110 protein-coding genes, 2 pseudogenes and 2 CRISPR repeat arrays (2 of these 114 only partly in view) are annotated in these 115343 nt (G+C 71.3%); of the genes and pseudogenes, 66 read left to right on the forward strand and 46 right to left on the reverse strand.

Features of this window, described 5'->3' with window-relative positions:
* From DCW30_RS25305 to DCW30_RS25410, 23 genes are all read left to right on the forward strand, one after another.
* A protein-coding gene (locus DCW30_RS25305; protein WP_076683775.1) for a hypothetical protein crosses the window boundary here: on the forward strand, positions 1-276 show its final stretch. 483 nt of this gene lie to the left of the window's left edge; only the last 276 of its 759 coding nucleotides appear in the window; the start codon falls outside the window, past its left edge; the stop codon is at positions 274-276.
* Positions 273-542, forward strand: a complete 270-nt coding sequence (locus DCW30_RS37625) for a hypothetical protein (RefSeq protein WP_237283349.1) — start codon at positions 273-275, stop codon at positions 540-542. Before DCW30_RS25305 ends, DCW30_RS37625 begins: the two co-directional genes overlap by 4 nt.
* Positions 543-544: 2 nt before the next feature.
* Positions 545-910 carry a hypothetical protein gene (locus DCW30_RS37630; protein ID WP_237283351.1) on the forward strand — a complete coding sequence of 122 codons (366 nt, stop codon included), beginning with the start codon at positions 545-547 and terminating at the stop codon, positions 908-910.
* Positions 911-927: 17 nt separating this feature from the next.
* Positions 928-1413 carry a hypothetical protein gene (locus DCW30_RS25315; protein WP_240437941.1) on the forward strand — a complete coding sequence of 162 codons (486 nt, stop codon included), beginning with the start codon at positions 928-930 and terminating at the stop codon, positions 1411-1413.
* A 204-nt stretch (positions 1414-1617) separates the two neighbouring features.
* A complete protein-coding gene (locus DCW30_RS25320) occupies positions 1618-2001 on the forward strand; it encodes a hypothetical protein (protein ID WP_076683776.1) in 384 nt (127 codons plus the stop codon).
* Positions 1998-2804 (forward strand): SPDY domain-containing protein, encoded by an 807-nt coding sequence (locus DCW30_RS25325; RefSeq protein WP_076683778.1) that lies wholly within the window; start codon positions 1998-2000, stop codon positions 2802-2804. Before DCW30_RS25320 ends, DCW30_RS25325 begins: the two co-directional genes overlap by 4 nt.
* 26 nt (positions 2805-2830) lie before the next feature.
* Entirely contained in the window at positions 2831-3184 is a 354-nt protein-coding gene (locus DCW30_RS36840) for a hypothetical protein (RefSeq protein WP_076683780.1), read from the forward strand.
* Positions 3175-3996 (forward strand): SPDY domain-containing protein, encoded by an 822-nt coding sequence (locus DCW30_RS25335; RefSeq protein ID WP_076688709.1) that lies wholly within the window; start codon positions 3175-3177, stop codon positions 3994-3996. The genes DCW30_RS36840 and DCW30_RS25335 overlap by 10 nt, the downstream gene beginning before the upstream one ends.
* A gap of 10 nt (positions 3997-4006) precedes the next feature.
* Positions 4007-4597, forward strand: coding sequence for a hypothetical protein (locus DCW30_RS25340; protein ID WP_076683782.1), 591 nt, complete (start codon positions 4007-4009; stop codon positions 4595-4597).
* Between the two features lie 2 nt (positions 4598-4599).
* The gene (locus DCW30_RS25345; protein WP_076688711.1) at positions 4600-5376 is read left to right on the forward strand and encodes an SPDY domain-containing protein; all 777 of its coding nucleotides are present in this window, start codon (positions 4600-4602) and stop codon (positions 5374-5376) included.
* A 32-nt stretch (positions 5377-5408) separates the two neighbouring features.
* Positions 5409-7199 (forward strand): type IV secretory system conjugative DNA transfer family protein, encoded by a 1791-nt coding sequence (locus DCW30_RS25350; protein WP_076683784.1) that lies wholly within the window; start codon positions 5409-5411, stop codon positions 7197-7199.
* Positions 7196-7582 (forward strand): XF1762 family protein, encoded by a 387-nt coding sequence (locus DCW30_RS25355; protein WP_237283355.1) that lies wholly within the window; start codon positions 7196-7198, stop codon positions 7580-7582. Before DCW30_RS25350 ends, DCW30_RS25355 begins: the two co-directional genes overlap by 4 nt.
* Before the next feature lie 846 nt (positions 7583-8428).
* A complete protein-coding gene (locus DCW30_RS25365) occupies positions 8429-9097 on the forward strand; it encodes a hypothetical protein (protein WP_123985580.1) in 669 nt (222 codons plus the stop codon).
* Between the two features lie 59 nt (positions 9098-9156).
* On the forward strand, positions 9157-9831 hold the full coding sequence (locus tag DCW30_RS25370; protein WP_079250340.1) for an SPDY domain-containing protein: 675 nt from the start codon (positions 9157-9159) through the stop codon (positions 9829-9831).
* 147 nt (positions 9832-9978) lie between these two features.
* The gene (locus DCW30_RS25375) at positions 9979-10581 is read left to right on the forward strand and encodes a hypothetical protein (RefSeq protein ID WP_076683792.1); all 603 of its coding nucleotides are present in this window, start codon (positions 9979-9981) and stop codon (positions 10579-10581) included.
* A gap of 61 nt (positions 10582-10642) precedes the next feature.
* Positions 10643-11182 carry a hypothetical protein gene (locus DCW30_RS36845; protein ID WP_076683794.1) on the forward strand — a complete coding sequence of 180 codons (540 nt, stop codon included), beginning with the start codon at positions 10643-10645 and terminating at the stop codon, positions 11180-11182.
* 94 nt (positions 11183-11276) lie between these two features.
* Positions 11277-12416, forward strand: a complete 1140-nt coding sequence (gene trpA / locus DCW30_RS25380) for a tryptophan synthase subunit alpha (RefSeq protein WP_076683796.1) — start codon at positions 11277-11279, stop codon at positions 12414-12416.
* A 54-nt stretch (positions 12417-12470) separates the two neighbouring features.
* The gene (locus DCW30_RS25385; protein ID WP_237283535.1) at positions 12471-13394 is read left to right on the forward strand and encodes an adenine nucleotide alpha hydrolase family protein; all 924 of its coding nucleotides are present in this window, start codon (positions 12471-12473) and stop codon (positions 13392-13394) included.
* Positions 13391-14662: a DNA cytosine methyltransferase gene (locus tag DCW30_RS25390; RefSeq protein WP_076683800.1), complete on the forward strand. Its 1272-nt coding sequence runs from the start codon at positions 13391-13393 to the stop codon at positions 14660-14662. Before DCW30_RS25385 ends, DCW30_RS25390 begins: the two co-directional genes overlap by 4 nt.
* Positions 14662-15786, forward strand: a complete 1125-nt coding sequence (locus DCW30_RS25395) for a DnaB-like helicase N-terminal domain-containing protein (RefSeq protein ID WP_079249936.1) — start codon at positions 14662-14664, stop codon at positions 15784-15786. The genes DCW30_RS25390 and DCW30_RS25395 overlap by 1 nt, the downstream gene beginning before the upstream one ends.
* 66 nt (positions 15787-15852) lie before the next feature.
* Positions 15853-17214, forward strand: coding sequence for an SPDY domain-containing protein (locus DCW30_RS25400; protein ID WP_076683804.1), 1362 nt, complete (start codon positions 15853-15855; stop codon positions 17212-17214).
* Positions 17215-17765: 551 nt separating this feature from the next.
* Entirely contained in the window at positions 17766-18002 is a 237-nt protein-coding gene (locus DCW30_RS25405; RefSeq protein ID WP_123985581.1) for a hypothetical protein, read from the forward strand.
* A 345-nt stretch (positions 18003-18347) separates the two neighbouring features.
* Positions 18348-19178, forward strand: a complete 831-nt coding sequence (locus tag DCW30_RS25410) for an SAM-dependent methyltransferase (RefSeq protein ID WP_076683806.1) — start codon at positions 18348-18350, stop codon at positions 19176-19178.
* On the opposite strand, the gene DCW30_RS25415 is transcribed toward DCW30_RS25410, so the two are convergent.
* The 3 genes and pseudogenes from DCW30_RS25415 to DCW30_RS25425 all read right to left on the reverse strand — a co-directional run bounded on the left by DCW30_RS25415 (position 19168) and on the right by DCW30_RS25425 (position 21809).
* Positions 19168-20079, reverse strand: a complete 912-nt coding sequence (locus tag DCW30_RS25415; protein ID WP_123985582.1) for a helix-turn-helix domain-containing protein — start codon at positions 20077-20079, stop codon at positions 19168-19170. The two genes, DCW30_RS25410 and DCW30_RS25415, sit on opposite strands and share 11 nt — an antisense overlap.
* Before the next feature lie 88 nt (positions 20080-20167).
* Positions 20168-20404 (reverse strand): DUF397 domain-containing protein, encoded by a 237-nt coding sequence (locus tag DCW30_RS25420; RefSeq protein ID WP_198504350.1) that lies wholly within the window; start codon positions 20402-20404, stop codon positions 20168-20170.
* 495 nt (positions 20405-20899) lie between these two features.
* Positions 20900-21809 (reverse strand): annotated as a pseudogene (locus DCW30_RS25425) (DUF5655 domain-containing protein).
* 359 nt (positions 21810-22168) lie between these two features.
* Positions 22169-23356: direct repeats of the CRISPR family, unit length 29 nt; unit sequence CGGCTCACCTCCGCTCGCGCGGAGAGCAC.
* 171 nt (positions 23357-23527) lie between these two features.
* Here DCW30_RS25425 and DCW30_RS25430 point away from each other — a divergent pair.
* From DCW30_RS25430 to DCW30_RS25480, 11 genes and pseudogenes are all read left to right on the forward strand, one after another.
* Positions 23528-26395, forward strand: a complete 2868-nt coding sequence (locus DCW30_RS25430) for a CRISPR-associated helicase/endonuclease Cas3 (protein WP_076683808.1) — start codon at positions 23528-23530, stop codon at positions 26393-26395.
* Positions 26396-26558: 163 nt separating this feature from the next.
* Positions 26559-28169 (forward strand): type I-E CRISPR-associated protein Cse1/CasA, encoded by a 1611-nt coding sequence (gene casA / locus DCW30_RS25435; protein ID WP_076683809.1) that lies wholly within the window; start codon positions 26559-26561, stop codon positions 28167-28169.
* Positions 28166-28918 carry a type I-E CRISPR-associated protein Cse2/CasB gene (gene casB, locus DCW30_RS25440; protein WP_079249937.1) on the forward strand — a complete coding sequence of 251 codons (753 nt, stop codon included), beginning with the start codon at positions 28166-28168 and terminating at the stop codon, positions 28916-28918. Before casA ends, casB begins: the two co-directional genes overlap by 4 nt.
* 70 nt (positions 28919-28988) lie before the next feature.
* Positions 28989-30164 (forward strand): type I-E CRISPR-associated protein Cas7/Cse4/CasC, encoded by a 1176-nt coding sequence (gene cas7e, locus DCW30_RS25445; protein ID WP_076683810.1) that lies wholly within the window; start codon positions 28989-28991, stop codon positions 30162-30164.
* Entirely contained in the window at positions 30161-31024 is an 864-nt protein-coding gene (cas5e, locus tag DCW30_RS25450) for a type I-E CRISPR-associated protein Cas5/CasD (RefSeq protein WP_076683811.1), read from the forward strand. Before cas7e ends, cas5e begins: the two co-directional genes overlap by 4 nt.
* Positions 31021-31683 carry a type I-E CRISPR-associated protein Cas6/Cse3/CasE gene (cas6e, locus tag DCW30_RS25455; RefSeq protein ID WP_076683812.1) on the forward strand — a complete coding sequence of 221 codons (663 nt, stop codon included), beginning with the start codon at positions 31021-31023 and terminating at the stop codon, positions 31681-31683. The genes cas5e and cas6e overlap by 4 nt, the downstream gene beginning before the upstream one ends.
* Positions 31680-32672: a type I-E CRISPR-associated endonuclease Cas1e gene (cas1e, locus tag DCW30_RS25460; protein WP_076683814.1), complete on the forward strand. Its 993-nt coding sequence runs from the start codon at positions 31680-31682 to the stop codon at positions 32670-32672. Before cas6e ends, cas1e begins: the two co-directional genes overlap by 4 nt.
* 25 nt (positions 32673-32697) lie before the next feature.
* Entirely contained in the window at positions 32698-33009 is a 312-nt protein-coding gene (gene cas2e, locus DCW30_RS25465; RefSeq protein ID WP_076683816.1) for a type I-E CRISPR-associated endoribonuclease Cas2e, read from the forward strand.
* A gap of 18 nt (positions 33010-33027) precedes the next feature.
* A CRISPR array of direct repeats spans positions 33028-35435; the repeat unit is 29 nt; unit sequence GTGCTCTCCGCGCGAGCGGAGGTGAGCCG.
* A gap of 2091 nt (positions 35436-37526) precedes the next feature.
* A pseudogene (locus tag DCW30_RS25470) lies at positions 37527-37949 on the forward strand (hypothetical protein); the annotation flags it as partial.
* A gap of 114 nt (positions 37950-38063) precedes the next feature.
* Positions 38064-39191 carry a L,D-transpeptidase gene (locus tag DCW30_RS25475; protein ID WP_076683821.1) on the forward strand — a complete coding sequence of 376 codons (1128 nt, stop codon included), beginning with the start codon at positions 38064-38066 and terminating at the stop codon, positions 39189-39191.
* 141 nt (positions 39192-39332) lie between these two features.
* Positions 39333-40928, forward strand: coding sequence for a CocE/NonD family hydrolase (locus tag DCW30_RS25480; protein WP_076683823.1), 1596 nt, complete (start codon positions 39333-39335; stop codon positions 40926-40928).
* A 55-nt stretch (positions 40929-40983) separates the two neighbouring features.
* Here the strand turns inward: DCW30_RS25480 and DCW30_RS25485 are convergent, their stop codons facing one another.
* The 5 genes from DCW30_RS25485 to DCW30_RS25505 form a co-directional block, all read right to left on the reverse strand.
* Positions 40984-41865, reverse strand: a complete 882-nt coding sequence (locus DCW30_RS25485; RefSeq protein WP_076683824.1) for an amino acid ABC transporter permease — start codon at positions 41863-41865, stop codon at positions 40984-40986.
* On the reverse strand, positions 41862-42506 hold the full coding sequence (locus DCW30_RS25490) for an amino acid ABC transporter permease (RefSeq protein ID WP_062780590.1): 645 nt from the start codon (positions 42504-42506) through the stop codon (positions 41862-41864). Before DCW30_RS25490 ends, DCW30_RS25485 begins: the two co-directional genes overlap by 4 nt.
* A gap of 9 nt (positions 42507-42515) precedes the next feature.
* Entirely contained in the window at positions 42516-43445 is a 930-nt protein-coding gene (locus DCW30_RS25495) for a glutamate ABC transporter substrate-binding protein (protein WP_373569106.1), read from the reverse strand.
* 13 nt (positions 43446-43458) lie between these two features.
* A complete protein-coding gene (locus tag DCW30_RS25500; RefSeq protein WP_076683826.1) occupies positions 43459-44202 on the reverse strand; it encodes an amino acid ABC transporter ATP-binding protein in 744 nt (247 codons plus the stop codon).
* 160 nt (positions 44203-44362) lie between these two features.
* Positions 44363-44809 carry a DUF6278 family protein gene (locus DCW30_RS25505; RefSeq protein ID WP_062780592.1) on the reverse strand — a complete coding sequence of 149 codons (447 nt, stop codon included), beginning with the start codon at positions 44807-44809 and terminating at the stop codon, positions 44363-44365.
* A 371-nt stretch (positions 44810-45180) separates the two neighbouring features.
* Between DCW30_RS25505 and DCW30_RS25510 the strand changes: the two genes are divergently transcribed.
* Both DCW30_RS25510 and DCW30_RS25515 read left to right on the forward strand, forming a co-directional pair.
* Positions 45181-45807 carry a PRC-barrel domain-containing protein gene (locus tag DCW30_RS25510; protein ID WP_076683828.1) on the forward strand — a complete coding sequence of 209 codons (627 nt, stop codon included), beginning with the start codon at positions 45181-45183 and terminating at the stop codon, positions 45805-45807.
* Complete coding sequence (locus DCW30_RS25515) at positions 45807-46241, forward strand: PRC-barrel domain-containing protein (RefSeq protein WP_076683830.1); 435 nt, start codon at positions 45807-45809, stop codon at positions 46239-46241. Before DCW30_RS25510 ends, DCW30_RS25515 begins: the two co-directional genes overlap by 1 nt.
* A 10-nt stretch (positions 46242-46251) precedes the next feature.
* Here the strand turns inward: DCW30_RS25515 and DCW30_RS25520 are convergent, their stop codons facing one another.
* Positions 46252-47115 carry an ABC transporter permease gene (locus DCW30_RS25520; protein ID WP_076683832.1) on the reverse strand — a complete coding sequence of 288 codons (864 nt, stop codon included), beginning with the start codon at positions 47113-47115 and terminating at the stop codon, positions 46252-46254.
* Positions 47112-48023 (reverse strand): ATP-binding cassette domain-containing protein, encoded by a 912-nt coding sequence (locus DCW30_RS25525; RefSeq protein ID WP_205576583.1) that lies wholly within the window; start codon positions 48021-48023, stop codon positions 47112-47114. The genes DCW30_RS25520 and DCW30_RS25525 overlap by 4 nt, the downstream gene beginning before the upstream one ends.
* 131 nt (positions 48024-48154) lie before the next feature.
* Between DCW30_RS25525 and DCW30_RS25530 the strand changes: the two genes are divergently transcribed.
* The 3 genes from DCW30_RS25530 to DCW30_RS25540 all read left to right on the forward strand — a co-directional run bounded on the left by DCW30_RS25530 (position 48155) and on the right by DCW30_RS25540 (position 52075).
* Positions 48155-49417 carry a sensor histidine kinase gene (locus DCW30_RS25530; protein ID WP_076683834.1) on the forward strand — a complete coding sequence of 421 codons (1263 nt, stop codon included), beginning with the start codon at positions 48155-48157 and terminating at the stop codon, positions 49415-49417.
* Complete coding sequence (locus DCW30_RS25535) at positions 49414-50073, forward strand: response regulator transcription factor (RefSeq protein WP_076683836.1); 660 nt, start codon at positions 49414-49416, stop codon at positions 50071-50073. The genes DCW30_RS25530 and DCW30_RS25535 overlap by 4 nt, the downstream gene beginning before the upstream one ends.
* A 226-nt stretch (positions 50074-50299) precedes the next feature.
* Positions 50300-52075 carry an SGNH/GDSL hydrolase family protein gene (locus DCW30_RS25540; protein ID WP_076683838.1) on the forward strand — a complete coding sequence of 592 codons (1776 nt, stop codon included), beginning with the start codon at positions 50300-50302 and terminating at the stop codon, positions 52073-52075.
* A gap of 39 nt (positions 52076-52114) precedes the next feature.
* Here DCW30_RS25540 and DCW30_RS25545 read toward each other — a convergent pair whose 3' ends face one another.
* The 11 genes from DCW30_RS25545 to DCW30_RS25595 form a co-directional block, all read right to left on the reverse strand.
* A complete protein-coding gene (locus DCW30_RS25545) occupies positions 52115-52894 on the reverse strand; it encodes an exodeoxyribonuclease III (protein ID WP_076683840.1) in 780 nt (259 codons plus the stop codon).
* Positions 52895-52952: 58 nt separating this feature from the next.
* Positions 52953-53585: an MBL fold metallo-hydrolase gene (locus DCW30_RS25550; protein ID WP_076688721.1), complete on the reverse strand. Its 633-nt coding sequence runs from the start codon at positions 53583-53585 to the stop codon at positions 52953-52955.
* Positions 53586-53654: 69 nt separating this feature from the next.
* On the reverse strand, positions 53655-54935 hold the full coding sequence (pcaDC, locus tag DCW30_RS25555) for a bifunctional 3-oxoadipate enol-lactonase/4-carboxymuconolactone decarboxylase PcaDC (RefSeq protein WP_076688723.1): 1281 nt from the start codon (positions 54933-54935) through the stop codon (positions 53655-53657).
* A gap of 202 nt (positions 54936-55137) precedes the next feature.
* The gene (locus DCW30_RS25560; protein WP_076683842.1) at positions 55138-55623 is read right to left on the reverse strand and encodes a phospholipase; all 486 of its coding nucleotides are present in this window, start codon (positions 55621-55623) and stop codon (positions 55138-55140) included.
* Positions 55624-55766: 143 nt separating this feature from the next.
* The gene (locus DCW30_RS25565; RefSeq protein WP_062780600.1) at positions 55767-56369 is read right to left on the reverse strand and encodes a hypothetical protein; all 603 of its coding nucleotides are present in this window, start codon (positions 56367-56369) and stop codon (positions 55767-55769) included.
* Positions 56370-57527 carry an ROK family glucokinase gene (locus DCW30_RS25570; protein WP_062780601.1) on the reverse strand — a complete coding sequence of 386 codons (1158 nt, stop codon included), beginning with the start codon at positions 57525-57527 and terminating at the stop codon, positions 56370-56372.
* Between the two features lie 489 nt (positions 57528-58016).
* Positions 58017-58841: an ATP-binding cassette domain-containing protein gene (locus tag DCW30_RS25575; RefSeq protein WP_062780602.1), complete on the reverse strand. Its 825-nt coding sequence runs from the start codon at positions 58839-58841 to the stop codon at positions 58017-58019.
* Positions 58838-59893: an ABC transporter permease gene (locus DCW30_RS25580; protein ID WP_062780603.1), complete on the reverse strand. Its 1056-nt coding sequence runs from the start codon at positions 59891-59893 to the stop codon at positions 58838-58840. The genes DCW30_RS25575 and DCW30_RS25580 overlap by 4 nt, the downstream gene beginning before the upstream one ends.
* Positions 59890-60903: a sugar ABC transporter substrate-binding protein gene (locus tag DCW30_RS25585; RefSeq protein ID WP_076683844.1), complete on the reverse strand. Its 1014-nt coding sequence runs from the start codon at positions 60901-60903 to the stop codon at positions 59890-59892. The genes DCW30_RS25580 and DCW30_RS25585 overlap by 4 nt, the downstream gene beginning before the upstream one ends.
* Before the next feature lie 95 nt (positions 60904-60998).
* Positions 60999-61988: a sugar ABC transporter substrate-binding protein gene (locus DCW30_RS25590; RefSeq protein WP_076683846.1), complete on the reverse strand. Its 990-nt coding sequence runs from the start codon at positions 61986-61988 to the stop codon at positions 60999-61001.
* A gap of 157 nt (positions 61989-62145) precedes the next feature.
* On the reverse strand, positions 62146-62883 hold the full coding sequence (locus DCW30_RS25595; RefSeq protein ID WP_076683847.1) for a GntR family transcriptional regulator: 738 nt from the start codon (positions 62881-62883) through the stop codon (positions 62146-62148).
* A 182-nt stretch (positions 62884-63065) separates the two neighbouring features.
* On the opposite strand from DCW30_RS25595, the gene DCW30_RS25600 reads away from it, so the two are divergent.
* Positions 63066-64070, forward strand: coding sequence for a Gfo/Idh/MocA family protein (locus DCW30_RS25600; protein WP_062780607.1), 1005 nt, complete (start codon positions 63066-63068; stop codon positions 64068-64070).
* Between the two features lie 18 nt (positions 64071-64088).
* Here the strand turns inward: DCW30_RS25600 and DCW30_RS25605 are convergent, their stop codons facing one another.
* The 3 genes from DCW30_RS25605 to DCW30_RS25615 all read right to left on the reverse strand — a co-directional run bounded on the left by DCW30_RS25605 (position 64089) and on the right by DCW30_RS25615 (position 66625).
* Positions 64089-64547, reverse strand: a complete 459-nt coding sequence (locus DCW30_RS25605; protein ID WP_062780608.1) for a PaaI family thioesterase — start codon at positions 64545-64547, stop codon at positions 64089-64091.
* A gap of 144 nt (positions 64548-64691) precedes the next feature.
* Positions 64692-65363: a response regulator transcription factor gene (locus tag DCW30_RS25610; RefSeq protein ID WP_076688725.1), complete on the reverse strand. Its 672-nt coding sequence runs from the start codon at positions 65361-65363 to the stop codon at positions 64692-64694.
* A complete protein-coding gene (locus DCW30_RS25615; RefSeq protein ID WP_079249941.1) occupies positions 65360-66625 on the reverse strand; it encodes a sensor histidine kinase in 1266 nt (421 codons plus the stop codon). The genes DCW30_RS25610 and DCW30_RS25615 overlap by 4 nt, the downstream gene beginning before the upstream one ends.
* A 157-nt stretch (positions 66626-66782) precedes the next feature.
* Between DCW30_RS25615 and DCW30_RS25620 the strand changes: the two genes are divergently transcribed.
* Positions 66783-66989 carry a hypothetical protein gene (locus DCW30_RS25620; protein WP_062780610.1) on the forward strand — a complete coding sequence of 69 codons (207 nt, stop codon included), beginning with the start codon at positions 66783-66785 and terminating at the stop codon, positions 66987-66989.
* A gap of 43 nt (positions 66990-67032) precedes the next feature.
* Here DCW30_RS25620 and DCW30_RS25625 read toward each other — a convergent pair whose 3' ends face one another.
* Entirely contained in the window at positions 67033-67452 is a 420-nt protein-coding gene (locus tag DCW30_RS25625; RefSeq protein ID WP_076683849.1) for a ribonuclease, read from the reverse strand.
* A 256-nt stretch (positions 67453-67708) separates the two neighbouring features.
* Here DCW30_RS25625 and DCW30_RS25630 point away from each other — a divergent pair, with 256 nt between their 5' ends.
* Positions 67709-68449: an SDR family oxidoreductase gene (locus DCW30_RS25630; RefSeq protein ID WP_076683850.1), complete on the forward strand. Its 741-nt coding sequence runs from the start codon at positions 67709-67711 to the stop codon at positions 68447-68449.
* A gap of 104 nt (positions 68450-68553) precedes the next feature.
* Here DCW30_RS25630 and alc read toward each other — a convergent pair whose 3' ends face one another.
* Together alc and allB are read right to left on the reverse strand one after the other, a co-directional pair.
* The gene (alc, locus tag DCW30_RS25635; protein ID WP_076683851.1) at positions 68554-69684 is read right to left on the reverse strand and encodes an allantoicase; all 1131 of its coding nucleotides are present in this window, start codon (positions 69682-69684) and stop codon (positions 68554-68556) included.
* A gap of 4 nt (positions 69685-69688) precedes the next feature.
* On the reverse strand, positions 69689-71065 hold the full coding sequence (allB, locus tag DCW30_RS25640) for an allantoinase AllB (protein ID WP_076683852.1): 1377 nt from the start codon (positions 71063-71065) through the stop codon (positions 69689-69691).
* 373 nt (positions 71066-71438) lie between these two features.
* Here allB and DCW30_RS25645 point away from each other — a divergent pair, with 373 nt between their 5' ends.
* A complete protein-coding gene (locus DCW30_RS25645; RefSeq protein WP_062780615.1) occupies positions 71439-72248 on the forward strand; it encodes an IclR family transcriptional regulator in 810 nt (269 codons plus the stop codon).
* A gap of 357 nt (positions 72249-72605) precedes the next feature.
* On the opposite strand, the gene DCW30_RS25650 is transcribed toward DCW30_RS25645, so the two are convergent.
* Together DCW30_RS25650 and DCW30_RS25655 are read right to left on the reverse strand one after the other, a co-directional pair.
* Positions 72606-73328: an ABC transporter ATP-binding protein gene (locus tag DCW30_RS25650; RefSeq protein ID WP_076688727.1), complete on the reverse strand. Its 723-nt coding sequence runs from the start codon at positions 73326-73328 to the stop codon at positions 72606-72608.
* A 53-nt stretch (positions 73329-73381) separates the two neighbouring features.
* The gene (locus DCW30_RS25655) at positions 73382-74467 is read right to left on the reverse strand and encodes an ABC transporter permease (RefSeq protein WP_076683853.1); all 1086 of its coding nucleotides are present in this window, start codon (positions 74465-74467) and stop codon (positions 73382-73384) included.
* Positions 74468-74722: 255 nt separating this feature from the next.
* Between DCW30_RS25655 and DCW30_RS25660 the strand changes: the two genes are divergently transcribed.
* A complete protein-coding gene (locus DCW30_RS25660) occupies positions 74723-75946 on the forward strand; it encodes a sensor histidine kinase (protein WP_076683854.1) in 1224 nt (407 codons plus the stop codon).
* Entirely contained in the window at positions 75943-76611 is a 669-nt protein-coding gene (locus DCW30_RS25665; RefSeq protein WP_076683855.1) for a response regulator, read from the forward strand. The genes DCW30_RS25660 and DCW30_RS25665 overlap by 4 nt, the downstream gene beginning before the upstream one ends.
* 31 nt (positions 76612-76642) lie before the next feature.
* On the opposite strand, the gene DCW30_RS25670 is transcribed toward DCW30_RS25665, so the two are convergent.
* Complete coding sequence (locus DCW30_RS25670; protein WP_237283358.1) at positions 76643-77164, reverse strand: universal stress protein; 522 nt, start codon at positions 77162-77164, stop codon at positions 76643-76645.
* A gap of 121 nt (positions 77165-77285) precedes the next feature.
* Between DCW30_RS25670 and yczR the strand changes: the two genes are divergently transcribed.
* Complete coding sequence (gene yczR / locus DCW30_RS25675; RefSeq protein WP_309030176.1) at positions 77286-78731, forward strand: MocR-like transcription factor YczR; 1446 nt, start codon at positions 77286-77288, stop codon at positions 78729-78731.
* A 27-nt stretch (positions 78732-78758) separates the two neighbouring features.
* On the opposite strand, the gene DCW30_RS25680 is transcribed toward yczR, so the two are convergent.
* Positions 78759-79103, reverse strand: a complete 345-nt coding sequence (locus tag DCW30_RS25680) for a DUF5955 family protein (RefSeq protein ID WP_076683858.1) — start codon at positions 79101-79103, stop codon at positions 78759-78761.
* 184 nt (positions 79104-79287) lie between these two features.
* On the opposite strand from DCW30_RS25680, the gene DCW30_RS25685 reads away from it, so the two are divergent.
* Positions 79288-79929, forward strand: coding sequence for a nucleotidyltransferase family protein (locus DCW30_RS25685; protein ID WP_076683859.1), 642 nt, complete (start codon positions 79288-79290; stop codon positions 79927-79929).
* A gap of 226 nt (positions 79930-80155) precedes the next feature.
* Positions 80156-81775 (forward strand): malate synthase A, encoded by a 1620-nt coding sequence (gene aceB / locus DCW30_RS25690; RefSeq protein WP_062780623.1) that lies wholly within the window; start codon positions 80156-80158, stop codon positions 81773-81775.
* Between the two features lie 195 nt (positions 81776-81970).
* On the opposite strand, the gene DCW30_RS25695 is transcribed toward aceB, so the two are convergent.
* Both DCW30_RS25695 and DCW30_RS25700 read right to left on the reverse strand, forming a co-directional pair.
* On the reverse strand, positions 81971-82876 hold the full coding sequence (locus DCW30_RS25695; protein WP_062780671.1) for a HipA family kinase: 906 nt from the start codon (positions 82874-82876) through the stop codon (positions 81971-81973).
* An 81-nt stretch (positions 82877-82957) separates the two neighbouring features.
* On the reverse strand, positions 82958-83614 hold the full coding sequence (locus tag DCW30_RS25700; RefSeq protein WP_076683860.1) for a winged helix-turn-helix transcriptional regulator: 657 nt from the start codon (positions 83612-83614) through the stop codon (positions 82958-82960).
* Between the two features lie 84 nt (positions 83615-83698).
* On the opposite strand from DCW30_RS25700, the gene DCW30_RS25705 reads away from it, so the two are divergent.
* The 8 genes from DCW30_RS25705 (at position 83699) to DCW30_RS25740 (ending at position 90887) form a co-directional block, all read left to right on the forward strand.
* Complete coding sequence (locus DCW30_RS25705; RefSeq protein WP_076683861.1) at positions 83699-84910, forward strand: pyridoxal phosphate-dependent aminotransferase; 1212 nt, start codon at positions 83699-83701, stop codon at positions 84908-84910.
* Between the two features lie 32 nt (positions 84911-84942).
* Positions 84943-85545, forward strand: coding sequence for a peptidase (locus tag DCW30_RS25710; RefSeq protein ID WP_076683862.1), 603 nt, complete (start codon positions 84943-84945; stop codon positions 85543-85545).
* 195 nt (positions 85546-85740) lie between these two features.
* Entirely contained in the window at positions 85741-87036 is a 1296-nt protein-coding gene (locus DCW30_RS25715; RefSeq protein WP_076683863.1) for a VWA domain-containing protein, read from the forward strand.
* A complete protein-coding gene (locus tag DCW30_RS25720) occupies positions 87036-87821 on the forward strand; it encodes a hypothetical protein (protein ID WP_076683864.1) in 786 nt (261 codons plus the stop codon). The genes DCW30_RS25715 and DCW30_RS25720 overlap by 1 nt, the downstream gene beginning before the upstream one ends.
* A 111-nt stretch (positions 87822-87932) precedes the next feature.
* Positions 87933-88526 carry a histidine phosphatase family protein gene (locus tag DCW30_RS25725; RefSeq protein ID WP_062780629.1) on the forward strand — a complete coding sequence of 198 codons (594 nt, stop codon included), beginning with the start codon at positions 87933-87935 and terminating at the stop codon, positions 88524-88526.
* Between the two features lie 129 nt (positions 88527-88655).
* Positions 88656-89291, forward strand: coding sequence for a hypothetical protein (locus DCW30_RS25730; protein WP_076683865.1), 636 nt, complete (start codon positions 88656-88658; stop codon positions 89289-89291).
* A gap of 149 nt (positions 89292-89440) precedes the next feature.
* Complete coding sequence (locus DCW30_RS25735; protein WP_076683866.1) at positions 89441-89863, forward strand: acyl-CoA thioesterase; 423 nt, start codon at positions 89441-89443, stop codon at positions 89861-89863.
* Between the two features lie 199 nt (positions 89864-90062).
* Entirely contained in the window at positions 90063-90887 is an 825-nt protein-coding gene (locus DCW30_RS25740; RefSeq protein ID WP_076683867.1) for an endonuclease I family protein, read from the forward strand.
* Between the two features lie 9 nt (positions 90888-90896).
* On the opposite strand, the gene DCW30_RS25745 is transcribed toward DCW30_RS25740, so the two are convergent.
* Positions 90897-93437, reverse strand: a complete 2541-nt coding sequence (locus tag DCW30_RS25745; RefSeq protein WP_076683868.1) for a DUF6185 family protein — start codon at positions 93435-93437, stop codon at positions 90897-90899.
* Positions 93438-93736: 299 nt separating this feature from the next.
* Here DCW30_RS25745 and DCW30_RS25750 point away from each other — a divergent pair, with 299 nt between their 5' ends.
* From DCW30_RS25750 to DCW30_RS37635, 4 genes are all read left to right on the forward strand, one after another.
* Positions 93737-94549: an SAM-dependent methyltransferase gene (locus DCW30_RS25750; RefSeq protein ID WP_076683869.1), complete on the forward strand. Its 813-nt coding sequence runs from the start codon at positions 93737-93739 to the stop codon at positions 94547-94549.
* Between the two features lie 101 nt (positions 94550-94650).
* Positions 94651-95814 (forward strand): serine hydrolase domain-containing protein, encoded by a 1164-nt coding sequence (locus DCW30_RS25755; protein ID WP_076683870.1) that lies wholly within the window; start codon positions 94651-94653, stop codon positions 95812-95814.
* Between the two features lie 139 nt (positions 95815-95953).
* Complete coding sequence (locus tag DCW30_RS25760; RefSeq protein ID WP_079249943.1) at positions 95954-96790, forward strand: helix-turn-helix domain-containing protein; 837 nt, start codon at positions 95954-95956, stop codon at positions 96788-96790.
* Complete coding sequence (locus tag DCW30_RS37635) at positions 96787-97032, forward strand: DUF397 domain-containing protein (protein WP_076683872.1); 246 nt, start codon at positions 96787-96789, stop codon at positions 97030-97032. Before DCW30_RS25760 ends, DCW30_RS37635 begins: the two co-directional genes overlap by 4 nt.
* On the opposite strand, the gene DCW30_RS25770 is transcribed toward DCW30_RS37635, so the two are convergent.
* A complete protein-coding gene (locus DCW30_RS25770; protein ID WP_076683873.1) occupies positions 96932-98320 on the reverse strand; it encodes an MATE family efflux transporter in 1389 nt (462 codons plus the stop codon). The two genes, DCW30_RS37635 and DCW30_RS25770, sit on opposite strands and share 101 nt — an antisense overlap.
* 155 nt (positions 98321-98475) lie before the next feature.
* On the opposite strand from DCW30_RS25770, the gene DCW30_RS25775 reads away from it, so the two are divergent.
* Entirely contained in the window at positions 98476-99000 is a 525-nt protein-coding gene (locus DCW30_RS25775; protein WP_076683874.1) for a PadR family transcriptional regulator, read from the forward strand.
* Here DCW30_RS25775 and proP read toward each other — a convergent pair whose 3' ends face one another.
* Positions 99001-100473, reverse strand: coding sequence for a glycine betaine/L-proline transporter ProP (gene proP / locus DCW30_RS25780; RefSeq protein WP_076683875.1), 1473 nt, complete (start codon positions 100471-100473; stop codon positions 99001-99003).
* A 207-nt stretch (positions 100474-100680) separates the two neighbouring features.
* Between proP and DCW30_RS25785 the strand changes: the two genes are divergently transcribed.
* Together DCW30_RS25785 and DCW30_RS25790 are read left to right on the forward strand one after the other, a co-directional pair.
* Entirely contained in the window at positions 100681-101550 is an 870-nt protein-coding gene (locus DCW30_RS25785) for a chitosanase (protein WP_237283359.1), read from the forward strand.
* 35 nt (positions 101551-101585) lie between these two features.
* Positions 101586-101987, forward strand: a complete 402-nt coding sequence (locus DCW30_RS25790; RefSeq protein ID WP_062780640.1) for a nuclear transport factor 2 family protein — start codon at positions 101586-101588, stop codon at positions 101985-101987.
* A 9-nt stretch (positions 101988-101996) separates the two neighbouring features.
* On the opposite strand, the gene DCW30_RS25795 is transcribed toward DCW30_RS25790, so the two are convergent.
* The 9 genes from DCW30_RS25795 to DCW30_RS25835 form a co-directional block, all read right to left on the reverse strand.
* Positions 101997-102404, reverse strand: a complete 408-nt coding sequence (locus DCW30_RS25795; protein ID WP_076683876.1) for a solute carrier family 23 protein — start codon at positions 102402-102404, stop codon at positions 101997-101999.
* A gap of 135 nt (positions 102405-102539) precedes the next feature.
* Entirely contained in the window at positions 102540-104024 is a 1485-nt protein-coding gene (locus DCW30_RS25800; protein ID WP_418347026.1) for a nucleobase:cation symporter-2 family protein, read from the reverse strand.
* A 245-nt stretch (positions 104025-104269) separates the two neighbouring features.
* On the reverse strand, positions 104270-105679 hold the full coding sequence (locus DCW30_RS25805) for an 8-oxoguanine deaminase (protein WP_076683877.1): 1410 nt from the start codon (positions 105677-105679) through the stop codon (positions 104270-104272).
* 42 nt (positions 105680-105721) lie between these two features.
* Positions 105722-107152 (reverse strand): nucleobase:cation symporter-2 family protein, encoded by a 1431-nt coding sequence (locus DCW30_RS25810; protein WP_076683878.1) that lies wholly within the window; start codon positions 107150-107152, stop codon positions 105722-105724.
* A gap of 64 nt (positions 107153-107216) precedes the next feature.
* A complete protein-coding gene (pucL, locus tag DCW30_RS25815) occupies positions 107217-108149 on the reverse strand; it encodes a factor-independent urate hydroxylase (protein ID WP_062780644.1) in 933 nt (310 codons plus the stop codon).
* Positions 108150-108155: 6 nt separating this feature from the next.
* Complete coding sequence (gene uraH / locus DCW30_RS25820; protein ID WP_062780645.1) at positions 108156-108563, reverse strand: hydroxyisourate hydrolase; 408 nt, start codon at positions 108561-108563, stop codon at positions 108156-108158.
* Complete coding sequence (uraD, locus tag DCW30_RS25825) at positions 108560-109075, reverse strand: 2-oxo-4-hydroxy-4-carboxy-5-ureidoimidazoline decarboxylase (protein ID WP_062780646.1); 516 nt, start codon at positions 109073-109075, stop codon at positions 108560-108562. Before uraD ends, uraH begins: the two co-directional genes overlap by 4 nt.
* Positions 109076-109340: 265 nt before the next feature.
* The gene (locus tag DCW30_RS25830; protein WP_076683879.1) at positions 109341-109718 is read right to left on the reverse strand and encodes a helix-turn-helix domain-containing protein; all 378 of its coding nucleotides are present in this window, start codon (positions 109716-109718) and stop codon (positions 109341-109343) included.
* A complete protein-coding gene (locus tag DCW30_RS25835; RefSeq protein ID WP_076683880.1) occupies positions 109715-109993 on the reverse strand; it encodes a YkoF family thiamine-binding protein in 279 nt (92 codons plus the stop codon). Before DCW30_RS25835 ends, DCW30_RS25830 begins: the two co-directional genes overlap by 4 nt.
* A 125-nt stretch (positions 109994-110118) precedes the next feature.
* Between DCW30_RS25835 and DCW30_RS25840 the strand changes: the two genes are divergently transcribed.
* The 3 genes from DCW30_RS25840 (at position 110119) to DCW30_RS25850 (ending at position 113626) form a co-directional block, all read left to right on the forward strand.
* Positions 110119-110946, forward strand: coding sequence for a TIM barrel protein (locus tag DCW30_RS25840; RefSeq protein ID WP_062780649.1), 828 nt, complete (start codon positions 110119-110121; stop codon positions 110944-110946).
* A gap of 95 nt (positions 110947-111041) precedes the next feature.
* Positions 111042-111932 (forward strand): 2-hydroxy-3-oxopropionate reductase, encoded by an 891-nt coding sequence (locus tag DCW30_RS25845; RefSeq protein WP_076683881.1) that lies wholly within the window; start codon positions 111042-111044, stop codon positions 111930-111932.
* A gap of 236 nt (positions 111933-112168) precedes the next feature.
* Entirely contained in the window at positions 112169-113626 is a 1458-nt protein-coding gene (locus DCW30_RS25850) for a catalase (RefSeq protein ID WP_076683882.1), read from the forward strand.
* A gap of 879 nt (positions 113627-114505) precedes the next feature.
* Here DCW30_RS25850 and gcl read toward each other — a convergent pair.
* Positions 114506-115343, reverse strand: the 3' portion of a protein-coding gene (gene gcl, locus DCW30_RS25855) for a glyoxylate carboligase (RefSeq protein ID WP_103557384.1). 950 nt of this gene lie beyond the right edge of the window; 838 of the gene's 1788 nt are visible here — the last part of the coding sequence; its start codon lies beyond the right edge, outside the window; its stop codon occupies positions 114506-114508.

The following is a 115343-nucleotide window of genomic DNA, read 5'->3' on the forward strand; positions in this document are numbered from 1 at the left end:
GGCAGCGTCACCACCGCCCCCGCCGACGACCGGGCCGGCACCATCCTCGCCGCCCACGGCTTCATCCAGGACCCGCACAGCGGCATCTACCGCCTGGACGGCGACGACACCCAGGCACAGGCCCGCGCGCTGCGCGAGATAGGCCCGCAGCTCGACGCGCTCGGTATCGGCACCGCCCTCCAGCACCCCGCCGGACGCCACGCGCCCACCTCCGCCCGGGCCTCCATGTCGCCGGCCCCCGCCGGCGCCCGCACACCCACCGCCCGGACGCGATGAACCAGACGGAGCCCGACTTCTGGGTCCTGGAGTATGTCACCATCACCAAGGACCCCCGCACCGGTCTGGTCGTGGCCATCGGCGGCACCGAGCAGGCAGCGGACATTCTCCAGCGGACCGGCGGCTTCCTCACCTCTCCCGGGCCCCGCGGTGACTACCACCGTCTTCCGCACGGCCTGCCCATCGAGCAGCAGCGCCTGAAGCGACCACCGCCTCGCACGCCCTGCTCGCCGCCGGCCACAGCGTCCACCTCGACCCCTCCCTGAACATGCTGGCCGCCCCCGACGGCGACCGTGACGCAGCCCTGCGCTACCTCGCTGAGCGGGTCTCGGCCGCCGAGACCAGTAGCGAGGTGGCCGAGGTCCTGACCGAGGTAGCTGCGCCCGTGCACGGGCTGCTGCCCCTGACCAGAGAAGTGATCGTCCGCGCCTGGATCGCCGCCAGTGATCTCCACGGCGCCGCGCCCGGCGAGGAACCCGAGCCCATCGCACGGCTCGGCAGCACGGCCAACTCCGTGAGCGAAGCCGCCGGCGTCATCCTGCGCGCCCGCAATCACGCCGCCCGCCCGGCGCAGCCGCCGACCACCGCACCGGCACCGGGCCGTGCACAGTCCCCGGTATCCCGCCGCCGCTGACCCCGGAGAAGAAACGTATGGCCAATCTGGCCGACGAGTACGGCACAGACGTAGAGATCTACATCAAGGCCCTGACGACCACCATCCACGCCGACACCCCCACCGGCGCCCCCACCAGCCTCCACGACCTGCTGGAACAGCTCGGTCTCGAACGCCACGAATACCCCACAGGCGAGCCGCTCTACATCTGGCACACCGTGCCCGACCACCTCGGTGCCGACGAGCAGAAACGCTTGGCGAACCGCGCCATCCCCGCCCTGCTCCTAGCCGGATACACGGTCAACTGCGACCCCGAGGTCTTCGACGAGGCCCTCTACCAGCAGGCCGTGCACCGCCTCCAGGCGCGCGCGGCCCGACCCGCCCCGCAGCAACCGGCGCACGCCAGTCCCCCCTCGCGCCCCGCACCGGCCCGCACCGGCCCGCCGCACCCCGTAAGCCCGGGCGGCCCCGGCACCACGCCTGGGCCGCCCACCCCCCGCCCGATTCCACGGAGAAACCCGTAGCAGAACGCACACCCGCACCGATCAGCCATCGGCTCAAACCCCGGCTCGCAACCGCCCTGTTCCGCCGCTATCTACGCGCCTGCATCACGGCCGGCCCCGACCGCGCCTCCCCACTGGCCGGCGCCCGCCCGGACGCCGTCCCCACCGAGGCGCGACGCGTCGGGCAGCGCCACCACCACTGACCGTCCACACACCTGGAGGAGCATGTCCCACCCCGCCCCCTACCCGGTGAGACTGGCCGACGAGATCACCCGCCAGCTCGGCCAGCTCTCCGACCACCTCTCTCAGCTCCCCCCGCCCCAGGCAGCGCAGGTCATCGCACGCGTCCTCGACCCGGACAACGGAGTCCTCGGCGGCGTCACTCACCTCGTCATCACCGGCAGCCACTTCGCCAAGAACGAGGCAGAACGAGGCGCCCTGCCAGCGGAGGTATGGCTCGCCTTGGGCCGTGCCGCCAACGAACTGCACGACATCAGCCTGGACCTGGACGAGCACCAGGACCTCCTCCAGCACCTCGGCACCCGACCGGCCACCAGCGCGGCGAAGCCTCCGGCTCCTGCCCCGCTCGTCGCACGGCGGCGCCGGTGAAGAAGAAGCAGTGGCAGGGCTGGGGGCCGGGCGAGCAGGCCGAGCAGCACTACCTCGTCCAGCCCCGTGCCCTGGCCGGCGGCGGTGACGTCCGGCACGTCTCGGAGTTCCTGCGCGCCTCGGGCTGGCGGGGGGAAAAGTCCAAGAAGGGCGGCCCGCTGCTCATGGAGAGCCCGGACCGCACCGTCCGCGTCGCCTACGACCCCTACATCCTGCCGGGCGGATGGACCATCCACGGCCGGGCAGGCGGCGCGACCGGTGAATGGTCTGCGCACCTGGGCCGGCAGACTCCGGTGGAGATCGTCGCCGGTCTTACCGACGCCCTCACCCGCCCCCGCTCCGCACACGCCCCCAACGTCTGGGCACCTCTGCAGGAGCAGAACTGGCACACGCGGTTCGAGGAACAGGACTATTCGGCGAGCAGCCCCGACGGCACCGCATGGATGCAGTACCGCCAGGGCGTCGATGGCTCGGCGATGTGGTGGACCGGAGCGCAGGACAAGCAGGGCAACGGCTGGACTGCCCACTTCACGCCGAACACGCCGATACACCTGGTCCAAGCCTTCTCCACCGAACTTGCCGGCCCGGACCCAGTGATGCGCCCACGCGGACGTGTCCCGCACAGCGCCCAGATCCGGACCTGGTCGGTCTCCGTCAAGCCCTCCCAGCTCAGCGCCTGGCAGCAGGCCCGGATTACAGCTGCCCGCGCCGCCACCTGGGCCCGCAACAGCGCCCGAAGCGCCCGGCCCCGCACCACCGCCCGTCCCTACGCCCCAGCCGGCGGTGCCCGGACCCGCCGCTGATCTCCATCCCTATCTGAAGGAGCCCGATGCCTGCCCCCACCCCGGAAACCCTGCGCGCCCTGACCGAAATCCTGTCGGACGTCACCGAGTACCTGCGCGAGAATCCCGACCCCGATGAAGCCCTCGCCCTCGTTGAGCCGCTCCTCGACGAGTACACGGGCCTGCCCGTCCAGCTCGCCGACACCCTGCGTGCCCTCGCCCGCACCGTCCAGGAGCACCAGGCCATCCCACGCACCGCGCACGTCAACCTCCTGATCGCCGAGCTGCGCAGCGCCGCCTGGGAACAGACCGACCAGCACACCCTCCACTACGTCCTGGACGAGCTGCGCGCGCTGCACGACGACGCCGAGAGCGGGCAGGGGTGCAGCCGGTGCCGTTGAGCGAGCGCGAGCTCGACGCCTTCGCCGACAAGCACGCCGGGCAGATCCCCTTCGACACCAGCCCCCGCCACCTCGCCGGTCCGGGCGACGCCCGCCACGTCACCCATGGCCTGGCCGCGGCCGGATGGGCCACGGTCTTCGACCCGCTCAGCACCGAGATCGTGATGGCCAGCCCCGATCACCGCTACCGCTTGCAGTTCGACCCGCAGACCGCCACCTCCGCCTGGTGGCGGCTGCGGGCCGCCCCCGGCGACAACGAACACGGCTGGTACGCGGAGTTCGGTGAACTCGTGCCGGCCGAGGTTCTCGCCGGCCTCACCGACGCCCTCATCACACCGCCCTCATCGCAACCGGACCCCTGGCAGCCCGTGACCAGCGCAGGCTGGCAGCACGACGATGCCAAGGCAGCGCTCTCTCCGGACTCGCTGTGCCGCATCGAACACCGCCCCACGAGTGAGTTCCATGAACGGCCGTCCTGGCACATCGAGGTCAGGACAAGCAGCGACGCATCATTCCCGGGCCCGCGGATCTGGCATGCCTTCCTCGACGAGCACGTTCCCGATCGCCTCGTCGGTGCCTTCCTGGGCGCGCTGGCCGACCAGAGCCCGCTGCAGCGCGGCATGTTCGACCGCACCGCCCACTACAGCGCCGTCAAAGAGCCGAGCCCACTGCGCCAGCAGCAGGTAGTCGACGCGCACACCGCCCGGGTGAAGACGCTCCGCGCACAGGCCCGCGCCGTGCGCCGTCAGCAGACTGCCCCCGCGACACCCCCGGCGCCCCCGACCGTCGTCCAGTCGGCCGCCCGCCGCTGACCTTAAAAGGATGCTCTCATCTCCCGCAACCCCGAACCACGGCCGCCGCACCTCGTTGCGGCGCCTCAATCGCTATCTGCGCCACAGTGAACGGATCCTGGCGTCCTGGGACGCCTTCACCGAGTGCAATACGGACCTGGACGGCTGGCCCTTCGACCAGGACGCCTACGGCCGCCTGGCCGCCGTCCGTGACGCAGACACCGCCGCAGCGTTCGCCAGTATCCGCCCCGGTGCCCGTCAGTTGCTGGCCACCGCCCGGCTCCAGCTCCAGCACCTGCCCGCACACCTCACTCGGGCCAGCTGGCCCGGGCAGTTGACCATCCTGGAGGAGGCACTGAGCCACCTCGACGCCCTGGACGCCCGGTGGCAAGAGACCCGGGCCCAGTTCCCCGAGGGCGCCGGACCGGGCAGCGCAGCGTATGTCGACGCGCTGGACGAGCATCACGCGGAGTGCTGGAGCTATCTGGACGACTGGGCCTGCCACGGCCGCGTCGTCCTCGACATCCAGGCCGCCGCACGCCGAGCACCGTCCCGGCCGAAGCGCCCGCCGATTCCCGCCCTGACGTCGCGGCGCAGCGGACGCGGCGGGAGTGGTCGGTGACCATGCCCGAGGTCGCCGTCAACGTTGACATCGACTACGTCGCCCCGCGCCACCTGGCCGGCGGCGGTGACCCCGCCTGGGTCACCGCCCCTCTCCACCGTGCCTGCGGCTGGAGCTACGGTCACGCCCCCCTGATGCCTCGCGTTCTGCTTTCCAGCCCCGACCAGAAGGCCCTCCTGCGGCTGGAGCCTGACCCCGACGGACGGTGGTGGACTCTGCAGCACGCCCCCGCGCTGGACCGGCCAGCCTGGTTCGCCAGCTTCGATGCCCGCACCCCCGTCGAGATGATCGCTGCGTTCACCGACGTGCTGACCGATCCCACTGCCGATCGAGCAGACAACGGGGATCCGCAGGAGCCGCTTCTGACAGCGGGCTGGTCTCCGTCCTACAGCCACCACCGGCTGGCCTCACCCGACGGCACCGTCCGCGTCGAGGCCGACGAGACAACCGGGGCCTGGTGGGTCGACACCGCCCTCCGCGACTTCCGGACTCTGCTGTGGCAAGCCCACTTCAGCGAGCACACCCCACCCCACCTGATCACCGCGTTCACCGCCGCGCTCACCGACCCCCGACCGGTGCCCCGCACTGCCAGCCCTTCCAGCCTCCCAACTCACAGCCCGGACCTCATCACCCTCTCGCACCGGGAAGTACCCGCCACGCAGGTCGCCGGCGCCCTGGAAGAACGCATCCGCTCCCTCGCCGCACGCCGATCCGGGCCACCGGCGACGAGTACGCATCCTCCGCAACGGCCGCAGGCCGAGCGCCACCGCCAGCGCTGATCCCTCCGTCCCCGCCTGGAAGCACCTAGCCCTTGCCCCCCTCCTCCTCCAGCAGCAACACCGACGGATACGACCTCGTCCTGCGCCTCCTGCTCGGCGTGCTCGCCGTCGTCGTCCCCCTGTCCCACCTGGCCTGGCTGTGCGGCAACCTCACCGCCTCCCTCACCGGAGGCAGCTGGGCCCCCTACCAGCCCACCAACGCCTTGCTCCACCCCGAGCAGGTCTGGCCCGAGGCTGGGAAGAATGCCCTACTCATCGGGGCACGCATCGTTCCCGTTCTGCTCCTCCTGGCTCTCGGGGTAACGGCGGTCGCCCTGTGGCTCCGGCACAAGAACCGAGGCGGCAGCCGGAAGAAGATCACCGGCATGGCCAAGGCCCGGGACATCGAGCCCCTGATGGCCAAGGCGATCACCGACAAGGCCCGCTCGCTGCGTCCGAGCCTCAAGGACGCCAAGCACATCGAAGCCCGCGACACCGGCATCCTCCTGGGTAACCTGCAGAACACCCGGCACGAGGTGCGCATGGGCTATGAGGATGTGGCCGTCGCCATCATGGCGCCCCGCTCGGGCAAGACCACCTCGCTCGCCATCCCCTCGATGCTCGCCGCGCCCGGCCCCGTCCTGCTGACCTCGAACAAGGCCGCAGGTGACGCCTTCACCGCCACATACGAGGCCCGCTGCCGCGTCGGGCAGGTGTGGACCATGGACCCACAGCAGATCGCGTACGCCGCACGCGAGATGTGGTGGAACCCCCTCGCCAGCGCGAAAACCCTGGACGGAGCGAACCGGCTCGCCGGCCACTTCCTCGCCGCCTCGGTGGACACCTCCCAGCAGAGCGACTTCTGGTCCAAGGCCGGCAGCAACATCCTCTCCCAACTGCTGCTGGCCGCAGCGCTCGACGAGCGGCCCATCACCGACATCATGCAGTGGCTCGCCTTCCCCGCCGACCGCACCCCGCTCGACATCCTCCGCGACCACGACTTCGCCGCCGTCGCAGCCCAGCTCAAGGGCACCGTCGAGGGCCCCCCGGAGACCCGCGACGGCATCTACGAGACCGCCCGCCAGTACGCCGCCGCCCTGCTGAACAACGAGATCGCCGCCTGGGTCACCCCGCAGAAGGATGTCCCCGAGTTCCGCCCGTCGGAGTTCGTCACCTCCACCGACACGCTGTTCCTGCTGAGCAAGGACGGCGGAGGCGGGGCCTCGGCGCTGATCGCCGCGTGCGCGGACTCCGTCATGCGCGCGGCCACCGCCCAGGCCGAACGCGCCGGCGGACGCTTGGACCCGCCCATGCTGGCGATCCTCGACGAGGCCGCCAACGTGTGCAAGATCAGCGACCTGCCGGACCTGTACTCCCACCTCGGCTCCCGCGGAATCATCCCGATCACCATCCTCCAGTCCTACCGCCAGGGCCAGAAGGTCTGGGGAGACGCGGGCATGGACGCTATGTGGTCCGCCTCGACCGTCAAGGTCATCGGCTCCGGCATCGACGACCCCGACTTCGCCGACAAGCTCTCCCGCCTGATCGGCGACCACGACGTGGAGACCACATCGACCTCGCACTCGGAGTCCGGCAAGAGCACGTCGGTGTCGATGCGGCAGGAACGGATCCTGCCCGCCGACGCGATCCGCGCCCTGCCCAAGGGCACCGCCCTGTGCTTCGCCACCGGCATGCGCGCCGCGATGCTCGACCTGCGGCCGTGGTACCGAGAGCCAGGAGCCGGGGAACTGTCCGCGGCGTCCGCCCGCGCGTCGAAGGCGATCACGGCTCGCGCCGTCGCGAAGCACGCGCCGACACAGTCCGACTTCGGGACGGCCGCGTGAGCGACATACCGTTGCACCTGGTGCCGGTCCGCTCCCGTGAGGCGAAGGACTTCGTGCGCGCCTGGCACCGTCACCACCCGCCGCCCGCAGGACAGATCTTCGCGGTCGGCGCCGCCGACGAGAGGGGCACGCTGCGCGCCGTGGCCATCGTCGGCCGGCCGGTGGCCCGTCACCTGGACGACGGCGCCACCCTCGAAGTCACCCGGACCGCCAGCGACGGCGCCCGCAACACCAACTCACTGCTCTATGGGGCCGCGTGGCGGGCGGCGAAGGCCCTCGGCTATCGCCGGCTGGTCACCTACACGCACGACGGCGAGAGCGGCGCATCACTGCGCGGCGCCGGGTGGCGCGTCATCGCCAGCCGGCCGCCCCGCGCCGGATGACACACCCCGTCCCGCCCACGAGCCGGCCACGGCAACGACCACGTCCCCCGCCTGCTGTGGGAAGCCCTGTGACCGAGCCCGTTCCTGCACCCCAACGGACCGCCCATCTCACCTTGCCCCGTACCGCCCCGCGTCCTCCCGGAGTTGTCCTGCACACCGTCGACCTGACCGAACACACCCGCCTTCTCGGCGAGGTGGCCTCCGCCCTGATGGAGCCGTCCGCGGAGGCGGCACGCATCCGGGACGGCGAGATCGCCAAGCCCGTCCGAGAGATCGATCTCCCTCGCCGCCACCTTGTGCAACCTCGCCATCCATCACCGCACCGAGATCCTGCTGTACGAGGACGCCGACCCCACCCCCGCCACCAGCCGTAATCAACTCCGCCGCGGCGGCGCCGAGATGCAGCGAGCAGCCACCACCTATCGCGCCGTGGCGCGACGGCTCTCCCGACGCCTCACCTCATTCTCGGCGCGCGCTGAGGGCCGGCAGCTCATCGCCGAGGCCCACGGGCCCAGCCCGCAGAAGGCACCCTCCGCGCCACCCGTGCCGGCTGCCCGACGCCGCGTATGACGACACCGCCACCCGCCCCTGTCACCACGCAGACGGCCGCCCGAAGCCGCTGACCCATCCTCCAGCGCTACCCCTTCCAAGGTCGCGCTGATCCACAACTCACCGGAGCCCCTCATCACCCTGCGCCACATCGACCTGCCGCTCCAGATCGACCTTCTCCGCAAGCTCGGAGCCGACTTCGCCACCCTGCACACCAAGGTCACCGCGCTCGCGCCCGAGCCGGGCAGTGACTTGCTACGGCAGGTCGGCCCGCAGATTCTCGCCATCCACGACCTCGTGAGCCGGTCCCTGGTCCGGCTGTCCGTCCTCGATGGCAGTCAGTACACCGCCGTGCCCGGCAGCCGGTTCTGCCTGGACACGCTCAGCGGCGTCACCGCGTCCGCTTCGATCGCCGCCTCGCAGCTGGCACGAGCCGTGGGCGACAACCCGCTCGACGGTGCGGTCTTCGCCGGCGGCCCGCCGGTCGACGCGGAGTCCGTGCGCCAGGCGCGGCACGCCGAGGCCTCACCGGTCCTGGCGGAAAGCCTGGCCACCGCTGCCCAGCACCTCGAACTGAGCGCGACCTGCTGCCAGTACACCGCGTCCGCCATCGTCCGCGACCTGACTGAACACCCCGAACACCGACCCGACCTGCCAAAACTGTCACCCTCGCAGTACGCGGTGCTCGAACGGATCGCCCAGGGCGGCACCCGTCGATACGCGCCGCGCAACCGGCCCGTCCGCGTCACCGACGGGGACGGCCGGACCATCCACGCAAAGCCCTTCGGTGTGCTGGAAAGAGAGCGCCTGATCCGTGTGGCGGGGACTTCCAGCTACGTGAGCCAGGACGTCGTGGTCACGGCCGCCGGCCAGCTCGCCCTGGACTTCCAACAGCCACACCGCGCCCAGGCGACATCACCGGCAAAGCCGCCGGCACCCGGCCACACGGCCGGCAGGAAGCGGTGAACACGTTCGCCCCGGACGATCTTGTCCTCATCTCACCGCGGTACCTGGCTGGCGCCGGCATGAACAAGATCAACGACGTCATCGGGCCGCTGGTCCACCTGTTCGCGTGGCCCTACGACCACGATCCGCGTACCGGACTCCTCGACATCGACAGCCCCTGCGGCAGCGTCTTCCTCGACTTCGACCCCGGCCGTCAGAACGGAGTGTGGTGGACGATTGCCCACCACGAGCCCTACTGGCAAATCGAGTTCAGTCGGCAGACTCCGAGCGAGGCCATCGCGTCCGTGACCCAGGCCCTGCCCCAGTTGCTCGGTGACCGCCGGCACGCCGACCGCATTCCCCTGGCAACCGAGTCCATCGCTCATCTCGCCAAGACCAGCGGCTGGGAGGCGTCATCGACTGCACCGGGGAGGGCGTGGGCCTCTCCCGACGGCCACTGCACCGTGGAGCACAGCACGGTCCCCATCCACCCGTGGCGCATCGAGCACTCGGTGTACGACGGCTTAGACACGCACTGGACCGCCACGTTCACCCCGGAGGTGCCCGAGCGTCTGGTCGCCCAGTTCTTCACCCACATCGCGACGAGCACCCCGGTGGAGCGTGTCTTCCGCGATGTCCCGTATTTCGTGCAGAACCTGGACGACGCGCTCATCACCCCCGTGCACCGAGCCGCCGTGAATCCACACGTCCACCATGCCGGCGCCCAGCTACGCCGCGCCGTACCCCGCCGCTGACTCAAGCCTCGCCCACAGCCGTCACCGACCCGAATTCCCAAGACGGCACGCACAGCGCACCGTTGACCATGCCACTCACTCCAGCCGTGCAGCACACCCTGCCGCTCCTGCCGGCCCGCAGGCCGCCGAATTTTCTGGACCACCACCGTGTCACTTCTGGACATCCCCGACGTCTTCATCGGGTCCACCGACGACGGCCACACCTTCGTCATCCTCAACCGCCGCATCCGCGACGCCGACCGGCTACTCACCGGGGCCGGCTTCCTGCCACGTGAGCACCACGGCCGCAGGCTCTACCTGCTGCCTCCAGGCATCGCGCAAGACGTACACGAGCGCGCCGGCGTCGCGATGTACGCCCTCTTGGCCCACACCCACGACCTCGTCGACCTTTCCTGGACGACCCGCTGGAGTCCCGACCAGTCGGCAGGCGGCCCAGACCTGCACTTCCGGTTCAGGGACGGCACGGTTGCCGTGACTGCCTCGACCACCGCCGCCCGGTTGCTGCTGGAGCAACACGGCTTCGTCCCCACAGCAGGCGGGGCGTCCTACCGCACTCGGGACGGGCTGGACGAGCGCCAACTGCTCGGCGCCGTCACCGCTGCCGAGGCACACGCGTACACCCACGGTCTCAGCGCACGTGTCCACCTGGGCATCCCCACACCCCTCGACATCCCCGCCAGTACCCGCCGCCGTTCAGCGCCGGCGACCGGTCCGCAGAGCACACCCTCGGCCCGTCGCCGCACCCGCTGACCATCCCAACGCATCCGGCACCGCCATCCGAGGAGCTTCCACGTCCTCCGACACCCCCACCGTGCATGATCTCGCCCGTGCCCTCGCCGACCAGCTCCACCCCGGTGCCGCTCCCCGGGACGTGACCGTCAGTTTCGGCGCCCGCCGGCAAGCCCCCATCGAGTACCGCAGCCGCGGTCGGGGCGGACCCGTGACGGTCTACGCCCAGGCACTGCACGTCGCCCTCTACGGCCTTCCCACGCCCGACGAGTCGCTGCCCACCGCCCTGGACTCGCTTCTGCAGGCCACACACGCCGCGACCGCCCCGGAACAGAAGACTGCCGTCCTGCGGCAGGTCGCCGAGCAGCTGCGCAACGCCGCCGAGATCATCCAGCGCTACCAGTACCGAGCCCAGTGGGACCGCTTCCCCACCGACGTCGCCGAGCAGCTCGCCGACGCTCACGACCAGGCCCAGCAGATCGCCCAGGCCCTCGACCGCGTGGCCCCCACCTTCGGGCACCAGCCCACCACGGACACCACACCCCGTGCCCAGGCCGCCCACGGCCGGAGCACCACCACCCCCGTGGCCTCCCCGCCCACGCCGGCACCACGTCACCGCTGATCTGCCGCGACAGCCCGCCCTCCGAGAAAGACATCTCCTGGCCACCACCGTCTCCCTCCAGGCCCTTCTAGCCCAACCCCGGTGCGCGCTCGGCGTGTTCGTTCCCGCCGGACTGCATCCGGCCCGCGCCGAGCGCCGTCAGCTCGACCAGATCGCACAAGCAGGCGCCGACCTGTTCGAGATCGGTCTCGCCCACCATGACGCCGGCCTCGACGGGCCCGTCATCCAAACCGCCTACCGCCGCGCCCTGAGCCGCGGAAAAGTCCTCACCCGCGCCCTGCGCGCGGTCGAGCACGCCGCTGGCCTTCGGCCGACCGTCGTCATGACCTACTGGGATCCCGTCCACTGGCACGGCCCCGAACACCTGGCCCGACTGCTCGCTGACGCGGGCGCCGCCGGGGCGATGGTCGTCGACCTGCCCGACGACCAGGCAGAGCGCTGGCAGGCCGCAGCGAAGGACGCGAACCTCTCCACCCCACGCCTCGTCCCGCGCCACCTCGCCGACACCGGTCTCGCCACCGTGGCCGCCGGTGCGTCGGGATGGCTCTACGCACCCGCCAGCACCGGCCCCACCGGCTACCGCGGCCCGCTCGACGTGCCCGCGCTCGCCGACTTCACGACATGCCTTCGTGCCGCGAGCCCTCTGCCCGTCGTGTCGGGCGTGGGGATCTCCACCCCGGCCCTCGCGGAACGCGTGGCGCCACTGGTGGACGCCGTCGTCATCGGCACCCCCGTCGTCCGCGCCCTGATGGCCTCCCCCGAGCAGGCCCCGGCGCTCACCGCCGCGTTCGCCCACGCCAACCCGGTCCCGGTCCTAGCCCGCATCACCTCCGACGCGGCCTGCCTGCACCAGGCCCTGCGTGCCCTGCCCACCACCGGCCGGGGCATATCCACACTGGCCGCGCGCATCACTGACGCCCAGGACCTCGCCAGCATCGCTTTGCGGCTGTTTCTCACCCGCAGCCGCCAGACGTCGCGGTCCTCCCCTACGGACCTGCTGCTTCTTCACCGTGTCGCGCAGATCGCCAAGGCCGCCCAGGACGCCGCCGCCGAACTGACGGCTGCTCTTGCCCGCGCCGTGGAGACCCAGCGCCGCCAGGCCGCCGCCACATCACGGCGGGTCGTCCTGATCGGGCCGACACCGCAGCAGTTCATCGAGTCGGCCGCCGACCTCCTCGACCGCATCCCCGCCCTCTGCGACGCCCGCGAGTGGCCAGAATCCCCCTGCCACTGACGCGACAGCCCCGATGCGAGCGCCCCCCTTTTTTCTCTACCCCCAGGACAGAACATTTCAGATCAGCCCCAATTCCGCGCCCTCTCCCTCGGCGCGGGAGTTCAATCCAGCACGCTCCTCGCACTGTCAGCCGAGGGCATTCTCCCGAAGGCCGACTACGCGATTTTCGCCGACACCGGATGGGAACCCGCAGCGGTCTATGCACACCTTAACCGCCTGGAAGAAGAGATAGCCGCACCCGCCGGAATACCCGTACTGCGCGTATCGGCCGGGAATATCCGCGACGACGCTCTGAACCCGGATCGCCGGTTCGCTTCCATGCCGCTTCACATCCTCAATCAGGATGGGCGACCTGGGATGACCCGTCGGCAGTGCACCGGTGAATATAAGGTGAAGCCGATCAAGCAGAAGGTTCGTGAGCTACTCGGCTACCCGTATCCGGCCCGCATCCCGAAGGGTGTTTTCGTCGAGCAGTGGGTAGGAATCTCCACGGATGAATTCCACCGCGCGAAGGACGCGGACGTCAAGTACATGCGGAACCGACACCCACTCCTGGACATGTCCTGGAGCAGGGCCGACTGCGTGCGCTACCTGACCTCTCTCGGTCTCGCCGATACCCCGAAGTCGAGTTGCCTGGGATGCCCGTTCCATGGAAATGCGCAGTGGCGACATATCAGGGACACATCTCCGTCCGAGTGGGCGGACGTCGTCGAATTCGACGCGGCCATCCGGCAGGGAAATGCCCGCGCCAACGCCTCGGGCAGCCGCCTGCTCGGCGAGGCGTTCCTGCACCGCTCCCGCGTCCCGCTCAGCGAAGCCCCCATCGATCACGTCACGGCTGCCGAGCGAGCTGCCCTGCGGATCAGCGCCGACGAGGCCGACGTCCTAGAGAAGGGGGTCGAGGACGGCTGCTCGCCCTGGGCGTGCCGCGGCGACGCCGACGCGTTGACACGGGACGACTTTGGGCTGGCCACGTGATACTCGATCTCTTCGCGGGGCCGGGCGGCTGGAGCAGGGCGTTGCACGTCCTGGGCGTGCGTGACGTCGGGCTGGAATGGGATCAGTGGGCGTGCAAGACCCGTGCTGCGGCGGGGCAGTTGACCATCCGGTGCGATGTGGCGAGGTATCCGGTATGGCCGTTCGTCGGCCGCACCTGCGGTGTGATCGCTTCGCCGCCGTGTCAGGCGTGGAGCATGGCCGGCAAGCGCCTCGGCCTGGTCGACCAGCCGCTGGTGCACGCAGCGGTCGAGGATCTGGCCACCGGGCGCGATACCCGCGAGCGCCTCCTCACCGCGTGCCGTGACGAGCGTTCCCTGCTCGCCGCCGAGCCGATGCGCTACCTCTACGCGCTGAACACGGTCGGTGAGCCCGATTGGGTGGCCATGGAGGAAGTATCGGACGTGCTGCCGTTGTGGAAGCAGTACGCGGCCGTCCTGCGCGGGTGGGGGTTCTCCGTCTGGTGCGGGATCCTCAACGCCGCCGACTTCGGTGTCCCGCAGACCAGGAAGCGGGCGATCCTGCTGGCCTCCCGCGTCCGCACAGCGCAGCCGCCCACGCCCACGCACGCCCAGCTCGCCGAACCGGAATCGCTGTTCGGTCCGGGCCGCGCCCGCTGGGTCAGCATGGCCGAAGCCCTGGGGTGGGGCGCGACTGACCGGCCCGTCCCCACCGTCTGCGCAGGCGGCGGACCCGGCGGCGGACCCGAGCCGTTCCCGTCGGGCTCCCGCAAGACGCTGTCCGACGCCCGGGAGCGCGGCACCTGGATGCCTCGGCCGGACCGTGTGGTCCTGCAGTCCCGCCGCGAAGGCGCCGGATGGGCGGCCCGGCACGGCACCCGAGAAAACCGGGCCGCCGACGCTCCGGCGCCCACGTTCACCGCCGAGGCCCACCGCTGGTCCTGGTCCCTGCGCAGCAACAACCAGGCCAACGCCACCATCCGTCCGGCGTCCGAGCCGGCCGGCACGCTGTTCTTCGGGCACCGCGCGAACGAGTGCACCTGGGTCGCCGAACCCGCCACACCGCCAGTCGAAGAAGCCGATGCGCCGGCCGTTCCCGAGCCGATCCGGATCACCGCCCGCGAGGCCGGCCTCCTGCAGACCTTCCCCGCCGACTACCCCTGGGCCGGCAACAAGGGCCAGCGTTTCTCCCAGATCGGCAACGCCGTTCCCCCGCTCCTCGCCGGCCACCTCCTCGCCCCGCACCTCGGCGTCACCCTCGACCCCGACGACTTCACCCTCGCCGCCTGATGCCCCACACCCCCACTCCCGAACCAGACGAAGATGACCTCGACGCCGTCCCACCGCCCCAGCCGGTGTTCCACGTCGAGCAGGCACTCCTGGGGGCCCTCCTCCTCGACCCGCACCGCCTGGACGACGTGAACGGCATCACCGCCGACTCGTTCTCCACCGCCGCGCACGCCGCCCTGTACGCCGCGATCAGCACCCTGCCACGCCCCGACCCCGCCGAACACGCGAGGAACATTAAGTGGCTCGACCGCGTGCTCACCGTCAGCCGGGAGCAGGCTCGCGGGCTGACCGCCTCCTACCTGCACGCGCTCGTCCAGGTCTGCCCCTGGCCCAGCCACGCCCCCGCCTACGCCCGGATGGTTGAGGCCGAACACGCCCGCCGCCGGCTGCTGACGGCCGCCGAACGCCTCGTCCACACCGTCCACGACGCCTCCCTCCCGCACCCCGTCCAGACAGCGCTCGCCGAGACCGATGTACTCACCGCGATCGTGGACGACATCGCGAACCGCTTCCCCCCGCGCTCCGGTGTCCTGCCCCGTACCCCGGCACCTCCTCCCGCCGCCGCCCCGGACCACACCGAGGCGGCCGAGGAGGAGCAACTGCTCCTCGCCACCGCCACCGCCCGCCCCGCCGACATCGACACCGTCCGGTGGCTGCTGCCCGACGACCTGACCCTGCCGCTGCACGCCGGCCTGTGGCAGTGCCTGACCACCCTCGCCCGCCGCAACGAGCCCGTCGACCCCGTCACCGTCCTGTGGGAAGCTCAGCAGCGCGGCCTGCTGGACAACGGCCGTGAACCAGGCGAAGTCCTGCGCATGCTGGCCGAACCAGCCGGATCCGTCGGGCACTGGGGCGAACGCGCCCTGCGGCGCTCCCTCCTGGCAACGGCCGAACGCACCGGACGGCGCATCGAGGCGTACGCCGGCGACCCGGCGAACACCCCCTTCCAGCTCGTCGTCGGTGCCCGCCGCGCTCTCGCTGACACCGCAGCCGTCCGCACCCGCTGGCAGAACGCCACCGGAGGCACCCCGTCACAGCAGCGGCGGTCGGCGCCCTCTATCCGCGCCGGCCCGCCGACCACTACGGCCGCACACACCGCCCGATCCACACGAGCAACCCGATAGTCCCCGAGTACGCCGGTGGCCGGACCCGCATGTCCGGCCACCGGCAGAACAGATGAGACCCCCCGCATGACTGCTTCCATCGACGCCCACGTCCGTCTCGACACCCACCCCACGCACCCGAGCGCCGTGCAGGCCCACCTGACTGGCACCCAGGCCCACGTCGCCTCCTCAGCTCTAGAGGCTGCCGACTGGAGTGTCGCCGCCACAGGCGTCCTGATCCTGGCCCGCATCGATCACGAGGAGCCCTACTGGGCCGCCGACGCCGCCCAGAAGCTGATCGACGAAGGCATCACCGTCGAGGTCACCCCACGGCTCCAGGAGGCCATCTACGAGGAATGGACCTGGGCGAACTACCCGATACCCTGGCTCACCCGCGGCGAGATCCGCGAGGTCTCCAGCGAGGCCCAGAAGATCCACGACGACATCCGCAACGGCCGCCTCCTGATCCACGCCCACGCCCGCGACGGCGACACCACCGTCGCGGTCGGTACCTATCTGCACCGAGGCGGCAAGTCCGTTTACCTGCACGGCGAGGACCACCTGCGTCAGGTCGCCGGCACCTTCGACTCACCCGCAAGCGCCCTGCTCGCCTTCGAGGAGACTCACGCGGGCGGAATGCGTCCTGGGCCTGCACCCCTGACTGACACCGAACGCGCCGCCATCGCAGCGCGCTCCGTCTTCGACGTCACCACGTCCAAGCCCGAACCCGCCCGGCCGGAGCCGGAGACCGTCCCTGTCTACCTGGCCGATGCCGGCGACCACGACGCCCTCCTCGACAGCTTCCTCGGCACACATCGCGAGTTCCAGAAGTGGCGCACCTGGTCCGATGCAACGACCCACGCCATCCACGAATCGCAGACCCTGCGCATCGAACACGTCCACGAAACCACCGCCCACGACACCGCCTGGACCGTGGCCGCCTACGAGACACCCGTCTCCGACCGCAAGTGGCACCTCACCGCGACCAGCGCCACTCCTGCCCCCGTACTGCAGGCTCTCCTGATCCACCTGGGCGACGGCGATGGCTGGAACACGGCCATCGACAGCCCGGTGGACGAGAAGGCGGTCACCGCAGCCACTCAGCCGCTCACGGAGGCTGGGTGGAAACACACCTTGACCGGTCACGGGATCCGATGGACATCCCCCGACGGGGAAGCAGGCGTGCAGTTCGACCCACTGACCGCTCAGCACGCCCACTCGGCCACATGGACTATCTGGGCCGGGCCCAATCCGGATCGGCCCACCTGGGCCATCACCGCGTCCCCGCACATCCCGAGTCCGCTGTTGGCCGACCTCTCCGAAACGCTCGCCCACGAGACCGGCACGCGCCAGACGCAGTCGGGCCGTGAACACAGGATCTGCCTAGCGACCAGCGTGTCGGCGGCTCCGGCGGTCACGCCCGGCCGACCCGCCAGCCGTTCACGCTGATCATCACCCCGCACGAGCGGGGCAACATAGCGCGGGATCGCCGGTTGGCCAACCCGGCGGTTCGGGCGCGGCGATCATCTAAGTCGAGTGGAACTTCGGCCGGGCAATGTGCGTGCTGGCCATCAGCACGTCCTGGGAGATGCTCCAACGAGCTGCTGACCGACCTCGCCGAGACCCTTGCCCATCAGACCGCCACACGCCAAGCTCAGCCCGCGGGCCGCGAATGCCAGACCAACCTCGCGATCAGTCCGCCCGTCGCCCCGGCGAACGTCGCCGATCCCATCGTCGGCCGTTCGCTCTGACCATCGGCGCGGCGTCTCGGCTGAGTAATTGAACCCCAGACACCAGGAGTACGAACAAGCGAACGTATCTCAATCTCCCGTTCGCCCGTGCATGACAGTCGGGAATCTGACTTTGCATGGATAACCAAATTGTCACTTAGATGAGTTGAGTGACGCTACCTTCGATCTGGCACCGCATTCGCGGAGCCCGCCCTAGAGGACGGTTGCCCCCGCCCTCCAGGGTGCGATCAGATCAAGAGGAGTGTGCGCATGCTCAATCCGCATCGCCGAGGGGTCATCACTGGCCCCTCCGGGCGTCTGCACGGTACCAGTCCGACCATCGAACCCTCGGCGCTTCCCGGCATTCCTGCACTCGGCCGAGTGATGTGCTCGGCCGCTCTGGTCACGCTCGCGACCGCAGGAATCAGCCTGTCCGCCACTCCGGAGCAGGGCCCCTCCATTGAGGTGACCGTTCAACTCCACCTTGGGGACGCCACGTTCGGCTGAGAACGAGACCGCCCGTCTCCGGCCTCCGGGGCGGGCGGAGCTCTCCGAGTAGCTGTCAGCCCCGACGGCGCGATCAATGCCCTAGCCGCCCGGGGACCCCGGCCCACCCTCGTCGGAAACGCCGCCTGAACAAATCGAACGGCCGGCGGAGGCGTCATTCGATGGCCTGATCTCGGCCAGACCGTCACCGTCCGCACAGCGCGGGAAACGCCATGTCTGCGCCACCCCCGCGCCACCGCACGCACCATTCGCTCCCCCAAGCGACTGGTGGATCTTGTGCTGCCCTTCTACGATGGCCGCTCATTCCCTGGAGAGATCGGGGCTCGACCAGGAGGGGCCGAACCATTGGGTCAATCTCATGTAGATCTTTCCGTGCCGAGTGCTGCACGGATGTACGACTGGTTACTGGACGGCACCTTCAACTATGAAGCCGACCGGGCGGCATGTCGGGAACTGTTGAAGAGGGCGCCAACAACGAAGGCCCTGGCCCGGAATAACCGCTGGTTCCTGGAGCGGGTCGTCCATACTCTCGCCGACGAGTACCAGGTCCGGAGGTTCCTGGATTTCGGCTCGGGCCTGCCCACACAGAACAACGTGCACCAGGTGGCGCAGACGGTCGCCCCCGATGCCCGGGTGGTGTACGTGGACAACGACCCCGTGGTTCGCGGACACGGGCGATCCCTGCTCGACGCCAACGCGAACACTGCCATGGTGGCAGGGGACATGCGGGACCCAGACGCCATCTTCGCCGCACCGGAGGTCAGACGTCTCTTCACCGACGACCAATCAGCAACGATGCCCAGGGCAGCACTGTTCATTTCGGTCCTGCACTGCATTAAGGACGTGGAAGACCCGGCCGGCATCGTCCGCCAGGTAACCAGCCACCTCAGCCCTGGCGACTACGTCGTCATCTGCCACTTAGTCAGCGACGACAGGGAGCTGCGCGACTCCGTCACTGATTTGATGCAGCAAGAGACAAACAACAACTGGGGCCGAGTGCGCGAGCAGCACGAGGTGGAGGACCTCTTCGAAGGTCTCCAGGTGCTGAGTCCGGGGCTGGTGGACATCACGGACTGGCGGCCGGACTCGGACCTGCGCCAGCATCAACGCAGCATCGAATGGTACGACTACGGTGGGCTGGCGCAGGTCCCCGCTTCGGAAGCGATCAGTCCCTAAACCGTGCGACGGCCTTGTCGAGCATGGCCCGGCTGTCCCCCGTCGATTCCGCAGCCTCATCGCTGAGCCGGAGCAACAGCGTCACATGACGCTCCACTTCTTCCTGCTTGGTGTGATAAGTGGCGTCGTCGTGCCCCTCGATATAGACGAGTGGCGGCAGACCCTGGAGCGCGAAGCGCAGGTGCGTGACCGAACCGTAGTTGGAGACCACCCTGCCATGGAAAGGCACGATGCGAATCGCGATGTGCGGCTGCTCCAACAACTCGCGCAGCCGGAGCATCTGCTCCCGCATGATTTCCCGGTTACCCACCTGGCGATAGAGGATGCCCTCGTCAAGGAGGAAGACCGATCGAGGAGGTTCGTGCTGGCCAAAGACACGCTGCTGACGCTCCTCGCGGAGTGCCGCGCACTGTTGGACCAGCGGATCGGCCAGGTCCACGTTCAGCCCATTCGCGCTGATATGGAGGGCGTAGTTTGCAGTCTGCAGCAGACCGGGAACGACCTTCATCTCGAAGGTCGTTAGTAGCGACGCCTTGGCCTCAAGCCCGATCAAGCGGCGCATCCAGGACGGCGCGCAGTCCGCGTAACGCCAGACCCACTCAGGCTCGGTAGCACGCTTGGCCAGACATTCAAGGCGGAGGCGCTCGTCAGCGTCAACCCCGTAGAGGTCCGCGAGATCACGCACGTCCCGTACGTCGGGCGGGCTTTCCGCTCGCTCCAAGCGAGACAGCTTGGACAAGGACGCGTTGATCGCCCGAGCGGCCTCCTTGGTGGCAATCTTGCGTCGCTCGCGCCACGTACGCAGATCCACTCCCAGCATCACGCCGGCAGCGGTGGGCTCAAGGTCTTCCGGTACCCCCTCTCCAAAGAGAGGAACAACACCGTCATTGCTCGGGGACACGCGCACTCCATTGGGTATTGGGCATGGCACATCATGGCATGCCCCAGAGTTGCGTGTCCCCTCGAACAGAATTACGCCCGGTTGCGCATCAAGATACGCACAAGTGGTCGAATTCGTTCTTCTTCACACCATCCAGGAAGGCGACGAATTCACCCGCCTCGAAGACGAGTGCCGGCCCCGCCGGGTCCGTCGAATTCCTGAACGCAACCCTTCCTTCAGGCAGCGGCGCCAGCTCCACACACTGACCAGCCCCCGAACTCTTTGCGCTCTTCACCCACCTAACGTCCAACGTCGCCGCCGGCACACCGTTACGCAACCCGTTCACGCCCACCTCCGCACATCACCCGGTCGAACATCCGACTTTCAGATCGCCGCCCCGCAATTGACGCATGGGACGGCCCCGTGCAATCCCATGATGCAATTGCACGGGAGAAATCGTAGCCGACTCCGAACCCCAAAAATTCGAACATCGCTGCGCACTTTCGAGTGATCCACCCCCACCCGCGTCAGCGCAGGCCATCTCTCCCCGCGGTTGGCCCAAAAAGCGCCCAATGGTCCGCAAGGGGCTCGTCCGCAGCGTCTGAGGCGCGCACTTCAGCTTCTGAGACCGATGCCCGACACGCGGGTGACGCGGCCTTGTACGGCCGCGAGAGCGCAGAACAGGCGTCTACACGGGCGGGGCAATGTAGCGGGATCGCCGGTTGGCCAAACTGGCGATCCCGCACACCATGGATGGTCCACCGCCACGCCCTGCCCGCTCGTCGGGAGGCTCCTCCCCCGCTGCAGACACGACACATAGCGCAGCCCGCCACAAGGATGGTCAGCGGCGGGCGATCATGTCCACGTAGCTTGCCCGGAACAGCTCCTGCGTCCGCTCTACGTCACTGAGCGTACGGAGCTGGACCTCCAGATCGCCCGTCCCGTGGTGGCCGAGACCGGACACGTCCCGGGTGAAGCCCGGAACAAGATTGACGTCCTTCGGGTCTACCTTGAGGTAGACCAGCAGCTTGCTGCGCTGCGGCGGGCACAAGCAGGCAAAGTTCCGCAGCCGCTGATACGCCCGGTAGGTCTTGCGCTCCACCCGGTTCACACCGTCACCGAGCCCCAGCAGGACCTCGTCGACCGCACCCGCCAACTCGCGCATCGCGCACCCTGGACATCAACCGCCGCCCGGGCAACCGCCTGGCGCCGTGCCCGGCGGGCCACCTGCATGCCGCCGCTCACGGAGGCCACACGGTCTCAAGCCCGAGCAGATCCCTGCCAAAGAGTCGGTAGCGAACCAGGTCGATCGAACGCCGGTGCTCGCGCACGGCATGGACGTCGTAGCGGGTGAAGTCGCCAGCGATGCAGATCAGGCGCGGTCCGCTCCACAGGACCTGGGACGCGGCCGTCACCCCGAGGCGGTCGCGGACCAGGTGCTCGAACTCCGCCCGGTGGTCCATCAGCCAGGCCAGGTAGAACAGGCCCTGGTTGATGACGCCGACGTCCGTGCCGCGCTTGTACTCGACGATGACCGGTGATCCGTTCTCGTCCAGCCCGAGCGAGTCGATCCGGCCCCCGTGGGCGGGCCCCGTGCTGTACTCGCTCGCCAGGAACCGCACGCCCAGCAGCGTCTCCATGTGCGCCTCGACAAGGCCCTGCACATCGGCCTCGATCTCAGCAAGACGCGGCATGACCTCCGTCATGCCGCTATTCGTCGTGTCCGTGCGGAACAGCTTCAGGCCCGACACCTTCTCCTCCTCGGCTCGGAGATCACCAACGCCGACGGGGTGCGGGATTGTTTCCGTGAGAGCCTTCGGGGGCCGTGAAGATAATGTGAGACCTTACGTACTGCCCGATCAGGAAGCGCTCGCGTCCCCCTGTCACCGGGAATCCGCGATTCCCCATATTTCCCCCGCGACCTGGGGGACAACTCCCGGAAGCTGCGTTTACGCAGGTCAGCCCCCGTAGCTCAGCGGATAGAGCACGTGCCTTCTAAGCACCTAGCGCGTTTCTGCATTGCGCCACCCTGGGGGGCGCCGGGGCCGACAACTCACGTCCGCTCGCACGGAAAGCCCGAGATCTGCGGCCAGATCGCGTATCCGGGCGGCGGCTCACCTCCGCTCACGCGGAGAGCACCCGAGAGGAAGCAGCGCAAGGTCAGCGACAAGCGGCTCACCTCCGCTCGCGCGGAGAGCACTCCTTCAGGGCCTTGTTCTGGCTCGGCATCGCCGGCTCACCTCCGCTCGCGCGGAGAGCACGGGGAGAAGTCCTCTCCTCGGTCCTGACCGGGCGGCTCACCTCCGCTCGCGCGGAGAGCACTCACCGCACGCCCCGAGCCGATCCGGCCGGGGCGGCTCACCTCCGCTCGCGCGGAGAGCACTGTCGGCTCACGGCTTCGCTCCGTCCTGCCGTCGGCTCACCTCCGCTCGCGCGGAGAGCACCTGATGAGCAGTACCGGCGCGGCCGAACGGTTCGGCTCACCTCCGCTCGCGCGGAGAGCACTCGTTGCCGGACGGAGAAGCGATCTTGTACGTCGGCTCACCTCCGCTCGCGCGGAGAGCACGGCGGCCATGACGCGCCGCCATGATCCTCGTGCGGCTCACCTCCGCTCGCGCGGAGAGCACCGGGTGGCAGTTCAGGAGGCGAGGCGTACGGGCGGCTCACCTCCGCTCGCGCGGAGAGCACCGGCGGTGGGTCGTCACATCATGATGTTCACGCGGCTCACCTCCGCTCGCGCGGAGAGCACTCCTCACCATGCCCCGGCACCGCTTCGAACAGCGGCTCACCTCCGCTCGCGCGGAGAGCACGTCCCCTAGCCTGGCCTCGCCCCCGAAGGAGTCGGCTCACCTCCGCTCGCGCGGAGAGCACCGGATGGCGGTCTCCAGGGAGATGACTTTCGCCGGCTCACCTCCGCTCGCGCGGAGAGCACTGGGGTGGGCTGTCGGAGCAGGAGCGGACGGGCGGCTCACCTCCGCTCGCGCGGAGAGCACGAAGCAGCCAAAGCGGCCGGTGGTCAGCAAAGCGGCTCACCTCCGCTCGCGCGGAGAGCACTTCACCAGCATGTGGAAGGGCGCCGTCGAGATCGGCTCACCTCCGCTCGCGCGGAGAGCACCTCGCCGATCTCATCCGCCGCTACCCTGCCAGCGGCTCACCTCCGCTCGCGCGGAGAGCACCGCGAACACCTGGAATTGCAGGCTTGTGGCGACGGCTCACCTCCGCTCGCGCGGAGAGCACCCCGCAGACGACCCCGCAGCCGTCTTCCCCGACGGCTCACCTCCGCTCGCGCGGAGAGCACCCTTCGCGACCTGGTCTTACTCGACCGCTTTGCCATCTCTTTGCAGACCCTCGCTGTGTATGCGTCTCGATTCGTTGTCATCGCGCAGCGAGTGTAAGACCCTCCCCTCAAGCCGGGGTCAACTTGGGCTATTTGGGGCCGTTGTCAGTGGGGCGTGCTACCTCTGTGGACATGCTGAAGCTCGACGAGGCGGGAGCCTCGGGGGACTGTGTTCTGGATGTTCGGCTGTGGGGCAAGGAGAGCGGGCTGTCGCAGCCGTATCCGGTGGTGTGCCATCTTCTTGATACCAGTGCGGTGTTCGAGGTGCTGTGGGATGTCGTTCTGAGCGACGAGACCAAGGCGGCCATTGCGGATGCGCTCGGCCTGAGCGTGGCAGAGGCACGGTCAGTGGTCTCGTTCTGGGCCGGGTTGCATGACATCGGCAAGATCACTCCTCCGTTTCAGGCTCAGGTCCCTTTCCTCTACAAGCCAATTCGCGAGGATCCGGCGTACGTCAGCGCGCTGAGCGCCGAAGACGAGAAGGGATTCCGCCACGAGATCGCTTCCCACTGGTCCCTCTACGAGCTCTTCACGAAGGCCGGGTATTCCGGGAGCGGGCGTCTGCTGCACAGGTCTATGAGCCATCAGATCGCGCAGTTGCTGGGCGGTCATCACGGCGTCTTTGGCGCAGTGCTGAAGGCGAAGGAGGCGGCTCGGGCCAGTGATTACAACCCCGGCCTGGGTCGCAGTGGTTGGGCTGAGCAGCGGCAGGTGCATTTCGACGAACTGCGACGGGCCACGGGGGCGTCCGCAATTCCTCGCGGTGGGTTGCCAGCGGGGCTGGCTGTAGTGGTGGCAGGGTTGGTTGTGGTGGCGGACTGGCTGGCAAGTCAGACGTCTGCGATCGGACCGCGAGTTCCTGGCCCTGGGTGGTCGGGGACGGCGGCTGAGGTGGATGGACATTGGCAGGCTGCGAAACAAGCAGCACCGGAGGTGGTGAGGGCTGCGCGTCTGGGCCGAGCCAGTTTCTCCACCGGAGAGTTCGGCGCAATGTTCCCCTTCGCTCCCAACAGCTTGCAACAAGATCTCGTGGAACATCTTCCCGCGCTGGTGCAGGAGCACGGTCCGGGTCTGGTGCTGGTGACGGCTCCGACGGGTGACGGCAAGACGGAGGCGGCTCTGTTCGCGGCCTCTCTGCTGGGGCGGGCGGTCGGCGCCCGAGGGCTGTATTTCGCGCTGCCGACGATGGGCACCGCGGACGCGATGCTGCCGCGAGTGGCAGCGTTCGCCGGTAGGGCGCTGTCTGGCGAACGAGCGCTGATGCTGCTGCATTCGATGGCGTGGCTGAGTTCACCGGGCAGCGACAACTGTGCTGACGTGCCGGACGGTCAGGGCGGTGTCGGCGCCGTGAGCGCGGGGAGGGAAACCGCGGTTGAGGCGGACGGATGGTTGCGGGGTGCGAAGCGTGGATTGCTCGCCCCGCTGGGTGTGGGGACGATTGACCAGGCTCTGAGTGCGGTGCTCCCGTTGCGGTACAACGTGCTGCGTCTGCTGGGGCTGTCGGACAAGGTGTTCGTCGTCGACGAGGCGCACGCGTACGGGCCGTGGATGCATCAGCTTCTGGTGCGGCTGCTCGAATGGCTGGGTGAGATGCGTGCACCGGTGGTGTTGCTGTCCGCCACGCTCACGGGCCGCACGGCCGGCTCCCTGGTGGACGCCTACCGACGTGGTGCCGGAATTCGCGAGCCGTCGCATGTGGTGCCGCGTTATCCCGGCTGGCTGTTCGCCAGTCGAGCCCCGGGGGTGGTTCCGCCCGCGCGCGGCACGCAGAGCAATCGTGCACGGACGTTGACGGTAACCCATCGGCCGGTGGTCTGGGACGCCTCGGACCCGGCCGACGCGCCGACGCGCGAGGGCGGTAGGCGTGCGGCGCTGCGGGAGGCACTGGCACCTGTGGCCGCGGAAGGTGGTACCGCCCTGGTGTGCTGCACGACGGTGGGCGAGGCCCAGCAGACCTATCGGGATGTCTGTGCGGCTTTCCCGCAGCTTGCGGCCTCCCCAGGCGGGGTGCGACTGCTGCACTCCCGTTACCCGGCGGGCGAGCGGGCGAAGATTACGGCCCAGTGCGAGGCCGCGTACGGAAAGCCGGGAGGGGGCCCGTTCTCGGTCCGGCCAGGGTCGGTTCTGGTGGCGACGCAGGTGGTGGAGCAGTCCCTGGACTTCGACTTCGACCTGGTGGTGAGCGACCTGGCTCCGCTCGCTCAGTTGTTGCAGCGTGCCGGACGTGGACGGCGGCACCAGCGTGGATCTCTCGGCCGGCCGGGGTGGGCGGCTGCGGAGAACGAACCGGAGCTGGTGGTCCTCGACCCGCTGGCAGACTCCGAGAAACCCGCACCGCCCCGCTCGTGGGGGACGGTTTACGACGCTGGGCTGCTTCTGCGCACGTCGCGGACTCTGCGGGAGTGCGCGCGGAGCGGCATCGCGGTCCCTGGTGACGTGCAGCGGCTGGTCGACGAGGTGTACGAGGAAGAGTTCGTCGACCGGCTGGAGGCCGCCGCCCATGAGGAACTGGTGAGGCTGGACCAGGAGCGGATGGCTGGCGAGGCTGCCGAGCGGCATCTGGCGGCTTGGACCAGTATCTGCTCCCCGGCGGACGTGAAGGGCGATCTGAGCAAGCTGTCCGCCCGAGAGGCGGGGGTGACCCAGGAACTGCTGACGACACGTCTGGGTGCCGACACCGGCCGTGTGCTCTGCCTGTACGAGCAGACAGACGGAACCACGACGCTCGACCCGCAAGGCAAGGTCGACGTACCCGGTGGAGGTCGGCACGGCCTCCGGGCGGCGGAACTGGCCGATGTCGCACGGCGGGTGGCCCCGGTACCGGGCCGATGGCTACGCGGTGATGCGTCCGATGCCGCAGCGTCGCAGAAGTGGGGGACGCATCCCTCACTGCGCGATCTCGTTCTGCTGCGTATGAGCCCTGCTGCAGACGGACGTTGGACGTGCAACCACGGGCGCTACACGATCTCGATATCGGACGTCGGCCTCGAAGCCCAGTGAGCTTCACGCTTTTACCACTTCAGCTTTGCGCCTCCGCTACATTCCAAGTGTACGGCGCCGTAGGAAAGTTGACGCGCGACCATTGATCGGTTCACGGCCTGGCCCGGGCCGCGCTCTCCCCCTCCGACCCGCAGCGCCGCCTGAATGACGACAGGACACCTCCATGGCGACCGGCTACAACCTGATCCATCAACCGTGCGTTCCCGTCCGGTGGAGACCCGGCATCACCGCACCCGAGACCGGGCAGCTCCCGGATCGCGTGGGATTCCGCGAACTGCTGCTGCGCAGCCACGACATCGAGTGCTTGGCGATCGCCGACGCACCCGCGCACGCAGCCCTGCTCCGCATTTTGTACGCGCTGACGGCCAGGGTGGCCGACCTGACCGAGCAGGGCCCGGACGGCGACTGGGACGTACGCCGTCTGGACGTTCTGGACGCCGGCCGGCTTCCGCCCGACGGAGTGGAAGCGTACTTCCGGGACTTCGAGGACCGGTTCTTCCTGTTTGCTCCCGGCGGCCGCCCCTGGATGCAGGATCCCCGGCTGACGGAACAGTGCGACGGGGCGAAAACCGCCGGTGTCAACAAGCTCATCGTCACCCGCCCCTCGGGCAACAATCACTCCTGGTTCCGGCACGACACAGACACCGCCCCCGAACTGCCCACCGCCTCCGAAGCCTTCCTCAGCCTGCTGGTATGGCACTACTACGGGCCATCAGGCCGGTGCTCGGCCCGTGAAGTCAACGGTATGAAAAGCGCGAGCGCCACCGCCGGCCCGCTCCGTACCGCCCTGTCCTACCACCCCGAAGGTGACTCCCTCTTCGAGACACTGCTCGCCGGCCTCGTCCCCCCGGAGGACGAAGTGATCGGCCGGGAGGACCTGTGCCCGTGGGAGCAGCAGGAACTCCCCGCCCCTGACCGCCCTCCGAGGCACTCCCGGGGGCCGCGCTCGCGGCACACCGGCCGTTCCCAGCACGCGCTGCTCCTGCTTCCCGACGAGGACGGCACACATGCACGGGACGCGTTCATCACCTGGGCCTACCGAGGCGAGCGGATGCCGAGGGAGGACGACTACCTGATCTGGCAGACCAGCCAGCAGGGCAACCGCTACCCGCGTCCCGCGGACGCGGGGCGTGCGCTGTGGAGAGACCTGGACGCGCTGCTGCTGCAGCACCCGCCGGCCGGCAGTGCGCACCCGCAGCAGCCCCGCGTCTTCCGCTCAGCGGTCCAGGTCTCCGAGGACTTGCGGGTCCGGGCGCTCGGATTCGACCAGGAGGGGCAGGCCAAGGACACGCAATTCATCGACGCGAGCACCCCCGCCGTCCTGGGATATGCGGAAGACAACGACCCGCGCACCGTCCCTGCGGTCGGTCGGCTGCGGCAGTTCGGAGAAATGTACGGACGACGCCTGGACCGGGCCGTCAAGAGCGCCTGGTCCGCCTATGTCAGGGATGCCAAAGCGGACGGTGCCGCCTGGACAGCAGAGGCCGGTGCCCGCTACTGGCCTCGGGCGGAGGCAGAGTTCTGGGCACGGTTCCGTCTCCTGGACGGCACCGGTGACGTGGCCGACGGCGGCTTCGACCCGGCGGCCACCCGCCGGGCCTTCCTCCACCTGGCCCAGGAGGCGTACGACGCGGTGACCGAGCCCGTGACTCGTACCGTCCGCGGTGCGAAGGCCGTGTCGCAGGCCCGCCTCGACCTCTACGGCACACAGCCGAAGACCCAGCCGGGGACCTCACCCAGTCCGCGCGCGAAAACCAAGGAGCCCACCGGATGACCGCCATTCCCCCGCCCAGCACTCAGGACGCACCGCTTGCCCCACCGGCCGGGACGGCACCGACCGTTCCGCAGCAGAGCGGAACACCGCGGGGCGGCGGCGCTCGGGCGTTCACCACCTGGGTCGAACACATCTGCCGCGACGATCCGGGCGCCCGCAGCGCTCTGCGCAGCGGGCTGCGCAAGGACCTCGACTCCGTTCGGCGCATGCACCGCCTGGTCGCACCGTGGCTCCCCGAGCCGCGCTCCCAGGATGTGGAGCGGGCCTACTACACGATCGCGGCGATGATCGCGGCCCAGCCCCGCAGCGCGCTGACGGCCGCCGAACACTCGGACGACGACCAGGTGCAGCCCGGCGGGCAGGAGCCCTCCCGCAGCACACCCCGGCCGCGTCGCGCCAGCCTCGGCACGGCGTTCGCCATGGCAGTCACCGAGGGGCCGGGCCGGGAGAAGGAGATGCGGGCAGGAACCGCCGAGAGCCGCCTCAACCTCCTCACCCGCCAGAGTGTCAAGGGCCTGCACCGGCATCTTCCCGCCTCCGTCGGCTACCTGCGCTCGCTGGGCGTGGAAGTCGACTGGGCCCAGCTCCTCGACGACCTCGGCGGCTGGCGCGCCCGCTCCGGGCGGATCTCCCGCACCTGGCTCCAAGACTTCTACCGCTTGCGGGACAAGGCCACCGCGCAACAGGCCGACGAAGCCGACGAGAAGGAAGCGGTGGCGACCCCGGCGGAGAGCCCCGCCTCTCCCTGACCACACACCACCCATCTCCGTAGACCGCGCAGCACACCTCACGCACCCCGTACGAAGGAGTCACAGCAGCATGCCCATGGCCGCCCGTTTCATCGACATCCACGTCCTCCAGAGCATCCCGTTCGCCAACTTGAACCGCGACGACACGAACTCGGTCAAGACGGTGCAGTACGGCAACGTGCTGCGCACCCGGGTCAGCAGCCAGTCCTGGAAGCGGGCCATCCGTGGCGTGTTCGAGGACCGCATCGGCCAGGCGGCGCTGCGCACCCGCCGCATCGGTGAGCGAGTCACCCGCGTCCTCACCGAGACTCGCGGCTGGCCGCAGGACCTCGCCGAGAAGGCCGGTGCGCACACGGCTGCGGCCAGCAGCATCACGTTCGCCCTCGCAAAGGACCCCAAGGACCAGAAGCAGATTGTTGCCAACAAGGTCCTCACCAACGCGATGGTCTACGTCCCCGACACGGCCGTGACCGAACTCGTCGACTTGGTGGAAGAGTTCCGCGAGGCTCTCCAGAGCGCGAAGGACATCAAGAAGCCCGCCGACAAGAGCATCCTGCCCGCCGACCGCGTCGAGGCGATCCTGCGCGCCCGCAACGGCGTCATCAACCTCTTCGGCCGCATGCTCGCGGAAGTCGACAACGCCGGTGTCGACGGCGCCGTCCAGGTCGCTCACGCCCTCACCACCCACGAGACCGACGTCGAACTCGACTACTTCTCCGCCGTCGACGACATCACCGCCCACTGGGGCGACCAGAGCGGCAGCGGCCACATGGGTCACACCGAGTTCAGCGCCGGCACCTTCTACCGGTTCGCCACCGTCGACCTGCGTGACCTCGCCCGCAACGTCGGCGACCACCCCGACCAGCTCCGCGAACTCACCGCTGCCTTCCTCAGTGCCTTCATCCTGTCCCTGCCACAGGCGAAGAAGAACTCCACCGCCCCGCACACGATCCCCGACCTCGCCCACATCTCCGTACGCACCGACCGACCTCTCTCCTACGCGGCCGCATTCGAGAACCCCGTCATCGCGTCAGGCCAGGGCGGCTACGGGGTCCCGTCCCGCGCCACGCTGTCCACGTACGCCGGTGAGGCCAACCGCCTTCTCGGCACCGGGGGCATCCTCACCGCAGGCTGGGCCGGCATCGACGCCAAGGGCCTCGACAGCCTCGGCACCCGCCACACCAACTACGACACCCTCATCGACACCGCCCTCACGCACGCCCTGCCCTCCGGCGGTGGCGCATGACCACCCCGCACCCCGCGCCCGAGCCGGGACTTCTGCTCCGCTTGACCGGACCCCTGCAGTCCTGGGGCCTTCACAGCCACTTCAATGAACGTGACACCGCCTCCTTCCCGACCCGCTCCGGCGTCATCGGCATGCTCGCCTCCGCCCTCGGCCGCCACCGCGACCAGCCCATCGGCGACCTCACCACCCTGCATCTGACCGTACGTACCGACCGGCCAGGTGTCCTGCTGCACGACCTGCACACCGTCGGCGGCGGTCTCCCCGGCAACGCGACCGTCACCACCGCCGAGGGCAAGAAGCGCCCCGGCGACACCGGCACCCTCCTCACCCACCGCTACTACCTCGCCGACGCCGCCTTCACCCTCGCCCTCACCACCCCGCAGCCCACCCCCGACACCCAGGCGCTCCTCGACCGTTGCGCGAACGCCCTGCGCAACCCCCAATGGCCCCTGCACCTCGGCCGCCGCTCCTGCCCGCCCGAAGGCCCCCTCCTGCTCGGGCAGAGCGACAACGCCCTGCACCACCTCATCCACCTACCACTCGCCGCACCGCCACCCAGAAAGAAGGCAGCGGAAGGCTCACCCGTGGAATTCCTGGCAGACCGCCCGCTGACCTTCCTGCCCGCCCCCGTCCCCACGACCAGTAGAACCCACGAGGACGGCACTCACGCATCAGGCCAGCTCAACGACCAGCCCGTCAGCTACCACCCGAGCCATCGCGCCTACCGAGCCCGCCCCTTGTACCGGCGCACCCTGCACCTGCCCCATGCTCAGTTCGCCGGACTCGGCGTCCAGCAGCTCACCGCACTCAGAAGCTACCTCGACACCCGGCTGCACACCCCCGAAGGGAGCCGACGATGACGCTCTGGCTCACCCGGATCATCCCCGACGCCCGCTCGCGTGAAGCCCGCCGCGATCTGGGCGACCCGATCGGAACCCACCGCCGCATCATGAGCCTCTTTCCGTCCAACGCGGGCCCCGACCCCCGCGCCCGCTTCGGCATCCTCTTCCGCGCCGAAGACACCCCCGCCGGCCCCCACCTCCTCCTCCAGTCCACCCACGAACCCGACACCGCCCGCCTCCCCAACGGCTACGGCACCACCCTCGCCCGCCCCCTCGACGCACTCATCGACGCCATCCGCCCCGGCCTCACCATCCGCTACCGCTGCACCGCCAGCCCCGTCCGCAAACCCGGCGCCACCACCCGCGCCCTCTACAACCTGCCGCCCGCCGTCGCCCTCACCGGCGCCGCAGCCGACGAATGGTGGCTCCGCCAAGCCGACCACAGCGGCATCAAACCCCTCACCCACCACTCCCATCCCCTGGACGCCGTCCGCGGACAACGCCGCCCCGACGGAGCCCCGCCCCAAAACATCCGACACACCCGCACCCAGTTCGACGGGACCGCCGCCATCATCGACACCGACCTCCTGCGCAAAGCCATCCTCAACGGCATCGGCAGAGGCAAGGCATACGGCTGCGGTCTCCTCAGCATCGCCCCCGCAAGGCAGACCCCATGACCCCACCACCGGCCACCAAGCCCCTCACCAACAGCAACGCCCGGCGCAGACTCGCCGCCCCCACCGTTGCCATGCTCCCCCGCATCGCCGACTCCCTGTCCTTCCTCTACCTCGACATCGTCCGCATCCACCAAGACGACACCGGTGTCTGCGCAGAAGTCACCAGCGAACAACGAGGAACCGAAACCGTCTACCTCCCCACCGCGGCCCTCAGCTGCGTCCTCCTCGGCCCCGGCACCCCCATCACCGCCCGCGCCCTCACCACCTTCGCCAGAAACGGCACCACCGTCATCACCACGGGATCAGGAGGCGTCCGCTGCTACTCCGCCGCCGTCCCCGAATCCCTCACCACCCTCTGGCTCGAACGCCAGACCCGCGCCTGGGCCAACGACACCGACCGCCTCACCATCGCCCAGGCCATGTACGAACTGCGCTTCGGAAACGGAACCGCAACCAACGGAACCACCCTCGACAAACTCCGCGGCATGGAAGGCCAACGCGTCAAAGCCCATTACCAACTCCTCGCCCGCCAGCACAAGATCGGCCGCTTCCGCCGCTCCTACGACCCCTCCTCCTGGGACAGCCAAGACCCCGTCAACCTCGCCCTCTCCTCGGCCAACACCTGCCTCTACGGCATCGTCCACGCCGCCATCACCGCACTCGGCTGCTCCCCCGCCCTCGGGTTTGTCCACAGCGGCAACCAGCAAGCCTTCGTCTACGACATCGCCGACCTCTACAAAGCGGAACTCACCATCCCCCTCGCCTTCTCCCTCCACGCCTCACCGAACCCCGAAAGCGAAGCCCGCCGCTCCTTCCGCCACGAACTACGCCTCTTCCAGTTGCTCCCCCGCATAGTCACCGACATCCAGCAACTCCTCGACCCCGACCGCACCTACGGGCCCCCCGACCCCGCGGAACAATTGGTCGACCTCTGGGACCCCGTAGCCGGCTCCGTGCCCGCCGGCATCAACCACGGAAGCCAGCCGTAACCCTGCCCACGGAAGGACACCGGCCATATCCTCGATGATCGTCATCTCAGCCACCGCCGTACCGGACCATCTCCGCGGCGCCCTCACCCGCTGGCTGCTCGAAGTCACACCCGAGCTGTACGTCGGCACCGTCTCCGCCAAGGTCCGTGACGAACTCTGGTCAGCGGTCACCGCCTGCACCGACGACGGCATGGCAGTGCTCGCCCACCCCGCCGACAACGAACAAGGCTTCCAACTGCGAACCGCAGGCGCCCGCCGCCGCGAACCGATCGACTTCGACGGCCTCACTCTGATTGCCTTCCAGCGAGAAGGTCAAGAAATGGCAAACCCCGTCTAACGCGCCAGGTCACGAAGGGTGCTCTCCGCGCGAGCGGAGGTGAGCCGCCGTCACCGTCCACGCGACAGGGCAGCGCGAGTGCTCTCCGCGCGAGCGGAGGTGAGCCGCCTCAACCCCAAGCGCGGCGTCGGCACCCTCAGTGCTCTCCGCGCGAGCGGAGGTGAGCCGACGTCCGCAGACTCGCCCGGCAGTGCACCGTGGTGCTCTCCGCGCGAGCGGAGGTGAGCCGCTCGCCGAGGCCGCGCAGGATCACGACCAGGCGTGCTCTCCGCGCGAGCGGAGGTGAGCCGCGGCGCAGGCCGACCCCACCAGCTTTGCACTGGTGCTCTCCGCGCGAGCGGAGGTGAGCCGCGTCACCGAGATCCCGTCCATCAGGAGCAGGGGTGCTCTCCGCGCGAGCGGAGGTGAGCCGACCTCCGCGGCATCCACGCCGGCATCGACCTCGTGCTCTCCGCGCGAGCGGAGGTGAGCCGCCGACACCATCGCTGCCCGCAACGACGTCCTCGTGCTCTCCGCGCGAGCGGAGGTGAGCCGTTCGAGGCGGGCCTGGACGACCTCTCGGAATCGTGCTCTCCGCGCGAGCGGAGGTGAGCCGTGACCCCGGGCCCGCCCGGCAGGCGAATGCGCGTGCTCTCCGCGCGAGCGGAGGTGAGCCGCAGATCTTCGGGTACTTCCCCACGCCCACCCCGTGCTCTCCGCGCGAGCGGAGGTGAGCCGCAGAGCGCTCCCTCTGTCTGGCTCTCACCGCCGTGCTCTCCGCGCGAGCGGAGGTGAGCCGTCCTGCTCGATGAGCCGCATGCTCACGGCGGCGTGCTCTCCGCGCGAGCGGAGGTGAGCCGCCACCGACGCGGGCCGCTCCTGCGGGAGGTGGGTGCTCTCCGCGCGAGCGGAGGTGAGCCGGCCGCGGAGAAGAACCCTGCGGTTCGCCTTCAGTGCTCTCCGCGCGAGCGGAGGTGAGCCGGCCGCGGAGAAGAACCCTGCGGTTCGCCTTCAGTGCTCTCCGCGCGAGCGGAGGTGAGCCGCCGCTCGACCTCTCGCCCGTGGCCGACCGGCTGTGCTCTCCGCGCGAGCGGAGGTGAGCCGCCTCACCTCCCGGCCGTAAGGCCAGAAAATAAGTGCTCTCCGCGCGAGCGGAGGTGAGCCGACCGCCAGGCCCCGGGCGACGGCCGCGCGGGCGTGCTCTCCGCGCGAGCGGAGGTGAGCCGGAGTACCCGATGACCGACCCCTCCGAAGAGACGTGCTCTCCGCGCGAGCGGAGGTGAGCCGGCGATTCTGGCTCAGGCTGATGCTGACCAGTGGTGCTCTCCGCGCGAGCGTAGGTGAGCCGTCCGGGTTCAGGATCAGGTTCCGGTCGGTGCTGTGCTCTCCGCGCGAGCGGAGGTGAGCCGGTCTTCATCTTCGCCAGCCGCTGCTGAATCTTGTGCTCTCCGCGCGAGCGGAGGTGAGCCGATGGACAACGTCCTCTTCCTGCCCCGCCCCGTGTGCTCTCCGCGCGAGCGGAGGTGAGCCGTCGGTCCGGCCGGTGAGAGGGCGCGGGCGAGCGTGCTCTCCGCGCGAGCGGAGGTGAGCCGATACACAACTAAGGGTCTTTCTCGTCCTCACTGTGCTCTCCGCGCGAGCGGAGGTGAGCCGGTCTCGTAGAACGTCTCGGCGATCAGCGGGCCGTGCTCTCCGCGCGAGCGGAGGTGAGCCGCGGCGTCCGCCGCGTCCGCCGGTCTCGGGGACGTGCTCTCCGCGCGAGCGGAGGTGAGCCGCTGCTCTGGCACACGGTGCTCAGCTCGATGTCGTGCTCTCCGCGCGAGCGGAGGTGAGCCGAACGCGTCGGGCTGCTGGTAGCCGGGCCGGGTGTGCTCTCCGCGCGAGCGGAGGTGAGCCGTGGAGGACGGCCTGCTCGACCAGGAAGCGGTCGTGCTCTCCGCGCGAGCGGAGGTGAGCCGGTCGACACGGACGGCTCGGAGCTGGCCGAGCCGTGCTCTCCGCGCGAGCGGAGGTGAGCCGTCCTGTTCGGCTGCTACCAGCCGCGCGACCTCGCGCTCTCCGCGCGAGCGGAGGTGAGCCGCAGGTGGCCGCGCCGGACCCGGTCGCTGTTCCGTGCTCTCCGCGCGAGCGGAGGTGAGCCGGTGTAACTTCCGCGCGGCCCGAACCCCCAGCCGTGCTCTCCGCGCGAGCGGAGGTGAGCCGGTGAACCCCGCCTTCATGCCCGACGATCGCCAGTGCTCTCCGCGCGAGCGGAGGTGAGCCGTGCTCTCCGGGGCCGGGCAGGACCGTCTCGGCGTGCTCTCCGCGCGAGCGGAGGTGAGCCGAGGATGCCGAGGTCCACGCCGATCACCTCAGCGTGCTCTCCGCGCGAGCGGAGGTGAGCCGCGGAGCGGCCCTCTGGCGTGTCCAGTGGTGGGGTGCTCTCCGTGCGAGCGGAGGTGAGCCGTCGTAGGTCATGAAGGCAGCGTGGCTCTCGGGGCGGGCGCGGTCTGGGCCAACGGTCCATACGGGGTGTGACCTAGGTCACTCGCTAGTGTTTCCAGATGTCGGGCTCGCCGCCCCGCCAGTCGATGAGCGCGGACCGGACGAGATCACCACGGGCACGCTCGAAGCCATACCGCCAGCCTGATCGCACGCACGAGAAGGCGCACGCTGGGCTACTCCAGCACGCCGAGGTCGCGTCTAGAGCACGGCCAAGATCAACGAAAGAACCCCCGGCCTACAGGAGGCCGGGGGCTGTAGATGGGTTCCGTTTCAGACAACGCGCTTGAAGCGGAGGCAACGGAGGAGCGGGAGGAGCGCCAGACCTGTCATCTCGGGCGGGACCTGCGGAAGCAGATAGATCACGATGCCGGCGATAACGGCGTTGTACGCGTCCTGCCACCCGGGGCGGCGGTATTGGAGTCTCACGGGCTTCCAACGCTGTGATTGCATGGTGTTGTCCTTCGTGCGATTGCTCTCGTGACGTGCGGACACTGCGGGGATCGCCCTGGCAGGGGCGGTCCCCGTCCGCGTTGCCGATGACGGTATGTGGTGGTTGCAGCGGTTGAGGTGGCCAAGGGCGAGCGTCGGCCATGGGGTCAACTCGCCCTGCCACCTGGGGCGTTGGTTGACTTACCCTAATCTTGAGGTAAGGCTATAGAGCGCTGACCTGCGGTTTCCCTCGACCCATCCACGCAGTCCACGTTAAAAGATCTACGATTGACTTAAAGTCGCCCTCTAGACCGAAGCGCCCACCTGCGCGCCGCAGACTGCGCGCGGCCTGCAAGCCGCACAACGCAGAGGCGCAACCAGTAGCCCGGTGCTCTCCGCGCGAGCGGAGGTGAGCCGGAGTAGGTGTCCGTGAGCGTGGGATGTTCGGCGTGCTCTCCGCGCGAGCGGAGGTGAGCCGGCGGACCGCGATGCCTGACCAGATGACCCGTCGTGCTCTCCGCGCGAGCGGAGGTGAGCCGGCCAGCCACCCCACCTACGGCAAGGCGACACGTGCTCTCCGCGCGAGGAAGTAAGCCGACGATGAAGGGCGCCACCGGCCCCTTCGCCGAGTGCTCTCCGTGCGAGCGGAGGTGAGCCGTAGTTGACGGCGACCAGGAAGGGGATGTCCTCGTGCTCTCCGAGTGAGCAGAGGTAGCCACGGTCGTTTCGTTCCAACCTCGCAATTGATTGAGCTCATGGTCCGAGATCTCACCGGCGAAGCCACCATGAAGTAGTGCGAAACCTGGGCCAGGACCAAACACGAATCAACGGACTGAACGCTCAATTAGAAGCGCTAGGTCTGTCGCTCCTCACTCATCGACCCATCCGTGGGTAAATCGGACTAGCGATCTCAGTGTCACTGCATCGGGCACTCCCTTCGCTTTACGATGCCCTCAGTCGCGCTTCCTTCTGCTTAAATCTTTCTCCAGATACTATTGATCCTCGTGTCAGCCAAGCTGACGCCCTGGAGGGCGAGTGCAAGACGAAGAACGAGACTGGGCATTTTGGAGTCTCCTCGTCGCCATGCTCCAATTAGTGCTAGAAGTTATACGGTAGCTACCAACGAGACTCGCACGAGTCACCACCCCTCCCTTGCCATCGATTCCTTTCTCCGCATAAGCGGAGGTGAGCCGATTTAGGCAGACGGGAGATCTGGTGTGCTACCCACCTTCTCTGCGCGAGCGGAGGTGAGCCGCTCATCACCGCAGAGTGGCAAGGGCCGGGCCCACCTTCCAATTCACGGACAGCAACGGACGGTGGAAAAAGTCATCGGCAGACGAGATCGAGCTGTTCGATGCCCCGGCGGTGAAGGTCACCGCTACCGCTACAGAGGCAAGACCATCTCCAACTACTGGACCCGCCCCAACCACGCCTGGACGGCAGAGTCCGTGGAGAGCCCGGCACTCGGGGGCGGATACGCCGGATTCGGCGAACGAACCGGCGGCAACACCGATACCGCACTTCGCGCCGGCTCAACAAGCGTCGCTGCGGTAAGCCTTGTGGGTACACGGGTCAGGTGCCTGTCGTGAAGCTGAGTTCAAGGTGGGCCCCTAGGAACGCATCCGAACCGCCGCATGGCGGCGCACATGCACTCGCTGCTGCCGGGCGTCCGGGTGAACACCGAGCCGGAGCCGATACCCGACCGCGGGGCCTTCCAGGTCGGCCAGGAGCGCTACCGCCTTGAGCCGGGCCTGACCGAGTACGTGCTCCTCGCGCGGCTCACCGCCGACCGCGGGCAGGAGGCGAGGCCGGTGTTCCTCTTCTGCGGCCAGCGCGCGGTCGCCAGCCAGGCCGCCGCCCGCTATCTCGCCCGCCACCACGACAAGCTCGCCCGCAAGCACGGCGCCGGCGCCTTCGTGCTGCTCCTGAAGGTCGTCAATTCGCAGGCGTACGGCCCCGACGTGGTCGAGCTGGTCGCGGACGTGACGCGGGCCGCCGAGACGCCGGTCCCGACGCCGTCGGCCCGTGCCTCCCATCGCGCGAAGTGACGGCGCGTCATCGCGGATCGGGGTCGTCCGGGCCCTTAAGGTGGCGTGGCGGTCATCCTCCCCGCACATCAGACAACCCGTCGGCGTCCGCCGCGCTCTCTCCGTGGAGTTCCCATGCGCACCCTCGCGGCGGTCGCGGGTCTCGTGGTCCTCGCCGGGGCCCTGACCGCCTGCTCCGGCTCCGGCCAGGACCCGGAGATCTCCGTGAACCTCACGGGCCGGGACGCGAAGGCCGGCGGCCCGGTGAAGGTGACGCTGGCCGAGGGCACGCTGGAGCGGGTGGCCGTCACCGACGGCAAGGGCGAGCAGATGCCCGGCCGGGTCGCCGAGGACGGGAGCACCTGGATCTCCGGACGCAGGGCGGCGCCCGGCACGACGTACAGGGTGCGGGCGGTCACGGGCGAGGGCGGCAGCGCCAAGGCCTTCTTCGCGACGGCCGAGCCGGACCGGGTCAACAAGGTGACGCTCGCGCCGGTCCTGCGCAGCACCGTGGGCATCGCCCAGCCCCTGTCGATCACCTTCGACCACCCGGTGGGCAACAAGGCCGCGGTCGAGAAGCAGCTCAAGGTGACGACCTCGGCCCGCACGACCGGTTCCTGGGGCTGGATCAAGAACTACGACGGCAGGGACCGCGTCGACTGGCGTCCGAAGAAGTACTGGCGGCCGGGCACGAAGGTGCGGCTGGAGGCGCGGCTCAACGGCGTCGACTCCGGCGCCGGCGGCTGGTTCGTCCGCGACTACTCCACGCGGTTCACGGTCGGCGGGCGGCAGGTCGTGCGGGTGGATCTGGACAGCAAGCGGGCGACGCTGGTGCGGGACGGCGTGTGGGTGAGGACGCTCCCGGTGTCCGCGGGCACTCCCGGCGGCCAGAAGGCCTCCTGGGGCGGCACGTCCGTCCTGATGTCGAAGGAGGGCACGGTCAACATGCGCTCCGAGACGGTCGGCCTCACCGGCGGCGACAGCTACGACAAGATGGTCGACCACTCCATGCGCCTGACCTGGTCGGGCATGTACGCGCACGCCGCTCCGTGGAACGCCCGCTACTTCGGCAACACCAACCACAGCTCCGGCTGTATCGGCATGAGCGACGCCGACGCCGGCTGGCTGTACGGCCAGGTCCGCCCCGGCGACCCCTTCGAGGTCACCGGCAGCGGTTCGAAGGGCGCGCCCGCCCCGGGCAACGGCTACGGCGAGTGGAATCTGTCCTGGCGGGAGTGGCGGGCCAGGAGCGCCCTGCGCTGAGGGGGCGCCACGGCCCGCCCTCGCCCCCGCGGCCCACCGCTCACCAATCGTTACCGGGGCGTAACTTACCGACGGGTTACCCTCGGTAAAACCGCGCGGTTACCGTCGGGTCACATTGCATGCCCGAGTGAGGAGTGACCCGTGGGACTGCCGCACCCTGCCTTGCGCACCACCGCCGTGGGAACCGTTTCGGCGGCCCTCGTCGCCGGCGCCGCCTTCGGCCTCGCGCCCGTGGCACAGGCGGCTCCGGCCGCCGCGCCGCCCGCCGCGGGCTCCGCCGCCGCGCGGTTCGTCGACATCCCCGGCGACGGCGGCACGGTCCTCAAGGCCAACGTCTTCACCCCGAAGGAAGCGAGGCAGGGCACGAAGTACCCCGCGATCGTGCTGCCCACCAGCTGGGGCATGCCGCAGATCGAGTACGTCGCCCAGGCGCAGCGGCTCGCCGACTCCGGCTACGTGGTGGTCAGCTACAACTCGCGCGGCTTCTGGCAGTCCGGCGGCGAGATCGAGACCGCGGGCCCCGAGGACATCGCCGACGCCTCCAAGGTCATCGACTGGACACTGGCCAACACCCCGGCCGACCCGGCGAAGGTGGGCATGGCCGGCGTCTCGTACGGGGCGGGCATCAGTCTGCTCGCCGCCGGGCACGACAAGCGGGTCAGGGCCGTGGCCGCGCTCAGCGGCTGGGGCGACCTGATCGACTCGATCTACAGCGGGCGCACCCAGCACGTCCAGGCCGCCGCGCTGCTCGGCGGGCTCGGCGCCGTCACCGGCCGGCCGAGCGCCGAGCTCCGGCGGACGCTGAAGGACTTCCTCGCCTCCGACCTGGACAAGGAGGACGAGATGATCGCCTGGGGCGCCAAGCGCTCCCCCGCGACCCACCTCGACGAGATCAACGGCAACGGCGCCGCCATCATGCTCGGCAACGCCTGGGGCGACTCGCTCTTCCCGCCCAACCAGTACGCCGAGTTCTACGAGCGCCTGACGGGCCCCAAGCGCCTGGAGTTCCGCCCCGGCGACCACGCCACGGCCGAGGCGACCGGCCTGCTCGGGCTGCCCAACGACACCTGGACGTCCACCCGGCGGTGGTTCGACCACTACCTCAAGGGCGAGGCCAACGGCGTCGACGAGGAGCAGCCGGTCCGGCTCAAGAGCCGGTCGACCGGCGGCTACGAGGGCTACCCGGACTGGAAGTCGGTCGGCCCCACCCGCAAGAAGATCGCCATGGCAGGCTCCACCACGATCCGCGCCAATGCCGACTCCGGCGCCAACGGCGGCACCGCGATCCTCTCCAACGCCCTGGACCAGTTCCTGAAGATCCCGCCGATGGCCTCGGTGCCGCTGCTCCCGCGCCGCCACACCGCCGTCTGGCAGTCCGAGCGGCACACCACCGCGCAGCGGGTGCGCGGGACGGTGGAGCTGCACACCACGCTCTCCAGCACCAAGGAGAGCGGCACCCTCGTCGCGTACCTCTACGACGTGGGGCCGCTCGGCCTCGGCAAGCTGGTCAGCCACGCGCCGCACACCTTCCACGGCAAGACGCCGGGCAAGCCGTTCGGCGTCGACCTGGACCTGTTCTCCACGGCCTACGACGTGCCGGCGGGCCACAGGCTCGCCCTGGTCGTCGACACGGTCGACCCGCTCTACATCGAGCACAACCCGTCCGGCGCGCAGCTGACCTTCTCCTCGCCGGAGGCGGACCCGTCGTACGTGTCCGTTCCCCTGCGCGAGCAGTGATCTCCGGCTGCCGCCGGTCGGGCATGGCCCTGCGAGCTACTGCTCCCCCCGGATCTCAGTGATCCGGGGGGACCCCCTTCGGCAGCAGCGTTCCTGGTTCGGCCGGTGCTACTTCCGCGGCCTCGGTCTTCGGATTGCGCCGCTGACGCTTGGACACCCATTGGGCGAACCATGACAGCAACATGCACATCCCGATGTAGATCGGTGAGATCACCATGACCACGGGGATGAAGGGCAAATCGTAGTCGAGATTCGACGCGATCAGCTTCCCGGCGTGGAGGAACTCCTCGTAGGTGATCAGAAAACCGAGCGAGGTGTCCTTGAGGGCGACCACCAACTGGCTGATGATGGCGGGCAGCATGGCGCGCACGGCCTGGGGCACGAGCACATGGCTCATGACCTGGGACTTGCGCATGCCCAACGCGTAGGCGGCCTCCTTCTGCCCGTGCTCCACGGAGTTGACGCCGGAGCGGAAGACCTCGGCGAGCACCGAGCCGTTGTAGAGCGTGAGTCCGGCGACGAGCGCCGGCAGCGGCTGCACCTTCAGCGCCACGAAGACGAAGAAGATCATCACCAGTACCGGCATCGCGCGGAAGAACTCGACGATGAGCGTGGCCACCCAGCGCACCGGGCGGTGGTCCGAGAGCCGCCCCACGGCGAGCAGCCCGCCGAGGGCGAGCGCGAGGACGGCGGAGATCGCGAAGGCCTTGAGCGTGTTGCCGAGGCCCCGCAGGAGCAGCTCCTGGATGCCCTCGTACTCGAAGGGCGTCCACTTGGTGGCGGTGAACTGCTCGGTGTCGAAGAGCAGGTAGAGCAGCCAGGCGACGAGAGCGAGCAGGACGAGGGTGCAGATCACCCCGTAGAGCCGGTGCCTGCGCACGGTCCTGGGGCCCGGGACGTCGTACAGGGCGGTGGAGTCGTGGGAGGTGGCCTTCATCGTGCGACTCCCCAGCGCTGTTCCAGGATGTTGAAGACGGCGCTGATGGCCAGGGTGATGATGAGGTAGCCGAGGGCGATCCAGACGAACGTCCAGATGATGTTGTAGCCGAGTTCGTTGAGCGTCTTGTACGTGCCGAGCAGTTCGGTGACGCTGAACGCGCCGGCGATCGCGGAGTTCTTGGCCAGCGCGATCAGGTTGGAGCCGACCGGCGCGATGACCGAGCGGAAGGCCTGCGGGAGCACCACCGACGACAGGGTCTGACCGAAGGTCATGCCGAGGCTGCGGGCCGCCTCGCCCTGCCCCTTGGGCACGGTGTTGATGCCGGATCTGAGGGCCTCGCAGATGAAGGCGGAGGTGTAGCAGCCGAGGGCGAGCACCGCGAACACCGTGAACGGCAGCACGAGCCCGAAGCGCGGCAGGCCGAGCAGCACGGCGAAGAAGAGCAGCGTGAGCGGGGTGTTGCGCAGGACGGTCACCCAGGCCGTGCCGAAGGCCCGCAGGGAGCCGACGGGCGCGACCCGGAAGGAGGCCATGAGGAAGCCGAGCACGAGCGCGAGGACCGAGGCGAAGACGGTGAGTTCGACCGTGCCGATGAATCCCTCGCCGAACGTGGAGAAGTTGTCCGTCAGTACGTCCACGAGGCCTCCTCAGCTCGCCGGGTAGCGGTCGAGGGCGGGCGGTTTCGGCGCCGGCACCCCGGAGAGGCCGAGCGTGGCGTCATAGGCCTTCTTCCAGTAGCCGTCCTTCTCGCCGGCGGCGAGGGCGTCGTCGATGGCCAGGCGCAGCGCGTTGTCGCCCCTGGGCACCCCGATCCCGTACGGCTCCTGCGAGAAGGGCTTGCCGACGACCTTGAGCTCCTCGGGCACCTTGGCGGCGTAGCCGATGAGGATGGCGTCGTCGGTGGTGACGGCGTCGACCTGGTACGTCAGCAGGTTGTCGACGCAGATGGAGTAGGTGTCGTAGGCGACGAGGGTGGCCTTCGGGTAGTCCTGCTGGATGCGCTGGTACGGGGTGGAGCCGGCCGCCGAGCAGACGCGTTTGCCCCCCAGGTCCCGCGGGCCCCGGATGTCCTCCTCGTCGGAGCGGACGAGGAGGCCCTGGCCGGCCATGTAGTAGGGGCCGGCGAACCCGACGAGCTTCTTGCGGTTGTCGTTGATGGTGTAGGTGCCCACGTAGTAGTCGATCTGGCCGTTCTGCAGGGCGGTCTCGCGGTTGGCGGACGCGATGGTCTTGAACTCGATGCGCCGGGGGTCGAGGCCGAGCGAGGCGGAGACCATCTTGGCGATCTCGATGTCGAAGCCGGAGTAGACGCCCGACGCCGGGTCCTTCTCGCCCAGGTAGGGCTGGTCCTCCTTGGCCCCCACGACGAAGTGGCCCCGGCTCCTGGCCTTCTTCCAGGTCCCCGACTGCGGGAGCCGGAAGTCCTTCGCCACGGGGTACTCGGGGAGCTCGTCGCGCGCCGGGCCCTTGGTCGGCGGGCTGCCTTCCTTGCCGCAGGCGGAGGCGGTGGCGGCGAGCGCGGTCAGAACGACGGCCGCGAGCAGCCGGGCGGTACGTGAAGTGGGTCGTTTCAGCAGCACGTCGCCCCCGTCAGTGCTTGAGGATCTTGGAGAGGAAGTCCCTGGCGCGCTCGCTCTCCGGGTGGGTGAAGAAGTCCTCGGGGGCCCGGTCCTCGACGATGCGTCCGTCGGCCATGAAGACCACGCGGTTGGCGGCGGAGCGGGCGAAGCCCATCTCGTGGGTGACGACGACCATGGTCATGCCCTCGTTAGCGAGCTGCCGCATGACTTCGAGGACTTCGTTGATCATCTCCGGGTCGAGCGCCGAGGTCGGCTCGTCGAAGAGGAGCGCCTTGGGGTCCATGGCCAGGGCGCGGGCGATGGCCACGCGCTGCTGCTGGCCGCCGGAGAGCTGGGCCGGGTACTTGCCGGCGTGCGTGGCGAGGCCCACGCGTTCGAGGAGTTCGCGGGAGCGCTTGTCCGCCTCGTCCTTCTTGCGGCCGCGCACCTTGATCTGCGCCAGGGACACGTTCTGGAGCACGGTCTTGTGGGCGAAGAGGTTGAAGGACTGGAAGACCATGCCCACCTCGGTCCTGAGCCGTGCGAGCGCCTTGCCCTCCTGGGGCAGTGGCTGCCCGTCGAGCCGGATCTCGCCGGACTGCACGGTCTCGAGCCGGTTGATCGTCCTGCAGAGCGTCGATTTGCCCGACCCCGAAGGGCCGATGACCACGACCACCTCCCCCTTGCCGACGGTGAGGTCGATGTCCTGGAGGACATGCAGCTCGCCGTAGTACTTGTTCACATCACGCAGCTCGATCAACGGATCGACGGCCATGGCACGACCTGCCCACTTTCTGCTGTGTACGTCCGCGCAAACTATCCACGTGAAAACGGGACTTACTGGACGACACGCATGCAGGGGCATTAACCGTATTTGCGGCAATTAGGGCAGGGCTCGCCCGGGTGGGGCACGGCCGGACCGCGCCGGACCGGGGTCAGGCCTCGGACGCCTCGGCGTAGACCTGGGACAGCTCGGGCGCCCCGTGGACCGCCCAGTCGAGCCCCGCGTCGACGACCGCGATCTCCCGCCCGGAGGCGAGCCGCACGGCGGCGCTGCCGCCTGGCCACACGTGCCAGGTGGCGCCCGGCACCGTCCGCACCACGACCGAGCCGAGGTAGAGCCCCGCGTCGTTGCCGAGCCAGGGCAGCAGCTCCGGGTCGTCGCGCCAGCGCGGCAGGAGCTGGTCGAGGGCGGCCAGCGACGCGGGGGTGTCGTCGAGCTCCAGGCCCGCCACCGCCGCCTGGGAGCGCAGCAGTTCACACTCGGCGAGCAGCGCGGCCACGCCGTCGGGGTCGGCCTCGAACGCACCCGCGAGTCCCTCGCCCGCCGGCTCGGCCCCGGCGTGCCGCCTGCGCCACTTGTCGAGGAACGGGATGTTCATGGTCGGCCTCTCCGTCGATGACACCCGCCGGGTGCGCCGCCCGGCGCGCACCATCGCCTGTCCGTCAATCCGAATGTCCGCCCATCCGTATGTCCAAGAATGTACCTGGCATCAGTCGATCACGGAATCGGGCGGATCACCCGCCCTGGTAGGCGACCCGGGGGCGCTGAAGAACCCGTACGCGGGTACGTATGACTGTCTCAGGTGCTCGATCCGGGAGGTGGACGGATGGCGTGGTGGGTGTGGTGTGTTGCCGTGGTGGCCGTGGTGGGTCTGCTGGCGGCCGTCGTCCTCGGCGTGCAGGCGCGGCGGCGCCGCGGCGGGGTCATCGTGGTGCGACGCGGCAGGCGCTCCGGGCGAGGGGGCGCGCGATGAGGCGTGAGCTGGGCAAGGGAGAGCCGGTGAGGGAGTTGACGCCGGCCGCGGGGCTGACCGGGCGCCCGGTCGTCACGCTCGGCGGGGAGGCCGTCGGCCAGGTCAAGGACGTCGTGCTCGACGCGGTGAACGGCAGGATCGCCGGATTCACGCTCGCCGGGCGCGGACTGTTCTCCGGGCCGCTGCGCAAGAGCGTGCCGTGGGCGGGGGTGCACGCGCTCGGCACGGACGCCGTGATGATCCCCTCCGAGGAGGTCCTGGAGGACAAGGCGGCCGTCACCACCGGGGAGGAGGCCTCCGGCGGCCTGGTGCGCGGGGCCCGGGTCCTGACCGACCTCGGGGTGCAGGTCGGCACCGTGCGCGACGTGATCGTCGAGGCGGGCGGTGAGGGCGCGGTGGTCGGCGTCGAGATGTCGTCCACCGAGGCGCTCGGCCACCACGAGGCCACCGTCTTCCTGGCGCTCGGCAGCCGCCCCGCCATGACGGGCGACACGCTGATGGTCCCCGTGCGGGACACCGAGGACGTCGCCGGGGACCTGACGGGCCTCGCCGCCGCCGTACGGCGCAGGCGGCTCGGCGGCGATGGCGGCCCCGGCGCCGTCGGAGAGGGGCGGGCGCTGTGATGCTGCTCAGTCAGACCGTGGGCCGGCCGGTCGTCAGCTCGGCGGACGCCTCGCGCGTGGGCACCGTGGCCGGGCTCGTCGTCGATCCGGAGGCCGGCCGGATCACCGCGCTCCGCCTGGAGGACACCAAGGTCGGCGGCGACGTCATCGCCTGGGAGGACGTGCACGCGGTGGGGCCCGACGCGGTCGTCGTCGCGACGGCGGCGGCGGCCCGCTTCACCGCGGCGGACTCCGCGGGGGACCAGAAGCTCCTCGGCCAGCGCCTGCTGACCGAGCTCGGCGCATCGGCGGGAACGCTCGCCGACATCACGTTCGACCCCGCGTCCGGGCTGCTCGACACCCTGCACACCTCGCGCGGCGACCGGATACCCGGCCGCCTGCTGCTGGGCTGCGGCTCGTACGCCGTGGTGGTCCGCGTGGCCGCCGCGCCCTGACCCGCGCGCCTCACAGGTCGCGGCGGTCCACGGCCACCACGGCGACGACCGCCGCGGCGAGCGACCAGAGGGCGAGGGTGGCCCAGGCCCCCGCGACCGTCCAGGGGTAGCGCGTGGTCGCCTCACCGGCCTCGGCCAGCCGCAGCCAGGCCTGGTACGGCGTGGCGTGGCCGGCGACGGCCGTCCAGCGCCGGTCGTCGCCGAGCACCCCCGGCAGCAGGAGCAGCAGCACGAAGACGGCGACCAGGGCGGCGCCCACGTGCCGCAGCAGGGCTCCGAGCGCCATGCCGGTCAGCGCCGAGACCGGCGCGAGCAGCGCGGAGGCGGCGACGAGCCGCCACGCGCCCGGATGACCGAGGGGGACGCCGACGCCCCGGCCGTCCAGGATCGTCTGCGTCAGCCAGAACGAGAGGCCCGCGGCGGCCGCGCCGAGAACGGTCGTGGCGGCGGCGACCACCAGGACCTTCGCGGCGAGCAGCGGCCGCCGGGCGGGCACGGCGGCGAACGTCGTGCGGATCAGCCCGGTCCGGTGCTCCCCCGCCACCGCGAGGGCGCCGACGGCGCCGGCCGCGAGCATCATGACCAGCATCGCGTTGCCGTTGAAGGCCTCCTGGAGCGCGATCCCGTCGCGGACGAAGCGCGCGCGGCCGTCCGCGTCGTTCTCGCGCCAGTAGCGGTACGTGTCGTACGCGGTCCCCGCGTTGAAGGCGAGAACGGCGAGCACGGCGCCCGCCAGGGACCAGGCGGTCGACCGCAGCGACCGGAACTTCAGCCACTCGGCGGCCACCAGGTCGGTGAACCGCGGCCTCGGCTCCTGCGCGGCCGGGGACGCCTCGCGGGACGTGCGGGCGGCGGCTTCCGCGACGGGGGTCATCGGGCCTCTCCTGCCGCGTACTGGACGTCGGCGGCGGTCAGTTCCATGAAGGCCTCCTCCAGCGAGGGCGTGGTCGTGGTCAGTTCGTGCAGCACCACGTGGTGCCGCAGGGCCAGTTCGCCGACACGCGCCGCGTCGAGACCGCTGACCAGCAGCCTTCCCCCGTCGCCCGGGACGACCGAGGCGCCCTCCGCGGTGAGTGACGGCGTCAGGACGGCCGCGTCCGGCGTACGCACCGTCACGGCGCCACCGCCGGCGCGGGCGGCGAACGCGGCAAGGCTCTCCGCGGCGATCAGCTCGCCCCGGCCGATCACCACGAGGTCGTCGGCGGTGTGCTCCATCTCCGACATCAGGTGGCTGGAGACGAACACGGTCCTTCCCTCGGCCGCGAGGCGTCTGAAAAGCCCGCGCACCCAGCGCACGCCCTCCGGGTCGAGGCCGTTCAGCGGCTCGTCGAAGAGCAGCACGGGCGGGTCGCCGAGCAGGGCGGCGGCGATGCCCAGGCGCTGGCGCATGCCGAGCGAGAAGCCGCCGACGCGGCGGCGTGCCACCTCCGCGAGGCCGACCTCCGCGAGGACGTCGTCGACCCTCGCGTACGGGATGCCGTTGCCGCGGGCCAGGACGCGGAGGTGGGTGCGCGCGCTGTGGCCGCCGTGCACGTCGCCCGCGTCGAGCAGCGCGCCGACGTGCCGCAGGCCGCGCGGTCGGTCGCGGAACGGGCGGCCGTCGACGGTGACCCGGCCGCTGGTGGCCGTGTTGAGGCCGAGGATCAGGCGCAGGGTGGTGGACTTCCCGGCGCCGTTGGGCCCCAGAAAACCCGTCACCCGGCCCGGACGCACCCGGAAGCCGAGGCCGCGCACCGCGGTCGTGGCGCCGTAACGCTTCGTCAGTTCATGGACTTCGATCACGGCGACCAGGCTGCCGTGCGCCGCCCCGCCCGTCGTCGGACCGGCGCTGACATCTGGCGCGGCGGGTGTCGACCCCGGTTGTACACCCCGAGTCCGATGCCCTCGGTGACGTCCGTGGCTACGATCACCGCATGTCCGCATCCCCGCCGGTCCCCCTGGTCAGGTCCGCCGCACCCGGCGCGTGGGCCGCCGCGTCCTGGTGTCTGGGCATGGCGGTCGCCGCGCGGGCCCATCTCGGCCTGCCGCTGATGCCGACGAGCGCGTTTCCCGGGCCCACTCCCTGGGACTGGCTGGTCATCGCCGCCGCCCTCGGCGGGGCGCTCTGCGCGGGCCGCCTGCTGCGCGGCAGGCCGCTCACGGCCCTCACGCTGCTGATCGCCTGCTCGTACGCGGCGACGCCGGCGGTCGGCGAAGTCGCCATCACCTTCCTTCAGTACGCGGCCGTGGACATCGCCCTGGGCTTCGTGGTGGCCACGCGGGGCGCGCGGGCGCGTGCCGCCGCCTGCGTCCTCGCGCTCTGCGCCCTGCCCGGCTTCGCGGTCCTGCGGCAGATTCTCGGGCTGCCCTTCCGGCTCCCCCACTCCACCGAGAGCAGCTGGTCGGGCTGGCAGGCGTACTGCCTGCTCGCCGCCGTGGCCTGGCTGATCGGCGACTCCGTGCGGCGCACCCGCGTCTACACCGAGCGGCTCGGCGCCCAGGCCACGGCGCAGGCCGTCACCGCCGAACGGCTGCGCATCGCCCGCGAGATGCACGACACGGTCGCGCACAGCATCGGCATCATCGCGCTCCAGGCGGGCGCTGCGGCCCGGGTCGCGCAGACCCAGCCGGCCAGGGCCCGTGAGGCGATGGTCGCGGTGGAGACGGCGGGGCGGGAGACCCTGGCGGGGCTGCGGCGGCTCCTCGGGGCGCTGCGGGAGAGCGACGCGGACGGCACGGCGCCGGGCGGCTCGGGTGACGGCCCCGGCGCCGGGCGCGAGACGGTGCCGCTCGGACCCGCCGCCGGGCTCGCGGACGTCGACCGGCTCGCCGCGACGACGACGGCCGCCGGGGTCCGCGTGGACGTGCGATGGCGGGGCGAGCGCCGGGCCCTGCCCCCGGACATCGACCTGTCGGCGTTCCGCATCGTCCAGGAGGCCGTCACCAATGTGGTGCGGCACGCGGACACCGGCTCCTGCGCCGTGACGGTGGAGTACCGGGACGAGGAGGTCGTCATCGGCGTCGAGGACGAAGGACGCGGCTCGGCCGCACCGCCGCGCGGCGCGGGGTACGGCCTGGTCGGCATGCGCGAGCGCGTGGCCCTGCTGCACGGCGAACTGCGGGCCGCGCCGCGCCCCGAGGGCGGCTTCCGCGTGACGGCCCGGCTGCCGCTGCCGGCCCCGGCGGGTGCGCGATGACCGTCCGCGTCCTGCTCGTCGACGACCAGCCGCTGGTCCGCGCGGCCCTGGCCATGGTCATCACCGACGCCCCCGACATCGAGGTCGTGGGCGAGGCGTCCTCGGGCGAGGAGGCCGTCCGCCGCTGCGCGGAGCTGCTGCCCGACGTCGTCGTGATGGACATCCGCATGCCCGGCATGGACGGCGTCGAGGCCACCCGGCGCATCACGTCCGGCCCGTCGCCCGCGCACGTCGTCGTCCTGACCACGTTCGACGACGACGACTACGTCTACGGGGCGCTGCGCGCGGGCGCCGCCGGGTTCCTCGTCAAGGACATGGCCCTCGACGACATCCTCGCGGCGCTCCGCGTCGTCGCCTCGGGGGACGGTCTGATCGCCCCGAGCGTCACGCGCAGGCTCATCAAGGAGTTCGCGGGCCGTCCCGGGGCCGGGCCGCCGCGCGCGGTGACGGTGAAGGGCATCACCGACCGCGAGCGCGAGGTGCTGACCCTGGTGGGGCGCGGTCTGTCCAACACGGAGATAGCCGAGGAGCTCTGCCTCAGCGTCGCCACCGCGAAGACGTATCTGACCCGCCTCCTGGCGAAGCTGAACGCCAGGGACCGCGTCCAGCTCGTGATCCTCGCCTATGAGTCGGGGCTGGTGTCCGCGGAGCGGTGAGGTCGCCGGACCACGGGGCCGCCGGGCGTCCCTGGGCTCCTCCGCTGCCCGGCGTCCCTGGGCTCCTCCGCTGCCCGGGGGGCCCGGCCCGTACAGGTGAGTTCGCGTCGTGTTCACGCGCGACTCATTGACGCGCCTCTGACACCTCCTTAGCTTCATGGCGCATCTGTCATCACCGGGCGCCTGCCACCCCGGCAGGGGCCACCCGAACCGGGAGGGGTCCGTCGTGCGCCGACGCATCTGGAGAGCGGCCGTCGTGGCCGCCCTCCTCACCGGCATCGCCCCCGTGGCCGCCGCCGAGGCCGCGGCCCCGCACAGACCCCGGCCGCTCCCCCTGGAGCGGCTCTTCGACAACCGAGCGGTCAGCGACGACGCCCGTCCCGGCGCAGCGGACTTCGACGGGGCGGGCGCCTCGCTGTCCGCGCGGGCCCTGGCCACCGCCGGCTGGACGCCGGGGCGCTCACTGGGCGTCGACGGGGCGGAGCTGACCCTCCCGCGCAGTAGTCCCGGCGAGCGGGACAACGTGGTCGCCGACGGCCAGACGGTGCGGGTGCGCGGTCGCGGGGACGCCCTGGCCTTCCTCGTCGCGGGGACCGGCGGCGAGGCCGGCGGCACCGGCACGGTCCGCTACCGGGACGGCTCGCGCGGCAGCTACCGGCTCACCGCGCCGGACTGGCGCACGGGCCCGCTCGCCACGAAGGCCGTGGCCCTGCCGCACATCAACACGCCCGGCGGACAGCTCGCCGAGCAGGCCAGGCTGTACGTGGTGACCGTGCCGCTGGCCCGGGGGCGTGAGGTCGCCTCGGTGGTCCTGCCGCGGGACAGGGGCGCCACGGACCTGCATGTCTTCGCCCTGTCGGTGCGGTCGCCCGCCAAGGGGTGGACGGGCAGCTGGGCCGCTTCGACCTCCGGGTACACCGCGGTCGGGGACCTTGGCGACCGGACCGTGCGGCTCGTCGTGCACACCAGCGCGGGCGGGCCGCGGGTGCGCGTCCGCCTCGACAACACCTTCGCGGCGGCCCCGGTCAGGATCGGCGCCGCCACCGTGGCGGTGCAGGAGGCCGGGGCCGGGGCCGAGGGCGAGCCGCGGCGGCTGACGTTCCGGGGCGGACGGACGGGCGCCGAGATCCCGGCGGGCGCCCAGGCGTACAGCGACCCGCTCGACTTCGACGTCCCCGCCGACAGCAATCTGCTGGTCAGCTTCCATCTGCCGGGCCGGGTGACGACGGCGCCCGTGCACAGCCAGGCCATCCAGCGCTCGTACGTCAGCTCCCCCGGCGACCACGCCGCGGACGGGTCCCCGGCGGCGTACTCCTCGACGATCACGACGTGGCCGCTGCTGACCGGCGTCGACGTGAGCGGCGGGCCGGGCTCGGTGGTGCTGCTCGGCGACTCCATCACGGACGGCGTCCGCTCGACCCAGAGCGCCAACCGCCGCTGGCCCAACGTCCTGGCGACCCGCCTCCTGAACCAGTCCGACGTGCCGCGCTACGGCGTCCTCAACCACGGCATCTCCGCCAACCGCGTCGTCGCCGACCGCTATCCCGGCGACGGCGTCTCCACCGACACCGGTGGGGTGAGCGCGCTGCACCGCCTGGACCGCGACGTCTTCGCGCAGACCTCGGCGCGCACGGTCGTCGTCTTCGAGGGCGTCAACGACGTGCGCTGGGGTGCCTCGGCGGATGAGGTGATCGCGGGTTTGCGGAAGATCGCCGACCGCGCCCGCGCCCGTGACCTGCGCGTCGTGGCCGCCACGATCGCGCCGTGCGAGGGCGAGTCGCTGTGCACGGCGGCGGCCGACACCCAGCGGGAGGAGGTCAACACCTACATCCGCGAGGGCGGGGACTTCGACGCCGTGCTCGACTTCGACGCGGTGCTCCGCGACCCCGCCCGCCCCGCGCGCATACTGCCCGCCTACGACAGCGGCGACCATCTGCACCCCGGGGACGCGGGGCTCGCGGCACTCGCGAACTCCGTCGACCTGCGGAAACTGGAGCCCTGAGAGCCCCTGGGGGCCTCGGGGGCTCCCCCCGGGTGACCCTCAGACGTCCAGGTCCACCACGACGGGCGCGTGGTCGGACGCGCCCTTGCCCTTGCGCTCCTCGCGGTCCACATAGGAGTCGGTGACGGCCTCGGCGAAGGGTTCGTTGCCGTAGACCAGGTCGATGCGCATGCCCCGGTTCTTCGGGAAGCCGAGCTGGCGGTAGTCCCAGTACGTGAACGGGTGGTCGTACTTCAAGGGGCGCGGCACGATGTCCGTCAGGCCCGCCCCGCGCAGGTCGGCGAGGGCGGCGCGCTCGGCGGGCGTGACGTGCGTGGAGTCCACGAAGAGCGCGGGGTCCCACACGTCGTCGTCGGTCGGCGCGACGTTGTAGTCGCCGAGGACGGCGAAGGGGCGGGAGCCCCCCGCGTCCCCGGCGACGGCGGCCTTCAGGGCCTCGAACCACTGGAGTTTGTAGGCATAGTGCGCGTGGCCGACCTCCCGGCCGTTCGGCACATACACCGACCAGAGGCGGACCGGGCCGCAGGTCGCGGAGATCGCGCGGGGCTCCTGGACCCCGTCGTACCCGGGGTCGCCGGGCAGGCCCTTGACGACGTCCTCCAGACCCACCCGGGAGACCAGCGCCACGCCGTTCCACCGGCCCGTCGCGTGCACCGCCGATTCGTAGCCCAGCTCGCGCAGCTCGTCGGCGGGGAACTGCTCGGCCGTCGTCTTGGTCTCCTGTATGCACACGACATCCGTGCCGGTGGCCTCCAGCCAGGCGAGCAGCCTCGGCAGTCGAGCGGTGATCGAGTTCACGTTCCAGGTCGCGATGCGCATGTCCCACAACCTACCCGGCGCCACTGACAGCCGACGTCCCGCGGTCCGTCGCGGCCGGTCAGAGCGCGGTGCTCTCCCCCGGCGTCAGGCGGAGGTGCTCGGTGCCGCCGAGCGCCCCGATCTGGTTGTCGTAGACCGGCCGCGCGAGGTCGGTGAGGAGCGCGTCGTGGATGTCGTAGGCGCGCTGCGGCTTCACCTCCCGCACGTACTCGATGACCTCGGAGATCTTGTTCCAGGGCGCCATGACCGGCAGCATCAGCGTCTCCACCGGCTGGTCGGGGACGGTCAGGGCGTCGCCGGGGTGGAAGACCGAGCCGTCGACGAGGTAGCCGACGTTGGTGATGCGCGGGATGTCCGGGTGGATCACGGCGTGCAGCTCGCCGTGGACCTGGACGTCGAACCCGGCGGCCGTGAACGTGTCGCCGTTCCCGACGGTGTGGACGCGGCCGGGGAAGGCGGCCGAGATCTGGTCCGCGACCGATTGCAGGGTCCAGATCTCGGCGGCGGGGTTCGCCTCCAGGCCGGCCCGGAGCCGGCCCTCGTCGAAGTGGTCGGGGTGCTCGTGGGTGACCAGGACGGCGTCGGCGCCGAGCGCGGCGTCCTCCTCGCTGAAGCCGCCCGGGTCGATGACCAGCGTGCGTCCGGCCTTTTCGAGACGCACGCACGCGTGGGACTTCTTCGTGAGGGTGATACGCCGCCCGTCCGCGGGCGAGCGGTCCTGGTCCGAGGGGATGGTGATGCCAGTCATCCCTCCATCCTGCTACTCCTGCGGCGTGGTTTCCTCGCGGATCACGGCCTGGGCGACCTTGAACGCGGAGTTCGCCGCGGGGACGCCGCAGTAGACGGCGGCCTGGAGCAGGACTTCCTTGATCTCGGCCGGGGTGAGGCCGTTGCGCAGGGCGGCCCGGGTGTGGAAGGCCAGCTCCTCCAGGTGGCCGCCCGCGACGAGCGCGGTGAGGGTGACGCAGCTGCGGGAGCGGCGGTCGAGGCCGGGGCGGTTCCAGACCTCGCCCCAGGCGTAGCGGGTGATCAGCTCCTGGAAGTCGGCGGAGAAGTCGTCGGCGGCGGCCAGGACGCCGTCCACATGGGCGTCGCCGAGCACCTCGCGGCGGACCTTGATGCCCGCGTCGTACGGGTCGGGCCTGACCGCGCCGGGCACGGCCTCGGGCTGCTCCGCGGGGGCGATCGCGGCCATGGGGGCGGCGGCCGGCGGGGCGATGACGGGCTTGACGGGCGGCGTGATGATCGCCGTCTGGGTGTCCTGCCAGGCGCTGGAGAAGTGGCGCACGAGGAGGTCGGTGACGGCGGCGGGCTGCTCGACGGGGGCCAGGTGCGAGGCGCCCGGGACGACGGCGAGCCGGGCGTCGGGGATGCCCGCGACGAGCGTGCGCGCCTCGCCCTGCCCGGTCACCTGGTCCTCCGAGCCCACGAGGACGAGGGTCGGCACGCCGATCCTGCCGAGTTCGGCCCGGACGTCGAAGGCGGCGAGGGCCTCGCAGGCGGCTATGTAGCACCCCGGGTCGGTGGTGCGCACCATCTGCACGGCCCAGTCGGTGATCGCGGGCTGCGCGGCGGCGAAGCCGGGCGTGAACCAGCGCTCGGGGGCGGAGCGGGCGATCGGGTCGAGGCCGTTGCTCCGCACGATCACCCCGCGCTGGCGGAACTCGTCGGCGGTGCCGAACCGCGGCGACGCGGCGATCAGCGCGAGCGAGGCGACGCGCTCCGGATGCCGCAGCGCGAGCTCGGCGCCGATGGCCCCGCCGAAGGCGCACCCCGCGTACCCGAACCGCCGCACGCCCAGCTCGTCCAGCGTGGCGAGCAGCCGCTCGGCCAGCTCTCCGACGGAGGGGCAGGGGTGCGCGGGCGCCCCGCCGTGCCCCGGCATGTCGAAGCGGAGCACCCGCCACTGCCGGGTCAGCTCGGGCACCTGGCGGTCCCACATGTGCCAGGTCGTGCCCAACGAGGCACCCAGGATCAGGACAGGAGCGTCTTCTGGCCCGTCGAAGCGGTACTGCAGGGTGTTGGCCGGTGTCTCACTCACGTCCCGCATACTCTCTTTTCTCACGCTCTCTCACGACCGACCGCACGGTTTCGCTCCGCGGCTCCGTCGCGTCAGCAGGTTCGGTACCCCCCGGTTCCCTCCGGATCAATGTACGTGTTGGCCCCGGCGCGCCGCTGACCCTGTCCGCGGTGCGCTCGCCGGCCTCCGGGGCATCGAGCGCCCCTGCGTCCCCTCCGGCCCGTCAGGCGGTGGCCCCGTGGTCCACCAGGTCGGAGCGGCCGAGCTTGTCGACGGCCTGGTAGTACGTCCAGGCCGTCCCGTCGCACGTGGCCTTCTTGGCGCCGCTGTACTGGGCGCAGACTCTCTTCAGGTCGGCGTAGAAGGCGCTGTCCACGCGCGCCTTGTTGGCGTTGAAGGCGCCGGCCTCCTTGTAGTTGCGGTAGCCGAAGTCGTGGCGGGCGCAGGCCGTCTTGAACGGGAAGCCGAGGGGGTTGTCGGGCGAGGAGGAGCAGTAGTCGGTGGACCAGTTGAACCGGTACGCGCTCCAGGCGCCCTGGTTGTTGCGGGCCGACACCCAGGCGTTGTAGCTGCCCACGTCGGTCTGGGTCCAACGGCTCAGCACCTGCGCCTTGTCGGCGGGCACGGCGGACGCCGGGGCGGCGGCGACGCCGAGCCCCAGGGTGAGGGAGGCGGCGCTCACGGCGAAAGCGGCGAGTCGACGGCGCATGGGGTTCCTCCTGTGGGAGTGACACTCACGTCTCAACACGCTGTGTCATGCCCACAGTTGGCACTTCAACAAACGAGGCGTTCGGCTGAACTCCGCGTGACCGGCGGGAGTTCACGCCCCCGGCGCACCATGCCGCGAGGCCGTCAGGGTGTCGTCGACGACACCACGTAGACCATCGGGTGGCCCGGGTCCGCGCGGTCCACCACCACGTCCTGGGTCGGCTTCGGGTTCTTCTGTTCGTGCGTCAGGCCCGACCAGGGGCCCTTGCCCGTGAACTCCCAGCCGACGACCCCGCGGTCGCGCTTGCTGATGGTGATGTCCTTCGGCTTGAGGTCGCCGCCGGTCGCGCCGATGCGCTTGAGGAACTTGTCCAGGCCCTTGTTGCTGGTGAGGAACTGGACATAGAGGCGGCTGGTGCGCCAGTTGTTCGTCTCGTAGTACGCCACCTCCTTGGAGTACGGAGGGATCGGCACCTCGTAGAGGCGGCGCTGCACCTTGGAAGGCCAGCCCTCGGTGAGGCCCGTGGCGGAGTACTTGTTCTCCTTGTCGCGCCCGCTGTTGCGGCTCTGGTTCGCGGAGATCACCAGGTACCCCGCGGGGATGCCGATCAGGAGCACGATGATCGTGGCCGTCAGCCAGCGGCGGCGGAGCATGTGGCGGCGGTCCTCGGGCTTGCCCTTGCCCCGCTCCGGCGGTTCGGGGGCGCCGGGCTGGTCCGGGGACGAGGGCTGTCGGGGCACGGTCATCTACACGGTTCCCTGGGAGGTGCGGTCGTCGGAGCGGCGGGCCTCGGCGTAGCGCTCGTACCGTTCGTAGCGCTCGACGCGGCGGCGGTTGGCGCGGCGGAAGCGGCGGGCGACGAGGCGGGCCAGGTCGGCGGCGCCGACCATGCCGGCCTCGGGGCCGAGCTGGGCGCGGGCGATACGGGCCTCGGGGCGGTAGCCGCGGCCGGTGAGGTGGCGGCGGAAGGCGTCGCGGGCGGGGCCGATCAGGAGGTCGTCGGCGGCGCTCACACCGCCGCCGATCACGAAGCAGGACGGGTCGAGGGCCGCGGCGAGGTTGGCGATGCCGACGCCCAGCCACTGGCCGATGTCCTGGAGCAGCTCCACGCACATCGCGTCGCCCTCGCGGGCCAGCTCGGTGATGAGCGGTCCCGTGATGTCGGGGACGTTGCCCTTGACGCGCTCGATGATCTCGTACGCCACCGGGGAGTCGGCGGCGGCCAGCTCGCGGGCCTCGCGGACCAGCGCGTTGCCCGAGCTGTACTGCTCCCAGCAGCCGCGGTTGCCGCACGGGCAGCGGTGGCCGCCGGGGACGACCTGCATGTGCCCGAACTCGCCTGCCACGCCGAACTTGCCGCGCTTGACCTGGCCGTCCTCCAGGATCGCGCCGCCGATGCCGGTGCCGAGGGTGATCATGACCAGGTGGTCCTCGCCGCGGCCCGCGCCGAAGCGCCACTCCGCCCAGGCGGCGGTGTTGGCGTCGTTGTCCACCATCACGGGGACCGCGAGGCGGCCGGAGATGCGGTCGCGGAGCGGTTCGTTGCGCCAGGACAGGTGGGGGGCGAACAGGACGCGGTTGCGGTCCGCGTCCACCCAGCCCGCCGCGCCGATGCCGACCGCGTGCACGTCGTGGCGGTCGGAGAGGTCGAGGACCAGCTCGATGATGGTGTCCTCGACGACGCGGGGGCTCTTGGACTTGTCCGGGGTCTCCGTGCGGAGGGTCTCCAGGATGTTGCCGTCGGGGTCGACGACGCCCGCCATCACCTTGGTGCCGCCGATGTCGATGCCGACGGTGTTGACGCGGGGCGCCGTCAGATGGGAACGGCGTTCACGCGTGCCTACGGTCCGCAGGACGGTGGCTCGTGCGGAGCCGCGGTGCGCTAGGTCGCGGTAGGTGCTCATTGCGGCGATTCTGCCTCACGCTGCCGCTGTGCCGCACCGCGAGGTCCCGGTGGGCCGGGGGCCTCCCTCGCCTCGCCCCCGCGGATGTCCCTTGGCCAGGGCCTCTCCCGCCGACGGCTCCTTCGGGGCTCCTTCCCGGCGGCCGGGCACGCAAGGCCCCCCACAGGGGCGCGGGGAACTGCGCGGCCCGCCACGAACAAGCCGCAGACGCATCTGCGCAATCATCGGCAGACGCACCCGCAGGCCTTCTCCGGCTGAGCGCGCAGTTCCCCGCGCCCCTGACGGGGCACGCCGGGCACGCCGGGCACGCCGGGCGCCCAAAGCCCCCAAGGGGCGCGGGGAACTGCGCGGCCCGCCACCCACAAGCCGCAGACGCATCCGCACGATCACCGGCAAACGCGTCTGCCGGCCCTCCCTGACTGAGCGCGCAGTTCCCCGCGCCCCTGACGGGGCGCACCAGGCGCCCCGCGCGGCAAGTGCGCCGCACGGCTACGGGGTGCGGGATTCCAGTTCGTGGCGCAAGTCGTCCAGTTCCGAGCCGCCCGCCATCTGGCGGGTCAGCTCGTCGAGGGTGACCTCGTCGCGCGCGTAGCTGCCGGACATCGCGCCCCGCTTCAGGAGGACGAAACGGTTGCCGACCAGGTACGCGTGGTGCGGGTTGTGCGTGATGAGGACCACGCCGAGGCCCGCGTCCCGCGCAGCGGCCACGTACTTCAGGACCACGCCCGACTGCTTCACGCCGAGCGCCGCGGTCGGCTCGTCGAGGACGAGGACCTTCGCGCCGAAGTAGACCGCGCGGGCGATCGCCACGCACTGGCGCTCGCCGCCCGACAGCGTGCCGATCGGCTGGTCCACGTCCCGCAGGTCGATGCCCATGCGCAGCAGCTCCGCGCGGGTCGTCTCGCGCATGAGGTCCACGTCCATGCGCTTGAAGGGCCCGGACCCCTTCGTCGGCTCGGAGCCGAGGAAGAAGTTCCGCCAGACGGGCATCAGCGGGACCACGGCGAGGTCCTGGTAGACCGTGGCGATGCCCAGGTCCAGCGCCTCGCGCGGGGAGCCGAGCCGGGTCTCCTCGCCGTCGATCCGCAGGGAGCCGGCATCGTGCTGGTGCAGCCCCGCGATGATCTTGATGAGGGTGGACTTGCCCGCGCCGTTGTCGCCGAGCACGCAGGAGATCTCCCCCGCGTGGACCTCCAGGGACACGCCTTCGAGGGCGCGGATGTTGCCGTAGTACTTGCTGACGTCGTCCAGCTCGACGAGCGGCGTGCGTCCCGGCTCGGCTGCCGCTTCCGTCGCCTCGGTCACGTCGGTCATTTCGTCGCCTCCGCGCGCTTGCGGACCCAGTGGTTGAGCAGGGTGGCCAGGAGCAGCATCACGCCGAGGAAGAACTTGAACCAGTCGGAGTTCCACTCGGCGAACACGATGCCCTTGCTGACCATGCCGAAGATGAGCGCGCCCACGGCCGCGCCGACCGCGGAGCCGTAGCCGCCGGTGATCAGGCAGCCGCCGATGACCGCCGCGACGATGTAGATCAGCTCGTTGCCGACGCCCTCGCCGGACTGGACGGTGTCGTACGACAGGAGCAGGTGCTGTCCGGAGATCCAGGCGCCGAAGGCGACGCCCATGTACAGGCCGATCTTGGTCGCGGCCACCGGGACGCCGACCGCGCGGGCCGCGTCCTCGCCGCCGCCGACCGCGAAGATCCAGTTGCCGACGCGGGTGCGCAGCAGGATCCAGGTGGCGAGGGCGATCAGGGCGAGCCACCACACGATGGTGATCTTGTAGTCGACGCCGCCGACGGAGATCGTCGAGGCGAAGACGGCCTCGGCGGAGTCGAAGCCCTCCATGTCGGAGATCGACTTGGTGGAGACCGTGCCGCTGATCAGCTTGGTGAAGCCGAGGTTCATGCCGGTCAGCATCAGGAACGTGCCGAGCGTGATGATGAAGCTCGGCGGGTCCGTGCGGGTCAGCATCACGCCGTTGAAGACGCCGATGGCGAGGGTGACCAGGAGCGAGACGCCGACGCCCACCCAGACGTTCGCCGTCATCTGGTAGCTGAACATCGACGAGACGAGCGCCGAGGTCGTCACCAGGACGCCGGCCGACAGGTCGAACTCACCGCCGATCATGAGCAGCGCCACCGGCACCGCCATGATGCCGAGCGTGGAGGCCGCGTACAGGACCGTGGCGAGGCTGGTGGCCTGGAGGAAGCTGTCCGCGATGATCGAGAAGAAGATGAAGACGGCGACGGCGCCGACGACCGAGCCCAGCTCGGGGCGGCCCAGCAGCTTCTTCAGCGGGGAGGTCTTGATGAGGCGCTCGTCGCTCTGGCCCTCCGGAGCCGGCGCCGGGGCTGTGGCGGTCATCGGGTCCCTCGCTTCGCGTAGTCCTCGAGCTCGCCGGCCTGCTCCTTGGTGACGATCTGCGGACCGGTCAGGACGGGCTTGCCGCCGCCCAGCACGTCGGCGTTGTACTTGTACAGCCAGAGCAGGTCCACGGCCTCGTAGCCCTGGAGGAAGGGCTGCTGGTCGACGGCGAAGCCGAGGTCGCCGTTCTTGAGGCCGGCGGCGACCTTCTCGTTCAGGTCGAAGGTGGCGACCTCCGTCTTGGTCCCCGCGCCCTCCACCGCCTCGACGGCGGCGTTCGCGAAGGGCGCGCCGAGCGTGACGACCGCGTCGATCGACTTGTCGGTCTGGAGGCGGGCCTCGATGGAGGACTGCACGTCGGGCATGTTGGTGCCGGTCACGTACAGGTTCTGCATCTTGCCGTCGAAGGTCTTCTTCGCGCCGTCGCAGCGCTGCTCGTGGCCGACGTTGCCCTGCTCGTGCAGGATGCACAGCGCCTTCTTCTTGCCCCGCTTGTTCAGCTCGTCGCCGACGGCCTCGCCCGCGATCGTCTCGTCCTGGCCGATGTGCGTGAGCGCCCCGAACTTCTTGGACTCGGCGGAGCCGGAGTTCACGGTGACCACGGGAATGCCGGCCTTCTCCGCGCGGGCCAGGGCGCCCTTCATCGCGTCCGGCTTGGCCAGTGTGACGATGATCGCGTCGACCTTCTTGTCGATGTAGGAGTCCACGAGCTGGGCCTGCTGCTGCGCCTCGTCGTCGTGGGCGTACAAGAAGTTGATGTTGTCCTTGCGGGCCGCCTCCTCGGCGCCCTCCTGGACGATGTCCCAGAACGTGTCGCCGTCACCCGAGTGCGTCACCATGCCGAAGGTCCAGCGCGGGGTGGACACCGCCGCCTTCCCCCGGTCCTTCGACGCCTTGCGGGCGTCCTCGGCCCGCTTGCCGCCCGTGCTGCTGCATCCCACGAGGGACACTCCGAGCACCGCCACCAGCACGGCGCCCACCGCGCGTACCCCTGTCCGAACCCTTGCCACGACGCCGTGCCCTTCTTGTTCTGCTCCTCGGTGCGGCCGGTCCTGATCCTCGGCCCCGGCCGCCCAAGTATCGACCACGCGGTTCACGTGTGTGTTCATCGGGTACCGCGGGCCGTGTACTTCTCCAGCTTCGGCACGTCCTTCCCGGTGACGATCGCGGGCCCCGTCAGGACCGGCTGCCCGCCGCCCAGGACGTTGGCGTTGGTCTCGTACAGCCACAGCTCGTCGACGGCGAGGTAGCCCTGGAGGTAGGGCTGCTGGTCGACGGCGAAGCCGACCTCCTTGGCCTTGAGCCGCTTGACGACCTCGGCGTTCAGGTCGAAGGTGTCGACCTCCGCCTCGCTCCCCGCGTCCTCCTTGGCCTTCACCGCGAGGGCGGCGATCGGCGCGCCGAGCGTGACGACGGCGTCGATGTCCTTGGCGGCCTGGAGCTTCGCGCTGATGGAGGACTGGGCGCCGGGCGCGTTGACGCCCTCGACGTTCAGGTTCTCGACCGGACCGCCGAAGGTCTTCTTCACCCCCGCGCAGCGCTGTTCGAGCGAGACGTTGCCCTGTTCGTGGATGACGCAGAGCGCTTTCTTCTTCCCGCGCCTGTCGAGTTCGTCGCCGACGGCCTCGCCGGCCACGGACTCGTCCTGGCCGATGTGGCTCAGGGCGCCGAAATCCACGGAGAACTCGGCTCCGGAGTTGATCGTGACCACCGGTATCCCCGCGGTCTCGGCCTTGCCGAGGACGGTCTTCATCGCCTCGGGCTTGGCCAGGGTGACGATGAGCCCGTCGACCTTCTTGTCCACGAACGACTGCACCAGCTCGGCCTGCCCCTTGGCCTCCTTGTCGTTGGCGTACAGGAAGTCGACGTCGTCCTTGCGGGCGGCCTGCTTGGCGCCGCTGCGGACGATGTCCCAGAAGGTGTCGCCCTCGCCGGAGTGCGTGACCATCGCGATCTTGAGGCGGGGCGTGCCCACGCCCTTGCCGCCGCCCCCGCCGTCCCCCGGGCCGTCCTCGTCGTCCTTGCCGCCGGAGCCGCTGCACCCCGCGAGCGCGATCACCGCGACGAGGGCCGCGGCCGTACGGGCTGTACGCATGGGACCACCTCTTCTCCCGGCCGCCCGAATGCGGCTGGGGGAGTTCTAGCGGCGGGCGCGCGGCAGCGTCAATGGCTTTGTCAGAACATTCGGACGACCGTGAGCGACTTGGGACCTGCGGCCGTACGCGCCGCGCCCGCCGCCGCGCACCCGGCGCCTACGGCCGTACGAGGAGCTGGAACTCGAAGGAGTAGCGCGAGGCCCGGTAGACGTGCGCCCCGAACTCGACCGCACGCCCCGTGTCGTCGAAGGTCGTGCGCCGCATCGTGAGCAGCGGCGCCCCCTCGGGCTCGGCGAGGCGCTCCGCCTCGTCCGCGGCGGTGGCACGGGCGCCGACGGACTGGCGCGCGCTGTGCAGGGTGAGCCCCGCGGCGCGCATCAGGCGGTAGAGCCCGGTGGCCTCCAGGCGGGCGGTGTCGAGGTCGAGGAGCCCGGCGGGGATGTGGTTGGTCAGGAAGGCCATGGGCTCGCCGTGGGCCAGGCGCAGCCGCTCGACGTGGTGCACCTCCTGCCCCTCGGCGACCCCGAGCGCGGCGGCGACCTCGGCGGACGCGGGCCCGAGGGTGTTGCGCAGGACACGGGTCTCGGGGCGCTGGCCGGCGGCCTCCAGGTCGTCGTAGAGGCTGCTGAGTTCCAGGGGCCGCTTGACCTGGCTGTGCACGACCTGCGTGCCGACACCCCTGCGCCGCACGAGCAGCCCCTTGTCGACGAGGGACTGGATGGCCTGGCGGACGGTGGGCCGGGAGAGCCCGAGGCGTCCGGCCAGGTCGATCTCGTTGCCCAGGAGGCTGCCCGGGGTCAGGGCGCCCCGCTCGATCGCCGCCTCCAGCTGCTGGGCGAGCTGGAAGTAGAGCGGGACCGGACTGCTGCGGTCGACGCCGAGCCCCAGGACCACGGCGGGGTCCTTGGGCTGCCGGTCCTGGCCGCCCTGCCCGTCCTGCTTGCCCTGCGCTGCGTTGGCGAGTGGTTTGGACACGGGGCGAGCGTAGCCCGAAGAGAAGATGACGGGAAGTTATGAGGTTCTGTTGTCCGGACAAATGATTGACACGGTGGGCGGGGCGCGGTGAGGCTGGGTCCATGCGCATCGGACTGATCGGAACAGGCCGTATCGGCACCTTCCACGCGGCGGCCCTGAGCCGTCACCCCGACGTGACGTCCCTGGTCGTCGCCGACGCCGACCCCGTGCGGGCGGCGGGACTCGCGGCGGAGACCGGGGCGGTGCCCGCGCCCTCGGTGGACGACGTCCTCAGCATCGGGGTGGACGCCGTGGTGATCACCGCGGCGACCGCCGCGCACGCCGGCCTCATCGGCGCCGCGGCCCGCGCCGGTCTCCCGGCGTTCTGCGAGAAGCCCATCGCGCTCGACCTGCCGGGCACGCTGGCCGCGCTCGCCGAGGTCGAGGCCGCGGGCACGGTGCTGCAGCTCGGCTTCCAGCGGCGCTTCGACGCGGGGTACGCGGCGGCGCGCGAGGCGGTGCGGGCGGGCAGGCTCGGCCGGCTGCACACCGTGCGGGCGATCACCTCGGACCCGGCGCCGCCCCCGCCCGCGTACCTGCCGCTGTCCGGCGGCCTCTACCGCGACTGCCTGGTGCACGACTTCGACGTCCTGCGGTGGGTGACGGGCCGTGAGGTCACGGAGGTGTACGCGAGCGGCTCGGACGCGGGTCCCGCGATGTTCCGCGAGGCCGGTGACGTCGACACGGCCGCGGCGCTGCTCACCCTCGACGACGGCACGCTCGCCACCGCGACGGCGACCCGCTGCAACGGCGCCGGTTACGACGTCCGCATGGAACTGGCGGGCGAGAGAGACCAGTTGGCCGTCGGCCTCGACGACCGCACGCCCCTGACGTCGGCGGAACCGACGGGTCCCGCCGCGCCGGACAAGCCCTGGCCCGGCTTCCTCGAACGCTTCGCCCCGGCGTACGAGGCGGAACTCGCCGCGTTCGTCGAGGTCGCACGGGGTGAGCGGGCCAACCCCTGCGACGGCCGCGAGGCGCTGCACGCGCTGCGGATCGCCGAGGCGTGCGAACGGTCGCGGCGGGAGCGGCGGCCGGTGCGGATGACGGAGATCCCCGGCGGCTGAGCACCCCTCCCCCGCCGGTCAGGCGGTGGAGAGCACCGTCCCCTGCGCGATGGCGCACAGCGTCTCGGCCCCGTCCCCGCCCGGCCCGCCCGCGCCGCTCACGGAGAACAGTTCGCAGCGCACCGTGGCCTGCCGCCGCCCCGTATGGGCGACGACCGCGCGGGCCACGAGCTTCGCGCCGGTCGCGGGGCGCACGTACTGGATGGAGAACCCGGAGGTCAGCACGGCGGGCCCGAGCGTGGTGCCCGCGGCGAAGGTGATGGAGTTGTCGGCCGCGTAGGCGAGGACGCCGCCGTGCAGGAAGCCGTTCTGCTGCTGGAGTTCCTCGCGGGCGCCGATCTCCAGGGTGGCCGCGCCCTCACCGAAGCGGGTGATGCGCGCCCGCACGAGACGGCTGAACGGCTGCGCCTCCAGGACCTTCTGGGCCCTGGCGAGATCGACGGGCTCGGGGTGCGGCTCCGGCTGGGTCTCAGTCATGCACGACTACTACCACTGCCGTTCCATCCGGTCAGGCGGAAACAGCAAGCTCGTCCGGCGCTCGAGACGGACTCGGCGGGGCCGGTGACGAACGGCGCCCGAGGCGAGAGCGTCGCCCCGCAGCGCGCACAGCGAGGCCGAGCCTCAGTGGTCCTGGTCCAGCAACCCCGCGTCATGCGCCAACAGCGCGATCTGCACGCGGTTGTTGAGGTCCAGCTTCGTCAGGATGCGGGACACGTGCGCCTTCACCGTGGCCACGCTCAGGAACAGCTCCGCCGCGATGTCCGCGTTGGAGCCGCCGCGGCCCACCGCGACGGCGACCTCCCGCTCCCGCTCGCCGAGGGCGTCGAGCCGGGCCAGCGCGCGCCGCCTGCGGTCGAGCTGCGGGCCGGCGCCCGTCACCCGGCCGATGAGCTGCCGCGTCACCGTCGGCGAGAGCACGGGCTCGCCCGCGGCGACGGCGCGGACCGCCGCGACGATCTCCGCCGGGGCGGTGTCCTTCAGGACGAACCCGGCCGCGCCCGCCCGCAGCGCCCGCAGGACCTGCTCGTCGGCGTGGAAGGTGGTGAGCACGATGACCTCGGGCGCGTCGGGGCGCTTGCGCAGCGCCTCCGTGGCGGCGAGCCCGTCCACCGTGGGCATGCGGATGTCCATCAGGACCACGTCCGGGCGGAGTTCGCCGACGCGCGACGCGACCTCGCTGCCGTCGCCCGCCTCGCCGACGATCTCGATGTCGTCCGCGCCGCCGAGCATGAAGGAGAGCCCGGCGCGCACCAGCGGGTCGTCGTCGACGAGCAGCAGCCTGATCGGTTTCATGGCGCCCACGGTAGCCAGGCCTCCAGGTGGAAGCCGCCCTCGGACCCGGGTCCGTGGACGAGCCTGCCGCCCGCGAGCGAGGCCCGTTCGGTGAGCCCGATCAGGCCCTGCCCGGAGCCCGGCACCTTCGGGACGTCGCCGGGCGGCGCCGGGTTGGCCACGGCCATGGTCAGGCCCTCGCCCGCCTGCCCGGAGACGGTGACGGTCACCTCGGCGCCGGGGGCGTGCTTGCGGGCGTTGGTCAGGGCCTCCTGCGCGATGCGGTACGCGGTGCGCCCGAGGGCGGCGGGCACGGCCTCCGGGTCGGTGACGCGGCTGTCCAGGGTGACCTTCATGCCCGCCTCGCGGCACTCGGCGACCAGGGCGCCGAGGGCGGCGAGCGTGGGCTGGGGCCTGCCGGACGCGTCCGTGTCACCGCCGCGCAGGACGCCGATGACCTGCCGCAGGTCCTGCAGCGCCTCGTGGGAGCTTTCCCGGATGACGCCCGCCGCGCGGACGATCTCCTCGCGCGGCGCGTCGGGGCGGAACTCCAGGGCGCCCGCGTGGACGCTGAGCAGGGTCAGGCGGTGGGCGAGCACGTCGTGCATCTCGCGGGCGATGGCCTCGCGGGCGAGGCGCTGGGCCTGTTCGGCCCGGAGGGCGGCCTCGTTCTCCGCGCGGACGGCGCGATCGCGCAGGCTGAGCAGCAGCTCGCGGCGGGAGCGCACGAACATGCCCCAGCCGATGACGCTCGCCATCAGCAGGGCGCTGAAGACGATGGCCGCGAGGTAGGGCAGCTCCGCGTCGGGGCGCAGCCAGAAGGCGAAGGGCACCGCCGCCAGCGAGGCGGCGCCGATCCAGGCCACGTAGCGGAAGGGCCGGTGCACGGCCAGGGTGAACAGGGCGATGGTCGCCGCGCCGCCCGCCGTGTCGGAGGCCACCGTGACCGGCACCATCGCGATGGCGAGGCCGACGGGCCAGCGCCTGCGCAGCCAGACCGCGGCGCAGGCGAGCGCCCCGATCACCTGGTCGAGCTCGGCGATCCCGGGCGACACGTGCGGGTTCTGCCCGACGGCGTCGGCGCCCACCATGCCGATGACGACGGCGATGAGGAAGCAGGTGAAGTCGACGACCCAGTCGCGCACGGTCCGCCGCGCCTTGCGTCCCGCCCGGTCGGGGTCGAACTCCCTGGCGAGCGCGGAGGGCAGCGTCCACGGGCTCCTGGCCAGGGGCTGGGGGTCGGCCACGGGCTCGGATCGCCGCGGGGGTTCGGTGCTGCTCATGGTGGGCAATCTACGCACCGCGAAGGGCCCGAAGCGTCACGAGCGCATGATCGGCTACCAAAGTCACCCCGGTCCGCGACTTTCGGACCGGCTCCCGAAGCGGACCCTCGCCCGCCGGTGGATGTGCGCGGGAAAGCGGCGGGGCGAGGATCACGGCATGAAACGGCTTCTTGAACTCCTGGGTGTCGTCCTGCTGCTCCAGGGCGTGGCCGGCCTGGCGCACGAGCTGACCGGCCGTCTCGACGGCTGGGGCGTGGTGGCGCGCCTGCGTTTCCTCGACGGCCACGAGATCTACGCGAGCGTCACGCTGACCGTCCTCGCCTGCGCGCTCTTCGCCCTCGCGGAGAGCCGCGGGCGGCGCTGACCGGGCCCCGGCCACCGGCGGCCGGGGCCCGGTCGGCCGGGGCTCAGCAGCCGTGGTCGACCAGGTCGAAGGACGCGTAGTGGTCGGCGGTGTAGTAGTCCTCCTGGCTCTTCTCACCGGTGACGATGCGGCGGGCCCCGCGGTCGTCGGAGCCCGGCGTGATGACCGTGTACTCGTGGTAGTAGCCGGAGCTCTGCCGCGGCAGCTCGCCCTCGCGGTTCTGGAAGACGGTGCCGTCCTGCGGGAACGGGTAGGGGCCGCCCGCCTCGATCAGGTCGAGGGTGTCGTGCGCCTCGAAGGGCAGCGCGGAGAGGCAGATGTCGCCGACCGCGGCGGCGGAGTACGGGGCCGAGTGGGCGGCCGGGGCGGTGGCGGCCGCGCTCGCGGTGGCCGTGACGGGGCCGCCGATGAGGAGGGCGGTGGCGAGGGCTGATGCGCCGAGGATTCGTGGGGGGATTCGCATGGGACCAGTGTGACGCGCGTAGAGGTTGGCGTGTCAACGTCAAGTCGGAGGAATTCTCCGGTAGTTCACCGATCTTCACCACTCTCCCCCGGCCCCGTCCGGCCCGCCGGGGCGGGGAGAGTGCCGGCCGCCGGTTCGGTGTCCGTTAACCGCCAGCCCCGGCCCGCCCGGACGTCTTTCATTGAACACACAAGCACTTCTCGCCGCAGAACGGCAGAAGTCACGCGTATCGACAGCATGCGAAAGAGGTAGGGACATGTCTTCTCTCACCGGCAGGACCGCCCTGGTGACCGGCGGCAGCCGCGGCATGGGCGCGGCGATCGCGCTGCGCCTGGCCCAGGAGGGCGCGGACGTGGCGATCACCTACGTGCAGAACGAGAGCGCGGCCGACGAGGTGGTCGCCAAGATCGGGGCCATGGGGCAGCGCGCCCTCGCCATCCGGGCGGACGCCGCCGACGCGGGCGACGCGGCGGGCGCGGTGGACCGCGCGGCCGACGACCTGGGCGGCCTGGACATCCTGGTGAACAACGCGGGCATCGGGGTGCTCGGCCCCATCGGCGACCTGACGCTCGCGGACCTCGACCGGGTCCTCGCCGTCAACGTACGCGGGGTCTTCCTGGCCTCCCAGACGGCCGCCGCACGGCTCCGCGACGGCGGCCGGATCATCACCGTCGGCAGCTGCATGGCCCAGCGCGTCCCGGGCCCCGGCGGCACGCTCTACGCGACGAGCAAGGCCGCGCTGATCGGTCTGAACAAGGCGCTGGCACGGGAGTTGGGCGGGCGCCGGATCACGGCGAACCTGGTCCAGCCGGGCCCCATCGACACCGACATGAACCCGGCGGGCGGCCCCTTCGCCGAGGGGCAGAGCGCCATGACGGCCCTCGGCCGCTTCGGCTCCGCCGACGAGGTGGCGTCGCTGGTCGGCTATCTCGCCGGGGACGACGCGGCGTACGTCACCGGCACCGAGTTGTCGGTCGACGGCGGTCACGCCGCCTGACGCCCCGGCGACCCGGACGGCCGCCCGTCCGTCCGCCCGGGCATGAGTGCGGGGCGCACCGGGGCTGTCCACCCGGTGCGCCCCGCGTTCGGGGGGGGCGCCGATCAGCCGCCCAGCTCCTGGCGGCGGGCGGTGAGCCCGGCCGCGCCGGCCTCGGTCAGCGAACCGAACAGGCGCAGGCGGGAGATGCCGCCGTCCGGGAAGATGTCGACACGGGCGTGCGTGCCGACGACCGGCGCGTCCAGGACGAAGCGGTGGTTGGTGTCGGGCTGGAGGCGGGTGCGCGGCAGGGCCTCGACCCACTCACCCGACTCGCCGTCACGTATCGAAAGGGCGGCCCAGCCGGCGGAGTTGCCCTTGAGGTAGGCGGTGTCGATCTCGACGGCCCGGATCTCGGACTGCTGGACCAGCTGGTAGCGGATCCAGTCGTTGCCGGTGTCGCGGCGGCGGCGGGTCTCCCAGCCGTCGTCCATCTTGCGGGAGCGGCCGGGCTGGATGGTGTTGGTGGCCGGGGAGTAGAAGCGGTCGGAGGCGTCCTCGACCTGGCCGCCGTTCTCCAGGGCGACGACGTCGAACGTGCCGAGCGCGGCGAGCCACGCGGGGTCGGCGACGACCTCGCCGTAGACGCGGAGGCGGGCGATGCCGCCGTCCGGGTGCTGGTTGACGCGCAGGTGCGTGAAACGCTGCTCGACGTCGACGGTGAAGCCGTTGGCGGCGTGCCCGCCGACCGGGGTGCGCGGGACGAGCGTCGTCCACTTCACGTCGTCGGCGCACAGCTCCTCGGGCGTCGGCGAGCCGTCGACGCTGGTGCCCTCCACGGAGACGGCCTGCGGGTAGTTGCCGCGGAAGTGGGCCGTGTCGATGACGATGCCGCGGACCACGCCCGGCGCGCCGAGCCGTACGAGCGCCCAGTCGTGGTCGTCCTCGGTCGGCCACGGGTGCTCGCCGGAGACACCGCGCCGGCGGCGGGTCTCCCAGCCGTCCATGACCTTGCCCTTGTGGCCGAAGTGCTCGGGGTCGAACACGGCGGCGTGCGGGAGCAGCAGGTTCTCGCGCATCGCGAAGAACTCGTCGTTGGCGGCGATCACACCGGCCCCCAGCTGCCGGTCGGCGAGGTTGGCGTACTGGGTGAAGGGGAAGTCGGCCGTGCGGTAGTCGGCGTAGGGCTCGCCGCCGCCGTAGGGGCTCGCGTCGCCGGTGAAGGTGGCGGGGGTGGTGGTGTTCTGCGCCGTCACGGTGTCAGTTGTTCCTTTCCAGAAGTCGGCCGGCGGGTTCGGTGAACTCGCCGCCGTGCAGGATGCGTTCGCCGCGCAGCCAGGTGGACTTCACGACGCCGCTGAGGGTCTTGCCCGCGTACGCCGTGACTCGGTTCCGGTGCTGGAGCTCCGCGGGGTCCACGGTGAAGGTCTCGTCGGGCGCGAGGACCGCGAAGTCGGCGTCGCGGCCGGCCTCGATGGCGCCCTTCTGGTCGAGTCCGACCAGTTCGGCGGTGCGGGTGGACATCCACCGCACCACGTCCTCAAGGGTGTGCCCGCGCTTCCTGGCCTCGGTCCAGACGGCGGGCAGGCTGAGCTGGAGGCCGGAGATGCCGCCCCAGGCGGTGGCGAAGTCGTCGGTCTTCAGGTCGGCGGTGGAGGGCGAGTGGTCGGTGACGACGCAGTCGATGGTGCCGTCGGCCAGCGCGGCCCACAGCAGGTCCTGGTTGCCCGCCTCCCTGATGGGCGGGCAGCACTTGAACTCGCTGGCGCCGTCGGGGACTTCCTCGGCGGTCAGGGTCAGGTAGTGCGGGCAGGTCTCGACGGTCAGCCGGACGCCCTCGCGCTTGGCGGCGGCGATGAGCGGGAGCGCGTCGGAGGAGGACAGGTGCAGGACGTGCACCCGCGCGCCGAGCCGCTTGGCGACGGCGATGAGCCCCTCGATCGCGGTGTCCTCGGAGACACGGGGCCGGGTCTGGAGGTAGTCCGCGTACTTGGGTCCGCTCTTGTGCGGGGCGGCGTCCAGCTCGTGCGGGTCCTCGGCGTGCACGATGAGGAGCCCGCCGAAGCCGGCGATCTCGGCCATGGATGTGGTGAGCTGGTCCTGGTCCAGCTCGGGGAACTCCTCGACGCCGGAGGGCGACAGGAAGCACTTGAAGCCGTACACGCCCGCGTCGTGCAGCGGCTTGAGGTCCTGCACGTTGTCGGGCAGGGCGCCGCCCCAGAAGCCGACGTCGATGTGCGCCTTGGACCGGGCGACCTCCTGCTTGGTCCGCAGGTTGCCGACCGTCGTGGTCGGCGGCAGGGAGTTGAGCGGCATGTCGACGAGCGCGGTGATGCCGCCGGCGGCCGCGGCGCGGGTGGCGGTCCAAAAGCCCTCCCACTCGGTGCGGCCGGGGTCGTTCACGTGGACGTGCGTGTCGACGAGGCCGGGCAGCAGGACGTCGTCGCCGAAGTCCTCCAGGCGCGCGCCGTCGGGCACGGGGGCGTCGTACGCGGCGACGGCCACGATCTTCCCGCCGGAGACGGCGACCGAGGCGGCCCGGGTCCCCTCCGGGGTGACGACGCGTGTGGAGCGCAGCACCAGCTCGGCCTTGCCGTCTCCGGCACTCGTGACGACGTCGACGTCTCGTTCGGACACCCGTGTCCCCTCTCCGCGTCTGTTCTGTTGCGCGTCTCTTCTGTTCCGCTGCACAGACCTTTTGTTTCCGCTTAACGGAATTCAACGTTCTGTTGAAGAAGTTTTCACGCTCGCTCTCGCGGCGTCAAGGGTCGAATGCGGGCCGAGGGGGCGCCGCGAACTCGCACTAGACTTTTCCACAAGGTGGAAATATGATTCCGCACGTCAAAACGTAGCTACGCACAACGACGGCGCCGGGGTCTCCTTGGACAACCCCATGGAGACACGGACAAAGGCGACCTGACCGGCGACGGCGCCAGGACGCGTCCGAGCCCCGGCGAGGAACCGCCCGGTAGGCTGCTTCCTTGCCCGCCAGCACCGAAAGGAACGCGCCGTGCCGACGTCAAGCGCCAACGACGCCCTTGCTGAAGTCGCCGCCTCAAAGCCTCCCGCCGCGAGCGGTGGCGTCCAGTCCCTAGAGCGCGCCTTCGATCTGCTGGAGCGGATGGCGGACGCCGGGGGCGAGGTCGGTCTCAGCGAGCTCTCCGCCAGCAGCGGGCTCCCGCTGCCGACGATCCACCGCCTGATGCGCACGCTGGTCGCCTGCGGCTACGTACGCCAGCAGGCCAACCGCCGCTACTCCCTCGGCCCGCGCCTGATCCGCCTCGGCGAGTCCGCCTCCCGGCTGCTCGGCACCTGGGCCCGGCCCTACCTCGCCCGCCTGGTCGAGGAGACCGGCGAGACGGCGAACATGGCGCTGCTCGACGGCGACGAGATCGTGTACGTGGCGCAGGTGCCTTCCAAGCACTCCATGCGGATGTTCACCGAGGTCGGCCGGCGGGTCCTGCCGCACTCCACGGGCGTCGGCAAGGCGCTCCTCGCCGACACGCCACCGGAGGAGGTGCGGGCGCTGCTCGCGCGCACCGGGATGCCGGCGGCCACGGAGAAGACGATCACCACGCCGCAGGGGTTCCTCGACGCGCTGGAGGAGGTTCGCCGAGCGGGGTACGCGGTCGACGACAACGAGCAGGAGATCGGCGTACGGTGCCTCGCCGTGCCGGTGCCGAACTCGCCCACGGCGGCGGCCATCTCGATCTCCGGGCCCGCGGGGCGGGTCACGGAGGCGGCGACGGAGAAGATCGTGCCGGTGCTGCAGCAGGTGGCGGTGGAGTTGTCGGCTGCCCTCACGACTACTGGCTCCTGAGCCTTGGGCGGTTTCGGGCCGCCGCTGCGCGGCGGATGCTCTCCCACCCGCCCGTATCCCCGCATCGAGCTGCGCAGGTAGGTCCCCCGGAGGTCAACAGCGGGGGCGGGGAGGGCTGGACCACCGGGTGCTGAGCGGGTGGGTGGGAGACTCCCACCGCGCAGCGGCGGCCCTGCCCCTACGGCACCCGTAGACCACGGGGTACCGGGCGGGTGGGTGGGAGACTCCCGCCGCGCAGCGGCGGCCCTGCCCCTACGGCACCCGTGGACCACGGAGCAACGGGCGGACGGACGGGAGGCATCCGGCGGCCTGCCCTCCGGCACCCGTGGACCACGGGGTACCGGACAGGTGGCAGACCTAGCCGCGGCTTTGGCCCCGGCAAGGTGAAGACAGGCAACCGTCCGCCATCTCCACCACGCGGTCCGCGACGGACAACCGCGCCCGGTCATGCGTGACCAGCACCGTCGCCGTGCCCCGCTCCCGCGTGAGCCGCGAGAGCAGCTCAAGCACCGCCCCGCCCCGCTCGTGGTCCAACGCGCTGGTCGGCTCGTCGACCAGCAGCACCGCGGGGGCGTTCATCAGCGCCCGCGCGATCCCCACCCGCTGCCGCTGCCCGCCGGACATCTGGTGCGGGCGTCGCCCGGCCTCCCCCGCGAGGCCCACCGCGGCCAGCAGCTCCCGCGCTCGCTCGCGGACCTGCCGGGAGGGCCGCCGCCCGTCCACGTGGGCCATCAGCTCCAGCTGCTCCAGCGCCGTCAGCGACGCCAGCAGGTTCGGCTGCTGGAAGACGATGCCGAGCCGGCGCCGCCGCAGCGCGGCCTGTTCCGCCCGGCTCAGGGTCCCCGTGTCGACGCCGTCCAGCACGACCCGGCCCCGGTCGGGCGTGACCAGTGTCGCCGCGACGGCGAGCAGGCTGGACTTCCCCGAACCCGAGGGGCCGAGGACGGCCGTCATGGTGCCTCCGGGCACCTCAAGGCTCACCCCGTCCAGCGCGGTGAGCCGCCCGCCCCCGTCGGGATACGTGAGGGTGACGTCCTCGACCACCAGCGACGAGGCGGCAGAGCCGGCAGAGCCGGCCACAGCAGAGCCGACCCCGGCGGTGGCAGACCGAGCAGAGAACTTGCGCAGGGCATTCATCGAGCACTCCCCAGTGCGACCAACGGATCGACGGCGGTGATCCGCCGCACGGAAAGACCGGCTCCCAGCACCCCGAGGGCGACCATGACGGCGGCCGGCCACAGCGTGGTGGACGGTTCGAGGACGAACGGGACGTCGTCGCCGCTGATGACGCCGCCGACCCCGGCGGCCAGGCCCGTCCCGAGCGCCGTGCCGGCGACGAGCATCGCCACGGCCTGCCCGAGCGCGTCCCGCAGGAGGTACGGCGTCGAGGCGCCCAAGGCCTTCAGGACGGCGATGTCACCGCCCCGCTGGATCGTCCAGACGGTGAAGAAGGCGCCTATGACCAGCGCGGAGATCACGAAGAGGAAGCCCCGCATCAGTTGGAGGGACCCGTTCTCGGCCTGGTAGGAGCCGATCGCGGTGAGCGCGGCGTCCAGGGACTTCGTCTCGGTCCCCGCGGCCTCGTCCCCCGCGGCCAGATCGACGCCGTCGGCGGTGCGGAGGGCCACCACGGTCGCCCGCGGTTCCTTCGACGCCCCGCCGCGGGAGAGCTTCTGCCAGTCGTCGAGGCCGACCCACACCACGGGGGTGTGGCTGTACGAGGCGTCGGAGGCGACCCGTACGACCCGCTCCTCGACCGCGCCGCCCCCGAGCCGCACCCGGTCGCCGACGCCCGCGCCGAGTTCCGCGGCGGCCTTCTCGGAGAGCACGGCCCCGCCGGGCGCGACCCCGCGCGGGGCGATCCCGGAGTCCGGCTCCACGCCGAACGCGGAGACCGCGGCCGACCGGTCGCCCGAGGTGGCGTTGAGGGTGCTGATGCCGATGGGGTGCGCGGCGGTGACGCCGGGGCGCCCGGCCCACTTCCCCCAGGCGCTCCGCTCCAGGGAGGAGTTGGTGAAGGAGACGGACTGGCCGTCGGGCGGCGCGGCGAACGCGAGGTGGTCGGCCGGCAGCCCGGTGATGGCCGAGGTGTTCTCCTTCGCGAGCCCGGCGGTCAGTCCCGACAGCAGCCCCACGAGCAGGGTGATCAATACGACGACGGCTCCCATCAGGGCGAACCGCCCCTTGGCGAACCGTAGGTCTCTCCAGGCGACGAACATGCCTCCCACCCTGCGGGCGTGGCGGGGGCGGGGGCATCGCGCCACAGCACGGTTCACCCGTGTCGAAGTACGGAACCGGCGCTCAACCTTTCGGTTGACGTTCGGACGGGACAGTGCCCGTACCGTGGAAGAACCCCCGTCCACCCCCAGCCCCCGCGAGGCCCCGGCCTGACCCCGGCCAGACCCCACAAGGCCCCCCGGCCCCACCCCACAAGGTTCCCGGCCCGCACCCGGCCGACCACACGAGACCTCCCCATGCCACGCACCCGCACCGCCACGAGCCCGCCGTCCGACCGGCCGGTCCCCGTGCCCCCCGCCATCCGCCGTTGCCTCCACGCCCTCCTCGTGGGGCTCCTCGCGCTCGCCGCCGTCAAGGCGGTGACGGGCGGCGCCGAGCACCGTGCCGGGGTCGTCGCGGCGGCCGTGGTGATGGGGGCCGTGTACACGGCGGGGACACTGCACCCGGCGGTGGGCCGTTCGCGGCGCGCGGCCGGGTGGTGGCTGACGGCGCTCGCCGCCTGCTGGCTGATGCTGCTCGTGCTCTCGCCGGACGGGCTCTGGGCCGCCTTTCCGCTGTACTTCCTCCAGCTCCACCTGCTGCCGAAGCGCCGGGCGCTGCCCGCGGTCCTCGCCACGGCGGCGGCGGCCATCGCGAGCTTCCTGGTGCACAGCGCGCGCGTCACGCCAGGCAGTTTCATCGGACCGCTGCTCGGCGCGGCCGTGGCGGTGGCCACGGTCCTCGGGTACGAGGCGCTGTACCGGGAGAGCGAGCGCCGCCGCGAGCTGATCGACGAGCTGATGGCGACCCGCGCCGAACTCGCCGCCGCCGAGCGCACCGCGGGCACGCTGGCCGAGCGCGAGCGCCTGGCCAGGGAGATCCACGACACGCTCGCGCAGGGGCTGTCGTCGATCCAGTTGCTGCTGCGGGCCGCCCAGCGCGCGCTGCCGGCCGGCTCCCCGGCGGGCCCGCACATCGAGCGGGCCCGCGAGGCGGCGCAGGACAACCTCGCCGAGGCCCGGCGTTTCGTGCGCGCCCTGTCGCCGCCGGACCTGGAGCACGGTTCGCTGGCCGGCGCCCTTGAGCGGCTGTGCGCGTCGAGCGCGGGGCCGCGCGTCCGGTTCTCCCTCAGCGGCACGCCCGCGGAGCTGCCGACGCCGTACGAGGTGGCGCTGCTGCGGGTCGCGCAGTCCGCCCTGGCGAACACGGTCCGCCACGCGGAGGCCCGCCGCGCCGAGATCACCCTGACGTTCATGGACGCCTCGGTCACGCTGGACGTGGTCGACGACGGCCGCGGCTTCGAACCGGCGGCGGACGGCCGGGCCGCCGGGGAGCGCGACGGCGGCTTCGGGCTGCCCGCGATGCGGGCGCGCGCGCAGTCGCTCGGCGGCACGTTCACGGTCGAGTCGGCGCCCGGTCAGGGCACGGCGGTGGCGATCTCGCTGCCGCTGCCGGCACGGACGAAGGAGGACGCGGCGTGACGCGCGCGCCCGGGGCGGGCGCCCCGACCATCCGGCTGCTGCTCGCCGACGACCACCCGGTGGTCCGCGCGGGGCTGCGGGCCGTCCTCGACGCCGAGCCGGACTTCGAGATCGTGGCGGAGGCGGCGACGGCCGAGGCGGCGGTGGAGGCGGCCGCCGCGCAGGGGCCGGAGGGCGTCGACGTGGTCCTGATGGACCTCCAGTTCGGCCCCGGGATGCACGGGGCCGCCGCGACGGCGGCGATCACCGCGCGCGAGGACGCGCCCCGGGTCCTGGTCCTCACCACGTACGACACGGACGCCGACATCCTCGCGGCGGTGGAGGCGGGCGCCGCCGGCTACCTGTTGAAGGACGCGCCGCCCGAGGAGCTGGCCGCGGCGGTCCGCACGGCGGCCTCGGGCCGTTCGGCGCTCGCCCCCGCCGTCGCCAACCGTCTGATGGACCGGATGCGGACGCCCGGGGAGGCGCTGAGCCGCCGCGAGCTGGAGGTGCTGCGCCTGGTGAAGGACGGCCTCTCCAACCAACGGATCAGCAAGGAGCTGTTCCTGAGCCAGGCCACGGTGAAGTCCCACCTGGTGCACATCTACGCCAAGCTCGGCGTGGACTCCCGTACGGCCGCGGTGGCCGCGGCGACGTCCCGCGGCCTGATCCGCGACCGCCCCTGAGCCGACCGCCGCTCACTGCCCCAGCGGTGGTTCACCGTCCGACCAGCGCGAAGTCCTCCGCGGTCATCCGCCGCAACGCCCTGCGCAGGCCCCTCGGCACGGTCGGCGCGGGAACGGTGAGGACCGGGCAGACCGCGCGGGCCCCGATCCCGCGGTGGAGCCGGCTCGGGCGACGCCTGCCGGGGCGGGTCCCGATGACCAGCAGGTCGTGCGGGTGGACGGCGAGGCCGGGCAGCGCGCTCGCGGGACGGCCCCTGACCACCCGGCGCTCACTCCCGACGCCCGGCGGCGCGCCGCCGAAGGCCGCGTCGAAGGCGCCGTCGAGGCGGGCCCGCGCCTCGGCCCGCCAGTGCCGTGCCCACGCCGGGTCGGGGCGCCGCAGATACAGCGCCTCGCCCTCCGGCGGCTCCCAGGCGGTCACCGCCACGAGCGGACGCCCGCTCCGCCGGGCCGCGTCGGCGGCGGCACGCAGCGCCGCGAGACTCGCGAGTGATCCGCTCACCCCCACCACGACGCGCCCGTCCCCGCTCTCCGTCCCCGCTGTCGATGCCACCGGTGCCCTCCCAGGCCACATGAGCCGCTTCTTCCCGCCGCCGACGACTCTGTACGCTGATTGGCCTGGAGAGCAGGGCCAATCGGCATGAGTTGGCATGGTGGAGGGGCGAGTGGTCCGCGTGGGGGACAGAAGGCTGGGCAGCCGTCGGCTCGCCGCGCTGCTGGTCGGCGCCGTGGGCGAGCGCCCCGGGTACCGCGCGCTCGCCCACGGCGTGCGCACCCTCGTCCTGGACGGCCGCGTCCCGCTGCACACCCGGCTGCCCGCCGAGCGCGAGCTGGCCTCGGCGCTCGCGGTGAGCCGGGCCACGGTCACGGCGGCGTACGACGTGCTGCGCGAGGGCGGCTTCGCGCACAGCCGCCGGGGCGCGGGGACCTGGACCGAGCTGCCGGAGGGGCAGCGGCCCGCCGCCGTGGCGGCGTTCCCGGTGGGCGACGACGTGCTCGACCTGGCGGTGGCGGCGCCCGGCGCCCCGGAGCGGGAGCTGGCGGCGGCGCTCGGCGCGGCGGCGGCGATGCTGCCCGAGCACGCGCCGACGGCGGGCTACCACCCGTACGGGATACCGCAGTTGCGGGCGGCCGTGGCCGACCGTTTCACCCGGCGGGGGCTGCCCACGCTCCCCGACCAGATCCTGATCACGACCGGCGCCCAGCACGCGCTGTCCCTGACGCTGTCGCTCCTCGGCGGGCCGGGCGACCGCGTCCTGGTCGAGAACCCCTCGTACCCGAACGCCCTGGACGCGATCCGCAACGCCGGCCTGCGTCCGGTGCCGGTGCCGGTCACGGAGGACGGCTGGGACAGCGGACTCGTGGAGTCCTCGCTGCGGCAGGCGGCTCCCCGCATGGCGTACCTGGTGCCGGACTTCCAGAACCCGACCGGCAATCTGATGCCGCCGGAGCAGCGCGTACGGGTCCTGGAGACGGCCCGCGCGACGGGCGCCTGGCTGCTGATCGACGAGACCGTCGCCGACATCGCCCTGGACGGGCCGCCGCCCGCCCCCTTCGCCTCGCTCGCGCCGCACGGCGTCGGCGAACAGGTCGTCACCGTCGGGTCGTTGAGCAAGACGCACTGGGGCGGGCTGCGGATCGGCTGGGTGCGGGCGGGCACGCGGCTGATCACGGAGCTGGCGATGGCGCGGGTGCCGGGCGACATGGCGACGCCCGTCATCGAGCAGTTGGTGGCGCTGCACCTGTTGCGCGAGATGGACCAGGTCCTCGGCGAGCGGCTGCCGATGCTGCGGGAGCGGCGGGACGCCCTGGCGGCGTCACTGGCCAGGCATGTGCCGCAGTGGCGCTGGCGGACGCCGCCGGGCGGCCTGTCGCTCTGGGTGGACCTGGGCCGCCCGATCGCGTCGGCCCTGGCCCGTGCGGCGTCGGCGCGGGGTGTGCGGATCGAGGGCGGCTCCCGCTTCGGCGCCGACCCGGGCACGCATGAGCACCGCCTCCGCATCCCCTACACGCTCCCGCCGGCCGCCCTGGAGCTGGCCGCGCAACGCCTCGCGGCCACGCTGGCGGGCGACCTGCGCGCCCCCGCCGACGAGGCGCGGGGCCGCCGCTGGGTCGCGTGACCGGGACCGGGCCCGGCTCGCGTGGCCCTAGGTCCCGCGCGGCGGCGTGCCGAACATCTCCACCGCGCCCCGCACCTCCGCGAGGCCCGGCGCGAGGGCGCTGACGGAGCCGATCGCGCTGGCCACCAGGAGCAGGGAGCGGCGCAGCCGCGGGATCTCGGGGGCGCCGCCGTCGGCCATGTCCGCGAGGGCGGCCAGTTCGTCCTCGGCTATGCCCCGGTCGGTGAACTCCACGCGGTAGGCGGCCAGTTCGCGGCGCAGACGCGTCACCGAGGTGCGCAGCCCCGTCACCCGCGGGTCCTCGCCGTCCCCGTCGTCCCGCACGCCCCGGGCGCTCCCGGTCGCCGGCCTCCGCCCCGCGTTCCGCAACACAGTCGGCTCTCCCCCTCGCACAGCGTCGTGCGTCAGCTCTCGTGGGTCTTTCTCTGCCCCGCCAGGGCGTTGGTCAGGCACCCGGGAGCCGCCGATCAGTAAACCTTTACGCGGCCGTCGCACGCCACCGTCCCGGCGACGCCCGGCCGGAACACGCCCTGCCGCCCGGGTGTATGCAGGAGGCATGACGACAGAACCGATGAATCCGCCGGTGGGCGAGGCCGGCGAGGTGGCCGGATTGCTTCTCGCGGCGGGCGGCGGACGGCGTCTCGGCGGGCGGCCGAAGGCGCTCCTCGAACACCGGGGGCGCCTGCTGGTCGAACACGCCGTGGGGGTGCTGCGCGAGGCGGGCTGCGCGCGGGTGCACGTGGTCGTCGGCGCCGCTTCCGCGACCGTACGCGCGCGTGCCGCGCTCCCCGGCTGCGTGCTGGTCGACAACCCGGGCTGGGAGGAGGGCATGGGTTCGTCCCTGCGGGCCGGTCTCGCCTCGCTGCGGGGCACCGGCGCGCGGGCGGCCCTGGTGTCGCTCGTCGACCAGCCGGGGATCGGCCCCGCGGCGACCGCGCGGGTGCGCGCCGCGTACCGCTCCCCGTCGACGCTCGCGGCGGCGGCGTACGACGGCGTGCGCGGGCATCCGGTGCTTTTCGGCGCCGCGCACTGGGCCGGGATCGAGGCGAGTGCGGTCGGCGACCGCGGGGCACGCGCCTATCTGCAGCGGAACGCCGGCGCGATCACCCTGGTCGAGTGCGGGGACGTGGCGCAGGCCTACGACATCGACACGGCGGAGGACCTGGTGCGCCTGGAGCCCGCGGCCCACGGCGAGTGACCGGTATGGCACTCAGCGACACGTTCTGTCGACGGAGAGAATCTCGACGTCAACAAACCATTGAACTTCCACCATGAGGAAACTAGTATCCACTGACCAGAAGGCCCGTTACCCCGGACGGGGCCCGGAAGCCGTACCTCGGCTCTGGTGGCACCCAGTGCCGCCGTGTCTGCCCGGCGGCTCGCCCGGCGCCGTCCGCGCAGCTCTCTGAAGGAAGTGACAGCTCATGTCCGCACCAGCGCCGTCGCCGCTGGCCATCGTCGACGCAGAGCCCCTGCCCCGGCAGGAAGAGGTGCTCACCGACGCGGCCCTCGCCTTTGTGGCCGAGCTGCACCGGCTGTTCACGCCCCGGCGTGACGAACTGCTCGCCCGCCGCGCCGAGCGCCGCGCCGAGATCGCCGCCACCTCCACCCTGGACTTCCTGCCGGAGACGGCCGCGATCCGCGCCGACGACTCGTGGCGGGTCGCCGAGGCCCCGGCGGCGCTCAACGACCGCCGCGTGGAGATCACGGGCCCCACCGACCGCAAGATGACCATCAACGCCCTGAACTCGGGCGCCAGGGTCTGGCTCGCCGACTTCGAGGACGCCTCCGCGCCCACCTGGGAGAACGTGATCCTCGGCCAGCTCAACCTCACCGACGCCTACGAACGCCGCATCGACTTCACCGACGAGCGAACCGGCAAGTCGTACGCCCTCAAGAGCGCCGACGAGCTGGCCACGGTCGTCATGCGCCCGCGCGGCTGGCACCTGGACGAGCGCCACCTCCGGATCGACGGCAAGCCGGTCCCCGGCGCGCTGGTCGACTTCGGCCTCTACTTCTTCCACAACGCCAAGCGCCTCATCGAGCTCGGCAAGGGCCCGTACTTCTACCTGCCGAAGACCGAGTCGTACCTGGAGGCCCGCCTCTGGAACGACATCTTCGTCTTCGCCCAGGACCACGTCGGCATCCCGCGGGGCACGGTCCGCGCGACCGTCCTGATCGAGACGATCACCGCCGCGTACCAGATGGAGGAGATCCTCTACGAGCTGCGCGACCACGCCTCCGGGCTCAACGCGGGCCGCTGGGACTACCTGTTCTCCATCGTCAAGAACTTCCGTGACGGCGGCGAGAAGTTCGTCCTGCCGGACCGCAACTTGGTGACGATGACCGCCCCGTTCATGCGGGCGTACACCGAACTCCTCGTCCGCACCTGCCACAAGCGCGGCGCGCACGCGATCGGCGGCATGGCGGCGTTCATCCCGTCGCGCAGGGACGCCGAGGTCAACAAGGTCGCGTTCGAGAAGGTCAAGAACGACAAGGACCGCGAGGCGAACGACGGCTTCGACGGCTCGTGGGTGGCGCACCCCGACCTCGTCCCGATCGCCATGGAGTCCTTCGACGCGGTCCTCGGCGACAGGCCGAACCAGAAGGACCGCCTGCGCGAGGACGTCTCGGTCGCGCCCGGGGACCTGATCGCCATCGACTCCCTCGACGCGAAGCCCACCTACGACGGCCTGGTCAACGCCGTCCAGGTCGGCATCCGCTACATCGAGGCCTGGCTGCGCGGCCTCGGCGCCGTCGCCATCTTCAACCTCATGGAGGACGCGGCCACCGCGGAGATCTCGCGCTCGCAGATCTGGCAGTGGATCAACGCGGGCGTCGTCTTCGAGACCGGCGAGACGGCCACGGCCGACCTCGCCCGCAAGGTCGCGGCCCAGGAGCTGGACGCGATCCGTCAGGAGATCGGCGACGAGGCCTTCGCGGCCGGCAAGTGGCAGCAGGCCCACGACCTCCTCCTCCAGGTCTCCCTGGACGAGGACTACGCGGACTTCCTGACCCTCCCGGCCTACGAGCAGCTCCGCTAGCCCGGCCTCCGACCCGGCCCCCGGCACCACACAGCGCCGGGGGCCGGGTCATGGCCGCGCTCAGGGGCGCGGGAACAACGCGCCGGGCGCCAGGGCCTCGGTCAGGGGCGCGGGGAACTGCGCGCCAAGCCACCACGGCGCCGCAGCCAGAACAAGCGCCGCACCCAGACAAGACGAGACCCCCGGCCGGGCCCTTCAGCCGAGGTGAACGGACCAGTCCTGCTCGGCCCCGGGCTTCCCGTGAAGATCCGGCACCCGCTTGAGCCAGGCGGGCCGCCCCCTCTCCGTGTCGGCCGCGCGCCGCGCGTCCGCCGCGGCCAGCTCGTCCCGCGAGGGGAACCCGGTCGGCAGCCACACCGCCGAGGCCCTGGCCCGTGCCAGCAGGAACTCCACGTAGGCGTCCCGCACCGCCCCCGGCGAGGCGAAGCCGGGCTCGTCGGCCAGCCAGGCGTCCGGCACGAGCCCGGCGACCTCCCGCAGCAAGGACTCCGTGACCAGCGGCGCGAGTTCCGCGTCGGCGGCGGCCATGTCGGGCCCGTATCCCCCCAGCGCGTGGTGCCGGAAGTCGTACACCTTGTCCGGCGCGGAAGCCCCCCACCGGTGGTGGAAGACGAGCGCCGCCCCGTGGTCGATGAGCCACAGCTTCGGCGGCAGCACGCCGAAGGTGGGCCAGACCATGAGGTTCGAGCTGTGCACGGTCCGGTCCACGTTGGCCGTGAGCGCGTCGAGCCAGACGACCTTGCCGGCTTCCAGCGGATCGACGTCGACGGCGTCCGGCGTGAAGTCGTGCGCGCCGGGCAGCAGGTCCATGCCGAGGTTCAGCCCGGCGCTGGCGTGCAGCAGGTCCTGCACCTCCTGGTGCGGCTCGTCGGCCCCGACCGCCGGGTCGAAGTCGACGAGGACCAGCTCGGGGAAGCGCAGCCCGAGCCGCCGCGCCAGCTCACCCACGATGATCTCGGCGACCAGGGCCTTGCGCCCCTGCGCGGACCCGGTGAACTTCACGACGTACGTCCCGAGGTCGTCGGCCTCGACGACGCCGGGCACCGAGCCGCCGGTCCGCAGCGGGGTCACATAGCGAACAGCAGTCACTTCACGCAGCACACCGGCCACTGTATGCCGAGGTCACGACCGCGCACGAGCGGGTTTCCGGGGCCCCGGCGGCCCGTCGCCCCGGGTCCCGCCTCACGTCTCCCGCAGCGCCTTGGCCAGGACCCCGTCCCCGGTCAGCTCGATCCGCCCCCGGCGCACGCCCTCGCCCACCGTGAGCGCGCCCCCGCCGACCTCGACGCACGTCTCCGCGTCCAGCGCGAGGAGCACGTCCGGCGCCTCCGGAGCCGGGCCGTCGCCGAAGCCCTCCCGCTCGCCCCCGACGCGCACGTGGAACTCGCCCTCCGCCAGGCGGACCTGCGCCACCCCTTCGGCCCCGGCACCCGCCAGGGCCCGCAGCAGCGGCAGCGCGAACCAGTGGGCGCGCACCGCGTCGGTGGGCCTGCGCTCCGCGAGGGCGGGCGCTCCCCAGGCGGCGAGGGCACTGAGGACGGGCTGCAACTCATGCCCGCGCCCGGTGAGTTCGTAGACGTACGCCGCCGAGGGCGGGGGCAGCTTGCGGCGCGTCACGAGGCCCTGCTGCTCCATGTCCTTCAGGCGCGAGGCGAGGACGTCCGTGCTGACCCCCGGCAGGTCGGCGTGGAGGTCGGTGTAGCGGCGGGGCCCGGCGAGCAGTTCCCTGGCGATCAGCAGGGTCCAGCGGTCCCCGACGGCGTCGAGGCCGCGGGCGACCGCGCAGTACTGGTCGTAGCTTCGGCGGGAGCGGGCGGACGGCCGCGGCTGAGGTGGCATGCGGCATAGTCTAGGCAACTTGTTGGACTTTCCAAGCGGGGGCTTGGTAAAACCAAGTAACACACGTCACGGGAGGCGCACCGCATGGAGTTCCGGCAGTCGAGCAAGCTCAACGAGGTCTGTTACGAGATCCGGGGCCCCGTCATCGAGCACGCGAACGCCCTGGAGGAGGCGGGCCACAGCGTGCTGCGCCTCAACACCGGCAACCCCGCGCTCTTCGGCTTCGAGGCGCCCGAGGAGATCGTCCAGGACATGATCCGGATGCTCCCCGGCGCGCACGGCTACACGGACTCGCGCGGCGTCCTCTCCGCCCGCCGCGCGGTCGCCCAGCGCTACCAGGCGCTCGGCCTGGACGAGGTCTCCGTGGACGACGTCTTCCTCGGCAACGGCGTCTCGGAACTGGTCACCATGGCCGTGCAGGCGCTCCTCGAGGACGGCGACGAAGTCCTCGTCCCCGCGCCCGACTTCCCGCTGTGGACGGCCGTGACGACCCTCTCCGGGGGCAAGGCCGTGCACTACGTGTGCGACGAGTCGGCGGAGTGGTACCCCGACCTCGACGACATGCAGTCGAAGATCACCGACCGCACCAGGGCCGTCGTGATCATCAACCCGAACAACCCCACGGGCGCGGTCTACCCCAAGGAGATCCTGGAGGGCATCCTCGACCTCGCGCGGCGGCACGGCCTGATGGTCTTCGCCGACGAGATCTACGACCAGATCCTGTACGACGACGCCGTGCACCACAGCGTCGCCGCCCTCGCCCCCGACCTCGTCGTCCTCACCTTCTGCGGCCTGTCCAAGACCTACCGCGTGGCCGGGTTCCGGTCGGGCTGGATGGTCGTCACGGGACCGCGGCAGCACGCCAGGAACTACCTGGAGGGCCTGACGATGCTGGCCTCCATGCGGCTCTGCCCGAACGCCCCCGCGCAGTACGCCATCCAGGCCGCGCTCGGCGGCAGGCAGTCCATCAAGGAGCTCACCGCGCCCGGCGGCCGGCTGCGCGAGCAGCGCGACCGGGCCTGGGAGAAGCTGAACGAGATCCCCGGCGTGTCGTGCGTGAAGCCCAAGGGCGCGCTGTACGCCTTCCCGCGCCTGGACCCGAAGGTGCACCCGATCCACGACGACGAGAAGTTCGTCCTCGACCTGCTGCTCCAGGAGAAGATCCAGGTCGTCCAGGGCACCGGCTTCAACTGGGCGCGCCCCGACCACTTCCGTATCCTCACTCTCCCCTACGCCGACGACTTGGACGCGGCGATCAGCCGCATCGGCCGCTTCCTCAGCGGCTACCGCCAGTAGCCGGTTCCCGCCACGGTCCCACCAGGAGCGACGTGACCCCCTGCCCCACCTGCGGTACGACCGCGCGCACCCAGTTCGCGTCGCCCGGCCTCGTCGGGCCCATCGTGTACGGGGGCCACGACCGCGCCGACGACCCGGCCTGGCGGGAGTCGGGCGCCGCCACCGTCGAGGACTACGCGCGCTGGTGCGGCCACCTCTGCGGCCTGACGTGCTATCAGATGGCGCTCGGCGCCGACGCGCCCTCGCTCTTCGAACTGCGTGACGGCGCCCTGGAGCACGGCGCGTACACCGAGGAGGGCGGGGAGATCCGCGGCATGGTCTACGCGCCCTTCGCCGAGTACGCCCGCGCGGCGCACGGCGTCGACGCCACGGTCCACCGGCGCCTCACCGTCGCGGAGATCGGGGCGCTCCTGGACGAGGGGCGGCGGGTGATCGCCTCCGTCCACTTCGAGATCCGCCGCCCGCACCGCCCCGCGCCCGGCAGGGGCGGCCACCTGGTCCTGCTCACCCGCCGCACCGCGGAGGGGCTGCACTTCCACAACCCCTCGGGCGTCGACGCGGCGACCAGGACCGCCACGCTCCCCGCCGACATGTTCGAGCCGTTCTTCGCCGGACGCGGGGTCTCACTGCGCTGACACCCGGCCGGCGGGCCATGGACCAGCCTGCGCCGGAGGCCTGGCGGCGGCGGGCCTCCGGCGGCCGGAAGCGCAGGACCTCGTAGGGGCCGAAGACCTCCCGGGCGCGGGGGCGCGCGGTCCGAGCGGAGGGCGCCGCGGACCGTTCCGACGTCCGTTTTGGGGATGTGCCGCCATGATCAATAAGATCCGGCGATGATCACAAGACAACGGCCGGCGGCCTGGGCTCTCGCCCTGCTCGCCGCCCTGACCGCCGGGCTCGTCACGGCGGGCCCCGCCGTCGCCGACGACGACGGTGACGCACCCGCACAGCCCTCCCCCAAGGTCGAGCTGGTCCTCGACGTCAGCGGCTCCATGCGGGCCCGCGACATCGACGGCAAGTCCCGCATGGCCGCCGCGAAGCAGGCCTTCAACGAGGTGCTCGACGCCACCCCCGACGAGGTCGCGCTCGGCATCCGCACCCTCGGCGCCAACTACCGCGGCGACGACCGCAGGACGGGCTGCAAGGACACCGAGCTGCTCTACCCCGTGGAGCGGCTCGACGAGTCCGGCCGCACCGACGCGAAGACCGCGGTGGCGACGCTGGCGCCGACCGGCTGGACGCCCATCGGGCCGACGCTGCTCAAGGCCGCCGACGACCTGACGGACGACACCGCCGAGCGCAGCCGCCGCATCGTGCTGATATCCGACGGCGAGGACACCTGCCAGCCGCTCGACCCGTGCGTCGTGGCCCGGGAGATCTCCGCCAAGGGCATCCACCTCACCATCGACACGCTCGGCCTCGTCCCCGACGCCAAGACCCGTGAGCAGCTGAGCTGCATCGCGGAGGCGACCGGCGGCACCTACACCTCGGTCCGGCACACCGACGAACTCGCCGGCCGCGTCAAGCAGCTCGTGGACCGCGCCGCCGACCCGGTGGTCACCCCGGTGGAGGCGAAGGGCGCCGACCGCTGCGCCGCCGCGCCGGAGCTGAAGTCGGGCCTGTACACCGACCGCGAGAAGTTCGGCGAGCACCGCTGGTACCGCGTGGCGGTTCCGGCGGGCAAGGAGCTGCGCGCCTCCGTGAGCGTGTCGGCCGACCGCGCCGTCGACCCGGACTACGGCGTGCTGCTGCGCGCCGAGACCCCGAACGGTCGCGAGATCGTGCGCGGCCAGGAGTCGGGCGACGGCCGTACGGACGTCATCTCCACGGGCCTGCGCCACCCGACGCCCGAGGCGGACGACGAGGACGAGGAGGCCGCGTCGGAGACCGTCTGTCTGCGCGTCAGCAACTCCTTCTCCGCTCCCGCCTCGGTGAAGAAGGCGCCCGGTCTCCCCGTCGAGCTGGCCGTCGATCTCGTCGACTCGCCCGACGAGGCGTCCGACGTGGCGTCGTTCGGGCTCGGCCACGGCTGGTGGCTGCTCGGCCTGCTCGTGCTCGTCGGCTTCGTCGCCGGTCTTGTCTGGGGCTGGCTGTCACGCTGGCGCTTCGCGGTCTGGAGGACCAACTGATGGCTACGACACGTGTGCTGCGCCGGGCGCTGCCGCTGACCGGCGCGGCGCTCCTGGCCTTCTCCGGAACCGCTTCCGCCGCCGGTGACGGTGACGGCAAGAGCGACGCCCCCTCCGAGGCGGGCACCTCCTTCCGTACCGCCACCGCGATCCGCCAGGACCAGAAGGCCACCGCGGAGGCGTCCACGGGCGACTACCTGTACTGGGCGTTCCCCGTCGACACCGGGCAGCGGGCCACCGTGCACGCCACGGTGAAGCTGCCCGAGGCCGCCGCCCGGCACGCGGCCTCCACCTGGCAGGTCGACGTCTACGACGGGCTGCGGCGCCGCCAGGCCTGCCGTCTCGGCACGCCGAGGAAGACGGTCGCGCGGGACGCCGCGTCGGTCTCCCTGTCCTGCTCGCTGCGGACGGTCAGGGCCTGGTCGGAGCAGTGGGCGAACGACCCGCTGCCGGGCACGTACTACCTGCGGCTCACGGTCACCGGCCTCAAGGCCGACGACCTCGGCCTGCCGGTACGGGCCGAGGTCGACGTCACGGCGACCGACGCGGGCGGCGCGCAGGCCGTGGACGGGTCGCTCGCGGAGCCGCTGGTGCCGGGCGCGGGCTCGGACGACCAGCGGCCGGCCGAGGTCACCGAGCCGGAGGACGGCTGGTCATCCGGCTGGTGGTCCTCGCGCTGGATCTGGACGGGCGTCGGCGGCGTCCTCGCGGCCCTGGCGGGCGTCGGCGGCTACGCCCTGACCCGCGGCTCCGGCCGCCCCGCAGGGGTGCCGCAAGGACGGTGAACCGCCGCTGAGGCGGGTCCCGAGGGGCATCTGACCTGCGGGACGTGGCAGTCTCGGGGGTGGTGGCGCCGCACGGCGCCGCCACCCCCGGAAGAACAGGATTGGCACGACATGGGCGATCTGCTCCTCGTCCGGCACGGCGAGACGGAGTGGTCACTGTCCGGACAGCACACGAGCTGGACGGACATCCCCCTGACGGACAACGGCAGGGAGCAGGCCCGCTCGCTCGCCCCGCTGATCGGCGGGTTCCGGATCGGCGCGGCGTTCACCAGCCCCCGGCAGCGCTCGCGGGAGACCGCGGAGCTGGCCGGGTTCCCCGACGCCCGCGTCGACCCCGACCTCAGCGAGTGGGAGTACGGGGCCTACGAGGGCGTCACGACCGTCGAGATCCACCGCACGCGGCCGCACTGGTACCTCTTCGACGACGGCGTCGCCCTCGGCCCGCCGGAGCACCCCGGCGAGAACCCCCGGCAGGTGGGCGAGCGCGCCGACCGCATGCTGGCCAAGGTGGACGCGGCCCTCGCCAACTACGAGGGCAGTGTCGTCCTCTTCGCCCACAGCCACTTCCTCCGCGTCCTCGCGGCCCGCCGCCTGGGCCTGCCGCCGTCGGGCGGCTCGATGTTCGTCCTCGCCACGGGCACGGTGTGCCGTCTGAGCACGGAGCACGGGCGTCCCGTGGTGGCGAGCTGGAACCAGCGGCCCTGACCCCGCCGTGGCACGGCCCGTCCGCCCTCGCTCCCGGGCCCGTTGTCAGTGCCGCGAGGCATCATCGGAACCAGTGGCCGGTGCAGCGGACGGCGGCGACGGACTCACGGGGGAAGGGGTGCACGCGCGGTGAAGCCACCCACGGCCGCCCAGCGGCGGATCATCGAGGCCGCGGACCCGCAGACGGGCCGCCTTTCGGGGACCGAGGCGCAGCTCATGGCCCTGGTCAGGGCCCGCCTCGCCTTCCGTCACCCGCGGCCCCCGCGCGCGTTCTTCCTGACCCCGGCGGGCCATCGCGTACGGGACGAGGGCGCCGCCCCCGCCGCGGCCCCCGAGCCGGCCGGGCCCGCGCCGGACTCCGGGGTCTTCGCCGCCCGCACCGGCACGGAGACGTCGGCGCCCGGCAGCGAGGGCCCACCGCGCGCGCGGGAGGTCCGCGGCGCCTGGGAGGGCCTGGTCGAGCTGCGCCGCATGACCAATCCCGACGGCTCACGGGACCGCCCCTGCGCCTGGGAGCGCACGCACCTGGTCCGGGCGGCGGCCCTGGCCCTGGAGGCCGCGGGCCGCTCCCCCGCCGCCCCCGGCCGCGAGGGCTACCGGGTGACCGACACCCCGCAGCCCGAGGCCGTCGCCGTGCGCGAGCCGTCGCCCGAGGGGCTGCGGGCCTGCGCGGCGGCCCTGGAGCAGGCGGGCTGGCAGGTCGGCGAGCACACGGGGGCGCGCGGCGGGGACCGTTATCTGCTGGCGTCACCGAGAAGGGCATGAGCCGCCGCCCGCGCGCGGAATGCCCCGCCCGGCAGCCGAGTTGCAAGCACCCGGACACAACCGATGACCGGTCACCAGTCGTCGATCACCGATCACCGATCACCGATCACCGATCACCGATCACCGATCACCGAACCGAGGGGAACACCGTGGCAGAGCCGTTTTCCGTGCGCGTCGACGTCCGTGGGTACGAGACGGACACGCAGGGGCACGTGAACCAGGCCGTCTACCTCCAGTACGCCGAGCACGCCCGCTGGTCCCTGCTCCGCGCGGCGGGCATCGCCCAGACCGACCTGCTCGACAAGGGCGTGGGCCCGGTCGCCTTGGAGAACACCGTCCGCTACCGCAGCGAGCTGCGCGCGGGCGACGAGACGACGGTGAGCTGCGCGTTCGTCTGGGGCGGCGGCAAGACGTTCCGGATCGAGCAGGCGGTCACGAAGGCGGACGGCACGGTGGCCGCGACGTTCACCTCGGTCGGCGGCCTGATGGACCTGAAGGAGCGGCGGCTCGTGGCGGACCCGCGGGAGTGCTTCAGGGCGCTGGCGAGCGATCCCTCCCTGCTGGGGCTGTGAACGCGCGGCCGGCCCGCACCACCGCGTACGGGTGACCGTGTGCATGACATCGTCACGCAACCGCCCCGTACCGTTCACACGATCGTACGCACATCCGTGCCACTCTCCCGGTGACTGACCAGTCAACTCGCGTAGACCGCGCGCCGCTCGGGCGGACGTGCGGCGCGCGAGACCGGTTCCGGGAAAGGACACCCCCCACATGCCCGTCCCGCGCGTACGCCGCTGGAAACCCCTGGCCCTGACCGCCGCCGCGGTGCTCGTCGGCATCACCGTGCCGACGGCCGCGACGGCCACCGCCTCCCCCGCCCCGGCCGCCGCGCCCTCGGCCGTCGGCGCCTATGACGACACGTACTACCAGGACGCCCTCGGCAAGACGGGCCCCGAGCTGAAGTCCGCGCTGCACACGATCGTCAGCGACCAGACGAAGCTGTCGTACTCCCAGGTCTGGGACGCCCTGAAGGCCACCGACGAGGACCCGGCCAACAGCGCGAACGTCATCCTGCTCTACAGCGGCGCCTCACGCAGCAAGAGCGCGAACGGCGGCGACCAGGGCGACTGGAACCGCGAGCACGTCTGGGCCAAGTCCCACGGCGACTTCGGCACGGCGACGGGCCCCGGCACCGACATCCACCACCTCCGCCCCGCGGACGTCACGGTCAACAGCATCCGCGGCAACAAGGACTTCGACAACGGCGGCAGCGCGGTGGCCGGCGCCCCCGGCAGCCTCACCGACGGCGACTCCTTCGAGCCCCGCGACGAGGTCAAGGGCGACGTGGCCCGCATGATCCTCTACATGGCCGTGCGCTACGACGGCGAGAGCGGCTTCCCCGACCTGGAGCCCAACGACGAGGTCGACAACGGCAGCGCGCCCGCCATCGGCCGCCTCTCGGTCCTCAAGCAGTGGAACGACGAGGACCCGCCGGACGCCTTCGAGAAGAAGCGCAACCAGGTCATCTTCGACACGTACCAGCACAACAGGAACCCGTTCATCGACCACCCGGAGTGGGTGCCGGCCATCTGGTGACCCCGCCGGTCACTTCCCGCCGCCACCGCCGCCGCTCTCGAACTCCTTGGGCGGCGGCCCCCCACCGGTGTCGGTGAAGAACTGCCAGAGGGTGAGCATCGCCACGGCCTGGGCCACCAGGTAGGCGAGCTGGAGCGAGAAGTACCGCATCTGGTAGACGGACAGGAGCAGCCCGAACCGGCTCTGCCAGAACCGGCGTTCGTCCTGGAAGATGTCGAGGTCCAGGGCGATGCCGGTGACCGTGAGCACGAACAGCATGGCCACGACGCACAGCCCCACGTCCCCGTACCCCTGGTCGAGGTACAGGTTGCCCAGCGCGTCGACGCCGGCGGGCAGCGCGAAGGCCGCGGCCACGGGCAGCGCCCGCACCGGGCCGCGCCGCCCCGGCAGGCACCGCCAGAGCGCGCCGAGCACGAAGCCTGCGCCGGCCCAGCACACCTGCCAGGCCAGGAAGCCGGACACCGCGTCGGGCAGGCCGAAGCCGAAGTAGGTGCTGGCCCGCCAGTTGTCCCCGCGCACCCACCCCGACCAGACGACCAGCCCGCTCGCCGGAAGCCCGACGAAGAAGGCGAAGCGGGCGGCCCTGCGGCCGTTGTCCCACCAGGTGTCGCGCGGCCCCATCGACAGCGCCACGTCGACGACCGAGACCTGCGGGGGCAGCCGGTCCGCCCCTCCCCCGGCGCCGGTCCACGCGTGCAGTCCGCGGATCTCCTGTTCGAGCAGGCGGCGCTGGAGTATGTCGTCGTCGGACTGCCCCTGGTCGAGGCGGCGCATCTTGGCGTGGATCTCGCGGTAGCGGCGGGCCCTGCCGAGGATGTCGGCGCGCCGCGCGGCCGTGACGCTCAGCCCGAGCCGCTCCCCCGACGCGTCGAGGCCACGGCCGAGGACGGCCCGGGACGCGCCGGCGGAGGCGGCGAGGCGCAGGGCCGCGGTGTTGATGAAGATCCACAGGGGCGACAGCAGGGCGTTGTTGGCGAACAGGCCGAGGGACATGCCGACGACGACGGGGAAGAAGAGCAGGAACACCCTGCGGTCCGCCGGCTCGGCCAGCGGTGACTCGGCGGACCGGTCCCCGGTGGCGCGCAGCACCGCGTAAAGGGCGAGTCCGGTGAGGACCCACACCGGGAGCCACCAGTTCTGGCCGTTCACGGTGTACCAGGTGAGGTGGGAGCGGAGTTCGCCCCGGTGTCCGAGCCCGTAGGCGGGCTCGCCGCGCAGGCTGAGCCAGGAGACGCGCTGCCAGTTGCGTTCGGTGGCCAGGGTGTAGCACGCGCCGACGGCCGCCGTGACGCCGAGGGTCAGCGGGCCCGCGTACCGCAGGAGCAGCGCGCGGGGCGTTCCCGCCCTGCCCGGCGGGATCAGACCGCCCTCGCCGGCCAGCCGCCAGGCGGCGGCCGTGAAGCCGAGGAAGGTGAGCGTCTGGGCGCAGAACGCCGCCGTGAGCAGGGAGAAGAACGCGCCCTCGGGGGTGCCGCCGCTGATGTCGAGGTCGTCGGGCAGGCCGAACAGGTCCGGTTGGCAGGCCACCGCCAGGACGGGCGCGGCGAGGACGGCGCCCGCTCCCGTGATGTACCGCCCCTGCCTGCCGAAGGCGAGCAGCGGTACGGCGGCGCAGACCGCCGCGGCCAGGGCGATCCGCGGCTCGCGGCCGATCCAGAGGTCCTCGTCGCCCAGGGCGTACAGCCAGCGCAGCAGGACGGTGTCGCCGTCGAAGACGAGGACGGCGCCGGCCGAGATCCAGGCCCAGTCCGAGAGCGTACGCGCGGACGCCGCCTCGGTGGCTCCGGCGCCGGCGCGCCGCCGCAGTCTGAAGGCGGCGACGAGCAGCAGCCCCGAGACGATGCCCGTCCAGGCCAGGTTGCCCCCGGAGCTGAGGTTGGCGAACAGGAACCGGTCGTCCTGCGCGGCGAACGACCGCTGCCAGCCCGGCTTGAGGCGCACCGTGACGTCGGGCGGCTTCCTCTCGCCCTTCGGCCGCCACACGAGCCCGGTGGCGCCCTCGGCGGCGACCGGCTTCGGCCGGGCGGACTCCGCGCCCGGCTCGCCCGGGTCCACCGTGATCCGCGTCCAGTTCACGCGGTGCAGGCCCGGCGCCGGTGTGAAGCGCAGCCGCCAGTGGGCGGTGCCCCGTTCGATCCGCCAGGGGCCGAGGGCGAACCAGCCCTCGTGCTCGTCGATCCAGGAGAAGGTGTCGAAGCGGACGAGGTGGCCGCCCTTCTCCGAGGTCACCCGGGGGCTGCCGCGCGGGCGCCACTCGCCCCACCACCGGTGCTGGGATTCGTCGGAGCGGGTGAGGCAGCCCATGGCCCTGCGGTAGCCGCCGCTGTCCTCGGCGAGCAGGAGCGAGGGGGCGAGCTTCCAGGACGACGGCACGTGCACGGTCAGCCGTGCGGTGACCTTGGTGTGGTCGCGTCCGCCGTGGCGGAGCCGGATCGACGCGCTCGCCTCCGCCTTGTCCAGGCCGGCCGTCGCACACCACCCGTCCACCGGTTTCTCCTCGGCCCGCGCCGGTGCGGGCCAGAGCACCGCGCAGACAACGACCAGCATCATCAGCGGATGCGCCCTCAACCGGAACCCCCGTCCCCCGAGTCGTACGGTGACCAGTCTTCCCGAGCGGGCCGACTCGCGCGAGACCGCCGGCAAACGCGGCCGTTCCACCCCGCGTTGTGCCACCGCCCCGATGCCCGGGTCGGGGACGCGGGCCGCGGGCCGACCGTCTAGATTGATGCTTGATCGTCGAACTACCGGTACGTCGGCACCCCGGCGGCCCGGCCCCTCGGCGATGCCCTCGCCCACGCACCGCGGCCACGGCTGCCGTGCGGCTCACCGCAGGTTCCCAGGAGGCTCCCGTGTCCGACCACGACTCGCAGCTCGACTCCACCGCCGGCATCCGCGCGCGCATCGACACCAGCAAGCCGCATTCGGCGCGGTTCTGGAACTACTTCGTGGGCGGCAAGGACAACTACGAGAAGGACCGCGAGCTCGGCGACCAGATCAAGGAGATCTTCCCGGGCCTGGTCGACGTGGCGCGCACCAGCCGTCAGTTCCTGGGCCGCGCGGTCCGCCACCTGGCGGGCGAGCAGGGTGTCCGGCAGTTCCTCGACATCGGCACCGGCCTGCCCACGGCCGACAACACCCACCAGGTCGCGCAGCGGGTCGCCCCCGACTCCCGCATCGTGTACGTGGACAACGACCCACTGGTCCTCGCGCACGCCCGCGCCCTGCTGACCAGCACGCCCGAGGGCGAGACGGCGTACATCGACGCGGACCTGTACGACCCGGACGCGATCCTGCGGGAGGCGTCGAAGACGCTCGACCTGTCGCAGCCGGTCGCCCTGATCATCCTCAACACGCTCGGCCACGTCGCCGACCACGGCAAGGCGTGCGACCTGGTCACCCGCCTGATGGCCGCGCTGCCGTCCGGCAGCTTCCTCGTCATCAGCGACTCCACGGCCACCAGCGAGGGCATGATCGCGGCGTCGAACGAGTACAACAGGAGCGGCGCGATCCCCTACCACGTGCGCAGCGTCGAGGAGATAGCCGCCTTCTTCGACGGCCTCGAACTCCTGGAGCCGGGCGTCGAGCAGGTCACGCGCTGGCGTGCGGAGACGGCCGACCCGGCCCAGGTCGACGCCTACGGCGCGGTGGCGCGCAAGCCGTGACGTCCTGGCCCCCGGGCCGCAGATGAGTTCCGGCCGGGAGACCGGTCCACCTTCCGACGCCCGCGCACACAGGTGCGCGGCGACCGCGGGAAGGTGGACCGATGACCGGAACGACCCTGCTGGACGTAGTCGAAGCACATGTCGGCAAGGGGCCCGGGAGGGCGCCGGGCGCCGTCGCTCTCGTGGCCCGCGGCGAGAAGGCGGAAGTCGGGGCCGCGGGCTCGGTCGACACCGAGGGCAGCGCGCCGATGGCCAGGGACTCCATCTTCCGCATCGCCTCGATCACCAAGCCGATCGTGGCCGCGGCGGTGATGATGCTGGTCGACGACGGCCGGATCGCCCTCGACGACCCGGTGGCGACGTGGCTGCCCGAGCTCGCGTCGCCGTCCGTCGTCCGCACGCCGTCGAGCCCCGTCGACGACGTCGTCCCCGCCGTCAGGCCGATCACGGTCCTCGACCTGCTCACCTTCCGCGCCGGGTACGGCTTCCCCGCCGACTTCGACTGCCCCGCGGTGCAGCCGCTGTTCGACGAGCTGAAGCAGGGCGCGCCCCGGCCGACGGAGGCCGCGGAGCCCGACACGTGGATGGCGGCGCTGGCCCGCATCCCGCTCCTGCGCCAGCCGGGCGAGACCTGGCTGTACAACACCTGCTCGGACATCCAGGGCGTGCTGATCGCCCGGGTCGCGGGCCGCCCCCTGCCCGAGTTCCTCGCGGAGCGGATCTTCGAGCCGCTCGGCATGGCGGACACGGACTTCCACGTGCCGCCCGCCAAGCGCGCCCGGTTCACGAGCTCCTACCGCCCCGGCCCCGAGGACGGCACGCTGGAGCTGACGGACACCCCCGACGGCCAGTGGAGCGCCCCGCCGGCGTTCCCCTCGGGCGCGGGCGGCCTGGTCTCCACGGTCGACGACTACCACGCCTTCGCCCGCCTGCTCCTGGCGGAGGGCACCGCGGCAGGGCGCCGCCTCCTGACGCCCGAGTCCGTGCGCCTGATGACCACCGACCACCTGACCGCGGCCCAGCGGGAGGCGAGCGGCCTGTTCACGGGGGGCCAGGGCTGGGGCTTCGGCGGCTCGGTGGACGTCACCCGGACATCGCCCTGGAACGTCCCGGGCCGCTACGGCTGGGTGGGCGGCACGGGCACGACGGCCCACCTCACCCCGTCCACCGGCACGACGGCGATCCTGCTGACCCAGCGGTGGATGACGGACCCGGCCCCGCCCGCGTCCATGCGGGACTTCTGGCGGTACGCGGCGCGGGTCTGACCCGCGGGGCACGGCGGACGCCGCGCCAGAACTCGTACGCTCCGTGACTGTACGAGTGCGAAAAGTGGACAGCGGGGCCAACCGGCCGTGACCATGGGCGCGTTGGCGGGGACCGATAAGCGAGCGTCAGGGGATACCCGTGAGGTCGTCATGCGCGCCGGGCGGCAGCGAGCCCGAACCGACCGAAGGGCTCAAGGCCTTCGGCGCCGTTCTGAAGAGTTTCCGCAAGCGTGCCGGGTACACCCAGGAGTCCCTGGCCCGGCACCTCGGCTACTCCGCCCACTTCATCGCCTCCGTCGAGCAGGGCAGACGCTTTCCGCCCACGCAGTTCATCGACCTGTGCGAGACGGCGCTGGACGCCTTCGACACGTTGCGCATGGCCGCGGGCCAGCTGTCCCGGCAGCGGGGGCTGGCGTCCTGGTTCCGCCAGTGGGCCCAGCTCGAACAGGAGGCGGTGGCCCTCTCGACGTACGAATGCCGTTTGATCCCCGGCCTGTTGCAGACGCAGGCGTACGCGCGGACGCTGTTCGTCAACCAGCTTCCGCCGCTGGGGGACAACCAGATCGAGGCGCAACTGGAAGCGCGGTCCGAGCGTCAACTGCTGCTCACGGAGCGGCCGAACACCGCGTACAGCTTCATCCTGGAGGAACACTTGTTCCTGCGGGGCATGGGTGGGCACGAAGTCACCATGGAACTGGTCGATCACGTTCTCGGGCTCGCGGAACACCGGAACATCGAGTTGCAGATCATGCCGGTGGTGCGGACGAGCCATGCGGGGATGGACGGCCCGATCCAGTTGCTGGAAACCCCCGAGAACCGGTGGTTCGCCTACGCCGAAGGCCAACGGAACGGACAGTTCATCAGCCAACCCAAAGAAATCAGCGTTCTGCAGATGCGGTATGCCAGGATGCGCGCACAGGCTCTTTCGTTCGACGACTCGGTGAGCCTGCTGAAGCGGATGCGAGGAGCGCAATGAGCACCTTCGAATTGTCCTGGTTCAAGAGCAGTCACAGCGGCGGCTCCGGTGATGACTGCATCGAAGACGCCCTGGACTGGCGGAAGTCGAGCTACAGCAGCGGTGGAGACGGCGACTGCGTAGAAATCGCCCCCTGCCCCACTACCCTCCACGTACGCGACTCCAAGAACCCCGAAGGGCCGCGGCTGGCCCTGGCCCCGCGGGCCTGGACGGAGTTCGTGGCGTACGCCGCCGGCCGCTGAGGCGGGCCAGCGCCGCGCACTGGAGGGCGACGGCGCACGCCATGGCGAGGCAGATACCCGGCAGTCCGAGACCCACCAAGGCGTACGCGAGGGCGAGTTGAAGCACTGAGCCGTATGTCGTGATGCGGGCCAGCGCCGGGCTGTCGCCGCTGCCCTCGAAGACACCGGCCACCCCGATGAAGCACGCCAGCAGCACCAAGTACGGCCCGAGGCACCGCAGGTGGAGCGCCCCGGCGGCGGCCACGTCGCCACCGGCCCCGAAGGCCCGCATGATCCAGGGCGCGGCGGCGAGCAGCGTCACGGCGGCGGCCAGGCCGAGCGCCCCCGCGACGGTGAGCGCCTGACGGCGGACCGCCCGGCGCTCGTCGCGTCCGGCGCCGAGCAGATGGGCGGTGTGGATGGCGGCGGCCTGGCGTACGGAGTAGAAGGCCATGGTGGCGACGTACATGGCCTTCGTGGCGATGCCGTACGCGGCGACCTCGGCGACGCCGATGCGGGCGACGACGGCGACGAGCGCGAGTGAGCCGGTCATGCGGATGACGAAGTCGGCGGACATGGCCAGTCCGGTCGCGGCCGTCCGCCGCGCGTCGGCGGCGAGCGCGCGGGCCGCGAGGACCTTCTTCCGCCGCCCCGCGGTCCCCGGCCGGCCGCGCGACGAGCGGCGCAGCACGGCCAGGCCGCAGATCAGCGCCACCGTACGGCCGGTGACCGTGGCGATCGCCGCCCCGCGCACGCCGAGGCCGAGCCCGAGGATGAGCAGGGGGTCCAGGAGGAGGATCAGGCCGTTGGCGAGCAGGGAGAGCCGCATCGGCGTACGGGTGTCGCCCGCGCCCTTGAGGATGCCGTCGACGACGTTCGTGGCGAAGTAGACGGCCATGCCGGGCAGGGCGACGGCGAAGTACTCCGTGGCGAGGCGCGTCGCGTGGCCGTCGTCGTCCAGGAGCAGGCGGGCGAGCGGCTCGCGGGCGGCGTAGCCCCCGACGGCGACGGCGGGGGTGAGCAGCGCCCACAGCGCCCAGCCTCCGCGCACCGCCGCGTGCGCCGCCGCCGCGTCCCCCGCCCCGCGGGCGCGGGCCACGAGGACCGTTGTGCCGGAACCGGCCATGAGGATGACGCCGAGCAGGACGTTCTCGACGTTCGTGGCGACGGCCACCGCGGCGACGGCGGCTCCGCCGAGCCCTGCCACCCAGACCATGTTGATGATCCCGGCCGTGACCCCCGCGAGGAGTTCGCAGTAGACCGGGAGAGCGAGCGACACCAGCCGCCGCCGGTGCTCCGTCGGGCCCATGACCCATCCCCCTCTTTTCGCTGTATCTCGATTCGAGGTACAGCGAAAAGAGATAGCATCATGCGCAGCGAAGAGACAAGGGAAGTAACGAGGGCGAACGGCCGAGAGCCCGGGAGTCCATGGGCCAAGAGCCCCAGGGGCAAGGAGCGACGCTCGTGCTGGAGTTGACGATTCTAGGCTTCCTCCACGAGGAGGCCCTGCACGGTTATGACCTCAAGGCCCGCATCCAGGGTCTGAACGGCCACATCCGGCCGGTGAGCGACGGCGCTCTCTACCCGGCGATCAACCGGCTGACCAAGGCGGGCCTCGTCGAGCAGCGCACCGAACCCGGCAGCGGCGCCGCGCCGCGCCGGGTCCTCTCGCTCACCGAAGCCGGCCGTGCGCGGATGCTCGCGCTGCTGCGGGAGCCCAAGGACGTGGAGATCACCGACGGGCAGCGGTTCTTCACGCTGCTCGCGTTCCTGCGGCATCTGCCCGACCCGGCGGAGCAGGCCGCGGTGCTCCGCCGCCGTCAGGCGTTCCTCGACGCCCCGGCGAGTTTCTTCTACCGGGACGGGAAGCCCGTACGCGCGGAGGAGGAACCGGACCTGTTCCGTCAGGGGATGCTGCGGATCGCCCGCGCCACCGGCCGAGAGGAGAAGGCCTGGCTGGCCGAGGCCATCGCCGCGCTCGGCGAGTAGCTACCGCTGCGCCTCCACCAGTTCCCTGGCCTCCTCGGGAGTCGCCACCGAGGGCGGTGAGCCCTGGAGGGGCTTGCGGGCCGTCTCCTTCATCGCGGCCACGGCGATGATGCCGACGAGGCCCGCCAGCATCGTGTAGAACGCGGGCATCAGGTCGTTGCCGGTGGCTCCGATCAGGGCCGCGACCACCAGCGGGGTCGTGCCGCCGAAGAGCGAGACGGAGATGTTGAAGCCGATGGAGAGCGAGCCGTAGCGCACGTCCGTGGGGAACAGGGCGGGCAGCGAGGACGACATCGCGCCCAGGTAGCAGACGAGGGCGAGGCCGAGGATGAGCAGGCCCGCGAAGACGGGGACCGTGCCGCCCTGCTTGATGAGGAGGAACGCGGGGAGCGCGAGGACGAAGAAGCCGACCGAACCCGCCATCAGGACCGGCTTGCGGCCGACGCGGTCGGAGAGGCGGCCGACGGAGTTGATGAGCGCCATCAGGATCAGCATGACGATCACGATGGACATCAGGCCGCCGGTCTCGCCGAAGCCCCGCTCGGTGAGATAGGTCGGCATGTACGAGAGCAGCATGTAGTCGGTGACGTTGAACGCCGCGACCAGGGCGATGCAGAGCAGCATCGCACGCCACTGGCCGACGAAGGACTCCGCGAACGACTTCTTCTGGCGCTCGGCGGCCGGGCCGTCGCCCGCCTCTTCCATCTTCTGGAACGCGGGCGACTCGTCCAGCTTCAGCCGCAGGTAGAGGCCGATGAGCCCGAGCGGGGCGGCCACCAGGAACGGGATGCGCCACCCCCACGCCTGCATGGCGTCGTCGCTGAGCAGCATGGTCAGGACGGTGACGAGGACCGCCGCGACGGTGTAGCCGATCAGGGTGCCGAACTCCAGGAACGAGCCCCAGAAACCGCGCCGCTTGTCGGGCGCGTACTCCGCGATGAACGTCGCGGCGCCGCCGTACTCACCGCCTGTCGAGAAGCCCTGCACCATGCGGCAGAGGACGAGCAGGGCCGGCGCCCAGAAGCCGATCGAGGCGTAGCTCGGGATCAGGCCGATCGCGAGGGTCGCCGTCGACATCATGATCATGGTGAGCGCGAGGATCTTCTTGCGTCCCACGCGGTCGCCGAGCGGGCCGAAGAACATGCCGCCGATGGGGCGCACCAGGAAGGCCGCCGCGAACGTGGCCAGGGACGAGAGGGTCTGCGCGGTGTCGTTGCCCGACGGGAAGAACTCCTTGCCGATGATCACGGCGAGGTAGGCGTAGACGCCGAAGTCGTACCACTCCATGGCGTTGCCCAGCGCGGTCGCCTTCACCGCGCGCTGGACCTGGGCCTCCTCGGTCACCGTGATGTCCGACTGGCGCAGGCGGGGGTTCCTGCGGCGCTGGATGGCCCGGAACAGCGCCCGGTGCCGTGCCACGGCTTCCGGGGCCGGCGTTGCCGGTGTCTCGTCGGGGGCTTCTGGCGCGCTCACGTGCGGGTCACTCTCTCGTCGGCGGTTCTCGGTCGGGGGCCGCCGCTCCGGCGGCCGCCACTGATCAACGCCTGCCCGGCCGACCGCTTTCCACACGGCGGGCCCGCGCCCGGGGGTTGCTTGACGGGTATACGTCACGCCCGAACTCTGGTAGGAAACTTTCCTAACAGTCCGCGGATCGATGAACTCCCTTTCCTGGAGGCCCTCGTGCAGACCCCCCACTCCTCCCCCACCCCCTCGCGCACGCTCACCTCACGCCGCACCCTACTCACCTTCATCGGGGCCGCCGTCGTGGCCGGACCGCTCGTCGCCACGCAGACGGCGTCCGCCGGGCAGACAGCGTCCGCCGGACAGACGGCGGCGAGGGCCGGCGGGCTCGACGACCCGGCGAAGAAGGAGATCGCCATGAAGCTCGTGTGCAGCGCGGAGAACTCCAGCCTCGACTGGAAGAACTACTACCGCTACATCGAGGACATCGACGACGGCCGCGGCTACACCGCCGGCATCATCGGCTTCTGCTCCGGCACCGGCGACATGCTCGACCTCGTCGAGCTGTACACGCGGCGCAAGCCCGGCAACGTCCTCGCGAAGTACCTGCCCGCGCTGCGCAGGGTCGACGGCACCGACTCGCACGACGGGCTCGACCCGAACTACCCGCGCGACTGGGCGCGGGCCGCCGCGGACCAGGCCTTCCAGCAGGCGCAGAACGACGAGCGCGACCGCGTCTACTTCAACCCGGCCGTCAAGCAGGGCAAGGCGGACGGCATCGGCGTGCTCGGCCAGTTCTGCTACTACGACGCCATCGTGATGCACGGCGACGGCGGCGACTCCACCAGCTTCCGCAACATCCGCAAGCGCGCGCTGCGTTCGGCCACACCACCGGCGCAGGGCGGTGACGAGGTGGCGTACCTGCACGCCTTCCTCGACGCGCGCGTCTGGGCGATGAAGCAGGAGGAGGCGCACGAGGACACCACCCGCGTCGACACCGCCCAGCGGGTCTTCCTGAACAAGCGGAACCTCAGCCTCAACACTCCCCTCGAATGGAAGGTCTACGGGGACTCGTACCGCATCGGCTGACCGGGCGGCCGTCAGCGGTGCTACCGTCTCCGGCCATGTCCCAGGCTGAGATAGACACCCTGACGGCCGAGTTCTTCGGCTCCTTCGACAACCGTGACGGCGGGAACGCCGACGTCGCCCGGCTCCGCAGGCTGATGCTGCCGGGCGGCGTCATCGCGGTGACCGCCCCGGAGTACCGCGTGTTCACCGTGGAGGAGTTCATCGGGCCGCGCGAGGAGCTGCTCGCCGCGGGCGGGCGGGTGACGGAGTTCCACGAGTGGGAGGTCTCCGCGCGGACCGACGTCCACGGGGACATCGCGTCGCGCTTCGGCGAGTACGCCAAGGCGGGGATCATGGACGGCAAGCCCTTCGAGGGCGGCGGCATGAAGACCATCCAGTTCGTGCGCACCCCCGAGGGCTGGCGCATCTCGGCGTTCGCGTGGCACGACCGCCCCTGACGCTCCGCCTCAGTGCGTGACGGCGGCTTCGGCGTCCTCGGGTGCCGGGGCCGGGCCCCCCTTCGCGCCCAGGTGGTTGAAGACGAGGTTCAGGGCCACGGCGAGCAGGCAGCCGGTGGAGATGCCGGAGCCGAGGACGATCTGGGCCCAGGCGGGGAACGCGTCGTAGAAACCGTCGGAGAGAGCGGGCGCCAGGCCCGCGCCCAGCGTGACGACCACGATGAGGGCGTTGTCGCCCCGGTGCAGGTCGGCCTGGAGCAGCGTCTGGATGCCGCTGACCGCGATGGAGCCGAAGAGGAAGAGGCTGACGGCGGCGAGGACCGGCATCGGGACGACGGAGATCGCGGCGACCGGATGGACCTCGGGGGCGGCGGCGCTCGCGGTCGCGGTTCCCGCGGCCTTCGCTGCAGAACTCATGGATGGCGCTTCTTCCGTTGCGTGACACCGGAGGTCGGCCCCGTTCCGTGGGAGTTCACGAGACGCGGAACAGGGCCGACGTAACCGACTGGAAAGTAACTTCCGCCATACGGTCGACGGCGCCACGACGTTACGTCAGTGCGCCCCGGCAGCGGAAGACCCCGTGTGTGAGGAGTGCGTGCGCTGTTCGGCGATGGCCTCGCCGCCCTCCATCGGCGACGTGACGTCGTCCGCCTCGCGGCCCTTGCCGATGTGGTTGAAGACCAGGTTCAGCAGGACCGCCGCCACGCAGCCGGTCGAGATGCCCGAGTCGAGGATGATCTTCGCGGTCTCCGGGAACGCGTGGTAGAACTCCGGCGCCGCGATCGGGATCAGGCCGACGGCCAGCGAGACGGCCACGATCAGGACGTTGTTGTCCTTCTCCAGGTTGGCCTTGACCAGCGTCTGGATGCCGCTCGCCGCGACCGAGCCGAAGAGCACCACGCCCGCGCCGCCGAGCACCGGGCGCGGCACGACCGCGATCAGGGAGGCGGCCATCGGGCAGAGGCCCATCAGGACGAGGAAGCCGCCGCCGGCGGCCACGACGTACCGGCTGCGGATCTTGGTCATCGCGACCAGGCCGATGTTCTGGGCGAACGCGCTGCACATGAAGCCGTTGAAGAGCGGGCTCACGGCCGAGCCGAGGCAGTCGGCGCGCAGACCGGCGGCGATGGTCTTCTCGTCGGCGGGGCGGTCGACGATCTCACCGAGGGCGAGCATGTCGGCCGTGGACTCCGTCATCGAGACGACCATGACGACGCAGAGCGAGACGATCGCGGCGGCGGCGAACTGCGGGGCGCCGAAGTGGAAGGGCGTCGGGAAGCCGACGATGTCCGCCTCACCGATCGGGCTGAAGTCCGTGGCGTCGAACGGGATCGCGATGAGCGTGCCGATGACCAGGCCGAGCAGGACCGCGATCTGCTTGACGAAACCGGTGGTGAAGCGGCGGAGCAGCAGCACGACGACGAGCGTGATGCCCGCGAGGGCGAGGTTCTTGGTCGAGCCGTAGTCGTCGGCGCCGGGGACCGGGCCCTGCGCCCACCCGAAGGCGACCGGCATCAGCGAGATGCCGATGAGGGTGATGACCGTTCCGGTCACGACCGGCGGGAAGAAGCGGATCATCTTCGAGAAGAACGGGGCCGCGATGAAGCCCAGGACACCGGCGACGATCACCGCGCCGAAGATGATCGGGAGTGCGTCGTCCTTGTCCTTGGTGGAGTCGACGACGGCGAGCATGGGGGCGACACCGGCGAACGTGACGCCGTTGACGAAGGGCAGCCGGGCGCCGATCTTCCAGACGCCGAGGGTCTGGAGGAAGGTCGCGAGCCCGGCGGTGAACAGACACGCCCCGGTCAGGAAGGTGAGTTCCTTCGCGGAGAGGCCGATGGCCGCGCCGACGATCAGCGGCGGCGCGACGACACCCGCGTACATGGCGGCGACGTGCTGGAGGCCGGTGGTGGCCATCTTCAGGGGCGGGAGCTTCTCGTCGACCGGATGCACGGCCGGGGGTATGGAGGCTTCGCCGTCGCCCTCGGACGACGGGGTGGTGCCTTGCTTGGTGAACCTGGGCTGAGTGGCCACTGTGGCTCCTCCGGTTGTTTTCCAGTACCGGCTGGGCGCCGGCACTTTTCGCTTCTGGGAGGTGGGGGAGGTGGTGCGTGGTGCAAGGACTTGCTCGGTATGCGGTGGTGCACATGCGCCCAGGTAGTGCTGACCGCCCCGGGAACGTGAAGCGTTGGGCCACGTTCCCGGGGCGGCACTTGAGCAGCCCGCTCGGCTGCTCAAGTCCGGTCGGGAGCCGTCCCCCCCGACCGGAGTTCCAGGTGTCAGCTCCCGGCGGCGATCCGCGCCAGGCGCTGCGCCTCGTCCCGCGTGGAGCGGGCTATGGCGTCCTCGTCGGCGTGGAGCAGGCGGCCGTCCTCGACGACCGGCCTGCCGTTGACGAGGGAGAGGGTGACCGGCGCCGCCGCGCCGAAGACGACGGCGGTCACCGGGTCGGCGATCGAGGCGTGCCCGATGCCGTCGATCTTCCAGAGCACGAGATCGGCGAGCTTGCCGGCCTCCAGGGAGCCGATCTGCGCGGCCCTGCCCAGGACCTGCGCGCCGCCGTAGGTGCCGAGGCGCAGGGCCTGGCGGGCGTTGAGCGCGGCCTCCCGGTGCGCGCCGAGGCGGTTGATCAGCAGGGCGTTGCGCAACTCGGTGTGGAGTTCGCCGGACTCGTTGGAGGCGGTGCCGTCGACGCCGAGGCCGACCGGGACGCCCGCCCTCAGCATGTCGGGGACGCGGGCGATGCCGGCGGCCAGGCGCGCGTTGGAGGAGGGGCAGTGCGCCACACCCGTGCCGGTGCGGGCGAAGGCGGCGATGTCGGAGTCGTTCATGTGGACGCAGTGCGCCATCCACACGTCGTCGCCGAGCCAGCCGGTCGACGCGAAGTAGTCGGTCGGGCCCATGCCGAACAGCTCGTGGCAGAACCGTTCCTCCTCGACCGTCTCACTGCCGTGGGTGTGCAGCCGCACGCCGAGGCGACGCCCCAACTCGGCGCCCTGCCTCATGAGTTCGGTGGAGACGGAGAAGGGCGAGCAGGGGGCGACGGCCACCTGCGTCATCGCGTCGAAGGAGGCGTCGTGGTGCTTCTTCACCGTCTCCTCGGTCGCGGCGAGCGCGCCCTCCAGGCTCTCCACGGCGAAGTCCGGCGGCAGGCCGCCGTCCTTCTCACTGCGGTCCATGGAGCCGCGGGCCAGGGTGAACCGCACGCCCATCTCGGCGGCGGCGCGGATGATCGACCCGGAGATGTCGCCGGAGCCGCGCGGGAAGACGTAGTGGTGGTCCATGGCGGTGGTGACACCGCCGCGGGCCAGCATGCCGAGAGAGCCCTGCGCGGCGGCGTAGGTCATCTGCTCGTCGATGCGGGCCCACGTCGGGTACAACGCGGTCAGCCAGTTGAACAGGTTGTGGTCGGTGGCGAGGCCGCGGGTGATCCACTGGTAGAAGTGGTGGTGGGTGTTGATCAGACCCGGGGTGATCAGGTGGCCGGTGGCGTCCACGCGGCGTACGACGTTCTCCAGGCCCTCGGGAGCCCTGCCCGCGCCGACCGACTCGATCCGCTTGCCGGCGACGACCACGTGTCCCGAGGCGTACTCGGTGTCGTCGGCGTCGACGGTCGCGATGGCGGCGTTCTCTATGACGATGCGCTCGACGGCGACTTCTGTGCCGTCGGGGGTTGCCGATGCTGCCATGGTGCTTCCTTCTCTTCTGGTGGCGGTGGGCACGGCATGACCCTAGGAAGATTTGAGTGCCGCGGCCGACGGGCCGCGGGTGCCGAGGTGATGGAAGAACAGGTTGAGCGAGACGGCGACCAGGGCGCCGGCGCTGATGCCGGAACCGAGGACGGTCTGCGCCCAGGCGGGGAACTCCGCGTAGAAGGTGGGCGCGGCGAGCGGGATGATGCCCGCTCCGAGCGACACGGCCACCAGGATGATGTTGGAGCTGTCGTCGAGTCCCGCCTCGGAGAGCGTACGGATGCCGCTGACCGCGATGGAGCCGAAGAGGACGATGCCCGCGCCGCCGAGCACCGGCATGGGGACCACGTTGACGACCGCGCCGAGCACCGGGAAGGCCCCGAGGACGATGAGCGCGCCACCGGCGACCGCGACGACGTAGCGGCTGCGGACGCGGGTCAGCGAGACCACGCCGACGTTCTGCGCGAAGGCGGAGGTCGGGAAGCCGCCGAAGACGGGACCCACCAGGGTGGCGATGCCGTCGGTGCGCAGGCCCCGGGTGATGGTCCTGCCGTCGGTCTCGCGCTCGCAGATCTCGCCGAGGGCGAGCATGCCCGCGGCGGACTCGGTCATGAGGACCAGCATCACGATGCAGAGCGAGAGGATCGCGGCGGGCTGGAAGGTGGGCGCGCCGGAGGCGAACGGCGTGGGCAGCGCGGCCAGCGGCGCGGACTGCACGGAGGTGAAGTCGGCCATGCCGAACGGGATGGCGGCGAGCGTGCCGATGAACATGCCCGCGAGCAGGGCGACTTGTCTGAGGAAGCCGCGGCCGAAACGCTGGAACAGCAGGATCACGACGAGCGTGAAGGCGGCGAGCGCCAGGTACTTCATGTCGCCGAACGCCGGGTCGGTGTCGTCGCCGCCCTGCGCCCACTTCACGGGCACGGGCATCAGTGTGACGCCGATGAGCGTGATGACGACCCCGGTGACCAGCGGCGGGAAGAAGCGCAGCAGCTTGCCGAAGAAGGGGCCCACGACGAGGCAGAAGACGCCGGCGACCATCACCGCGCCGTAGATCGCGGGGAGTTGCTCGCCCTTGGCGTTGGTCTCGGCGATGGCGAGGATGGGGGCGATGCCCGCCGACGAGGCGGCGTTCACGAACGGCAGGCGGTTGCCGACGAATCCCTTGACACCGAGGGTCTGCAGGATGGTGGCGAGACCGGCGATCAGCAGTCCGGCGGCGATCAGCCGGGTCTGGGCGACGGTGTCCAGGCCACAGGCCTGGCCGATGATCAGCGGAGGGGTGACCACTCCCGCGTACATGGCGGCGATGTGCTGGAGTGCGGCGGGGACGAGCCGCGAGGGGTGGAGCTTCTCGTCCACCGGGTGACAGTCGACGGCCGGCGCTTCTTTCGCCGCCTCGGTTCCCGCTGTCATCTCCGATGGGGTGGAACACGGGCCTTTCGCCGGCCCCGATGCAGGCTGTGCCATTGCGGTTCCCTCCGGTGTGGCGCGCCCCCGCCCGCTGCGGTGGGGCGGGGGCGCGCGTCCCGCGTCAGAGGTTGGTCATGTCGACCGGGATCTTCGGCTCGACGCCGTCCCGCAGGATGGTGGCCTCGATGAGGCCGTAGGGACGGTCGGCGGCGTAGTAGACGGCTCCGTCCTTGGCCTCGTTGTCGAGGCCGAAGGGCGAGAGGTCCTGACGGAAGTGGTGCTTGTTGGGCGCGGAGAAGCGGATCTCGTCGATCTCGCTGCGGTTGTTGATGACCCGCGAACCCATCTGGTACAGCGTCTGCTGGAGGGAGAGCGAGTAGGTCTCCACGAAGGCGTGCAGGATGTGCTTCTTGGCCTGCTCGTACGACCGCTCCCAGCTCGGCATGCGCTGCTCGTCGCTGGTCCAGTTGTGGCGCCACCAGGTGGAGAGGGAGGTGGCGAGGATGCGGTCGTAGTCCTCCTTCAGGGTCGTGTACTTGTCCTTGATGAAGCCCCAGAACTCGGAGTTCGTCGAGTTCATCACGGTCAGGTCCTTCAGACCCGAGAGGACCTCGAACTTCTCGCCGTCATAGGTGATCTGGGCGAGCCGCGTCTCCTGGCCCTTGCGGACGAAGGAGTGGTTGACCTCGTCGGCGCCGATGAACTTGGCGTTGCTGTCGGAGCCGCCGATGCGCTCCCAGGCGTACTCCTCGATCCGGATGCGCGCGCGGTGGATGGAGGGCTGGCTGTCCACGAAGTGCCGGGCGAGGTGGATGCCGTACTGCTCGGCGGAGTCGATGCCGTATTCCTTGGCGAACGCGAAGCAGGTGTTCTTCGTCGTGTCCGTCGGCAGGCAGTTGGCGTTCGAGCCGTTGTAGTGGACGTCGTCCAGGTCGCCGGAGAGGGCGACGGAGACGTTCAGGTCCTTGATGTGGTGGGTGTCGCCGTCCCGCGTGATCTTTACGACCCGGTTCTCAGCCTTGCCGTACTGGTTCTGTCCCAGAATGGTGGGCATGGTCTGCTAGCTCCCTCGGTAAACGGAGTAGCCGAACGGGTTGAGCAGCAGCGGTACGTGGTAGTGCTCGCCCGGGGTCACGGCGAACGTGATCGCCACCTCCGGGAAGAACGCTCCGGTCGTGCCGCTGTCCCGATTCGCGGGGGCGTCCTGCTGCGCCTCGGCTTGCTTGTTCTGCTTGGTCAGGAAGTACGCCTCGGTCTCGAAGTCGAGGCGTACGTGCGAGGTGCCTTCCGGCAGGGCCGGCAGGTCCTTGCAGCGCCCGTCCGCGTCGGTCGCGCTGCCGCCGAGCGCCTTCCACTCCTCGCCTGCGCCACCGCGGGCGGAGAGGGAGATGGCGACGCCCTCGGCGGGGCGTCCGACGCTGGTGTCCAGGATGTGCGTGGACACCGAGGCGGTCGTTTCCGTGCTCATGCGTCGTTTCCTTCTTCTACGAGGCGGGTCAGGCGGATGCGGTTGATCTTGCCCAGTTCGCTGCGGACGATCTCGCGCTCCGTCTCCGCCCCGTTCTCGATCCGGATCTTGAGCTGGCCGAGCATGAACTCGGCGGTGGCGCCGGTCGCGCAGATGAGGAAGACGTGACCGAACTTCTCCTGGTAGGCCAGGTTGAGTTCGAGCAGTTCGGTCTTGAGCTCCTCGGAGGCCCCGGCCATGCCACGCTGTTCGCGGGCGGAGGTCGGGTCTCCCGGCTTCGGGCGGCCGATCGGCGGATGCCCCGCCATCGCCTCGGCGAGGTCGTCCGCGGTGAGCTCCGCCATGGCGGCGTCGCTCGCGGCGAAGAGGGCTTCGACGGTGGCGTAGGGGCGCTGGGCGAGCAGTCTGCTCCCCCAGGCCGAAGAGGCACAGGCCTCGTGGAGGGCGGCGGTGGCCGCGGCCTCCGGCAAGGCATTGAACCGGGTGAGACCCGGTGTCGAACTCGAAGTCACGGGAGCCTCCGTGGCCTTGTGCTGGACGGGCTGCGGAACAGCTAAGACCGTGAAGAACACGGCGTCAACAGTTTGTTGAAATAACTTGAACAAAGAAGCCGCCACCCGGGGGATCGGGTGACGGCTCGGCCGCGCAGGGTGACCGCGCGGCGGGGGCGGACGGGAGTCCGGGCCCCCGGGGGGGCGGACGGAAGTCCGAGTCCCGGGGCGGACGGAGTCGCGGGTCCGGAGGCCGATGGAGGTGCGGGCCCCGGGCAGTTGGGGATCATTCGCCCTTCGCGGCGTTCTCCCTGTTCAGGTAGTTGTAGACGGTGAAGCGGGAGACGCCGAGCGCACCCGCGACCGTCTCCACGCCATGCCGCACGGAGAACGCGCCGCGCGACTCAAGGATGCGTACGACCTCCTGCTTGGCCTTGCGGTCGAGGTCGGCCAGCGGCTTGCCCTGCTTGCGCTCCAGGGCGAGCAGGATGTGGTCGAGGGAGTCGGCGAGCTGCGGCAGCCGCACGGCCACCACATCCTCGCCCTCCCAGGCCAGGACCACGTCGTCGACCCCCGCCTCGTCCGGCGGCAGCATTGTGCCGCCCATGGCGTCCACCAGCGGTTTCACCGCGGCGACGAAGGGGTCGTCCCCGAAAACGGTCACTTATCCGCCTCCCCCGGCTCGCGCGGCTCCCCCGGCTCACCGATCACGTTGACCTGGAGCGAGACGCGGGTGGCACCCGCGCCCAGGGACTGGCGCAGCATCGCGTCGACGGCGGTCAGGACCGCGTCGACGTCACCCTCGGCGGTGTTGCCGAACGGGCCCACGTCGACCGCGTCCAGCGGAGCCCCCTGGATCACGTCGCGGGCCACCAGCGCATGCGGCGGGGCCTCGTCGAGATCGAAGGGCTCGGTCGTGAACTCCACTCTCAATCGCACGTCGCCAACCTACTGCCGTCGACCGATTTTTCGGCAAGGCCCTCTTGACAGCTTCGGCGCACGGCAGGCACTCTTCCATCAAGCAGAAATGAACTTCCGCAATACGGAAGGAGCGCGGAAGCCCCATGGGATACTCCGACCAGCGCTTCAATGTGAACCTGTCGATCCTCTTCACCGAGCTCCCGCTCCTGGAGCGCCCCGCGGCCGCCGCGAAGGCCGGCTTCGGCGCGGTCGAGCTGTGGTGGCCCTGGGTCGACGCCCCCACCCCCGAGCAGTCCGAGCTCGACGCCCTGAAGCAGGCGATCGAGGACGCGGGCGTCCAGCTGGTGGGCCTGAACTTCTACGCGGGACAGCTGCCCGGACCCGACCGCGGCGCCCTGTCCGTCCCGGGCGAGGAGAGCGAGAGGTTCCGCGCCAACCTGCCGGTGGCCGCCGACTTCGCGAAGTCCCTCGGCTGCACGGCGCTCAACGCGCTGTACGGCAACCGCGTCGACGGCGTGGACCCGGCCGTCCAGGACGAACTCGCCCTGGAGAACCTGGTGCTCGCCGCCCGCGAGGCCGACCGCGTCGGCGCGATCCTGCTGATCGAGGCGCTGAACGCACCCGAGTCGCCCAAGTGCCCGATCGTGAGCGCCCCCAAGGCGATCGAGATCGTGGACAAGGTGAACGCGGCGAGCGGACTCGGCAACGCGAAGTTCCTGATGGACCTGTACCACCTGTCCATGAACGGGGAGGACCTGCCCTCGGTGATCGAGCGGCACGTCTCCAAGACCGGTCACGTGCAGATCGCGGACAACCCCGGCCGCGGGGCCCCCGGCACCGGGTCCCTGCCCCTCGAAGGGCTCCTCGACCAGCTGCGCGCCGCGGGTTACGAGGGGTGGGTCGGCCTGGAGTACAAGCCGGGCGACCGGCCCAGCGCGGAGGCCTTCGGCTGGCTGCCGGCGGGGAACTAGCCGCCGCCGCGCGGCGCGCTCCTCCCCCTCACCCACCCGTTCACCCGCGGCCGGCCCCGCCACGTAGGAACAGCAGTCAGAAAGGCATCACCCTCATGAGCAACCTTCCCAAGATCGCGTGGATCGGCCTCGGCATCATGGGCTCCCCCATGTCCGAGAACCTGATCAAGGCGGGTTACTCCGTCACCGGTTACACACTGGAGCAGGACAAGCTGGACCGGCTCGCCGCCGCCGGCGGCACGGCCGCCGGGTCCATCGCCGAGGCCGTCGCGGACGCCGACGTCGTCGTCACGATGGTGCCCGCCTCCCCGCAGGTCGAGGCCATCGCGTACGGCCCCGAGGGCATCCTGGAGAACGCGCGGTCCGGCGCGCTGATCGTCGACATGTCGTCGATCACCCCGCAGACCTCCGTGGACCTGGCCGAGGCCGCGAAGAAGAAGGGCCTGCGCGTCCTGGACGCCCCGGTCTCCGGCGGCGAGGCCGGCGCCATCGAGGCCGTCCTGTCCATCATGGTCGGCGGCGAGCAGGCCGACTTCGACGAGGCCAAGCCGCTCCTCGAAGCGCTGGGCAAGACCATCGTGCTGTGCGGTCCGCACGGCTCGGGCCAGACCGTCAAGGCCGCCAACCAGCTCATCGTCGCCGTCAACATCCAGGCGTGCGCCGAGGCCGTGGTCTTCCTGGAGAAGTCCGGCGTGGACCTGAAGGCCGCGCTCGACGTGCTGAACGGCGGCCTCGCGGGCTCGACCGTCCTGACCCGCAAGAAGGACAACTTCCTGAACCGGGACTTCAAGCCCGGCTTCCGGATCGACCTGCACCACAAGGACATGGGCATCGTCACCGACGCCGCCCGCAACGTGGGCGCCGCGCTGCCGGTCGGCGGCGTCGTCGCCCAGCTCGTCGCCTCGCTGCGCGCCCAGGGCGACGGCGGCCTCGACCACTCCGCCCTGCTGCGCTCCGTCGAGCGCCTCTCGGGCGCCGAGCTCTAGTCACGGGAGCTCCCTCCTACTTCCGGGCCGCGGCGGCGCTGACACCTGTCCTGTCGCGCCCAGGCGTCGCCGCGGTCCGGAACCCTTGTCGCCCGTGCCGCACCGTCCTCGGTGCGGCACGGGCAACACCCACCAAAAACTTCAACAAACTGTTGACGTAGCTGCTCAGGGCTCCATACGCTCCCGAACACCGTCACCAGTCGAAGCAGTCCGTACGGAAGGTCAACCTCGCCACCATGTCGAAGCGTGTGCTCACGACCGAGTCCGGCGCCCCCATCGCCGACAACCAGAACTCCGCCACCGCCGGCATTGGTGGCCCGATCCTTCTCCAGGACCAGCACCTCCTGGAGAAGCTCGCCCGCTTCAACCGCGAGCGCATCCCGGAGCGCGTCGTGCACGCCCGCGGCTCCGGCGCGTACGGCTACTTCGAGGTGACCGACGACGTCACCGGCTTCACCCACGCCGACTTCCTGAGCGAGATCGGCAAGCGCACCGAGGTCTTCACCCGCTTCTCCACCGTGGCGGACAGCCTCGGCGGCGCGGACGCCGTCCGCGACCCGCGCGGCTTCGCGGTGAAGTTCTACACCGAGGAGGGCAACTACGACCTCGTCGGCAACAACACCCCTGTGTTCTTCATCAAGGACCCGATCAAGTTCCCCGACTTCATCCACTCCCAGAAGCGCGACCCCTTCACGGGCCGTCAGGAGCCGGACAACGTCTGGGACTTCTGGGCGCACTCCCCCGAGGCCACGCACCAGGTGACCTGGCTGATGGGTGACCGCGGCATCCCCGCCTCGTACCGTCACATGAACGGCTACGGCTCGCACACCTACCAGTGGACGAACGCGCAGGGCGAGGCCTTCTTCGTCAAGTACCACTTCAAGACGAACCAGGGCATCCGCAGCCTCTCCGCCGAGCAGGGCGCCGAACTCGCGGGCAAGGACGCCAACTCGCACCAGACGGACCTGCTCCAGGCCATCGAGCGGGGCGTGAACCCGTCCTGGACGCTGCACGTGCAGATCATGCCGGCGGCGGACGCGGCCGAGTACCGCTTCAACCCGTTCGACCTCACCAAGGTGTGGCCGCACAAGGACTACCCGCTGCGGCGGGTGGGCCGACTGGTCCTCGACCGCAACCCCGACAACGTGTTCGCGGAGGTGGAGCAGGCCGCCTTCTCCCCGAACAACTTCGTGCCCGGCATCGGTCCGTCCCCCGACAAGATGCTCCAGGGCCGCCTGTTCGCCTACGCGGACGCGCACCGCTACCGCCTGGGCGTCAACCACACCCAGCTCGCGGTGAACGCCCCCAGGGCGACCAAGGCCGACAACTACGGCCGCGACGGTCTGATGGCGTCCAACGCCTACGGCCGCGACCGCAAGAACTACGAGCCCAACTCGTACGACGGCCCCGTCGAGACCGGCCAGGCCCTGTCCGCGCCGCTCGCCGTCAACGGCCACACCGGCACGCACGAGGCGCCCGCCCACACCAAGGACGACGACTTCTTCCAGGCCGGTGAGCTGTACCGCCTGATGTCCGAGGACGAGAAGTCGCGCCTGGTGGCGAACATCGCCGGCGGTCTGTCGCAGGTCTCCCGCGACGACGTCATCGAGAAGAACCTCGCCCACTTCCACGCCGCCGACGCCGACTACGGCAAGCGCGTCGAGGAGGCCGTCCGCGCCCTGCGCGAGGACTGAGGCACTTCAGCTTCACCGGTGGGCCGACGGGAGGTCGGCCCGCCGGTGTTGAGCCCGGCCCGCGTCACGAACCCGGATGAGGGGTGGTGCGTGGCGCGCACGGGCAGGCCGGTCCGCGGCGGCTCTGCGAGCCAGTGCGGTGGTGAAGGCCCGGTGGTCCCCCTCTCGACCTGAGAGAGGAGGACGCCGTGCCGTCGCATCCGCCGCGGTCCCTCGCCCCTGGGCGTTTTCAGCGGCTCTCTCGCCCCGGGGCGCCCCGGAGGCCCCCCCCAGGATTCCGCCCGGCAGCGCGCATGCATGTTCCGCCAGTCGCGCGCGGTCGGGCGGGCACCACATCCCTCTCTCCGCGGCCGAAGCGCCGGGTACGAAGTCCGTACCCGGCGCTCTTTCGCGTCCCGGGTGGCTCCGCTCCCCGCAGGGGCCTCTCCCACCCACCCGCACTCCCAGGCGACCCACCACCGTCGAACTCACGGGGCCGAGGCGTGGCCTTCGGGAGCGGGTCTTCCGGTTGGGGGGGGTTGGGTGCGGGCCATCTGGTTGGGGGTTGGGGTGCAGGGCGGAGCCCGAGGGTGAGGCCGCGGGGTGGGGGGTGGGGGTGCAGGGCTTGGGGTGGGGGGTTGAGGCCGCGTGGGGTGGGGGTTTGGGGGCGCGAGGAACCGCACACCGAGCCACGACGGACGGTGCGGCCCAAGGCCACGACGGAAGGGGCGCGAGGAACCGCGCACCGAGCCACAAGGAGCAGCGCAAACCAAGGCCACGGCTGAGGCGAGAGACCGCGCGCCGAGCCGAGAGAAGCCCGCCCAGACCAAGGCTCCAGGGGCAAAAGGAAGGGGCGGTCCACCCCCCTCGGGTGGACCGCCCCTGGCTTCGACGGGACCGTCAGACCTTCAGCGGCCGAATCGCCGTAGGCGCATGCGCCACCTCCGTCGCGATCTCCTCGAACTCCTTCACCGCGCTGATGTCCGCCGTAGGACTCATGGAGATGTTCGTGATCCGCTCCAGGATCGCCTCGACGACCACCGGCACGCGATGCTCCACCGCCAGCTTCTTCGCCTGCTCGAACGCCGCCCCCAGCTCACCCGGCTCCGTCACGCGAATCGCCTTGCAGCCCAGCCCCTCGGCCACCTTGACGTGGTCGACGCCGTAGACACCGAGTTCCGGGCTGTTCTGGTTCTCAAACTCCAGATTGACCTGGAAGTTGATGTCCAGGCCGATCTGGGCCTGCCGGATCAGACCGAGGTAGGCGTTGTTGACGAGGACGTGCACGTACGGGATGCGGTGCTGCGCCCCGACCGCCAGTTCCTCGATCATGAACTGGAAGTCGTAGTCACCGGAGAGCGCGACGACCGGCGTCTCCGGGTCGGCCTTCGCGACGCCGAGCGCGGCCGGGATGGTCCAGCCGAGCGGGCCCGCCTGGCCGCAGTTGATCCAGTGCCGCGGCTTGTAGACGTGCAGCATCTGGGCGCCGGCGATCTGCGAGAGGCCGATCGTGGTGACGTACCGCGTCTCGGGCCCGAAGGCCTTGTTCATCTCCTCGTACACGCGCTGCGGCTTCATCGGAACGTCGTCGAAGTGCGTGCGCCGCTGGAGCGTCTCCTTGCGCCGCAGGTGGGAGGCGACCCACGCCGAGCGGTCGGGCAGCTTGCCCGCGGCCTTCAGCTCCTTCGCCACCTCGACGAACAGTTCGAGTGCCGCCTTCGCGTCGGAGGCGATCCCG

Origin of the sequence: Streptomyces alfalfae (assembly GCF_004127445.1) — a bacterium.
Classification (GTDB): domain Bacteria; phylum Actinomycetota; class Actinomycetes; order Streptomycetales; family Streptomycetaceae; genus Streptomyces; species Streptomyces alfalfae.

Coding starts and splice junctions, on each gene's coding strand:
- DCW30_RS37625 (WP_237283349.1), top strand. CDS start 273: ATGAACCAGACGGAGCCCGACTTCTGGGTCCTGGAGTATGTCACCATC.
- DCW30_RS37630 (WP_237283351.1), top strand. CDS start 545: ATGCTGGCCGCCCCCGACGGCGACCGTGACGCAGCCCTGCGCTACCTC.
- DCW30_RS25315 (WP_240437941.1), top strand. CDS start 928: ATGGCCAATCTGGCCGACGAGTACGGCACAGACGTAGAGATCTACATC.
- DCW30_RS25320 (WP_076683776.1), top strand. CDS start 1,618: ATGTCCCACCCCGCCCCCTACCCGGTGAGACTGGCCGACGAGATCACC.
- DCW30_RS36840 (WP_076683780.1), top strand. CDS start 2,831: ATGCCTGCCCCCACCCCGGAAACCCTGCGCGCCCTGACCGAAATCCTG.
- DCW30_RS25340 (WP_076683782.1), top strand. CDS start 4,007: ATGCTCTCATCTCCCGCAACCCCGAACCACGGCCGCCGCACCTCGTTG.
- DCW30_RS25345 (WP_076688711.1), top strand. CDS start 4,600: ATGCCCGAGGTCGCCGTCAACGTTGACATCGACTACGTCGCCCCGCGC.
- DCW30_RS25370 (WP_079250340.1), top strand. CDS start 9,157: ATGAACAAGATCAACGACGTCATCGGGCCGCTGGTCCACCTGTTCGCG.
- DCW30_RS25395 (WP_079249936.1), top strand. CDS start 14,662: ATGCCCCACACCCCCACTCCCGAACCAGACGAAGATGACCTCGACGCC.
- DCW30_RS25400 (WP_076683804.1), top strand. CDS start 15,853: ATGACTGCTTCCATCGACGCCCACGTCCGTCTCGACACCCACCCCACG.
- DCW30_RS25405 (WP_123985581.1), top strand. CDS start 17,766: ATGCTCAATCCGCATCGCCGAGGGGTCATCACTGGCCCCTCCGGGCGT.
- DCW30_RS25430 (WP_076683808.1), top strand. CDS start 23,528: ATGCTGAAGCTCGACGAGGCGGGAGCCTCGGGGGACTGTGTTCTGGAT.
- casA (WP_076683809.1), top strand. CDS start 26,559: ATGGCGACCGGCTACAACCTGATCCATCAACCGTGCGTTCCCGTCCGG.
- casB (WP_079249937.1), top strand. CDS start 28,166: ATGACCGCCATTCCCCCGCCCAGCACTCAGGACGCACCGCTTGCCCCA.
- cas7e (WP_076683810.1), top strand. CDS start 28,989: ATGCCCATGGCCGCCCGTTTCATCGACATCCACGTCCTCCAGAGCATC.
- cas5e (WP_076683811.1), top strand. CDS start 30,161: ATGACCACCCCGCACCCCGCGCCCGAGCCGGGACTTCTGCTCCGCTTG.
- cas6e (WP_076683812.1), top strand. CDS start 31,021: ATGACGCTCTGGCTCACCCGGATCATCCCCGACGCCCGCTCGCGTGAA.
- cas1e (WP_076683814.1), top strand. CDS start 31,680: ATGACCCCACCACCGGCCACCAAGCCCCTCACCAACAGCAACGCCCGG.
- DCW30_RS25475 (WP_076683821.1), top strand. CDS start 38,064: ATGCGCACCCTCGCGGCGGTCGCGGGTCTCGTGGTCCTCGCCGGGGCC.
- DCW30_RS25485 (WP_076683824.1), bottom strand. CDS start 41,865: ATGAAGGCCACCTCCCACGACTCCACCGCCCTGTACGACGTCCCGGGC.
- DCW30_RS25500 (WP_076683826.1), bottom strand. CDS start 44,202: ATGGCCGTCGATCCGTTGATCGAGCTGCGTGATGTGAACAAGTACTAC.
- DCW30_RS25505 (WP_062780592.1), bottom strand. CDS start 44,809: ATGAACATCCCGTTCCTCGACAAGTGGCGCAGGCGGCACGCCGGGGCC.
- DCW30_RS25510 (WP_076683828.1), top strand. CDS start 45,181: ATGAGGCGTGAGCTGGGCAAGGGAGAGCCGGTGAGGGAGTTGACGCCG.
- DCW30_RS25515 (WP_076683830.1), top strand. CDS start 45,807: ATGCTGCTCAGTCAGACCGTGGGCCGGCCGGTCGTCAGCTCGGCGGAC.
- DCW30_RS25520 (WP_076683832.1), bottom strand. CDS start 47,115: ATGACCCCCGTCGCGGAAGCCGCCGCCCGCACGTCCCGCGAGGCGTCC.
- DCW30_RS25530 (WP_076683834.1), top strand. CDS start 48,155: ATGTCCGCATCCCCGCCGGTCCCCCTGGTCAGGTCCGCCGCACCCGGC.
- DCW30_RS25535 (WP_076683836.1), top strand. CDS start 49,414: ATGACCGTCCGCGTCCTGCTCGTCGACGACCAGCCGCTGGTCCGCGCG.
- DCW30_RS25545 (WP_076683840.1), bottom strand. CDS start 52,894: ATGCGCATCGCGACCTGGAACGTGAACTCGATCACCGCTCGACTGCCG.
- DCW30_RS25560 (WP_076683842.1), bottom strand. CDS start 55,623: ATGCGCCGTCGACTCGCCGCTTTCGCCGTGAGCGCCGCCTCCCTCACC.
- DCW30_RS25565 (WP_062780600.1), bottom strand. CDS start 56,369: ATGACCGTGCCCCGACAGCCCTCGTCCCCGGACCAGCCCGGCGCCCCC.
- DCW30_RS25570 (WP_062780601.1), bottom strand. CDS start 57,527: ATGAGCACCTACCGCGACCTAGCGCACCGCGGCTCCGCACGAGCCACC.
- DCW30_RS25575 (WP_062780602.1), bottom strand. CDS start 58,841: ATGACCGACGTGACCGAGGCGACGGAAGCGGCAGCCGAGCCGGGACGC.
- DCW30_RS25580 (WP_062780603.1), bottom strand. CDS start 59,893: ATGACCGCCACAGCCCCGGCGCCGGCTCCGGAGGGCCAGAGCGACGAG.
- DCW30_RS25590 (WP_076683846.1), bottom strand. CDS start 61,988: ATGCGTACAGCCCGTACGGCCGCGGCCCTCGTCGCGGTGATCGCGCTC.
- DCW30_RS25600 (WP_062780607.1), top strand. CDS start 63,066: ATGCGCATCGGACTGATCGGAACAGGCCGTATCGGCACCTTCCACGCG.
- DCW30_RS25605 (WP_062780608.1), bottom strand. CDS start 64,547: ATGACTGAGACCCAGCCGGAGCCGCACCCCGAGCCCGTCGATCTCGCC.
- DCW30_RS25610 (WP_076688725.1), bottom strand. CDS start 65,363: ATGAAACCGATCAGGCTGCTGCTCGTCGACGACGACCCGCTGGTGCGC.
- DCW30_RS25615 (WP_079249941.1), bottom strand. CDS start 66,625: ATGAGCAGCACCGAACCCCCGCGGCGATCCGAGCCCGTGGCCGACCCC.
- DCW30_RS25620 (WP_062780610.1), top strand. CDS start 66,783: ATGAAACGGCTTCTTGAACTCCTGGGTGTCGTCCTGCTGCTCCAGGGC.
- DCW30_RS25625 (WP_076683849.1), bottom strand. CDS start 67,452: ATGCGAATCCCCCCACGAATCCTCGGCGCATCAGCCCTCGCCACCGCC.
- DCW30_RS25630 (WP_076683850.1), top strand. CDS start 67,709: ATGTCTTCTCTCACCGGCAGGACCGCCCTGGTGACCGGCGGCAGCCGC.
- DCW30_RS25655 (WP_076683853.1), bottom strand. CDS start 74,467: ATGTTCGTCGCCTGGAGAGACCTACGGTTCGCCAAGGGGCGGTTCGCC.
- DCW30_RS25660 (WP_076683854.1), top strand. CDS start 74,723: ATGCCACGCACCCGCACCGCCACGAGCCCGCCGTCCGACCGGCCGGTC.
- DCW30_RS25685 (WP_076683859.1), top strand. CDS start 79,288: ATGACGACAGAACCGATGAATCCGCCGGTGGGCGAGGCCGGCGAGGTG.
- aceB (WP_062780623.1), top strand. CDS start 80,156: ATGTCCGCACCAGCGCCGTCGCCGCTGGCCATCGTCGACGCAGAGCCC.
- DCW30_RS25700 (WP_076683860.1), bottom strand. CDS start 83,614: ATGCCACCTCAGCCGCGGCCGTCCGCCCGCTCCCGCCGAAGCTACGAC.
- DCW30_RS25705 (WP_076683861.1), top strand. CDS start 83,699: ATGGAGTTCCGGCAGTCGAGCAAGCTCAACGAGGTCTGTTACGAGATC.
- DCW30_RS25715 (WP_076683863.1), top strand. CDS start 85,741: ATGATCACAAGACAACGGCCGGCGGCCTGGGCTCTCGCCCTGCTCGCC.
- DCW30_RS25720 (WP_076683864.1), top strand. CDS start 87,036: ATGGCTACGACACGTGTGCTGCGCCGGGCGCTGCCGCTGACCGGCGCG.
- DCW30_RS25725 (WP_062780629.1), top strand. CDS start 87,933: ATGGGCGATCTGCTCCTCGTCCGGCACGGCGAGACGGAGTGGTCACTG.
- DCW30_RS25740 (WP_076683867.1), top strand. CDS start 90,063: ATGCCCGTCCCGCGCGTACGCCGCTGGAAACCCCTGGCCCTGACCGCC.
- DCW30_RS25745 (WP_076683868.1), bottom strand. CDS start 93,437: ATGATGCTGGTCGTTGTCTGCGCGGTGCTCTGGCCCGCACCGGCGCGG.
- DCW30_RS25755 (WP_076683870.1), top strand. CDS start 94,651: ATGACCGGAACGACCCTGCTGGACGTAGTCGAAGCACATGTCGGCAAG.
- DCW30_RS37635 (WP_076683872.1), top strand. CDS start 96,787: ATGAGCACCTTCGAATTGTCCTGGTTCAAGAGCAGTCACAGCGGCGGC.
- DCW30_RS25770 (WP_076683873.1), bottom strand. CDS start 98,320: ATGGGCCCGACGGAGCACCGGCGGCGGCTGGTGTCGCTCGCTCTCCCG.
- DCW30_RS25790 (WP_062780640.1), top strand. CDS start 101,586: ATGTCCCAGGCTGAGATAGACACCCTGACGGCCGAGTTCTTCGGCTCC.
- DCW30_RS25795 (WP_076683876.1), bottom strand. CDS start 102,404: ATGAGTTCTGCAGCGAAGGCCGCGGGAACCGCGACCGCGAGCGCCGCC.
- DCW30_RS25805 (WP_076683877.1), bottom strand. CDS start 105,679: ATGGCAGCATCGGCAACCCCCGACGGCACAGAAGTCGCCGTCGAGCGC.
- DCW30_RS25810 (WP_076683878.1), bottom strand. CDS start 107,152: ATGGCACAGCCTGCATCGGGGCCGGCGAAAGGCCCGTGTTCCACCCCA.
- pucL (WP_062780644.1), bottom strand. CDS start 108,149: ATGCCCACCATTCTGGGACAGAACCAGTACGGCAAGGCTGAGAACCGG.
- uraH (WP_062780645.1), bottom strand. CDS start 108,563: ATGAGCACGGAAACGACCGCCTCGGTGTCCACGCACATCCTGGACACC.
- DCW30_RS25840 (WP_062780649.1), top strand. CDS start 110,119: ATGGGATACTCCGACCAGCGCTTCAATGTGAACCTGTCGATCCTCTTC.
- DCW30_RS25845 (WP_076683881.1), top strand. CDS start 111,042: ATGAGCAACCTTCCCAAGATCGCGTGGATCGGCCTCGGCATCATGGGC.
- DCW30_RS25850 (WP_076683882.1), top strand. CDS start 112,169: ATGTCGAAGCGTGTGCTCACGACCGAGTCCGGCGCCCCCATCGCCGAC.